This is a genomic window from Aquirufa rosea, assembly GCF_004118285.1.
Lineage (GTDB): Bacteria > Bacteroidota > Bacteroidia > Cytophagales > Spirosomataceae > Aquirufa > Aquirufa rosea.
This window is the reverse complement of the sequence record NZ_SDHY01000005.1, coordinates 115,343-230,685: the sequence shown is the minus strand read 5'-3', so window position 1 is coordinate 230,685 and position 115,343 is coordinate 115,343. Positions and strand designations below refer to the sequence as shown.

The window sequence follows — 115,343 nt, the reverse complement described above, 5'->3', positions numbered from 1 at the left end:
GCGAAAGAGCTATTTTGCCAGGAGACGAAATTATTACAGTCGCTGCAGGATTTCCTACAACTATAAACCCTATGATCCAATTTGGGTGTATACCAGTATTATTGGATATTGATATACCAACTTACAATATCAAGGTAGAAGATATTGAATCTGCCATAACTCCAAAGACTAAGGCAATTATGATTGCTCATACTTTGGGGAATCCTTTTAATTTAGAAGTGGTAATGGGAATCGCTAAAAAACACAAATTGTGGGTTATTGAAGATGATTGTGATTCATTAGGAGCTACTTACAATAATAAGAAAACAGGAACATTTGGTGATTTAGCAACCTTATCATTTTATCCTGCTCATCATATTACAATGGGGGAGGGAGGAGCAGTATTAATTAATAATGCATCATTAAAGAAAATAACTGAAAGTTTTAGAGATTGGGGAAGAGACTGTTGGTGTGCTCCGGGAAAAGATAATACCTGTGGAGAACGATACTGCCAAAAATTAGGCAATTTGCCTGATGGTTATGATCATAAATATACTTATTCTCATATTGGATTTAATCTGAAGGCAACGGATATGCAAGCTTCAATCGGATTAAGCCAATTAAGCAAAGCAGATTCATTTATAGAAACAAGACGTTTAAATCACAAGTTGCTTTATAATAAATTCAAAGATTTAGAAGATTATTTTATACTTCCAGAAGCAACCGAAAATTCAAATCCAAGTTGGTTTGGATTTTTGTTAACTATTAGAGATGGTAAATTGATTGATAGGAATAAATTAGTGGAATATTTAGAAGTTAATAAGATTGGGACAAGATTGCTATTCGGTGGAAATTTAACTAAGCAACCTGCTTATTTAAAAACTAAATACAGAGTTCATAAAGATTTAATTAATACGGATAAAGTAATGAATAATTCATTTTGGTTAGGTGTATGGCCGGGATTGAATGAAGAACATTTCAACTACATATTTGATAAAATTGTTGAATTTATATCTCTAACTAGGGCAAAGTAATTTACAAGAAATTATTTTTTAAATATAACTGTTAATTAAAGTTAACAACATCTATAATTCAGATATTTGTTTTTATAACACCTAATCTAATCAACAATCATTTCATAAAAATTTTGAGTTAATCGTATATCAAGATATACTTAATTTTTTCATTGAATATTTTGTACTATACATTAACAAAACTCTATTGTTTAAGAAATGAATGACAATTGTATATTAACTATCGGAGTCCCAACATACAATCGGGCATTTTATTTAGAGAGTTTTTTCAAATTATTGTTTGATGTCTTGAAATTTACAGTGAAGGTTAAAGTACTAATTTCTGATAATAATTCTCCAGACAATACCGAAGAAATTTGTAAAAAATGGGTTCCAATATTTCAAAATAATAATATTCAAATTGAGTATATTAAAAGAGAAGAACACGTAAGTGGTGTAGAAAATATTTTATCCTTATTTAAAAAAGTCGATACACCATATTTTATGTTTTTGGGGGATGATGATGCTTTAAATAAAGACGGTTTTCTTTCAGTTATAGAGGCATTAGATCATAGCCCAAGTGCAGTAATTCAAAATATTTTTAGTGGAAAAATTATATCAGACAAATTTGGTTTTGTAAATTCGAAAGACTCATTTAAATTGTTTTACGAATATGGTAATGCATTTGTTAGTATTATTGCAACAGATTGTTTATCGGATATCTTTTCAAATAAAACGATGTCAAATGAGCTTTCAAACATGATTTGGCCACAAACAGTAATTGGCTATTTAACTATTTTAGAATTAGAATCAACTAAAAGGCCATATATAATAAACCAAACTATTGGAGATACCTTTGTTGCAGAAGGAACTAAATTAACAAATTCGGAGTATTGGGTAAAATCTTTACAAGACTTACTAGTTGCAGCCTTGTTGATTAAAAAATATTCAAATAAAGACTATGCAATTAAAAATTTCATCTCACTAAAAAACCATGGCTTTATCTCTCACATTAAAGCAATCATAAGTTATTCAATACTTCAAAATATTGAACCGCCTATAACTGCTTTGTTAGAATTGTTAAAAAAGAACTTTGGATTTAGAGGGATTTTATTAAAACTATTTCTTCAAATATTTTTATTTCGAAAAACTACACTTTTTTTTTCTGCTAAAACATTACTGATGATTAAGTTGAGAATGAATTGGAAATCAACAGAGAAATATATCCATAATAAACAAATTGAATATCTAAATAAAATCAATAATGTTAATTATACAAAGTATAGATACCAAAATTGGTTTTAACAATGGTTAAAAATTTCTTTAAAGATTCATTTTATTATACTATACCCTCCTTTTTATCAAAGGGGTTATCAATTTTTTTAATCCCATTATATACTAAAGTACTTAATCCATCTGATTATGGTATTTTAGACATTTTCTTAGCATACCTGGCTTTTATTAATATGACTATTACAGTTGATATAATTTCCGGATTAGCTAGATTTTACATCCAAGAAAAAGATAAAAATATTAAAACAGTATACGCAAGTACATCATTATACTTTACTGCTTTTTGCTATTCAATTTTCATCATTTTAAATTTCATATTCTTTAAAGAAGTTGCCAATTTTGTTATCGGGCCTAAAGTTCAAAGATATTTTTTTGAAATAGGATTAGTATATTTATGGATTAATGGACTTAACTATCTTTATACAAATCAATTGAGATTTGATTCAAGAAGTAAAGATCACGCTAAGGTGAACATATTAAATACCTTAGTAACTGTATTTTCTTCCTTTATACTTATAGTTATTTTTAAATATAAATTACTAGGAATTATTCTTGGGTATTTAATTGGAAGTATTTTCACTTTTGTTTATGTTATTCACTTAAATAAAAATATTTTTAAGTTAGTATTTAGTTTTACTTATCTAAAGCAAATGCTGACCTTTTCTTTCCCCTTACTATTTTCAGGAATATCTGTTTGGATTAATCTATACATTGATAGAATAATGCTTAACCATTTTGTTTCATTAGATCAAGTAGGGATTTTTGGTTTAGGGTCTAGAATTTCTAGTATAGCAGGTATCTTTCTAATAGGTGTACAAGCATCACTTGGCCCAATAATTTACGAAAAATTTGAGGATGATGAAACACCAAAAAAAATAGCACAAATTTTCAGATATTTTATATTTTTATCACTCATCGCCTATTTGATCGTTTGTTTGTTATCTAATGAATTATTAGAATTTTTCACTACCAAGGCATATTTAAATGCTAATACAGTAATTTATTTTCTAATTCCTGCATCAATTTTATCACAATGTTATAGTGTTTTTGCCCCTGGTCCTTGGATTTATAAAAAATCTAAATTTGTGATGTGGACTAATATAATTGGTTCTATTTTCAATATATTAATGAATCTTTTATTGATTCCAAATTTTGGTATTGTCGGTGCTGCCATATCAACATTAACGATTCATTTGTTTATTTTTATTGCAAATTTGATTATAAGTCAGAGGTTATACAAAATTCCTTATCAGTGGAAACAAATAATTTCATCACTAATATTTGCCATTATAGCAATTGTAATAATCAATAATTTAAACTTCATTAAGGAATATAAATTAATCTTCAGTATCTTTTCTATTTTACTTTTCTTTGCTTTTTCGTTATATGTTAATTTGATTAATTATTCAGAATTGAAATTATTAAAACGTTATATCCTTAAAAGAAAGATATAAAATGTTTCTACGAAAGATTTACTTTATGGGATAAATTACAAAAAATTAATACAATTTTTCTATTTAACCTGTTATGATTTTTTATTATAATTAAAATCATAATAAAATTAAACAATGTTAAAAAATAATTTATGTGCGGTATAGTGGGGTTTTACGAAAGGTCTTTTGAAGAAAATTCTTTTGAGAAAATGAATTTAGCTTTAAATAAAATGAGACATCGCGGACCTGATGATAGTGGGATAGAAAAATTTAAAATAGATGATGGAATATTAATGTTAGGTCAAACTCGTTTATCAATAATTGACTTAACATCAGGAGGACATCAGCCCATGAGCAGTATAGATGGTAGATATTCTATTATTTTCAATGGTGAAATTTATAACTATCGTGAGCTTAGAGATGATTTGAAAATTTTAGGTTATGGTTTTAGAACAGATTCAGATACCGAAGTATTATTAATTGCATGGATACACTGGGGAAAAAGCAGTCTTCGCAAACTAATTGGGATGTTCGCATTTTGTATCTTTGATAACTATGATAATACTTTAACTCTTGTTCGCGATGCCTTTGGTATAAAACCTTTCTTTTATAATATTGAAAATGGAAATATACGCTTTGCTTCTGAACTGCCAGCCATATTAGAATTATTTCAAAATAAGCCAAAGATTAATATTCAAAGGTCATTAGATTATTTAATTTATGGGAGTTATGACAATAATATTAATACATTTTATGAGAATATTTTGCATTTGTTGCCAGGACATTTTTTAAAAATAAACTTAGATAATTACGAAAATATAAAACAAGAAAAATGGTGGCAGCCTTCTATTAAAGAAAATTCAGATATTAGTTTTAATGAGGCAGCTTCACAACTTCGCGAATTATTTTTAAAAAATATACAACTTCATTTGCGAAGTGATGTTCCAATTGGAGCAGCCCTTTCAGGAGGATTAGATTCATCTGCAGTAGTTTGTGCCATGCGTTATCTTTATCCTAATATGCCAATCCATACTTTTAGTTATGTTGCCAAAGGGTCAACTGTTGATGAAGAAAAATGGGCTGATATCATAAACAATCACGTTAATGCAATCCCACATAAAATAAATGTTAGCTATGACGAGCTTGTGAAAGATATTGATAAAATGATTAATATTCAAGGTGAACCATTTGGAGGTACTAGTATATATGCGCAATATAGAGTTTATAAAGAAGCTCGAAAGCAAGGTGTAGTTGTAACTTTAGATGGTCAAGGTGCTGATGAATTACTTGCAGGATATAGTGGATATCCAGAAGGATATATATTGAGCTTAAAGGAAAGAGGGCATTATTTGAGAGGGCTTAATTTTTTATATAATTGGGCCAAGTGGCCAGGTCGTCATCTAGGGCATTCTGCAAGAATATTTATAACTGTAATGTTACCAATTTCAGTAAGCAAGTACATTAGAGTACTATTAAATACTAATATTGATAACCCAATCTGGTTAAACAAGCAATATTTATTAAAAAACAAATTAAAGGCTGAACCTTCAATTTTTAACAATTCTTCCGTTGACGGAAGGAAAAGGAGGCTCGTTGAACAATTAAGAAGTGCACTACTTGGATGTGGACTGTCTCAATTGTTACGTCATGGTGATAGAAATTCTATGATGTGGTCGGTAGAAAGTAGAGTGCCATTTCTGACCATAGAAATGGCAGAATTTTTACTGAGTTTGCCTGAGCATTATTTACTGTCTCCGCAAGGTGAAACCAAATATGTTTTTAGAAAGGCGATGAGAGGAATTGTTCCCGACGAAATTTTAGATCGAAAAGATAAAATTGGTTTCCAAACACCAGAAAACGCTTGGCTTAAACAATTAAAAAAAGAAATAAATGAATGGGTTGATATAAATCCTAAAGATGTTCCATTTCTTAATTTAGAAAAAATAATAATTGAACTAAATGAAATAATAGATGGGAAAAAGAAATTTAGTTCTCAAGCTTGGCGCCTAATAAATTATTGCAGGTGGATACAGAATCAATCAAATATTTAAATATAAAAATGAAAATTGTTACAATAGTAGGAGCACGACCTCAATTTGTTAAGGCAGCAGTAGTTTCTAAAGCATTTTCTAAAAATAGAAAAGATATTACTGAGATTATTGTTCATACAGGACAACATTTTGATGCAAATATGAGCAATGTCTTTTTTGATGAATTAGAAATACCCAATCCAAATTATAATTTAAATATATCTAGTGGAACTCATGGCCAAAATACTGGTAGAATGATAGAAGGTATTGAAAAAGTGTTACTTGAAGAAGAACCAAATTGGGTAATTGTTTATGGCGATACTGATTCAACTTTAGCTGGTACAATTGCAGCTGCTAAATTGCATATTCCTGTAGCGCATATTGAGGCAGGACTTAGGTCATTTAATAAATTTATGCCGGAGGAAATCAATCGTGTATTAACTGATCATGCCTCAACAATGCTATTTACACCAACTCAAACTGCTAATCAAAATTTAAACAATGAAGGAATTGGTTCAGATAAAATAAGGCTAGTAGGTGATGTAATGTATGATGCAACTATTTATTATGGTTTAAAAGCAAAGAAAATACCTTACCTAAATATTAGTTCTAATTTTATATTATCAACAATTCATCGTGCTGAAAACACTAATAATCTCGAAAAGCTGAAATCTATTATTCATGCGCTAACACATATTGCTGAAAATTCCTCATCAGTCGTGTTGCCACTTCACCCAAGAACGAAAGCTATTATCAAAAAAGAAAATATCGATATAAGTAAATTAAACGTAATTGATCCAGTTGGTTATTTAGAAATGTTGTGGCTGTTGAAAAATTGCTCAACTGTTATTACTGACAGCGGCGGTTTACAAAAAGAGGCATATTTTTTCCAAAAGCCTTGTTTAACTACTAGGTCTGAAACAGAATGGGTTGAGTTATTAGATGAAGGAGTTAACCATCTAGTGGGTACAGATACAAATGTTATTGTAAACGCTTATAATAACATTACGTTTCCTTCAAATCCAAAGTTATTATATGGTGTTGGAAACGCAGCCGAACAGATTGTAAAATATTTTTAACCGTAACTAATTTTGAAAAAAGCACTTGTCGCCTCTTTACCAGATCCATCGGGTAACCCCAGACCTAATAGAGCGATTAAACTACTTTACAATATGGGTTTTGAAGTACATACTTTATCCCCTAGATTAAAATATAAGATGAAAGAGGTTACTCTAACATTTGAAATTAATCCCTCTGAAATTTCAAATAGTTTTAAAATTTTCAGACGATTATTATTGTTAATTAATAGCCTTGCTGGAATATTTAAATTAGGTATATCATTTTTCCATAAAACATATTCACTTATTTGGAAAATCAAAGATCAAGAAGAAAGACTTAAAAATGAATACTACAATTTAATAATTGTAGAAGATTTAACACTATTGCCTTTTTTCGTAAAAAACTATACAAATAAATCAAAAATTATTTTAGACGCAAGAGAATATTATCCGAAAGAAATGGAAGGCTCGTTTTATTTCAGACATATCGTTGCACCAGAAAAAAGACATCTTTGTAAATTATTATTAAAAAAAATAGATGGATTTTATACAGTTTCAAATGGTTTAGCTGAGTTATTTGAGAGAGAATTTTCAATAAGACCAGAAGTTATAAGAAGTACTCCCTATTACAATAAGGTAAAGTATAAACCAATCAAAGACTTTCCTGTTAAACTAGTTCATCATGGTGTTGCTAACAGAGATAGATTATTAGAAAATATGATTTTTGTACTAGCAGGTTTGGAAGGAAGATATACTTTAGATTTTTATTTGACTGGTGACGAAAATTACATTAGAGAATTAAAAGTGCTTGGACATAAATCCAAAAATGTCAATTTTCATGATCCTGTTCCATTTTCTGAAATAAATGAAATGCTTTGTTCATACGATATTGGATTCTACTTCTTAGTACCAGCAGGATTTAACACCAAATTTAACTTACCGAATAAATTTTTTGAATTTATCCAAGCTGGTTTAGGTGTTGTAATTGGGCCTTCTCCTGAAATGTCTCTCATTGCACAAGAGTTTGGTGTTGGGATAATTTCGGACGATTTTACTGTTCAATCAATGATTAAAACATTGAAATCTAAATCTTTGAAAGATTTAAATTTAATCAAAAATAACTCAATAGAAGTTGCCTTACAGCTTTCATGGGAAACAGAATCAAAAAAATTAGAATCTATAATAAAAAATCTAATGGTTTAATATAAATTTCAAGTTTAAAATTTAAAATATTATCAAAGTTTTAGTTATTGGGCATTCTGATTTTAATAGTACTTATGGCGCTGCAACAAGTATTAGAAATCATTTCATTTCAATGGAAAATGAAAAAGGGATTCAGTTTTTTCATCTCTATCGAAAAGACTTGATTAATTTTTTTAAAAAAGGAGTCAAAAAAAAAATTATTAATGTAAATAAGATAGAGGCCACTTGGTTGCCTATTTCAAATTCTTGTTTTGAGCACATAAGTCCAGGATTCATTAAAAATTTATTTTCTGTATATCTGCCCAATTTATTATTTATTATTTTTAAAAAACCGGTAATCAAAAAAATTGAATCTGCCAAACCAGATATAATTCACTTAAATAGTGTGGTGCTTTTGCCTTTAGTTCAGTATATATTGGAAAGTGAATCACTAAAAACGTGTAAAATAATATTACATGTCAGAGAATTAGTAAATTTGGAAAATATTTTCATTTTCAAATCTAGTTTAAATCATATTTCAAGATTTGTATGTATAGACTATGCAGTAGCGTCAAGAATTATGAATTCTGGCTTAGAAATAGATCAAAATAAATTATTTATTCAACAAAACCCTTTCGAGGCACAAACAAAGTTAAGACCTGATTTAAATAAATATTTTAATTCAGAAAAAATCATATTTTCAATAGCTGGTGTAATTGGTAAAGATAAAGGAGTTGAATTTGTTTGTGAATCTTTTTTTAAATCCAAAATTGAAAATGTTGAACTTTTAATAATTGGAAAGATTAATAATTATGCAACTATAATTCAGGAAAAATATAAAAATAATAATAATATAATATGGACTGATGAAATTGATAGTTTATTTGATAGTGGTGCGTTTTCATATATAAATTGTCTAATTAGAGGTGAAAATCAATTTTGTACTGGAAGAACTGTATATGAATCATTATTTTCAGGAGGGATGGTTTTATTGCCAGGATATGAAAAAGATTTACAAAATGATTATTTCTTAAAAAAATTTTCCAATCAGGTATTTTTTTATAATCCAAGGAATTTTGAGTCGTTTAATTTTGAATTAAAAAAAATAGTTAAATTAATAAAAAAAAATGGAGTATTTAATAAAAGAATTGCAAAATCAAATTATGATGAATACGCTCAGTTCTTCATAAATTTTTATAAAGAACTTCAATTTTTGTAATATTTTTATAGTGTTAAATAAAATGAGTTCATTTATTAATATTACGCCTTTAAAAAAATTAAATACATTTTGTGTTGCTTCCGTAATTTATATAAGTGCATCTCCACTTTTTGAAAACGTAGAGAAGATAATTTTTACTACAATTTTTTTACTACCATTTCTCTTATTTAAAAAAATTAAATTTGCGCAGTTCAATTTTTTAATCTTAATTTTATTTTTATTATTATTATTTTTTTACGGCTTTTTGCTTGATACTATTTATTCCAAAGAAATAGATATAATAAGTTTTGGATTTTTTATTTCAATTTTACTATCTTATTTTTTGTCTTGTTTAGTAACAAAAGAGCATTATTTCTATGCGAATGAAATATTGGTTCACTGGTCACTTATGTTTGGAATACCAATTTTTGTTTTAATAAGTTTTTATCCGGCGATTTTAAATTATGCTCTTACCTATGATTATGGTGGCTATTATCATAAAACATTTATAGTAACAAACATTCACTATACAGAAGACGATCAACTTTCAGAAAGATTTGTTGGTTTTGGTCGTGAACCTGGAATCACTCAACTTTTTTATATTATTGCTTTTTGGTCCAGACTAAGAAGATCTGGTAGAATTACTTTTCCTATAGTTTTGATTTTTGTTGCTATTTTAATTGGTAGGTCAACTGCCGGTTTTTTTATTTTGATAATAGTAATTTTAACAACGATGCCAATTAAAAATAATTTAAAATTTTTGATTTTTATTTCTCCAATATTTCTATATTTTTTGTTCCAACAGTTTAATTATCATCTGGAAAATAAATTAGTTGGTTCGGAAAGTTTTATATATAGATATGAAAGGTATTACAATTTCTTTAGTAATGATATCAAAATAATTTTATTTGGTTTTGGTAATACATATTATAAAAATTATTTGAGTGCTGCTGACTTAGGGGGATGGGATACATTTCTGCAGTTAAGCCAACGTTATGGTATAATTTCTTTTATTTTATTGTCTTATATTTTGTACGTTAACAATAAAAAATACCTAACTGTTTTTTTGATAATTTTTATTACTTTTTTTAGTCAACTTATTTGGTTTTATCCTGCAATTGCATTCTTTTTTTTTCGAGATAATCTAGGGTCTGCTTTAAGAGGCACCCAAGTTAAATTGGCACATGAAAATTTATAATAAAGACTCTATTTTGTATTTAGGATTTGCCTTACCATTGAGTCTACAATTAGAAATTGAAAAATTAGATGAATATCCCCATTTTGCAACAAATAAATTTTCTAATTCAATTATTAAATCTTTAAAGAATTCTTTTAACAATGTAAGTGTTATCTCAACGGCAGAAATTAGAAATTATCCCAGTGTAAAAAAATTATTTTTTAAAAGTAAATCAATTAATGATGTTTATTATAGTGGTCATTTTATCGGGTTTATAAATTTAATTTTATTAAAACACTTAACACGTTTTATTAATTTATTTCCTATTGGAATTAAGGTAATTGATAAGAATAAAATAAATTATATTCTTGTTCATGGTACTCATACACCATTCATGTTATATGCGATTTTATTAAAGCTCATATCAAAAGTTGAAATTTCTTTAATCTTAACTGACCAACATGGTTTAGAAGTATCAAGTGATGGTTTTTTAGGAAAATTTTTTAGAAATATTGATAAATGGTTGATGAAATTTATGATAAATAAATTTGATTCTTATATCTGTTTATCAGAGGCTTTTGTATTGAAATTTAAATTAAAAAACGCTTTAATTTTACCTGGAATTGTAAATAGTGAAATAGGATTTTTTGAAAAATTAATACATAAAAAAGAAAATAATTATTTTAAGATTGTATTTGCTGGAGGCTTAAACAAAAATAATGGGGTTGATATTTTATTGAAAGCAATCTCTGCTATAAATTTAGATAATCTTAGGTTTCATATTTTGGGTAAAGGGGAATTAATAAATGATGTTATTTTGGCTTCCAAAAATGATAATAGAATAATTTATGAAGGCGTAAAACATTCAAATAATTTATTGGAAACTCTTATTTCTTCAGATTTACTTATCAATCCAAGACCAATTAAATTAGATTCTTCTAGGTATTCTTTCCCATCAAAGCTACTCGAATATATGAGCACAGGAGTACCAATACTTACAACCAAATTAGAATCTATACCGCCTTATTTTTACGACTGTCTATATTTTACAAGAGATGATAGCGCTGCAGCACTATCAACGGGAATAATTAACTTTTACAATCTGCCTGAGTATAAGAGAAAAATTATGGGTGAAAATGCCAAAGAAAAAGCAATTAAACATTATGGAGAGGGTGCTGTTGGATCAAAAATACATTCATTACTAACCAGAAAATCAAATGAAGTTTAAAAACGCAAAATTATTAATTACTGGTGGAACAGGTTCATTTGGAAACGCAGTTTTAAACCGTTTCATAAACACTGATTATTTTTCAGAGATAAGAATTTTTAGTAGAGATGAAAAAAAACAAGAGGATTTGCGTAAAAGGGTAAATAATACTAAAGTTAAATTTTATATTGGGGATATTCGAGATAAAGAAAGTCTAGTGCCTGCAATTAAAGACATTGATTATATTTTTCATGCTGCGGCATTAAAGCAAGTTCCTTCTTGTGAATTTTTTCCAATGGAAGCAGTAAAGACCAATATAATTGGAACAGACAATGTTTTAACTGTTGCTCATGATTATGAAGTGAAAAAAGTAGTAGTTTTAAGTACAGATAAAGCTGCTTATCCAATTAATGCGATGGGTATGTCAAAAGCATTAATGGAAAAAGTAATGGTCGCTAAATCAAGAATCTTGGATAGTAAACGGACTATATTTTGTGGGACAAGATATGGCAATGTAATGGCATCTCGTGGTTCGGTGATCCCATTATTTATTGATCAAATTAAGGGTAATAAGGCTTTGACACTGACTGATCCAAACATGACACGTTTTATGATGACATTAGAAGATGCTGTTAATTTGGTACTTTATGCTTTTGAGTTTGCTAATCAGGGGGATTTATTTGTTCAAAAAGCACCATCAGCAACTGTTGGTACTTTGGCTCAAGCTTTAATACAATTATATAAATCATCAAGTGTAATTAAAGTTATCGGCACTAGGCATGGTGAAAAGCTATACGAAACATTAGTAAACAAAGAAGACATGATCAAAGCTGAAGATCTTGGTGAGTATTTTAGAATTCCAGCTGATAACAGAGATTTAAACTATGAGCAATATTTTTCAGAGGGGATGCCTGATATTGCAAATTTTAATGAGTATCACTCTCACAATACAACAATTTTAGATATAGAAGGAATGAAACAGTTGTTATTGAAACTACCAATAATTCGAAAGGATATTTTGGGAGAATTTGATTCAATTAATTATTCGTATTAATTATGATTAAGATTGGCGTAACAGGCTCAAATGGTTTTATTGGATGGCATTTGTGTCGTACCCTAGAATTATATAGTGGCAAATTTGAATTAATTGAATTTAAAAGAGAGTGGTTCAATGAAGATATTAATCTTGATTTGTTTGTATCAAAATGTAATATTATAGTTCATTTGGCAGGAATAAATAGACATTGTGAAGAAAGTGCCATATATGAAACAAATGTGAGTTTGGCCGAAAGATTAGTTAAATCTTTTAAAAGAACAGAGTTCAAGGGGCAAGTTATTTTTTCTTCCTCAAAACAAGAGGAGAGAAGTAATATATTTGGGAATTCCAAAAAAATGGCAAGGGAGTTATTTGCAAATTGGGCTAATTTATCAACTGGTAAATTTCAAGGGTTAATTATCCCAAATGTATTTGGTGCTTTTTGCGTACCATTTTATAATTCAGTCGTATCCACATTTTGTCATCAGTTAATAAATAATGAGGTTCCTAAAATTGAAACGGATGCAACCCTTAATCTTATTTACATAAACGACCTAATTAAAAAAATAATTAACATATTTGACTCAGATACTAATAGTAAAATTACAATTGAACATACTGATACAAAAAAGGTTTCTGAAATTCTAAACACTCTACTTAATTTTAAAACTAAATATTTAGAAAACGGACAAATACCTGATTTGAAAAATCAGTTTGAAATAAATTTATTTAATACTTTTAGATCTTATTTAAATTTGAAAATACAATTCCCCATTAAATATAAAAATAACATTGATGTAAAGGGAAATTTTGTTGAAATTATAAGATTAGAGTCTGGTGGTCAGGTTTCTTTTTCTACTACCTCAAAAGGTATAACAAGAGGGAATCACTTTCATACAAGAAAAATAGAAAGATTTTCTGTTATTAAAGGTAAAGCATTGATCCAATTGAGAAAAATTGGAACTAGCGAGATTTTTGATTATTTTTTATATGGAGAAGAACCTGCCTATGTAGACATTCCGATTTGGTATACGCATAACATTAAAAATATAGGCGAAGAGGAACTATATACAATATTTTGGATAAACGAATTTTATGATTCAAATGATTCAGACACTTTTTTTGAAAATGTGTAAATAAATTCAACAATGAATTACCAATTAAAAGTAATGACCGTAGTAGGTACTCGACCTGAAGTTATACGTTTAGCTAGGGTAATACATGCTTTAGATAGTTCAAACGCAATTGAACATATTATTATACATACTGGTCAAAATTATGATTATGAATTGAATCAAATCTTCTTTGATGACTTGCAAATTCGTAAACCAGATTATTTTTTGAATGCTGCGGGTACAACAGCGACTGAAACAATTGGAAAAATTTTAATCACAATTGACCCTTTATTAGAGGAAGTCAAACCTGATGCATTTTTAGTATTAGGAGATACTAATAGTTGTTTGTGTGCAATACCAGCAAAAAAAAGGCGCATACCTATCTTTCATATGGAAGCTGGAAATAGATGTTTTGATCAACGTGTACCCGAAGAAACAAATCGAAAAATCGTAGATCATATTTCGGATATAAATATGACATATAGCGATATTGCTAGAGAATATCTTTTAAGAGAAGGATTATCAGCAGATAAAATAATCAAGACCGGGTCTCCTATGTTTGAAGTATTGAATCATTATTTGCCTTCTATTAATAATTCAGATGTTTTAACAAGGTTAAAAATACAAAAGTATAAATATTTTGTCGTTTCAGCACATAGAGAAGAAAATATAAATAATGAGTCTAATTTCGAGGGTTTAATAATTAGCTTAAATTTAATTGCAGAAAAATTTAACCATCCAATTATCGTAAGCACGCACCCAAGAACAAGGAATAAAATTAATGAAAAAGGAATAAAATTACATGAGAATATTCAACTTTTAAAGCCATTAGGATTTAATGATTATAACGCCTTACAAATAAATGCAAAGGCAGTTTTATCTGATAGTGGCACTATATCAGAAGAATCGTCAATATTAAATTTCCCAGCATTAAATATTAGACAAGCTCATGAAAGACCTGAGGCGATGGAAGAGGCTTCAGTTATGATGGTAGGTTTAAATCCTGCAAGAATAATACAAGGTTTATTAGCATTAGAATCACAGAAAAGGAATGAAGAAAGAACATTGAGGATAGTTTCAGATTATTCAATGCCTAATGTTTCAGAGAAGGTGGTTAGAATAATAATTAGCTATGTTGATTATATTAAAAGAACGGTTTGGAGTGAAACGTTATTAAACTGATTTTTTTAATTTCAAAATTTGTCATTATTAACACGTAATTATATGTGCGGAATAATTGGAGCTATAGGATTTAGTGACATTTTTAAAAATAATTCTGCTCTTAAACTTATTTCACATCGTGGACCAGATTCTTTTGGAAGCTACTTTCAAAACAATGTATTTTTAGGACACACAAGGTTATCTATTCAGGATTTATCTGAAAATGGTAATCAGCCAATGTATTCTTCAGATGAAAGATATGTAATTATTTTTAATGGGGAAATTTATAACCATCAAGAAATAAGAGCTGAATTTCTTAATGAATTTGAATTTAAATCTTCTGGTGATACTGAAACTGTACTTTATGGTTATATTAAATATGGTGTACATATTCTTAAAAAGTTAAATGGTATTTTTGCATTTGCTATTTTCGATACGGAATTAAATGAAATTATAATAGTTAGAGATCAATTTGGTGTTAAGCCGCTTTACTATTATATAGATAAAGAAGTTTTTTTGTTTGGCTCAGAAATTAAGTCTTTTCTACCATTTAATATAAATAAAGAAATTTCGGCTCAATCACTATTTAATTATTTAACATTTTTATGGTCACCTGGAGAGTCAACTCCTTTTAAAGGTGTTAAGAAATTGTTGCCAGGTACCTATCTTAAGTTCAATATCTCATTATTAATTGATATTAAACCCATTCATTACTTTCAGTTACAGAATGAACCTTTAATAATAAAATCTCATAATGAGGAAGAGTATATAAATAAGTTAGAACAATATTTATTAAATGCAGTTAAACGTCAAATGCTTTCTGATGTACCAATTGGTTTTTTTCTTTCAGGTGGATTAGATTCTAGTTTATTGGTTGCCATGGCACGTAAGCTTAACCCTGACATGGAAATTATATGCTTTACCGTTGATTTAGGACAAAATAGTGGAGAAATAGAGGGGTTCACTGATGACTTATTGTATGCAAAGAAAGTTGCTGATTATCTGAAAGTTGACCTTAAAGTTGTTAAATCAGAAATTGATATAATTAGTATGTTCGATAAGATGATTTGGCATTTAGACGAACCGCAAGCAGATGCAGCACCTTTAAATGTTTTAAAAATTGCAAGTATAGCGAGAGATAAAAATATTAAAGTTTTAATAGGTGGAGCAGCGGGTGACGATCTATTTTCTGGCTACCGAAGACATCAAGCCTTAAATTATGAATTTTTTTTTCAATTAGTACCTAATTTTATTTTTAGAATAATAAAATATTTCGCAAATAAATTACCTTCCAATTTGCCATTATTCAGACGAGTAAAGAAATTGACTTTAAATATTGATTTAACTCCATTACGCAGACAGTTAGGATATTTTGCTTGGTTACCGGAAAATACTGTAACCTCTTTATTTACACAAGAGTGGAAAAAAAAGGTAGAAGGTTATGACCCATTCAATTATTTTTATAGTTTGCAAAAAGATCTATTTTGTGATACTAGTGAGCTTGATCGTATGCTATACTGGGAGTTAAAAACATTTTTAGTTGACCATAATCTAAACTACACCGATAAATTAGGAATGGCCGCAGGAGTAGAAGCTCGTGTACCATATTTAGATCTAGATTTAGTGGCATTTTCAAGAACCTTGCCTACATCATTAAAAATGAAAGGTAAAGAAACAAAGTATATACTTAAAAAGGTAGCTGAACGTTATTTGCCTCGTGATGTTATTTACCGTCCAAAAACTGGATTTGGAGCCCCAGTCAGAAAATGGATTATTAATGATTTGCAAGAAATTATCAATGAAAGATTATCACATGAAAAATTAAGAGAAAGAGGTATTTTCGATGCTGACAAAGTTTGGCAATTAATTCTAGACAATAAAAATGGCAAGATTGATGCTTCTTATTCCATTTGGGCATTACTCGCAATTGAAAGTTGGTTTATCCAGTTCGTTGACGAAAAAAGTTTTGTAAAATAGATTATGAATATTCAAGAATGAAACAAATTATACAGGATCTCAATAATGGTAATACTTATTTAGAAGAAGTCCCTGTGCCTTTTATTCAACCTAATCATATATTAATTCAAACAACTAGAAGTCTTGTATCTTTAGGTACAGAACGTATGCTAGTCGAATTTGGAAAATCGAATTTGTTCCAAAAGGCAATGCAGCAGCCTGATAAAGTAAAAGAAGTTTTGAATAAAGTGAAAAATGAAGGATTAAAACCTACAATAAATGCTGTTTTAAATAAATTGAATGAGCCTTTGCCTTTAGGTTATTGTAACGTAGGCAAGGTGGTCGCAGTTGGTAAAGGAGTAGATGATATCTCTATTGGTGATAGAGTTGCTTCTAATGGTCCTCATGCGGAATTTGTTTGCGTAGCTAAAAATCTTGTAGCTAAAATCCCTGAAAATGTTTCGGATGAAGCTGCAACTTTCACTGTAATTGGGTCAATTGGTTTACAAGGAATAAGATTAGCGAATCCAACATTTGGAGAAACCTTTGTAGTTATTGGATTAGGTTTAATTGGTTTGATGACAGCCCAGCTTTTAAAAGCCAATGGATGTAAAGTTATTGGATTTGATTTTGAACCTACAAAAGTAGAATTAGCTAAACAATTTGGTATAGATGCAGTAAATCCAAGTGATGGTGTGGATCAAGTGGCATATGTAAATAACGCAACAAATAATATTGGTTCAGATGCAGTCATTATTACTGCCTCAAATAAGTCAAATGAAATCATTTCTCAATCTGCAAAAATGTCTCGAAAAAGGGGGCGAATTATTTTAGTTGGAGTTGTAGGACTTGATATTTCGAGAGCTGATTTTTATGAAAAGGAATTGACTTTTCAAGTTTCCTGTTCTTATGGTCCTGGTAGATATGACTATGGCTATGAGCAAAAAGGAATAGACTATCCTTTAGCCTTTGTTCGATGGACTGAGAAGAGAAATTTTGAAACAATATTACATGCAATTTCATCTAATGCTATTTGTGTTGAACCTCTTATTACAGAAAAAGTATTATTGGAAGATTACCAAAAAATATATTCTAAAATGAGGGTTAGTAAATCTATAGCTTCTATTATTGTATATCCATATAACTCAAATACTCCCAGTCATTCAATTCAGATTAATACTAATAAATTTCAAAAAGGGGAAGGGGTTGTAGGAATTATTGGTGCAGGAAATTTTACGTCTGCAATGATTTTACCTTGTTTAAAAAGGAACTCTGCTAAACTTAAATACATTTCAAGTTCGACGGGTTTAAAAGGTACTATTTTAGCAAAAAAATATAATATATCGAATTCCACTACGGAGAATGATAATATTTTTAAAGACAAACAGGTAGATTTGGTTATAATATCTACAAGACATAACACACATGCTGCTCTTACAATTGAGGCACTAAAGAATGGTAAAAATGTATTTATTGAGAAACCGTTGGCATTAAATAAAGAAGAATTAAAACAAGTAATTGAAGTATATAACGCATCTGGTAAAACAATTACTGTAGGTTTTAATAGGAGATTTGCTCCATTAGCTCTTGAAATGAGAAATGCCTTAGGTAAATCAAATACTCCAATGAATATTGTAGCAACAATGAATGCCGGTTTTATTCAATCTAAAGTATGGATTCACGATATGGAAATTGGCGGTGGAAGAATTATAGGAGAAGCTTGTCATTTTATTGATCTTATCACCTATTTATCAGGATCAAAGGTGAAATCAGTTTGTATGAATGCCTTAGGAACTCTGCCCGAAGAAAATACTGATAATGCTAGCATCCTTTTGAAATATGAAAATGGTACAAATGCAGTAATTAATTATTTTGCCAATGGGTCAAAGGCTTATTCTAAAGAAAGGATAGAGGTCTATCATCAAGAACGAACATTGATATTAGATAATTGGCGAAAATTGAAGGGATATGGATTTAATAATTTTAATTTTAAATCTTCAGGTCAAGACAAGGGGCATCAAAATCAATTTAACCTTTTGATTGAATCCGTAAAGAATGGTGGAGATGCCATTATTCCTATGAGTGAATTAGTAAATACAACTTTAGCTAGCTTTGCGGCGGTAGAAAGCCTAAAAACTGGTACTTGGGTAAATCTTTAATTGTATATTTTTATTAAATAAATTGAAAATAGATTTAATTGCGGGGGCTCGCCCAAATTTTATGAAAATTGCACCTCTTATTGATGCAATTAGAAAAGCTCAAAATGAAGGGCAAAATATAAATTTTCGTCTTATTCATACTGGCCAACACTATGATAAAAATATGTCCGATAGTTTCTTTGAGCAATTGCGAATTCCGCAGCCTCATGTAAATCTAGGGGCAGGTGGAGGGACACAGTCAGAGCAAACTGCGACAATTATGATTGGCTATGAAAAGTTGTTACTTGAGAGTAAATCTGATTTATGTCTAGTAGTGGGTGATGTAACCTCAACTATGGCGTGCTCGATTGTCGCTCAAAAACTACATATTCCTGTTGCACACGTAGAGGCTGGAATTAGATCCTATGATTGGACAATGCCAGAAGAAATTAATCGACTGGTTACTGATTCAATAACTAATTATTTTTTCACTACTACACCTGAAGCAAGTGAGAATTTGAGAAAAAGCGGCATACCAGATATTTCAATATACTGGGTAGGGAATACAATGATTGATACACTTTTAATGCATCGTTCTCGATTTCAAAAGCCTAAAATTTGGGACGAATTAAACCTTTCAAAAAAAGGTTACATAGTAATGACTTTACATAGACCAGGGAACGTAGATGAGGAGGAGAAATTAAAGTCATTAATTACAGAAATTATAGAGAATTCCAACAATCTTCCATTAATTTTTCCGGTACACCCAAGGACTGCAAAAATTTTATTTGGTTTGGGAATTCAATATAGACGACTACATACTATAGATCCTTTAGGATATTTAGAATTTAATTATTTAGTTGAAAATTCTTTAGCAGTAATTACTGATTCAGGAGGTATATCGGAAGAGACAACTGTGATGGGAATCCCCTGTATAACTCTTCGTAATAATACAGAAAGGCCAGAAACCGTTGAAATTGGTAGTAATGAATTGATTGGGACTGATCCTAGTGCAATTAAACCAGCAATGGAAAAACTATTTTCTGGTAATTGGAAAAAATGTGGTGTCCCAGAATTATGGGATGGTAAATCAGCTGAGAGAATTGTTGAAATATTAATCAAACTTAATCTTGCTCAATAAATTACTAAGACTGTATAACACAATTAAATTTTTAAAATTTAAGCAAATATATTGGAGAATAGTTTATCTCTTTCCTAGGGCAATTACTCAACAAAAAAAATGTCCTAGTTCACAAATTTGTAAACAAAAAGTTTTCTTTATACCCCGAAATGGTATAACGGTAGATTATCAGTCATTTATTTTTCTCAGCGAATTATATAATTTAGTTGAAATCGGTTGGGATAATCCTAGTATTTCAAAATTATGGAAATACAATTTACATTATTTTGAATATTTACTACAAGATAATTCAGAAGAAAGTCATTTAGTCTTACAATTCAAAATCATTGAAAATTGGATTGCAAGTAATCATTTTGGCATTGGAACTGGTTGGGAACCATACCCAACTTCGATACGAATAATTAATTGGATAAAGTGGCATTGGAAAACAAATTTATTATCTGAATGTGCAAAGATTAGTCTTTGGAATCAAATCATATATCTTGAATCAAGACCTGAATATCATTTACTTGGGAATCATTTATTCATTAACGCCAAAGCTTTATTGTATGCATGTGCTTTTTTTAAATTAGATAATGAAACAAGCATATATAAAACGGCAATTCGTATTATAAATGAACAAATAGATGAACAATTTTTAGAAGATGGGGGGCATTTTGAGTTAAGTCCTATGTACCATTCCTTGGCGATGGAGGACCTATTGGATTTAATAAGTATTTCCGATCTATTACCTTTTAATTTCCCCAAAGAAGTAATTATAGAAAAGTTTGAAAAAGGTATGCGATGGTTACAAACAATGATTTACAATAATGAGGAATTAGCCCATTTCAATGATTGCGCCAATGGAATTGCACCCCAATTCAGTAAGCTAGTTAAATATTCGTTTGATTTGGGAATCTTAATACCAAAACTTGATTTGCCGAAATTCATTTACCATAAATCAAGCGGGTTTGTTGTATATAAGGATAATGATTTTCATTTAATTGCTGATATTGGTAATATTGGGCCAGACTATTTACCTGGTCATGCTCATGCTGATACCTTATCTTTTGAACTTTCAATTAAAGGTCATAGAGTTATCGTAAACTCAGGGACAAGTATTTATGGAACTTCAAAAGAAAGACTTCGTCAACGTGGCACTTCCGCTCATTCAACAGTTCAGATTGATAATCAAGATTCATCAGAGGTTTGGTCAGGTTTTAGGGTAGCAAATAGAGCGACTCCTTTTGATATAAATATTAATTATCCTAAAGATGGTTTAATGAGTTTTAGTGCAAGCCACGATGGATATAAGAGAATATTGGCTTCTCCGATTCATAAAAGGGAATTTAAATATTCGAACAAATTACTTGAAATAAGTGATCACATAAGTGGAATCGGCAATCAAATAGTTTCAAGATTTTTTATTCATCCGGATATTGAAATTTCTAAAATAGAGCAGGGGTTTTTGTTATCTAAAAATGGAGAGATAATTGTTAAATTAAGTTTTGAATCAACTCATGATGCTGTAATTTACAAATCTACCTATCACGATAAGTTTGGATTAAGTATCAAAAATAAATGTATTCAAATACCAGGTAAAAGTCCCCTGATTATTAAAGCTAAATTTCAAATTATTTTATGAAAAGAATTATTTATTTGTCATTTTATTTTAAGCCAGACATATGTGCAGGATCATTCCGCAATTCTACTCTAGTAATTGAATTAGCAAAGCAAACTCTAGATAAAAATATAGTTTTGGATGTCTTTACTACACTACCTAATAGATACAGTACGTTTTATGTAGGAGCACAAGAATATGAGGAAATTGATAATTTAAGGATTCATAGAATTGCTGTCCCATCTCATAGAAGTGGAATGTTAGATCAAGTATTTGCATTTTGGCATTTTTACAATGCTGTTTGGAAATTTAATCAATCAAAGAATGCAGATTTAGTATTTGCTTCATCTAGTCGATTATTTACTGCTTACTTAGGATATAAACTTGCTAAAAAATGTAAAGCGCCATTGTATTTAGACATAAGAGATTTATTTGTGGATACAATAAATGATATTTTTAAATTAAAGTTGGTAAAAATTATAATCATACCAATTTTGAAAATTATAGAAGCCAAAACATTTAATTATGCGAAACATATAAATCTAATTTCTAGTGGATTTAAAGACTATTTTCTTAGTTTTAAATCTCCAAATTATTCATATTTTCCAAATGGAATAGATGAGGAATTTATATCCGGGAATAAGTCAAATCATTCTGATGAAGTTTCAAATTTGCATAAATTAATTGTTTATGCAGGAAATATTGGTGAAGGGCAGGGCTTGCACAGGATAATTCCTCGTGCCGCACAAATACTAGGAAATAGTTTTAAATTTTTGATTATTGGGGACGGTGGAGCGAAAAAACTGCTGGAAGAGGAGATAAAAAATCTTGGTTTAACAAATGTAATATTGAACAATCCAGTAAGTAGGGATGAACTACAGTCTTTTTATCTTAAATCGGATTTTCTTTTTCTTCATTTGAATGATTATCCAGCATTTAGAAAAGTATTGCCTTCAAAGATTTTCGAATTAGCTACATTTAATAAACCAATTATTGCTGGTGTTGCGGGTTTTTCCGCACATTTTATTAAAAACGAAGTATCACATAGCTTTGTTTTTAATCCATGTGATGCAATTCAATTAGTTGAATATTTAAAAAATAGCAAGTCAAATTCAATTATTAATCGTTCAGAATTTGTGGAAAGATTTAGACGAAGTAAAATCAATAATGCAATGGCGGAATCAATACTTTCTTATATATGAGGATTTATTTAACTGGTGCTTCAGGTTTTGTTGGAAAATATATAGTTGAATTTTTCCAAGATAAAAAGACAATTATAATAGCTAAAAGAGAAACTTTAAATAAAATTGAAGGGCAGGTTGTTATTCATCTGGCAGGCAAAGCTCATGATTTAAAAAATGTTTCGTCTCCTGATGAATATTATAAAGTAAATACGGAATTGACAAAAAGGGTATTTGATTCCTTCTTAGTTTCAAAAGCAAGAGTATTCATAACTTTAAGCTCTGTTAAAGCTGTTGCTGATGATGTTTATGGTGAATTGTCTGAAGAAGTTATTCCAAATCCAATTACTCATTATGGAAAGAGTAAATTATTGGCAGAGCAGTACATACTTTCAAATTCAATTCCTCAAGGAAAAAGAGTTTATATATTACGCCCTTGTATGATTCATGGCCCAGGGAATAAAGGGAATCTTAATTTACTCTACGCATTAGTATCTAAAGGCTTACCTTGGCCGTTAGGGTTATTTGAAAACTCTAGATCATACCTATCTATCGAAAATCTTTGTTTTATAATTAAGGAATTAATGGACAGAGAAAATATCCCATCAGGAATCTATAATGTAGCAGATGATGTTCCATTATCTACGAATGATATAATTAAAATTATTGCCGAATCAAATGGAAAGAAAGCAAGAATTCTTAATATAAATAAGAACTTCATAAAGTTGCTTGCATTTGTTGGTAATTTATTAAAATTACCATTAAACTCAGAAAGTTTGCATAAACTTACAAAGAACTATATTGTCAGTAATTCCAAGATCAAATTAGCATTAGCTAAGCAATTGCCAGTTTCTTCTAAAGATGGTTTAATTAAAACTTTTCAATCTTTTTCGAAAAATGCATAATAGCTTATTCTGGCCAATTGTACTTAAAAGTTTTTCACTAATCTATAAATATGTCGATTCGGCTATGGTCAAAGAATACGGGTGTAGGTGTTCCTAATTTACAGATATATTAAAATTTAACATAAAACTTTATTGATTTTAAAATGCATATAAAGAAGATACGATTTATAAAAACACAGATTGTTTCAATTTTGAATCAGCAAGAAAGTAGTAGAACTACTAGAGATTTTCGCTATAAACACTCTATTGAATAAGGTACATTTTATAAGATGTAAGTGGAAAATATTTAAAAACCCATATTTGCAGTTTTGAATGTCGGGGAAAGGGAGCATTTACATACTTGCAATAGGTCACAATTGGGGATTCATTAAAAATATGCCTTATAAATAGTGTGCTACATCAGAATAAAATATATTTAAATCCAACTCCAATTCCTATCGTATTTTTAATACGCTGGCCTTGATCAAAACCAATTTGAATGCCCCCGCTAAATTGTTTAGAAAATTTATTTTGAATAGAAATCAGGCCTGAGAATTGAGAAATGAAGTCAGCATCTAATAATCGTGGAGATAAATGGTTTCTTGGAATTCCATAAAAGGAATTTGATAATTTACATTTCCATTGCAAAGAGTTTGATAATTGCCCTGAGATTCCAAAATAAATTGATTTAACAGCATTCAAAGTATAATTTAATCCCCCACCTTGCTGACTTTCTTTGTCAAGAACTATGATTGGTGTGCCAATCCCCTTTCCCCAATACTGGTAGCTTCCTCGACCCCCATTATTAAAATACGATTCTATTTCTATTTGGTGTGGATCTTTAATTTTAAAAAACTCAGCTATCCCTGAGGTGTAATTCCCTTGATTTGCTGTATAGAGATATTCTAAGGTTATTTTATCAATAAATCCACCCAATTTATTTTTAATGGAAATTCCGGTAAGCCCATCATTAATTTGAGTTAAGGCAAAAATTCTTCCCGTTTCATACATGGATTGACGATATAAAAAGATTTCTGCCCAATTCGGTTGAAACTTAACTGCAACATCTACAGATCCTAAATGGTTTCCAAATTGATATCCAGCGTCATCGTTATTTGCATTGGGATCAATTTTGATGATTTCTCGGTTTTTTAATACCGTGACCACATAAAAATAAGTATTTAAACCACTGGGATAAACGTCATATTCTCCTCCCATTTTTACTTTGGCTTCTCCTCCCCAAAAAACTTGATGATTTAGGCCAGCGAATAAATTTATTAAGCTAGTAGGCTTTCCAATTCGACCATATAGGCTTTTTTGATGCAAAAAAGCATTGATTACAGGGCCTTGATTATCTAACCAGCCATGCGAGAATGTCATGTGAATACCTAACCAGCCCTTGGCAAAGTTGAGGTAATCTCGTGTTCCCAATTGAATCTTAGGAATGGGTACTGCATTGCCTGACCAGGCATAAAAGCCTCCTGTTAACGTGGTATCGCCTAATCCATATACTTCTTTTCTTCTTCCTGCCCAAAGCTCCCATTTCCCTCTTCTACCACTGACATAAGCTTGTGTCAGCCAAAAATCATTTTGCTTGCCAGCCCAAGCGGTTCCTTCTACCTCGTACTTCCAATCATATTTTTTCTTTAATTGGTAATTCTTGCCGTACCAAGCTTTTAAGACACCTCCCGTGTTTTCTACCGGTACTTGTCCATATTGCAAACTTCTCATCCAAAATGGAGTAATACCCGCATCTGAGGTAAGTATTTGTGCTTCCACTCTAGCGTGAGTGGTGGTGTCTTTCATTCCCCATGTGAAATGAAAACTGAAAACCAACATAGCCAGTAATAGGAATTTAGAGTTACTGGGAAGGAAAGGATTTCTAGTTCTGAGCATGATATAATTAGCAATTGACCCTAAAAATAAGGTAATTCCTCCAAATAATACTAGGAACGACAGGGGTATTTATTTAAAGGCTTATGGTCCTATAATGGGCTAATGGTATTATTGTAGCCTGTATTTTAGCCTTACCATCGCTCCCAAACTATTTTTTGTTCGCTCACCATCATCCAAAGCCACTTGGAGTGAGACACCAAGTTTTTGTTGAATTTGTTTTTGAAGCATGATAGAAGCAGACATTTGATGTAAATAGTTGTCTGGACTGCGCGGTGGGATTAAAGGATAATCATACGAAGTGGAGGCAATTCTTGCCATCCATTTGATGGATTGAGGCAAAGTGCCTTTGATACCAAGGTGAATGGATCTAACTGCATTATATGCAAAGGACAAACCTCCGCCTTGTTGGCTTTCCTGATCCATGATGATGATGGGTGTTCCTAATCCCCTTCCCATGTAATTCCAGCCATCTCTACCTCTCACATTAAAGTAATTAACTATGTTAGGGTAATCGGAGTCAGTTTTGTGTAAAATGCCACCTATGAAGGATTGGTAACTGCCCTGGTTTCCCGAATACAGATATTCTATGTTGAAGCCATCTATGATTTTGGCTTCTTTTAATTTAATGGATAATCCTGTTAGGCCATCATTAATGGTGTTCAATGACCAAATACGGTCTGACTCGTAGGGGTTTTGGCGATAGATTAAGAGTTCGAGTGCGTTATTTTGGTATTTAAAACCTAGGTCTAAACTGCCTAAATGGTTAGCATACTTATTGTTTTCATCATCATCTGGCAAAATACCTTCTCCTGTACCCAACAAAACATGGGTAAATGCACCGAAATCAGATGGATAAGCATCATAATACAAGCTACCCTTAGCATCTTTTCTTTTTCCTCCCCACTGGGCTTGATGGTTATATCCTAGGAAAAGATTAAGTTGAGAGCTGGGCTTACCGAATCGGAAATAAAGCGATTTTTGGTGCAAATAGGAATTCTCAAAGGCACCTTGATTGTCAAACCAACCGTGTGCAAATTGGAAGTTTATCCCAAGCCAGTCATTCAATACATTCATGTAATTTCGGGTACCGATGTGTACTTTAGGCATGGGTAAAGCATTGCCAGACCAAATAAAAAAACCGGCTGTCATGGTGGTATCTCCTAATCCCATGACTTCTCTCTTAGCACCTGCCCAAATTTCCCATTTTCCCTTTTTGGCGCCCACATAAGCTTCTGAAAGTAGAAATTTCGATTCTTTACCAAGCCATCCTGTTCCTTCAATATGATAAGTCCAGTCGATATCTTTTTTAGGATTGTACCATTTGCCTGTTCTCAGGCGTATAATACCCGTTGGATTCGCAACGGGTACTGTTCCGTATTGTAAACTTCTGATCCAAAATGGGTTAATGGTGTTGTTAGACCCTACTGCCATAACATCTACGGAAGTATGACTTAAAGTATCCTTACTTTGCTCTGGAGTAGAAAAACCAATAAATGAGCTGATGATTAAACTAAGAAGCATGAATTTAATGTATAATGGGATAGAGGATTCATCTATTCCCTCAATTTACTTATTTGCTCTAAAAATCGAACATTTTATTTTTATAATTTATCTAATGACGCACTTAAGTCTGCCCAAAGGTCGTCCGCATGCTCTAATCCAATAGACAGACGCAATAAATTTCCTGGAGTATTACTTTGTGGCCCCTCAATGGACTTTCTGTGCTCAATTAAGCTTTCAACTCCCCCCAAACTAGTAGCCTGTTGGAATAATTGAAGGCTTGAGGCGAATTTTTGGGTAGCATTTTCAGGGGCTTTTAGTTGTATAGAAATCATGCCACTTTGTCCGTTTGGCATTTGTTTTTTAGCTAATTCAAATTGGGGGTGACTAGGCAACCCCGGATAGTGAACTTTTTCCACTGCAGGATGTTTTTCTAACTTTTCTGCCAAAATGGCGGCATTTTTGCTATGTTGGGCCATTCGAACAGCTAAGGTTTTTAAGCCGCGAGCCAAAAGGTAGCAATCCATCGGATTGGGCGTGGCGCCCATTAAAATCTGCACTCGCAGTATTCTTTTTGCCCAGTCGTTATTTTCCTTAAGGATTAATGCGCCTCCAAGAATGTCAGAATGTCCGCCTATGTACTTGGTGGTAGCGTGCATCACCATATCAGCTCCCAAGGCGATGGGGCTCTGTAAAATAGGGCTAGCCAGGGTATTGTCAACCCCTACTTTGATTCCTTTTTTGCTGGCGATTTGGCAGATAGCTGAAATGTCACTCAAACTCAACATGGGATTGGCTGGAGTTTCCACCCAAATCAGTTGGGTATTTTTTTGAATCGCCTTTTCCACTGCTGGCAGGTCGGTCATATCAACTTGCGATACTTGCAGTCCCCATGATCCGTATATTTCTTCCGCTAATTTATAGCTAGCATAATATCCCACTTGCGGCATTAATACGTGATCACCTGATTGTAAACATTGAAATACGGCATTCACTGCAGCTAAGCCTGAACTAAAAGCAAAGGCTATTTCTCCTCCTTCTAGTTGAGCTAATGCGTTTTCTAAAACCTGCCTGTTCGGGCTGGAATTTCTGGAATACATATGTCCTTTGGGATAGCTTCCATCTTCCGAACGCTCAAAAGTGGTACTTAGAAAAATGGGAGCAGCAATGGAAGCGGCCGTTTCATCAGTCAAGTGGCTACTGTGAATAGCCAGAGTTTCTTTTTTCATAATCAGGCACAATTTGGTTTGGAGATGCGCTTATGATTGGTGGGGTATTGGGCTATAATTTCAAGAAGCATCAGTAAACTTCTCCGGGTTAGTGATTTATTGTTTTTTTCTGAGCTCAAAGTTTTTGCCCAGGTAGAGTCGACGTACTTGTTCGTCGTCAGCTAATTCTTGTGGTGTTCCAGCTTTTAGAATTCGACCTTCAAATAATAAATAGGCACGATCGGTAATGGAAAGCGTCTCATCCACATTATGGTCTGTAATCAAAATACCGATGTTGCGGTATTTTAGTTTTGCGACTATGCTTTGGATTTCTTCTACCGCGATGGGGTCTACTCCTGCAAAGGGCTCATCCAATAATATAAATTTAGGGTCTACCGCTAATGCACGGGCTATTTCCGTACGTCTTCGTTCGCCGCCTGAGAGGACTTGCCCCAGGCTTTTTCTTACATGAGTCAGAGAAAATTCTTCCAATAGCAATTCCGTCTTTTCTTTTTGTTCTCTCTTACTGAGCGAGGTCATTTCCAGCACCGCTAAAATATTTTCTTCCACGCTGAGTGTTCTGAAAACCGAGGCCTCTTGAGCTAAATAGCCAATTCCTAAGCGGGCACGCTTGTACATGGGAAGTGGAGTTACGTCTAAATCATCCAACCAAACTTTTCCTTCATTGGGTTTTACTAGCCCAGTGGCAATGTAAAAGGAAGTTGTTTTTCCAGCACCATTAGGTCCCAGCAGTCCGACAATTTCCCCTTGGGAAACCTGATAGCTAATGTGGTCATTGACCAAACGTTGGCCATATTTTTTTACCAGATTTTCTGTTCTTAGGATCATATTTCAAAAATAGGGAAAAGAGTTGGGGACAGCAAGAAGAATGCCTTTTCCGAGCTTTTTCCATTTTTTTTAAATTCTCAATTGCCATTTTTAAAAAATCTTCCTACTTTTGCAATCCCGAAAGCAATCGGGCAATTGAGGTGGAGTAGCTCAGTTGGTAGAGCATCGGACTGAAAATCCGTGTGTCCCCGGTTCGAGTCCGGGCTCTACCACTTCAATGTAACAATAAACCCTTCATACGTAATGTTTGAAGGGTTTTTTTGTTTTAAAGTATACTTTTCCACTAATTTTTCCACTATTTTTCAGGTATGTTCTAATAGTATAAAACTACTATTTATCGAATTATTTCATGTAATCAGCTGATAATAAGTTAATTAAAAAATATTTTAACTTTTTTCACTTTTTTTTATCGTTTGGGGAAACGACTTGATATTTATATAGGTAAGGAATTCTTCAAACGAGAGGATGTTACTATACTTTCATTCAAAAGATGATTGGTTCAGGTAAATTTCCTATATGAGTAGTCTTTGTAAGTTTCCAAATGATATTCCAATACACCCCATCTACTGTAAAACATATAGGAAATAAAATTAAAATAAACTTACTACGGGGGGTGTGATAGTTAGTTACCGATAAATATATAATTCAATATTTATAACAAAAGAATTAAATAACATTAAAATCTATTACTATGATAACTTTCACAGAACCAATCATTCAGTTAGATGAATTAGAGAAATTGATAGGAGTAAAAAAGTTTACCTTATACAAAAGAATTAGAAAGAACCAGTTTCCTTCAGGTATTAAATACAATGGAAAGAAATGGTTTAGAATATCTGATATTCAAGATTATTATGATGATTTAGGATTAAAAGTAAAAATAGAAATACCTACAATTAATCCACTTTGATATACTCTTTATGATACCTTATTGCAACTAATCATATCAATTCAAATTCTCCATTTCACGTAATCAGAGAAAACTTTTTTCAATTTGTAACCACCATATACACTTTCATTACGAGGTAAAAAAATTACACTTGAAGATGAATTACCACACTAAAGAGAAACCTATGAAACCTAACCAAAAACCTATTAAGACACCCCCAGACCCAAAATCATATGTTCTTCAAAGAAAATTGGATATACTCACCAGAGTATATTGGATGATTACTAATACTCGATGGGGTTTAGAACATTCAGATGTATTGGATAGGTTGCTGGATAAGTTTATTGACTTATCAGATGGATTGGGAGAGAATAAAAGAATAAACTTGAAGGATTTAATCAACAAGGATTTGATACACAAATCAGATGGAAAGAAGATGAAAAAATAGAAATGAGTGTTAAAGTAAAAATACAATCTAATCCATTTATCATTTGGAGTATTAAACCCTTTCAGTAAAACTAATAGGGTTTTCTTAATGTTACTTAAAAAGGGTATTCCCTAAAAAGTGACAATTTTTAGGAGAGATGATACTTCCTTACTTTAACAACTGTGCTGGATGAAACACCTAATCTTGAAGATATATCCCTTACGGATTTACCCTTTTCAATAAGGGATATTATCTTTTGATTAGTTTCCTTTTGAAGGAACTCTTTACGATTCTCCACCGTCCCTACTTTTCTACCTAATTTACCTCCATTAATCACATACATCTTTCTCCCCATCTCAGTTCTTTCCATAATATTCTCTCTTTCCAATTCATATAGAGAACTCATTACAGATGTAATCAGATTCCAAATAGGATTCTTTTGTCCATTTACTCTGGATTGTAAATTACCCATTCCCTTTACTACTACATTAACTCCATTATCATCCAACCATTTCAAAGTGGTTAGAGTATCCACCGTATTTCTACCTAAACGGGAAAGTTCCTCAACAACCAACTCTGTCACCTTTCCCTCAGAAACTAAATCAACCAACACTTTACCTTTCTCTCTCTCCATAAATGGAATCTTACCTGAAACACCTTTATCGAATAAGGTTAAATCATATAACTCTTTATCCAGTTTGAATCTCTCACCATCTTGATTGATTGTTGAAGTTCGATTGTATTTGATTTTCATATCCAAAGTGTTTCGATTTATATTTCAATATAAAAATAACACATTTCGTCTCTTAAGTCAAGTCATTTATTCCTTTTAGTGTTTCTATTTTTATTTTGAATTAAAACAAAACTTTCCCTTTAGATAAATAATAAGAAACCGATTATTTTTTTTATTTAACTTGACTATTAACAAATTGAAAGAAAATGAAAAATCTATTCTCTACATTTCTATTGACACTTATTTCATTTTACACCTTTTCCCAAAATGAAAAGAACTCCGATTTAAAAACAAAAATTGAAAACATACTAAGTTCTAAGGGTGAGGTAATCCATAAAGAATATGAAGACTTTTTTGAAATTAAACCATCAAACATTGAATACATCGAATTTAAAAAACTAAAAGTGACTTCATTAAAATCCAATTTAAAGACATATGGATTATATATTTATGGTATGGAATTTCGAACAAATGGATTATCAAGAGACGGATATACTTTTATAGACCAAAACGAAATTGTTGGTTTGTATGATTTCTTAAACTTTGTTTTGGAAAAAGTAAAAAAAGTAGAAACTAACTATACGGAATATGTATTAAATACAAACGATTTACAGGTATCATTGTTCAATTCAAAAGTTGACCCCAAGAGAACATTTCCCAAAGAAGAACTTTCCTACAACTATTGGATATTAACATTTAATGTTGGAAATATTAATTCATTCCGATTTAAAGTAAAAAACATTAACGATATTATTCCTTTAGTTGAAAAACTAAAAGAACTTAAGTTTGAATAAAACTAAAAAGAGTAATGAATTTTAACAATAATGTAAGTTTGGGGAATGATAGGATATTTAAAAAACATTAAAACATCCAGAATAATATTGAGGTCTTAACAAGTTTTGTTTTAACTAATAATTAATCACTCAAATTCTCGTATCAATCAAATAAGATTAATAAAATAAAAAGTGAAAGAGGTTTTAATTATCGGACTAGTATTATTTTTATTTGTATATGAACGTGGTAAATATATTGTCCTTCTCTATAATTATCTGAAAAAGGTCTTATCAAAATCTTCAAATAGGAGTATTTTGGAAGATAGTGATATAAATAATTTATCACAAAAAGAACTTAATTATCAACATTACCCTAAAAATATCCAAGACAAACTTAATGACAAAGAACTTATATCTAAGTTAATTGATGAGGGGTATAAAACAGAATTTGATTTCATTAATCTTAAAGAGTTACATCAAAAATATTTCAATGAAAATCCGGATTCATTTGAAATGTTTGATAAACTTAAATTAAGAAAAATAAATTATGAGGACTTTGGTGAAAAAGATAAACCAGAGTATTGGTTAATTAAATTTGATGAACTTTTATTCATTTTCAATGGATATAGTATTTATCCAATTATTCAATTTTATTACTCTCAAGAAAATGACATTCGAGGTTTTGATATATTATATGTTCCAAAAGAGGACAAAATAACCTCAAATATAAAATTTATCGATTGTCATTCATCACCAATTTATTTGTCAATCATCAGAAAAATCTCAGACCCAATAGTATTAAAAAATTTAATTGACAGATATTCTTTTTTGTTACAAAGTAACATAAATGTTTATTATTTCATTCTTAAAAGTAGATTAAAATTCAAGGATAAATTATTAACACTTGAAGAAAAAAATGAACTTAATTTTTTTGTATATCTGTATTTAACATACAAGGGAGTATTGTCTCTAAATGTTGAAAAATTACTAGACAAATTATTTAACAGAGAGATTAAAGGATTTCAGGAGATAGTAAAAATCACAAATACATCAGACAAAATATTTTCCCAGACGGATATTTGTAATCTAATCACACAAAAAATTAAAAATATTCAGGATTTAACGGATTTCTTTAAAATTGCAATTTTGGAGGATTTTTTAAATAGTAATAGTCTTTTTGAATCCAGAAGTTTAAAGACAGATATATACAAATTAGACTTAGATTTTTATTATGAGAGTAGTATAAGTTCTTATCAAACTAAATTTAAAGATTACAACTTTGAGAAAAATTATAGAATTAATCTAAAGAAATTTAAAGTAAACTACTTACAAAATTTTCGGGAAAATCTAAGAAATTTTGAAAATCAAATTAGAATTGAAAAAGGGTATAATTTAATTGGGACATTTACCAATGAAACAATTTTATTTCAAAAATTGAAAAACTATTTTTCTGAATATCAAGTAGTTAGTCAAGGTTCTCCAAAATGGTTAGGGTTACAAAAGTTAGATATATACTTTCCTGAATATAATATTGGAATTGAGTATCATGGAGAACAACATTTTATACCAGTTGAATATTTTGGAGGAGAAGAAGGATTAAAAAAGAATATTGAGAGAGATGAAAGAAAATTAAGGTTATGTATTGAAAACGATTGTAAATTATTTGTTGTAGATAAAAATTACAACTTTGAAGATTTGTGTAAAAATATAATTCAAGAGATTAATAATCGAATTTAATTAGTTACAATCCATTCTCCTTCAATATTTCACTAACTCTAATCTCATATATTTTATCAGAAATATCTCCTTTATCCTTAAAATATTTTAGGGTTTTCAACTTGGATTCTACTAATTTGTTATCTAATGGTTTCTGAACTTCAATATCCCTTGGTGTATCCTCATTATTTAAAACCCCTTCCTCTATAAAATCAAACATTGATTTGAGTTTTGAATCATACACTTTAACATAATTTCTAGTCATTTCTAATCCTTGATGACCCATTTGAGAAGATAAACTGAATGGGTCTATTCCTATCATATTTGCAATTGTGGAATAGGTTTTTCTTCCTACGTGAAATGAAATTACAGATGATAGGGGAGGTTTTACCTCTTGGGGGGAATTTCTTCCAATTATTTTTCTAACAACTACAGGTTTTGAAATTTCAAGTATCTTGAATATCTCTTTCAAATGTTTGTTGCATTTTGTGTTGTAATTATCTCTTGATTTTTCATCTGACTTACAATTAAGTGGAAATAGAAATTGTTTACTTGTTCTCCCTTTTGAATACTTTTGGAAAATTGATTTGGAAAGGGGATTTTCTACAATATTTACGGGTTTTTGGGTTTTTTTCTGAATTATTGGGAAAACTTTTTTGTCAAAGTCGAAATTCTCAATTCTCATTCTTACCAAATCACTATAACGCAAACCAGAACTACAAGAGAAAAGAAACATATCTTTTACTACTTCATATGTTGTCCAAAAATTAAATTCACCCTCTAATGGTTGTGTCTCAATTTCAAATTTTTTATTCCTTTTTAATTTTTTATTTTCATCTCTTACTGAAATAATTTTTTGTTCTTTAATCAGGTAATCATTTCCATTCCAATTTTTGAATTTTGAAACGTCTAGTGTTTCACCATAATCAAATCCCTTATACGTGTATAATATTTTTAATTGGTCTAGTGTTAAAGATAAAATCTCCTTATAAGTTGTATTTAGATTATGTTTGTAATTCAAAGTTGGTGGAGAAATATACTTTCTTTTGAATGACCAATTCAGTAATATTTTTAACTGATGATAAACCTTTACACTTGTTGAATTGGATAGTTTTTTATTAAAAAGATATTCAAACATCAATTGACAAAAATCTTCATTTATTTCATGAATAAACAACTCTTCCTTGTAGGTATCATTAATAAAAGACTTTATTAAACCAATTCTATATTTGTTCGATTTGTAATCTGCAATCTGATTACCCAGTTTAATAGATTTCAGATACTCATCCATCAAAAATTGAATCGAATATGAGTTAACAGAATTTTCAATCTGAGTTTTTAAAACAGTTTTACTTTCGAGAATCTTTAAATTCCTTTTAACTAATTGACCAGTTGGTTCCAAGGAATTTGATTTTAGGTTGAAAATAACTTGTTCTACCTTTTGAGTGAATATTCTTAAAATTTCATTTTTCTCTATAAAATTTGGTTCAGATGATTTGATTGGGGAAGACAATTTGTTCTTTGTCCAATTCCTTTTTTCACACTTAATACCAATACTAAAATCTGTTTGTGTTGAATGATAATGGTATCTCAATATTACATATACATCCTTAGTGTCTTTAACTGGTTTACAGATGTAACTTAGTTTCATTTTGTAGTTGAGTTTGAAGGTCAAATGTAGTGACATTTTTCCACTAAATCGTGGAAAAAATCCATGAATTAAAAATATGAAATTGGATTGATTCGATATAACTATTTGATAATCAATGCAATTTTAGTGAAAATGTAGATGAGGTATGGTTCCGGGCTCTACCACTTCAATGATTAGAAAGACCCTGACGAAAGTTGGGGTCTTTTTTTTATGTGGTTGTAAGATAGATTTTGCTTAGATTTGTCAACTTTTCAAAAGTTGACAAATCTACCCGAAAATTGCGAATTTTGACTGCAATGGATAACAAGTAAACTGATTTAAACTAGCTTTTACTATGAAAATGAGTCGAAGGGATTTATTAAAGGCCTCCGGAGCAACTGCTGGAATGGCCCTGGTTCCAGAAATGGCACAAGCCCAAATGAACAAACCATCCAAAAATACTTTCCGATTGAGTTTGAACCTAAGCACCATCATGGGGCAGAATTTGGGTTTTATTAAAGAGTTAGAAGTAGCTTCTCAAGCAGGATTTCGCTCAGTGGAGATTTGGGTTCCCACCCTCGAAAAATATTTAGCTTCTGGGGGAAGTATCCAAGAGGCCAAAAAGAAAATCTCCGATTTGGGGCTTACAATTGAAAATGCTATAGGCTTTGCGCAATGGATCGTAGATGATTCATCTGTTAGAAATAAAGGAATCGAACAGCTTAAAAGAGAAATGGGAATGTTAGCGGAGTTAGGTTGTAAACGTACCGCTGCCCCTCCGATGGGCGCCACAGCCGAGCCAGGTTTAAACCTAAAAGCGGCGGCTGAACGATACAGAACCATATTGGAACTGGGAGATCAAATGGGGGTAATACCTCAGCTAGAGATGTGGGGGCACTCCAAAAATTTACATCGGGTAGCCGATGTACTGTTTGTGGCAGCAGAAAGTGGACATCCTAAAGCCAAACTTTTATTGGATGTTTTTCATATATATAAAGGGGGTTCGAGTCATGAAAGCCTGCATTTAGTAGGGGAAAACTCCATTGAGGTTTTTCATATCAATGACTATGTAACTAGTATTAAACCGGATCAAATCAAAGATGCCGACAGGATTTATGCTGGGGATGGGGAAGCTCCCATTGATAAAATAGTTCATGCCCTAAAACCTAGTGCACAGCCCGTGGTACTTTCATTGGAGTTGTTCAATAAACAACTTTATGCCCAAGATCCGCTGGTAGTAGCCAAGACAGGTTTAGAAAAGATGAAAGCAGTGGTTCAACGAGTAAATGCCCAATATAAAGTATAATCCCATCCATGAAAAAATTTAGTTTAGTTGCCATATTATTCTTAGGCGTACAATTTAATCCAATTGCCTCTGAACCTGCCAAAAAGCCTACGTATGAAAAACTGAAACTTTGGTATAATAAACCAGCTCAATACTTTGAAGAAGCTTTGGTATTAGGAAATGGTCGTGTGGGTGCTACTGTTTATGGGGGAACCGAGACTGACAAAATTCATTTGAATGATATCACACTTTGGTCTGGTGAGCCGATGGATCCATACATGAATCCACAAGCTTACAAACATTTACCAGCTGTTAGAGAAGCGCTAAAAAATGAAAATTATAAATTGGCCGATTCTTTGGTACGTAAACTTCAAGGTAAATTCTCGGAGTCTTATGCTCCACTTGGAGATTTATACATCGATTTCAAGTCGGGACCAGTTAAAAATTATTACCGTGAATTGGATTTAGATAAGGCCATTGCTTCCGTGAAATATGATGCGGGAGACCAAACTATTTCGAGGGAGTATTTTGTTTCCCATCCTGACAAAATCTTGGTGATTCATCTGAAAAGTTCTCAACCCAAAGGATTGAATTTTAATGTACGATTTGGTTCCCAATTGAAGTATAAATCTAAATCCACTATCAATCATTTGCATTTTCAAGGGGTGGCTCCCGTTAGGGCTGAGCCTAATTATGTGCGTAAAAAAGGCAATCCTATCATTTTTAAAGAAAATCAGGGTACCCGCTTTTCCGCTGATGTATTGTTGCAGTCGACAGATGGACAAGTTAGCAGAACAGATAGTACGGTTAGTTTAGCCAATGCTACAGAGGCAACCATTTTGGTTTCTTTGGCCACCAGCTTCAATGGATTTGATAAAAATCCCAATAGTCAAGGTTTAAATGATGATGCCATCGCTCAAGAACAATTACAGTTGGCCAGTCGCCGAACCGTAGTGGAGATGCGCGCTAGACACATTCAAGATTATCAGCAGTTCTTTAAGCGAGTTTCATTACGATTAGGAGGAGAAAGAGCTCCCGAATTGCCTACTGACGATCGATTGAGAAGGTATGCCAAAGGAGAGAAAGACCCTTATTTGGAAACTTTATACTTTCAATTTGGTCGATATTTATTGATTTCTAGTTCACGTACCTTAGGTGTTCCTGCTAATTTGCAAGGTCTTTGGAATCCACACATTCAACCACCTTGGAGTAGTAATTATACCATGAACATTAATGCAGAAGAGAACTATTGGTTGGCAGAAAACACCAATTTATCTGAAATGCATGCTCCGTTTTTGAGCTTTATTGAAAACTTAGAGAAAACGGGGAAGATTACAGCAAAAACATTCTATGATGCCCCAGGATGGACTGTTCATCATAACTCTGATATTTGGGCAATGACCAATCCTGTGGGGGATTTTGGCAATGGTTCTCCTAGTTGGGCCAACTGGTATATGGGTGGCGCCTGGGCTGCTACTCACCTGTGGGAGCATTACAGCTTTACCATGGATGAAAAATTCCTAAAGGAAAAGGCTTATCCTTTGATGAGGGGAGCTGCAGAATTTTGCTTGGCGATGTTGGTGCCAGACTCCAAGGGGAATTTAATTACCTCACCATCTACATCCCCAGAAAATAGGTTTATCACCCCAACGGGATATCATGGAGAGACAGCTTATGGTGGATCAGCAGACTTAGCTATGATTAGGGAGTTGTTTGCCGACTTAATTGAAGCAGATAAAATCTTAAAAAAGGATGCGGCATTCAGCCAGCAATTGCAAGATGCACTGAAGAAATTATATCCTTACCAAGTGGGCAAAAAGGGGAATTTACAAGAATGGTATTTTGATTGGGAAGATGTAGAACCTACTCATAGACATCAGAGCCATTTATTTGGTTTATACCCTGGTACACATTTGACTGTGGAGAATACTCCTAGATTGACTGATGCTGCTAAAAAGACCTTGGAAATAAAGGGAGATGAGACAACCGGTTGGTCTAAGGGTTGGAGAATTAACTTGTGGGCCCGATTAAAAGATGGCAATCATGCCTACAAAATGTACCGTGAATTATTGAAATATGTAGAGCCAGATGGGGTTAAGATTGAATATAGAAGAGGAGGAGGAACCTATCCAAACTTATTTGATGCGCATCCCCCTTTCCAGATTGATGGTAATTTTGGTGGAGCTGCTGCCGTTGCAGAAATGTTGGTTCAGTCCGATATGAATAAAATTTACCTTCTGCCTGCTGTATCAGATGAATGGAAAAAAGAAGGGGAGGTCAAGGGCCTAAAGGCCAGAGGAGGATTTGAAATTGATATGGCTTGGAAAAACGGTCGTGTAGTGAGCCTACAAATCAAAGGAGTGCCAGGAGGTAAGACAACTTTGATTTTTAATGGTAAATCTCAAGAAATAAACATTGCTAAAGGGAAGCAATTGAGAATATTGTAGAAAAAGTGGAATTAAGAATGTAGAATTTTTGCTATTAATTAATCTACATTCTTAATTCTTCCTGCTAAAGATTGATTTGAAATTGCCCCCAAATACTTCTTCCAACACCATTGATTCCCGAGCCGTGCATGCGGTAGTCCACATCTCCCAAGTTTTGAAGTTGTAGACTAATCTGCCAATATTTTCGCGCATAGGTAGTTTGTACGTTAAGCACTCCCCAACCTGCGGTTCCGCTTGGGTTCATTCGATTGTCCGATTTATCACCTGCGCTCAATCGGTCCTGACTTAAGGCAAAAACATGTTCAATTTGAGTAGTAAATCTACCTATTTGGAGAAAGTACTGCACAGACCCGTGTAATGGGGGAATACGGCGCATAGGCTCATTTTGCGTAACATTTTGTCCAAATACATAAGACAGCTGACCTTGCAAGGCACTTCGCGTATTAATGCGGTATAACCCAGACCATTCTCCTCCTGTTAGGTAACTTTCTTCAACATTTCTTTTTTCATACACGGGATATCCTTGAATAATTTCACTGGTTTTTACTCGTGTAATCAAATTGCTTAAGCTAGTTCTAAACAGGCTAATTTGCTCTCTGAATCGTCCATTTTCAAATTTGTAGCCTAGTTCCACATTCAATGAATACTCAGGTTTCAGCTGATATGCGGGTTTTTCATATCGAAAATCTACAATACCTAGGCTTCCCAAATCATCTAAATTAGGCGAGCGAAAGCCAGAGCTACTCGAAATATAAACCGTAGAATTGGAAGAAATAAATCGGCTAATTCCAGCTGTATAAACTAGCGCTTGATTGGAAACAATGCTTAAGCCTAGCGTGGTATCGGGTAAAGTGGCTTTTACTTGATGCCATCTTAATCCAAGTTCTATTTGATAGTTGGGGATTTGAATATGATGCAAGCTAAAAAGGGAGCTCTGCGCATACTTCGATTGGTCTGGGTATAAGCCTCTTAATGCGGTTATTTTTTGAGTATTCTGTTGTATATCAGTTCTCGAGCTGCCTACCCAGTCGTTGTACATTTCAAAACCAGAGGTGGAAGACCAATGTTTAGTCCATTGACTGGATATTTCTACGCTGGCACTTTGTGTATTGACTTGATCGGACTCGATTCGTAAAGTCGAACTACCATTTTTCTGAGCTCTTCTATTTTCCAAGCTGGTTTGGAATGCCCAAGTACCTGTTATTTTTTTTGCCCAAGATTTGTTAGTGCTGGCTATTCCTCTCCAATGTACCCTTTCGTACTGTTGTTTTTCCATCTCATGGATGGCAAAATTCTCCAGTACTATTTTATGATAGACAGGTACATGTTGTTGGTTAATACCTTGATAACCTAATTCCCATTCAAAATTTTGGCCTATTTGATGTCTAAATTTTAATTGAGAAGTGGATTCCTGATAGCCGCTAGGACTTTGTGCACCCAATTGATTTCCGCGAATTAAATCTCCGAATTTTTTAGATGAACCAGCCACCAAAAGTCCCCAATTTTTTTGACTGTATTGAACCTTGCCTTGGTAAGTGTTCTCCATGTCATTGCTCCCCCAGCGCTTTTGTAGGCCTATTTGCCATGTAGGATTCAGGCTAAATTGTGGCTTTTGACTATACAGATGGACTACCCCAGTTAGGGCATCAGATCCGTATTGGACTGCACCCGACCCCATGACGCTTTCCACTTTTTCTAACATGTAAGGGTCTATTGTATTGAGGTATTGATTGGGTCCATATCGGAAGGTAGAATTATTAAATCGAATACCGTCAAGCATGAGCAAGGTCTGGTTCCCTGTGAGTCCTCTTACAAATAATGAGCCTCCACCATGATTCGTTTTTTGGAGGAAAATACCTGGCATGTTCATCATCAATTCAGGAGTACTCCTTGCTTTTTTTTGCTTCAAGGTAGAATCTGTCCAAACTTGAGTGGAATAGGGTACTTTCAATGCTACTTGATTATTTCTGCTTGCACTAACTACAATATTTTGTAAAGTATCACTCAAAGCAAGTTGTGCCTTGAGTGATACCACTGGAAAAATTGAAGTAGTGATTAAAAAGGAGATTATTTTAAATCTCTTAATCTTCATCTTCTTCATTCGTATGTAAAATAGCAGCTCTGTGGGGTGCGGGCATTTCAGAGTTTTCACCTTTGACAGATTTCCAGATAATTTGATTTAAGACCAAATCAGGAATCGCATCCTCTTTGGAGAAATCTAGTTTTTCGCTTAATCGTGAACTTGCATTTTCTACGGTGTTTTTCTCGAAAATATCCACTTGTGGCGGGATATGAGTAAATGGTCTTAGATCCGCTTTGGAGCTAAAACACTTGTACATAGGAGTGGCCGCTGCATCGTATTGGCTCATAGGAGGAATTCCAAGAATTAATTCCATGGTTCTTAACATGGAGGAAGTAGAATAAGGGGTATGGTCTACATAGCCTCTTTTTACAAAACCACCAGCCACATAAGCCGTGGTGCGGTGCGCGTCTACGTGGTCAGATCCATTTTGGGCATCATCTTCTACGATGAAAATGGCAGTTTCTTTCCAGATTTTTGATTTAGAAAGATGTTCCACAAATAAGCCAATGGCATAGTCATTTTCTGCTACAAAAGCAGTAGGAGAATAAGACCCAATCCTTTGGCCCTCTGTGTGGTCATTAGGGAATCTCAAAGAATTAAATTGAGGCACTTGATTTTTAGCTAACAAGGCATCGAAATCTTTTTTCCAACGATTAAAGCGCAAAGTATCCATGATTTTTTGGTCGAAGGAAGGGAAATCAGGACAAAAATGGCCTTCAATGGAAGGAATATTCGGTTTAAAATCATCGGCGAATTCACCATAGGTACGATACGAAACCCCAGCTCTTTTACAATAGTCCCAGATAAATCCGTTTTTAGGATTGGCAATGGCTCTATTTCCTTCACCATCATATTTGCCTCCTCTTCCACCATAACCCGTTGGCCAAGTTTTCTCTAAGTAGTCAGTGGCGTGGGCAGAGGTGGACCAATTGTGTCCATCTGAACTTACTTCTCCATCCACATAAAAATTGTCTAAGAGGACAAAATCCTTCACTAATTTATGTTGGTTTGGAGTTACTTTTTCTCCAAATAAAAGCAAGGATAAATCGCCGTTTCCGCCTTTTACGTCCGCTAAAACCTGATCATAAGTACGATTCTCTTTTAGGATATAAAAGACATATTTGATGGGAGACTTTCCGCCTACCTTAGTAGGTATTGGATTCCCCTTTTCTCCTTTAGCCTCTAGTTCAATTTGCTTGTTATAAGGCGTATTGGTATAGACTGCCTTAGATAAAACGCCTAGTTCTAATGAAGTAGGTTCAGGAAATAAAGAAAGCGTACCTTTCATTAAACCTCCAATGTACTCCACCTTAGCCTTTTTTTCATTGTCAGCTTGTTGGTAGGTAACCTTTTGAATCTTAGCCAGCGGATTAGGGCCTTTGGGGTTGGCAAAAGAAGAAAACCCTTTACCATTGGCCACATACACTGTTTTTCCCACTACTTTGATGGCGGTAGGATACCAGCCCACGGGAACAAATCCCAGAGATTTAGACTTTCCAGGGTTTTCTACTTCAAAAACTGCTAGGCAATTATTGTCGGCATTAGAAATGTATAAACGCTCTTCATCTTCCGAAAGAGCTAGACCATTGGTAGAAGAACCTTCTAGAGCATTGGGAAATAAAGCCGCATTTAGTACTTCAATAACCTTATTCGTTTGAGTATTGATTACCGAAACGGAATTATCGTTGGCATTGGCCACAAATAAGGTTTTGCCGTCTTTAGTTAACAAAAGCTCATTTGGGTGATCTCCTACAGGAATGGCTTGGTCAAAACTCTTTGTAGTACAGTTGAAAGGTAAGATTTTAGCCCCTCCCCATATGGAAATGTATAATTTATCTCTATTGGGTGTTAAAACGCAGGTAAATCCTTCAGCAGGTAAAGCAAAGGAGTCATTGACTTTATTTTGGCGAACATCAACCAAATAGAGTTTATTGTTGTCCTTGGAAACCACATATAAAATCCCCCGCTCATCATCTAAAGCCATTCCAGTCGGAGAAATAATATCCTTGGCTTTATCGGTCAATGAAATAGAGCCTTTGGCAACTAACTGCCTATTGGAAATCTCAAAACGTAGTACTTTGTTATCATTACCTCCTGAAGCATAAACGGTCTTATTATCGGAAGAAATGGCTAGGCCGTACCATGATTTAGCGACCTCTAAGCTATGAACTACTTCGTTTGTTTGAGTATCGATTAATTGTAAACTTTGGACACTTTGGCCATTATTGGTAGCCACCATCCATTGTTTATTGGCCGAAACGGCTAGATTTAAGGGTAAATCACCTAAGGGCAAAGATTTTCCATGAGGAGATAGTTTCCAGCCATTGGGAAGACGGACTCTTTTTTTCTGTAAATCTTGTTGTAATTTAATGGTCCCTTGTGCTATACTTTCCAAGCTAAATACAAAGGAACATACTATGCCGAGGCACAGGCTTTTAGAGAAATGAATTTTCATAGTAGAAGGTTTTGAAAAAACAATTTACGAGCATTTTTAAATAAATTAATCCTGAATCTGTTTTTTAATAATTTAATAAAATGCCCAATTTCTTTAAATTTATTCCTTAGCGCTACAAATATTGATGATATGGTCATTACCCTGAAAGAAAATCCATCGTTGCGAGTTGAGGAATTTATAGAAATTTTAGAAAAATCAACCTTGGGTCAACGAAGACCCTTACACGATGTGGCAGCTATGCAAACCATGCTGGAAAATGCTAATGTTTATGTTGGTGCTTATGAAGGAGAGAAATTAGTGGGCTTAGCCAGAGGCATGACTGATGTCGTCTATACTACTTATTTAGCCGATTTGGCAGTTGATGAGGCCTACCAACATCAGGGAATTGGTAAATTGCTTTTAAAGAAAGTGAAAAACATGTACCCAAGAGCCAAGTTAATACTGCTGGCTGCTCCAGCGGCGATTGAATATTACCCCAAAATAGGAATGCGGCGACATGATTATTGCTTTTTCATCGATGATGAAAATGAAATACAATAAACGACTATTTGACTATTGCTAGACGCTTGGTGATCGACGTGCCATCAAGTCCTGTTGTACTTAAAAAGTAATTAGCAGCAGGCAGTTTGGAGGTATCAATATCCTTGAAAAAGACTGCCAAATAACTATCCTCATATACGACATTTCCTTTCATGTCGTAAATTTTTATGTTACCAGTCGACATGTTTTGCCAGCGAATGGTGATTTTATCCACCGCTGGATTAGGCCCTATACTAAAATCAAAATTTTGATCTAGACGAACAATAGGAATGCTCGAAAAGGCAAAGGCTCTCATCCCAGCTTTGTTTCTAATAAAGGGACCAGGGAATGGGGCCTTATTAAATGCGTAAAATTCACGGAAGTAATCAGGTAAATAGCTGATGATATCGCTAGGATATTCCTGATTCAAATTTAAGATGACCTTATTGCCCTCTACTTCAATATTGTCAATGTATTTAGCGGCACTTACCGCATTGATTCCGTCATAAAAGAAATTGTCTTTCATGATGCGTTTTTGGCTCTTTCCTGTGGGGTCAATAACCGTGGTATCGTTGGGTACAACCATGATTTGTCCAGGTTCAAATTCTAAGTACAATTTGCGAGTTTCATTTTTCGACTTGAAATAGGCCTTGACTATGTTAGGGCTGTAAATTTGCTTGTCCCAGGTACGTTTGTAGATTTCAGAAGAAATGATTCTAAATAACTCGAATCCACTTTGCCTATATCCATCATTTCCATAGTGCAGTCCGTCAAATTGTTTTGTTCCAACCGTGGCAAATGATTTGACGTAAGGGTCATTTGTGTATTGGGCTCTTTGGTTTTCTCTGACTAAGGCTGCTGGAGAATATTGGAATTCATATACATTGTTTTGCGGACAGAAAACATATTTAGCACTCGGGAAGTATTTTTTGTATTTGGTCTTTAATTGATCAAATTTCCACCACCAGTCAAATGGACTTCCTGCTGGTAAAGTGGATTCAGCTTCACCTTGGCGGTAAATAATAGCCTGTACCTTATCGATTACACCCGCTTTCAATGCCTTATAAAGCATGATGTTTCCCCCATATGGGGATTTTAAATCTCCATCTAATATGAGATGGAAGTCTATGGCAGAGCCTCCCGCAGCTGAGTTGATGAAACAAAACGGGATTTTTTCTGACTCAATCAAGTTTTTGGCAATTTCAGAAACCCAAGGCCCCACGCGAGCCTGATTGGAGGCTAATGACCACAAGGTATCCGATAATTTATAAGGACCGTAATTATCTGGAGGTTGAATAGCTCCAAAGGAACGCAGGTATTCCCCTTGATAAACTTTGTCGTCCATAGGTCCAATCCAGGCGTTGGACTGTCCAGTTACCAAGAATACATCTCCTGCCACGATGTTCTTTCTTCGAACTACCAGATTGGAATCTAAACCTATAAACTGATATATTTCAAGATCATATTCTGCTAACTCTGCATTAATGCTGACAGCATTTTTGTAGGGATTTATTCCTGAAAAGGCACTTTTGGCATACTTAAATAAATTCCCATTACGAAATACCTTAACAGAAACAGCGGTTACGGATTTATTGGTGATATCTGCTACGATAGGAACATCTGCCTTGTTTTTATCATCTCTTGGGTAAAAGTGATAGTCTTGGGGTAATTTATTGAATACAAAATCACCAATTTTCTGCGCAAATAACTCTGTTGTAAAGTTTAAACTTAAAAGGCAGCAAAAAACTAATATTCGGTGAATCATGGATTTGTTGTTACTTTTTGTTTCCCTTGGAGTAAATTTTCCACAAAGATATTTAGGAAACCAAGTACAAGATATTAATATTTTTAAATTTATTCATGGCTGTTCTGGGGATAGCCCCAGTTAATTATTTATTGGTGACGCTTTAATTTATGAATTTAAAGATTTGATTCGTAGGCTCATCTGCCTAATTTTACAGGATATACCATTGAAAACACCTTTGTTAATTCCTATTCGCATGAAACAAACTGTCCTTCTTTTCCTGGCATTGGTATTTTGGGGAATGATGGCATATTTGATGGGAACTATGGCGCTCGCCAATGGGCCAAACATCACAGATGATTTTTGTTTTGCCTGGGTAGGAAAGGAATATGGAATCTTGGGCGGGGCCTATCAATATTATATAGGATGGAGCGGCAGATATTTTGGAAACGTCATTCTGCATCTAAATCCCTTAATTTTCAGTCCAGATTTTAGCTATTTTAAATGGGGGACTTGGTTCATTCTCATCTTGGGATTAGCGAATGCACTCTATTTATTTAAAAACCTATTTCAAAAATCCATTTGGCATCCTCAAGTTATTTGGGCTGCGCTCCTATTTCAAGCTATTGGTTGGTATACCATTCCGGGATTCTATGAATGGTATTTTTGGTTTTCAGGGCTGTTCTATCCCTTGTCTTTCCAATTGGTAATCCTCTTTTTTAACTTATACTATTACGCTACTTCTCGATGGGTTAGAACCATCATATTACCCTTGGTTTTGTTTTTTTTAATTGGGAGTAGTGAGGTGACCATGATATTTTTTTCAGCGGTTTTTGGCTGTTTGCAGCTTTACCAGATCATTAAAAACAGAAAGATAGAACCGGAACTTTGGCTACTAGGTACAGTTTGGGTGATAGGTATAGCGATTGTGATTTTAGCACCAGGAAATACGGTCCGGGCCACCAAACATGTAGCTCTTATGGTGGGAATCTGGGATGCGGCGTTGAAGGCTTGTCAGCAGTTTTACTTGTTTTTAAAAGAACCTTTGTTTTGGTTAGCCAATGGATGGATACTCTTATTTGGCACGGGGAATAAACAGCTTAAACCCTATTCATGGAGCATTATTATAGGCATTGCAGGAATCATCGTTCTTGGCTATTACCTAAGTTTTTTACCGATTTCTTTGGCCTTGGATGAAACAGGTATTCCTAAAAGAACCCTAAGTCTATTGTTTATGTACTTGTTTATGGGCACGGGATACCTGAGTTATTTGATTCATCAACAAATCAATGTTTCTATTCCAATCAAAGCTCAATTTCCTGTTCAAATTGCTATAATGCTACTTATTTTGCCCAACATGCATTTTAGTAAAAGCGCCCGTTTAATGGCCGATGAAATTAGTTCGGGTACAGCATTTCAATTCGCCAAAGAGCAAAAAGCTCGATTCTTGCTCTTACAAAAACCTACACCTGAGGGAGTAGAATTACCTGCTATTCTAACCAAATCTGCTTTTTTATTTGGAGAGGAAATTTCCACAGATTCAAGCCATTTATGGTGTAAATGTATAGCCAGGTATTATGACAAAAAATTTATCCGTTTAAAAAACAATTAACTATAAATCAGGTTAAGCCTTCCATATCCTTTATCTAGTTTCGAAATTCATCAATTAACTAATATGAGATCACGAATTACCCTAGTGTGTGCAGTCCTTTTGGGAATTCTTGTTTTTCCAATGCTGGCACAGACCACCTATCCTGTCAATGACGTGGCAGATCCAAGACAAGGCTATTATGCTTTTACGCATGCGACTATTGTCAAGGACGCAAAAACAACTCTGACGGATGCCACATTGATAATCCGTCAAGGGAAAATTGAGCAAATCGGCAACAATTTAGTTATCCCTAAAAACGCCGTAGTGTTGGATTGCAAGGGCAAATACATTTATCCTTCGTTTATTGACCTTTACAGCGATTATGGTTCCGCAACGATATCGACTCCAACTAACTCGTATCGTAGTCCCAGCCAGATGCTTTCCAATACCAAAGGGCCATATTCTTGGAACCAAGCATTGAAATCTGAAGTAGCTCAAGCCAAATTGTTCAATGTAAATGAGGCTAAAGCGAAAGAATTGAGACAGGCGGGTTTTGGTGTTGTACTCACTCACCAAATGGATGGGATCTCAAGAGGAACTGGCGCGCTGGTTTCATTAGCCAGTCAAAAGGAAAATTTAGTTATATTAAAAGAAAGAGCATCAGCTCATTTTTCTTTTAGCAAGGGCTCTTCCACGCAAGATTATCCTAATTCCCTGATGGGTAGTATCGCACTTTTGAGACAAAATTTTTTAGATGCTCAGTGGTATAAAAGCAAACCAAGTAAGGAAGGGGTAAATTTAAGTTTGTCTTCCTTTAATGATAACTTGTCTTTGCCACAAATTTTTGAAGTCAATGATAAATGGTCAGCTTTGAGAGCAGATAAAGTAGGAGATGAATTTGGGGTACAATATATCATCAAAGCGGGAGGAGATGAATATCAAAGAATTGACGAAATTAAGTCCACACAAGCTAGTTTCATTGTTCCTTTGGTTTTCCCACAGGCCATGGATTTAGAGGATCCTACTGACGCCCGTTTTGTGAATTTGGCGGAATTAAAACATTGGGAGTTGGCACCAAGTAATCCAGCGGCATTTGAGAAGGCATCTATCCCATTTGCTTTGAGTGCTTTTGGACTAAAAGATATGAACTCTTTCATGTCTAACCTTAAAAAATCGATTCAGTTGGGTCTTTCTGAGCAAAAAGCCTTGGAGGCCTTGACTAGCAGTCCAGCTCAAATCTTGGGTATTCAAGATCAAGTGGGTTCTTTGGATGCAGGCAAATTGGCTAATTTTTTAATTACTTCAGGGCCAATTTTTCAAGATAAAACACAGATTATAGAGAACTGGGTACAAGGATTGGGATATGGTATTCAGGTGGATGCTTGGTCTAATTTGAGCGGTAAATATGCCTTCCAATTAGGCTCAGAAAAATACACTCTTTTGGTGAAACCAGATATGAAAGCCAGCCTAATAGGAGTAGATACGGTTCAGGTGGACTTGAGCCAAAAAGATCAATTGGTGAATCTGGTGTTTACTAAAAAAGGTGAAGCAGGGAAGCAAATTAGATTGACGGGTACGCAGCAAGGAGATAACTGGATGGGTACAGGCCAGCTGGCTTCAGGGGACTGGGTTCATTGGAAAGCGCAAAGAGAAGGGGCATTGGAGGAGAGTAAATCAGATAAAAAAGAGAGGGCCAAAGAGCCAGAGGTTTTGGGTGATGTAGTTTATCCATTTAATGGATTTGGACAAAAAAGTATACCTAAACAGGAAACTATTCTGATTAAAAATGCGACAGTTTGGACAAATGAAAAATCAGGTGTTTTAAAAGAAACGGATGTTTTAATCAAAAACGGCAAAATCACTGCTGTGGGTAAAAATCTGAAAGATGCTCAAGCAAAAGTCATTGATGGTACTAACAAACATCTAACCGCTGGGATTATCGATGAGCACTCGCATATTGCTGCTACAGGAGGAATCAATGAGTGCTCCCAATCGGTGACAGCGGAGGTTCGAGTAGCAGATATCCTGGATCCAGATGATGTTGATATCTATCGGCAATTAAGTGGTGGGGTAACGAGTAGTCATATCCTTCATGGAAGTTGCAATACCATAGGCGGCCAGACTCAATTAATCAAGTTCCGTTGGGGACAAAATGCGGAACAAATGAAGTTTAAGAATTGGGATCCTTTCATCAAGTTTGCCTTGGGAGAAAATGTAAAAAGATCCTATAATACTAGCAATAATCGATTCCCTGATACCCGAATGGGCGTGGAGCAGGTATTGGTAGATGCCTTTACTCGTGCCAGAGAATATGAAAAATTAGGACCTGGTAAACGCATTGATTTGGAATTGGAAGCCTTGCTTGAAATTTTAAATAAGAAGCGATTCGTGACTTGTCATTCTTACGTTCAAAGTGAGATTAATTCCATCATGAAGGTGGCAGAGAAGTTCAACTTCACGGTAAATACATTTACTCATATATTGGAAGGTTATAAAGTAGCCGATAAAATGAAACAACATGGGGCCAATGCATCTACCTTCAGCGACTGGTGGAACTACAAAATGGAAGTTTTGGATGCCATTCCTCAAAACGCATACTTGATGCAAAAAAACGGAATTAACGTCGCAATCAATTCAGATGATGCAGAGATGGCTCGTCGATTAAATCAAGAAGCGGCCAAGTCTGTTAAATACACAGGCATGAATGAGGAGGATGCTTTAAAAATGGTCACTCTAAATCCAGCCAAAATGTTGCACGTGGCAGATCGAGTAGGAAGTATTAAAGAGGGTAAAGATGCCGATGTAGTACTTTGGTCTGAGCATCCTTTGAGTATATATGCCAAATCGGAGAGGACCATCGTAGATGGAATGGTAGTATTTGACAGAAATTTGGATGCCACCTTACAGGTCAATTTAAAAGCCGAAAAACAACGATTAATTCAAAAGATGGCGAATGCTAAAAAAGGAGGAGCCAGTACACGTCCGGCAGCCCCATCTTTTAGAGAATTGAATAATTGTGAAGAAGATCATCAACATGACAAAACCCTTTGGGAGCGTATTCAAGCCCGTATGGTTTTAACAGAAAACTAATATTATCCAGATGAAAAGAATATTTGTAGCTATACTTAGTTTGATTTCCTTGGGATTATATGCTCAAGAAACCATGCACCCTGCTCCTGCACAAACCAAGAAGATTGTCATTTCAGGAGCAACTATCCATGTAGGAAATGGTCAAGTGATTGAAAAAGGCAATATCATCATTGAAAAAGGGAAGCTGAAGCTTGAAAAAAACCTTCCAGAGCAAGGTGCGGATGTAGATCAAATCGATGGTACGGGAAAACATGTTTATCCGGGAATTATTGCCCCTAATACTAATTTGGGTTTGGTGGAAGTAAGTTCAACGAGGGCTACATTGGATTATGCCGAATTGGGGGATATTCATCCCAACATCCGATCATTGGTGGCTTACAATACCGATAGTAAGGTAATCAATACCTTGCGATCGAATGGAGTATTATTAGCACAGATTGTTCCACAGGGTGGGTTAATTTCGGGTAGTTCGAGTGTAGTACAATTAGATGCCTGGAATTGGGAGGATGCGGCATACTTGGTCGATGAAGGTATTCACATAACCATGCCGGCATTGATTAACCGCCCCAATGGTGTGCGACGAGCTAATTCGGGCAATGCAGATCCTGTGAGAGCAGGATTAGCTAGAATAGAACAAGCCAAAGGCTTTTTTAGAGAGGCAAAAGCTTATTTGAGTGAAAAGACTCACGCGGAAGTTAATTTGAAATTTGAAGCCGTAAAAGGTTTATTTGATCGCAGTCAATCCTTATATATTCATTGCGATTTAGTAAAGGAAATGCTGGCGGCAATAGAGTTGAACAAAGAGTTCAATTTTAAATTGGTCATTGCTGGTGGAGCTGATAGCTGGATGATTGCTGATATTTTAAAGGAACATCATGTGAGTGTAATTTTATCTGAACCTCATAGTTTACCAGCTACAGATGATGATGCAGTTGATCAACCATATAAAACAGGAGCTATTTTATTCAAAGCAGGAGTATTAGTAAGCATCAGTCAAGATTCTGGTGATGGTTATACTCAACAAAGGAATTTACCATTTATGGCTGGAACATTAGCTGCCTATGGATTAACTAAAGAGGAGGCACTGCAGGTAATTACTTTAAATCCAGCTAAAATTTTGGGAATAGAGGCTAGAACGGGTAGCATTGAATCCGGAAAAGATGCCAACATAGTGATTACCACTGGTGATTTATTGGATATGAAATCCAGTGTATTAACTCATGCCTTTATTCAGGGTAGATCCATTGATTTGCAGAACAAGCATACTCAGCTTTTTGAGCGCTATAAATACAAATACCAAATAAAATAGCCAGCTATTTATCTTGGCAGAATTTGACTTCAAAGCCTGAAATTCTCATTTCAGGCTATTTTTTTGCCTATTTTGGAGGGCTAATATCAGAAATTTCATAAAAACAAATTTTTTTTCGAGGCGCATTTGTAATTTATGGATCAATTCGAAACATTTGAATTAATAAATTTCACCTAACCAATTAATAGTATGAAAACCAAACATTTATTCTCTGTTGCTTTGATTAAATCAAGGCAATCCTTGCAACTTACCCAGCAACAAGTAGCTAGTGCCGTAGGAGTTAGCCAAAGTGCTTATAATTATTGGGAGTCTGGTAAACATTATCCCAATGCCACCAAAATTTTTCAGCTGACTAAAGTGCTTAAAATCCCATTAGAGGAAGTGATAGCGAGTTAAGTCCAAGCGATAGCCAAGCATGTATTTCAAATGACAGCTTGGCTATTTCTTATTTAGGTATTATCCGTACCTTTATACCCAAATCAAACAATCACTTTGTTTTGAGAAAGTTTAATTTACCTTTTCGTTTCGTTCTAATATTACTCTGTTTAAGTACTGGATCTTGGTTAATTTCTTGTACTGAATCTGCGAAAACGAGTTCTAAAAATACTTATTTTGCTTGGGCTGATTTACTAAATTCCTACATCAAGACTTTTGAAAAGACCAAGCCTAAAGTGCACAAAACGGTCTTTTTAGATGGCGAGAAAGAAGTAAAAGTGGTTTCTGATGTGGATTGGACCAAAGAGTGGTCTTTATTTTTGGAGGCTGATTTAAATAAACCTGCTTTTGAGAAAAGTTACGATAACCTGTCGGAGCCTAACCTCATCTGGTATTCTTTAAAACTAGGGGAAAACCTTCCAGTGAAAAAGTTTATGGTTTATTTAGATGACTTAAACCGACCTACACGCGTCGAGATTGAGGTATCGCAGAAGAATTTTTTATTTGAAACAAAGAAAAACATGTACATGACCTTCTCAGATGGTCAAGTACAAACCTATTATATAGAAGGAAGCCAGCAATTAAAATGGTCTAAACCGACTCATTATAAATTATTAGGAGTTTTACTCACCAAATAAATTACTGGATAAATATCGGTCTCCACGGTCGCAAATAATGCAAACAATTATCCCTTCCTGAAGTTCTTCTGCCAACCGAATACTTGCCGTGACTGCACCACCGCTACTCATTCCTGCAAATAATCCTTCTACTTTAGCTAATTTTCTAGTCATGCTCACTGCATCCTGCTCAGAAATATCCATAATGCGATCAACACGATTGGGTTGATAAATTTTGGGACGGTAAGCTTCTGGCCAGCGACGAATTCCAGGAATAGACGAGCCTTCAGTGGGCTGACAGCCCACAATTTGAATGTTGGGATTTTGTTCTTTCAAGTACATGGATGTTCCCATGATAGTTCCTGTGGTCCCCATAGAACTTACGAAATGGGTGATTTTCCCTTGGGTGTCCCGAAAAATTTCAGGTCCAGTGGTTTTATAATGTGCCAAATAATTGTCTGGATTCTCAAATTGATTCAATAACACATATTCTCCTGTGGCGGCTTTTTCAATGGCGTAATCTCGCGCCTCTTCAATGCTTTTGGTTAAGGTAACCGTGGCACCAAAGGCCTCCATGGTCAATACCCGCTCTCGAGTAGAATTGGAAGGCATTGCCAATTCAATCTGGATGTTATACAAACGAGCAATCATGGCTAAAGCAATACCCGTATTCCCAGAGGTTGCTTCTATGAGTTTCATGCCAGGCTGAATATCTCCTCTGCTCAATGCCGACTCAATCATGTTTTTTGCTGCCCGATCTTTGACTGATCCACCCGGATTATTCCCCTCCAATTTCCCAAAAATCTGAACATTTTTATTCTGATGTAATTGTTTCAATTCCACCAAAGGGGTATTGCCTACTAAATCTAATAATGAGCTCATGGTTAATCTTTGATGACTTTTGTATTTTCTTGATGGTAAATTTTAGTGTTAGGCTCTACGCTTCTGGTAAGCCAAACATTTCCCCCTATCACCGAATTTTTACCTACGATGGTATCTCCACCTAAAATGGTGGCTCCGGAGTATATCACTACATGATCTTCAATGGTTGGGTGCCTTTTAGTAGAAGCCATGCTTTTATCCACAGATAAGGCTCCTAAGGTTACGCCTTGGTAAATTTTCACGTGTTCCCCTATGATACACGTTTCCCCTATGACTATCCCTGTTCCATGATCCATAAAAAAATATTTTCCGATTTTCGCGCCTGGGTGGATATCTATCCCTGTTTTTGAATGAGCGTATTCAGTTAGAATTCTTGGAATTAATGGAACACCCAAGGAACAAAGCTCATGGGCTAATCGGTAAAAAGCCATGGCATAAAAGCCAGGGTAGGTTCTTATCACTTCAAAGTCAGTGGTGGCTGCAGGGTCGCCATTGACCATCGCCTCCACATCAGTTAATAGTGTTTGATATACATCAGGAATTCTTGCCATATATGCCTGGGTCAGGCTATGGGGATCACCTGTTAATTGGCTTTTCATGGAATGAAGCATGGATTCCAAACCATTTTCGATGCTTTCCCATACCGCTACCAATTCCTCTTTCTGGGAAAAATGCTTACGCGTTTGTTCAGGGAAAAGCGTCAAAATGATTTTGGTAAATAGCTTTTTTATATCTGAAGTAGCAGGGAAGTCACGCGTTTGCTCGTGCTTACTTAAAATTGTATCTAAAAAATCTGATGGTAGCATATTTTTTATTGAAAGATTGGAGTAGATTGGATGTGTTGTACAATAGCCTCAACTTGCTTGGCTGTTTCTAAGGATTGAACTTCTAGTCGATATATATTTTCAGGCTCTCTTTGTGAAAGCCCATGCACATAGGCTTTATCATAATAGTGCAAGGTAATGGCGGCTACCTCTTCAAATTGATCATTGGTCAGGCATTCTATGGCCTTTTGGTAATGTTGTCCTCCAAGTCGTTTTTTAATTTTTTCTAATGCCTCAGCTAGCATTTCCTTGGAGTATTGAGCATATACTTTAACTAAATAAGGCAAACGAAATTGCGCTTCAATATCTAAGAATAGTACAGGAGCATTTCTCAATTGATTGTAAAATTCCAGATTCATAAAAACTTTACCAATATGTCTACTTTCATCCTCTACCCAGATTTTTTTTTGGAAATCTAATTGTCTCAATTCATGAAAAAGCAAATTCTCAAATTGTTCACTACTGGGCTGTGGAGCTAAACCAAGATGCCCGAAAGCAGAGCCTCTATGGTGGGCAAGTCCTTCTAAATCTATGACCTGAAATCCCCTTTTTTTCATTTCAAGTAGAATTTCAGTTTTCCCGCTTCCCGTTTTTCCACCAAGTACACTCAGGGGAATTTCACTCGACAAGCCTTGTAATACCCAGTGACGATATGCTTTATATCCACCTATTAACAGTTTGACTTCTAAACCTGCCGTTTCTAATAACCAGGCCATACTTCCACTCCGCATGCCACCTCTCCAACAATGTACCAACAAGGGCTTACCTTGGGCTATTTTTTTGGCTGATTTTACCCAATGTGCCAGCTTGGGCCCTACGATGCTTAATCCAAGTTCAACTGCCTTATCTTTTCCTTCCTTTTTGTAGTATGTGCCCACGGCAGCCCTTTCCTCATTACTGAACATAGGAAATGAAATGGCTCCAGGAATATGTGCTCTTTCATACTCTCCCGGAGAACGTACATCTAAGATTATCCCTTCAGAAGAAGCAGAAATGAAATCTGAGGGTTTAAGTTTTTCAGGCATGGGTTTATTTAAAGAGCAATCACATAAAGTTCAAAATTCAAAGGATCAAATTTGTTCAGTAGATCATGAATAAAATGGGGCCTTTCGATGTAAAAATCTAAGAGATTATCGTATCTCTCTTGCCAATTTCCATGTGGAAATAAACTTGCTTTTACCTGTTTAATTTGTCGAATGGCTGTTTCATGCTCCCTTTTTTCAGCTTTATATAGTTTATGGGACATTCTATCTAAACCATTAAGCCATCGCTGTTTTTCTGCTAAAATACTTCCCTCCAAGGTAGGATCAATTTGCTTTACTTTTTCTACCATCTGTGCTAAAACGGGATGAATGGCTTCTATTTCTTGTGTAAAATCCAAACTGTATTTGGTATTTTCCAACACATATTTTTGAATCAGATTTTGTTCCGAAAGGAATAAATCTTTCACTTGTAAACCCAATTTATCGATCCTTTTGGCCTCCACCGGAGGTAAGAGTAAGGCAAAATTTCGAGGTAAAATGATAGGGAATGGGACTTGGTGATGGTCAAATACAGCTTTTAATTGTAACCAATACACCACTTCTGCAGGGCCTCCCAAATAAGCTAGATTGGGCAATATACATTCTTGATACAGAGGCCTTAATACTACATTAGGGCTGAATCGCTCTGGATGCTTTTTTAATTCCTGAATTATTTCTTCTGCGCTAAATGTCAGATTTTGGTTTAGAATTTTGTAGGTATTGTCTTGGAGTTCAATTCTTTCTCGACTACCTTCTTGCAAATAAAATAAATTGATTCCTCGGGCATTAATTTGTGGCTTATAGCCTAGTTTTTCTAATTTCTTATTTTGGTTTTCTACCAAAGATTCATGCACTTGACCCGTTAAATCTGCTTCCATTACAGGAAGGAATAGGGACTTTAATCGGGCATCATCTGCGTCCAAACAGACAAGTCCCTCTGCTCCGAATAATTGGTGTATATAAAATCTTACGGCAGCAGCAAGGGTTTTGTTTTGTTGATAAGCCTCTTTAAAAAGCGGGAGATTGAATGGTAAGGAGTTTAAAAATTCATCGATTTGCTCCAAGTTAAATCTGCCAACAGCCCCTTGCTGATTCGTATTCCAAGTAAAGGTCTGCTGTTGAAGGTGAACATGATTGATCTCATCCCAATCGTGGTCTTCACTAGCCATCCAGTAAACAGGAATAAATTGATAATCAGGATATTGGCACTTTAATTTCTTGGCTAGATTGATGGTGGAAACAATCTTGTAAATCACATATAAAGGCCCAGTCATTAAATTGAGTTGGTGCCCAGTGGTCACAGTAAAAGTTCGTTCATCCAATAATCGTTCTATGGATGGAGCATTCTGCAAGTTTTGATATTGATCCTGTAAAACTTCTACCAACACCTTGCGATGATGGGCTGGAAAGACCTTTTTATCTACTAATTGATGTGTAAATCCAGACAGGTTCGGACTATTATGATAAAAGTCTTTTACTTGGGGTTTTTCCTCCAGATAATCTAGAAGTAATGAACTGAAAGCATTAAGATCTGATAACGGATAGTTTTGAATGGACATATAGTTGATTAGAAGGGGTCATTAATTTATAAAAACCCAAGTGTTTGCCAGAAAGTTCGAGCTAAATTAAATATATTTGACAGATTTTTGAGGTTCTACTTATTCAAATGAGATTATTCAGCTTTCTTTTCTTATTTCTAACAGTTCACGTTGGGATAGCCCAGCAGACGCCTCAAGTTACGCAATTCATGATGAATCGTTATCTGTATAATCCTGCCTTTGCTGGATTTGAAGATTATACAGATATTAAAGTAGGTTATAGGCAGCAATGGTTGGGAATTTCTGAGGGCATGCGGACATTTTATGCCACAGCCAATTGGGCAATCGATAAATCAGATAGAACATCTACCGGTCGTACTCCGTACATGTCCAAAACGATCCGAAGATCATTCAATCCTACCCGAAGAAGAAAGAATGATTACCGCTGGGAATTTCATCAAGGATTAGGCCTTCAAATCATGTCTGACCAGTTTGGTCCTATGTCTACCCTCGCACTTGGAGCCTCCTACGCTTACCATGTTTCTTTGGGCGGGGAGAATAAACTAGCCGTGGGTGCCACAGGAGGCTACTATTTTAGGGGGCTAAATATGAATAATTTTGATCCAAAAGATGGTGGAGACCCTTTGATTTTATATCTGGATCCACCTGCAGGGACATCACTTAGCACGGCTCCAAGTCCTTATGGTTCTTTGAAAGCGGGCCAATTGATGGCTAATGTGGGTGCACTTTATTACAATCGAGAGTTTTTTCTTGGAGTTTCTGCCAATCAATTGATTTTTGAAAATTTCACTTACGAACGTTCTGATCCAGCTGCAGTGGATACCTTGAGTAGGAGGTATTATTGGCCTAACGATTCGCCTTTTGATAATGATAAAGTTTTTACCAGAGCTCTTTACTCTGGTTCCATGAAACCCAATATGTTTGCCATGATGGGTTATCATATTCGGACATCCCCACATTTTACGGTATCACCGGCGGCTTTAATTAAATTTTACAAGTCTGGGACCATGTCCATTGAAGGCAATGTCCGAGCAGATTTTAATCACCAGTTTTGGATGGGTTTGGGATATCGTCATAAAGAATCTTATTCTGCCATGTTTGGAGTGCAGCTAAGGCATAATATGCACATGTCTTATTCTTATGATCTCAATGCCAATGGTTTAGCCAATCAATCCATGGGTTCCCATGAATTGGTCATCGGGATAATGTTCAATAATAAGATTGGAGTCCCAACGCCACATTAATTTTTTTGTGTACGATATTTTTCCCTAATCTTGTGATAAGCGTGGTCTGGAATAGGGCTATCATTAGGAATTTCTGGAGGTACGTTTTTTTCCCAATCTACATATCCCTTCACCCAGGCCAGGGCTAGACCTAAGGCAAGAATGCCCACAAATATGAACATTTCGACCAGCGCATAAGTAGACCAGCTAGAACTACTCTTTTCCAAATCAGAATGATGAAATACGCTTGCCCAAGGGAATAGAAATATCAATTCTATTTCAAATAAGACAAACATCAAGGCTATTAGGTAAAACCTAGGATTAAATCGAATGTTGGCATTTCCGACTGGAGCCTCACCGGACTCATAAGTGCTAAGTTTTTCTACATTGGGTCTATTAGGACGAATCCATTTGGCCAAAGTCAAAATTATGGCCAGGAATAATATCCCAGCCAATAAAAAGGCCGCCACATATGCAAAAGCTTCCATCTATTGTCTCATTTTTAAGTAACCTTTAATGACAGTAAAGGTGGTGATTCCAAGGAAAAACAAAATAATGTAATGGACGTAATTGATAATCCAAGGGAAGTGCTGGCCTAAATAATAGCCTGAGGTAACCAAAATTCCCACCCACAAGGCACCACCTACCACGTTGAGAAGTAAATAACTATACCAAGACATCCGACTGATTCCAGCTAAAATGGGGGTAAATGTTCTGACAACGGGTAAAAATCGACTTATTACTAAAGCCATAAAGCCATATTTCTCGAAGAAATCACGGGTGGAATCTAAATGCTTCTTTTTGAAAAATAGGCTATCGGGCCTATCTTCTAAAGATTTCCCAAAAAATCTACCGGATAAATAACCCACGAGAGACCCTATAACGGCCGCTAAGAAAATACTAGCCAATAAAACAGAAAGGGGTTCTTTTAGGACACCCGTCCCCCCGAATACACCAGTAAGGAAAAGAAGGTAATCCCCAGGCAAAAAAAAGGCGAAGAACAATCCGTTCTCAGCAAAAACGATTAATGTAATCACAAGTAAGCCGGATCGAATGATGGTCTCGGAATCAGTTAACTGATGCCACAAAATATTTATTTCATCCATAATGGGAGCTAAACTCGCTGATTAATCCTTGGTTTTTAGGCTTTTGTCTCAAAAATTACTAAATTGAGAATATAAATATCCATTAAAATTTCCATTTTTTCCTACATTTGACTTATGAAAACTTGGCTTGCATCACTTCTCTTCGTCATCATCTTCTCGGGATCTTGGATTCCGAAGGTGGGTATGGAGCAAAGTTTCAAGGCAAGTGAATTGATGAAACATTTTCAAGATCACAAGCGTCAAGCACCAGAAGGATTTAGTTTTTTAGATTTTTTATGGATGCATTATGCTGCTGATTCCAAGCACGCAAAAACAACTAAGCACCCGAGCTTACCTAGTTTTGATTTTAGTGGGGTGAGTGGATATGTCCTTCCTACTGTTTTTGGATTGCTAATTTTACCTTTAGTTTTACTGTTACCTCGTCGCCAAAATATCATTTGGCAAAATCTATACCATTTTTCATTGGCCCGTGTGCTGATCGCGCCACCTCGGTACTAAGGAATATTAATCTGTTTCCTTACGTTAACCTTTACCATTGAAAAATGATCAATTCAATCATATATTTTAGTATACGTAATAAGCTTATTGTAGGTTTATTTGTTTTAGGTCTTGTGGCTTGGGGAGGATATTCTCTCACCCGATTGCCTATTGACGCATTACCTGATATCACTTCCAATCAGGTACAAGTCATCACCCAGTCGCCTGCATTGGCGGCCTCGGAAGTGGAGAAATTTGTTACGTATCCTTTGGAAATTTCTCTTCGAACTATTCCCAATGTGAAAGATATCCGATCCATATCTAGGATGGGACTATCCATCATCACCGTGGTTTTTGAGGATGAAGTGGCCATGGAAGTGGCGCGACAGCAAGTTTCGGAGAAATTGAAAGCGGCGGAACCTTACCTACTGAGAGGCGCAGGTATCCCTGAAATGGCCCCCATTACCACGGGCCTTGGCGAGTTTTACCAGTACACCTTGGATGTGGACCCGGAGTTTAGGGATCAATATTCTTTAGCTGATTTACGCACTTATCAAGATTGGATTGTGAAGCGTCAACTCTTGGGCATCAAAGGAGTGGTAGAAGTAAGTTCATTCGGCGGTTATGTAAAGCAATACGAAGTGGCTGTTAATCCTGAACGAATTCGTGCCATGAATATCAGCATTGATGAGCTCTTTACTGCCTTAGAGAATAATAATTCTAATTCTGGAGGTAGTTATTTGGAAAAAGGTACTGATGCCTATTTCATTCGCTCTGAGGGGATGATACAGTCTTTATCTGACATTGAAAACACGGTGGTCAAGCAGCGTGGTCCTGGAAGTTTGCCTGTTTATGTGAAGGATGTCGCTAAGGTTCAATTTGGGAAGGCAGTCCGTTATGGTGCGATGACTAAAAATGGTAAAGGCGAGGCAGTGGGTGCCGTAATGCTTTTGCTGAAAGGTGCCAATGCCAATACCGTGGTGAAAGATGTGAAGGAACGAATGGATCTTATTCAAAAAACGCTTCCTCAAGGAATTCATATCAATGCCTACTTGGACCGAAGCATTTTGATTGGTAAGGCCATTAATACGGTGGAAAAGAATCTGATTGAGGGGGGGCTAATTGTGGTATTCATCTTAGTACTTCTATTGGGGAATTTAAGGGCAGGCTTAATTGTAGCCTCCATGATTCCACTTTGTTTGCTATTTGCCTTTGCCATGATGAATATTTTTGGGGTTTCTGCCAACTTGATGTCTCTTGGGGCCATAGATTTCGGATTGATAGTTGACGGAGCTGTTATCATTGTAGAATCCATCATTCACCGTTTGCATTCTAGGAGAAAAGGGGAAGTGTTAAGCCAGCACGAGATGGATGAGGAAGTGAATATTTCAGCTCAAGCCATTTTCAAATCAGCAGCATTTGGGGTAATCATCATTCTGATTGTGTATTTACCTATTATGGCATTAGGGGGGATTGAAGGGAAAATGTTTCGACCTATGGCTCAAACGGTTTCCTTCGCCATCTTTGGCGCGCTTTTATTGTCTTTAACCTACGTTCCCATGATGTCTTCCTTATTTTTAAGTAAGAAAGTAAGTCATGAGGTGACATGGGCAGATCGTATTATGAACTTTATGTACGGTAAATACAGTCCTATGGTCAATTGGGCACTGAATAATCGTAAAAAGGTTGTGGCTGCCTCTTTGGTTTTATTGGGAGGAAGTATCGGATTGTTTGGCACCTTGGGAGGGGAGTTTATTCCAGAATTGAATGAAGGTGATTTTGCCGTGGAAACTATTTTGCCTACCAACGCCTCCCTTTCGCAAAGTATAGAAGTAAATAAAAACGCGCAGGCTTTGCTCTTAAAGCAATTTCCCGATGAAATCAAGCAAGTGGTATCCCGAATTGGGGCTTCTGAAATACCCACAGATCCCATGGGAATTAATGCCTGTGATTTGTTGATTATATTGAATGAGCCAGCTGTGTGGAAAAAAGCCAAGACGATGGAAGAGCTAGAAGAAAAGATGGACCGCGCTTTAGATGCATTTCCAGAGGTTAACTTTGAGTTTACGCAACCGATACAGATGCGTTTTAATGAACTTATTGCTGGAGTGAAGTCGGATGTTGCCATTAAAATCTTTGGAGAGGATCTGGGTATTTTATTTGACAAAGCGACAGAAGCTGCAAGATATATTCGTAAAATAGAGGGGGTTGGAGATATCAAAGTTCAGCAAATCGATGGGGTGCCGCAATTGGTCGTGCATTATAATCGACAAAAAATGGCGCAATATGGCTTGCGGATCCAAGATGTAAATCGTCGAGTGAAGATGACCTTTGCGGGGGAAGCGGCGGGTATTGTAATGGAAGGAGAAAAGCGCTATGATTTGGTGGTTCGAATGGACTCTGCTCATCGGGCTGATATACAAAATTTAAAAGAATTATATGTGGACCTTCCTAATGGATCTCAAATACCTTTAGAAGAAGTAGCCACCGTTGATTATCAAAATGCCCCTGTCGAGATTTCTAGAGATAATACGAATCGACGTATAACGATTGGTATAAATGTCAGAAATAGGGATGTCCAAAGTGTGGTAAATGATATTGAAAAGGTCATGAAAAGTAAAATCACCTTACCCTCAGGTTATTATGTGAAGTATGGAGGTACATTCGAAAACCTTCAAGCAGCTAAATCCCGTCTAGCCTTAGTCGTACCATTGGCATTGGCTTTAATATTTGCTCTATTATTTTTCACTTTTAATTCCCTGTTGGAAGCAGCCATCATTTACTTGGCTATTCCGCTCTCTGCCATTGGAGGTATTTGGGCATTATATTTACGAGGCATGCCTTTCTCCGTTTCGGCTGGTATTGGTTTTATTGCCTTGTTTGGAGTGGCAGTTTTGAATGGAATTGTACTGTTATCGTTTTTTAAGCAATTGGCTTCGGAAGGATATTCAGTGGCAGAAAGGCTTAAAAAAGGCTTGGAATTGCGTTTTCGTCCCGTCATAATGACTGCTTCAGTAGCCTCTTTAGGTTTCTTACCTATGGCCTTGAGTCATTCTCCTGGAGCGGAAGTTCAGCGGCCATTAGCCACTGTGGTGATTGGAGGATTAATTACCGCCACTTTCTTAACCCTTGTAGTTATTCCAGTGGTTTATTCTTTGGTGATGTCAAAGAAAGAAAGAAAATTAAATTCCCAGCCCATGGTAATAATGGGAATATTGGTTGGTGTTTTTATGAGTTTTTCCAGTGTAGGTCAGGGGAATAAACCCATTTTAAATTTGTCAAATTGCTTACAAGAGGCCATTCAGCATAATGCTTTATTGAATACAGGGAACCTGGAAATACAAAGTGCCGAGGCTTTAATCAATTCTGGAAAAGAATTACCCAAGGGAAGTATTGATTTGCAATACGGTAAAACACAGACTTATTATAGTACAGATTATACCATCATTGCCTCTCAAAGTATCCCTTGGCCAAGTTTATTGAAGGCACAAGTTAAGGCTTTGACATCACAGAAAATGTTGGCAGAGAAAAGGCAGAGGATTACTCAAAACCTTGTATTGTCCAGTGTCAAATGGTTTTATTATCAATTAATAATTCAGCAAAAGCATCAAGAGTATTTGCAACAGCAAGACAGCATTTACTCCCAAATGCTCAAGGCTGCCACTGTTCGCTTTAAACAAGGCGAGACAAATCGTCTGGAATTAGTAGCTGCGGAGGCACGATTGAGGGAATTTCAGCAAAGGCAATTGTCATTGAATGCAGATATTCAAGCCAATTATCAAAATTTGGCCTATTGGATGAATAGAAAGGAACCATTTGTTATTCAAAGTACTTCAAGCTTAACCATGCAAGCGCCTTTGATACCGACAGATTTGGCAAAAAATCCAACCTTGCAACTCTTGGAAGAACAAGTCCAGCATTCCAAGTGGTTAACTGAGGTGGAAAGAAATAAGCTTAAGCCGGATATTCGTCTTGGGGCTACCTCTCAAAGTATAGAAAATTATGGAGGACAAAATTTTGTTCAGGCGGGTCTAGCTTTACCGATATTTGCCAAAGGTCAAAAGGCCCGAATTGCTGCTGCACAAAAGCAAGAAGAGGTTTTTGTGAGTCAAAAAGATCAAGTATTGAGTCAAATAAATACGGATTTACAAAATGCTCAAGTCTCTTTAGGGAAGTTTAGCAACTCCTTAAAGTATTACCAACAGACTGGACTACCCCAAGCTGAATGGCTCATTCAAACAGCATTGAAAAGTTACCAGCAAGGTGAAATTGAGTACGTAGAAATGCTACAAAATACCCAGCAAGCTTGGCAAATTCGGGAACAATATTTACAGGAAGTTTTGGCATATAATCAAAACATCATTCAAATTGAAACAATTTTAGGAAATGAATAAGCGCATCATATATCAGTGGATCACCCTATTTTTTATTAGTACTTTATGGGCCTGTGGAACGAAGGAAGCAGAAAGCCCAAGTACGGAAACAGTAGTTTCGAAAATTAAATTGACGCCGGAGCAAAAGCAAAATGCGGGCATTGTGCTGGGAGATTTGGAAGAAAGAGAAATGGCATCTGAGGTATCCTGTACGGGATTAGTGGATGTTCCGCCCATCTCTTCTGCTTCAATATCTTTGCCTATTTCAGGTTATGTAAAGACGACCAGCGAATTATTGCCTGGAAAGAAGGTCAGTAAGGGACAAATTTTAGCTACAGTTACCAGCTTGGAGTATATCCAAATGCAACAAGAATATATTCAGGCATTGAGTCAGCAGACCTATTTGACATCTGAGAAATCTCGTCAACAAGTTTTAAATTCCGAAGAAGTAGGTTCCAAGAAAAAACTTCAATTGGCCGAGGCCGATTTATCCACTGTGCAGGCACAAGTGAAGTCATTGGCTTTGAAATTGGAGATTTTAGGTTGTGATTTGGCATCTTTAGCAAAAGGTAATATATCTTCTTTCATTCAGGTAAAAGCTCCTATTGATGGCTTTGTGACGGATGTGTTTTTATCAATTGGCAAATACATTCAGCCTACCGATGAATTGGTCAAACTAGTTGGAATTGCACATAAACATGTGGAATTAAAGGTTTTTGAAAGAGATTTGGCTAATTTAAAATTAGGCCAAAGCATTCAATTTGAAGCTGAAGGAATACAAGGGAAAGGAAAGGTGTTCTTAATTGGAAAACAAGTGGATTTTTCAACCAGAACCACCTCGGTGCATGGACATTTCTTAAATGAGGCAGATGAACTTCGCTTCACTGTAGGGCAATTCATCAATGCTAAGATTTTGGTTGGAAATCAGAAAATGAAAACACTTCCACAGGCGGGCCTAGCCAGAGTGGGTAAAGGTGGTTTCATTTATGTGGAAACGCCACAGGGGGAAATGGAACAAGTACCCGTGAAGATACTTAGCTCCAATGTGGACTTTGTCGGGATTCAAGCAATCAAGCCCATACCTGAAGGTAAAGTAGTCATTAGTGGGGCTTCCGCTTTGGAGGCAATTTTTGCTAAAGATTAAGGAAAAATACCTTGAAAATATTGGAAGTCGGCCCAGTGGTATACTAGGTCGACTTCTTTTTTAAATAGTCCGAAAATGGTTGAACCAGAGCCACTCATGGCGGCATAAACTGCCCCCTTCTGGTATAATTCCTCTTTTATTTCCGCCAGAATCGGGTATTTAGGGAAAAGGCTTTTTTCAAAATCATTGGAGATTAAATCCTTCCATTGTTCAATGGGCTGCAGGATGGACTCTGCTAAATCATGCGGTGCCGGGGCAGGTTTCACTTGCGAATAGGCTTCTTGGGTTGAAATACCAAAATTGGGATAGATCATCACCACTTGATATCCTTTGAGTGAACGCTGAATGGGCGTCAGTTCATCCCCCTTCCCTTGACCCAATTGTGCTTGTTGGAATAGGAAAAAGGCACAATCACTCCCCAATTTTTGTGCATAAGGGACTAATTGCTCATTACTTAGTGGCAATTCATAAAAGTCTCTTAATCCCATTAAAGTAAAGGCAGCATCTGCCGATCCACCCCCTAAACCAGCCCCCATGGGAATAATTTTATGCAAGTGAATATGCACGGGGGCTACATTAAAATCTTGGTTAATAGCCTGAAATGCTTTAAAGCACAAATTATGGTTTATATCTCCAGCTATGGGGAGACCCGATGTTGAAAATTCAAATGTATCACTGGCAGGACTTATTTCAAGTATGTCCGTCCATGGCACATGAAAGAAGCAGGTTGCTAATTCATGAAAACCATCTGGCCTTTTAGCCGTGATGTATAAGCCTATATTAATTTTGGCATTTGGGAAAAGGACCATATTAATCTTCTAAAATATTGTTGACGGAGCTTAGCTTGAGGAATAGACCAACAAAGAACAACATGAAAGCAAAATCAAAGAAAAACTTACTTTGGTCAATGTGTTCTTCCCAACGAATTTCCTTCACTTTAGTAGATTCTTGCTGATTTATTTCTTCAAAAATAGCGCGTAGGCTTTTTTGATCCGTAGCCCGATAAAATCTACCATTACTTTTCTCAGCTATTAACCGTAGGGTGCTTTCATCCACAGGATCTAAAGAAGGTTTTAAGCTACCCACGGCTATGGTGTATACCTTGATGCCAAAGGTTTTAGACAGTTCTGTAGAAGTAAGAGGATCTAGATTACCTGCAGTATTATTGCCATCACTGATCAAAATGCTGATTTTTTTAGGGTTAGGGGAGTCTCTCAATTGATTGATACACATGCCCAAAGCATCTCCAAGAGCTGTTCCTTCTTCTTTTATTAATTTGGAATCCAAGCCTGATAAAGCTTGTTTTAAGTAGCTAGAGTCATTGGTAATCGGACTGGCTAAATAGGGGGCACCTGCGAAGGCAATGAGTGCAATAAAATCATTTCTTCTTTGCTTGATAAAATTTGTGGCAACTTGTTTGGCTACTACTAATCGGGAAGGATTTACATCCCTATTGAGCATAGAAGAGGAGATATCAATGGCTAAGGCCATATCAATACCATCCGGTTGAATTTTTATTTTGGAGTTTATCTTATAAGGCCCAGCTAAGGCTAAAATCAGACTTGTTAGTAGCATCCACTGTACCACATCTGGAACAAAACTTAGAATTCGGGTGATTCTATTTTGTTTTAAGGGCATAGTAAAAGATAAAATGATTTTTGTTTGACTTTTCCTATTGATGAGGTATCTAAACAAAAAAATAACAAAGGGTAGTGGAAGTAAGAATAGAAAAGCTTCTCGTTCCCAATGGTACGAAAAAAGAGAGACAACTTGTTGCCATGAGAGGTATAATTGGTATTTCATGGCTTTTTGTTCTCTTGTGAAATGATTTTTCTTTCACCTTGGTATATGGAATTGGCAATTTCCATAAGCATATTAACAGAGGCATTGGTTTTACTAGAAAAATTACCTCCGTAAATGGCTGAATCCATTTCATGAAGTACTTTGGCCAGTTGTTTGTTTTCCAAGGCGTCCACCATTTCTTTCGTAGTGAAAGTAGTAAATGGCTTGATTGTTAGGCTTTCAAGGTATTTTTTCCAGAGGGAAAATGCTTTCTCCAAATTCTGAAGTCCTATTTGATTATTATCAATATTCCTAGTAAGCCTTTGGAAGCTTCGCTTAAATTCGGCGTTTTTTCGCCAAAGTAAATACAACCTAAACCATTTTTTTAAACTATTCCCCAAAAACCAGTAGATCAGTCCGGTCAGGATAAGAAGAGCTAGTCCCCAAATAACAACATTTTTTAAATCCGTTTTAGGTTGCAAAGGAGCAATAGGCACATGTTGGTAAAGGGAATCCAAATTGATTTTTTCTGGGTGCGGAACCAGTCGCTTGATATAGATATAATCCTTTTTCGGGAAGATTTTTGTACAGTCTGCCTCCTGCATTAAATAAACAGGAATGGCCAAACTATGCTGATTTTCAATTTCAAATAACTGAAAGGTATACACAGCAGAATCTATACTGCCGCTAGCATCTGTTCTGGTAGGGAAATAGGTTCTTTCTACCGCTTGGAAAGCCCCAAAACGTTGGTTGATACCAGGGAAAAATATTTCTTGATTTTTTCCATGACGAACCGAAAGGCTGTAATGAATCTGCTGTCCTATTTTGACAGAATCTTCCAAAAATTGGCCTTTGATTTGTATGGGATATTGCTGCATTATTTTCTTACGGTAAACAATTTCACCAAGGTAGGTACAAAATCCTCCCCTGATCGAATGTTAACATAGTCCGCTTGCCATTGTTTACAAAGCTTTTTGAGCTGATCTGCTTGTTGCGACCCCTGCTCTTTTTGCAGATTTTTAAAAAAATTCGAGCTAGTATTTACCCAGGTTGTCTTTTTCCTTTCTGGGTCATAAATAGGGATTATCCCTAAGGAAGGCAATTTGATTTCTTGTTTATCTAATATTTGAATAACCACTAAGTCATGCATTTGTGACATGGCCCTTAATAGATCATGGTAATTTTCGTCGATGAAATCCGAAAGGACAAATATGAGACTTCTGCGCTTTAAGACTTGAAGGGTAAAGCCTAAAGCCGCTTTTAAGTCGGTACCACTATTTTCTGGTTCTATCTTAAATAATTCGCTGATGACACGGTAGGCGTGCTTTTTACCAAGTGCGGGAGGCATAAACTTTTCATTTTTGTCTGAGAAGCCACAGAAGCCCAAATGGCTAGCTTCTTGCATCGCTGAAAAAGAAAGAACTGCAGCCACCTCCTTCATCGTTTTAAATTTGGAATGGGTATTTCTACCTACCTGTTGGGAGGCACTTAAGTCTAGAAGAAAAAATACCGTTTGTTCCTTTTCCTCTTTGAACAATTTGACGAAAGTACCATGTCCTTTGGCTGTAGTGTTCCAGTCGATGTGCCGCACATCATCTCCATAATGATATTGGCGCAGGTCACTGAATTCCAACCCCGAACCTTTAAAAATGGAGGAAAAATTCCCATGCATTTGGGTATTAATCGCTTTTCTTATGCGAATTTCCAATTGAACGATGTGCGAAAGAAAAGAATGTATGTCCGAATCCATGCAATGAACGAGGGCTTTGATTCTTGCTAAATTACCTATTTTTTGGGCAAGTCGAATGAAAAGCCATAAAAGCTTTCTAAATTAAGGGGAAATTTGAACCATGAGAAATTTATATTTCCTACTTTGCTTGGTTTGCTGGGCATGCGGGGAATCATCAACAAGTCAACCCATTGAGGAGGATAAATTAGCCGAGATTTTGGTTGATATTCATATTGAAGAATCCAAAGTCTCCAACATGCATTTTGGGAGCATTGATTCGTCCATTTTAGTTTACCACCACCAAGAAAAACTGATATTCAAAAAATATGGGGTGGATTCTCTTCAGTTTGCCCAAAATTTTGATCGATATGTGCAAGAGCCGAAGGATTTTTTGCGTCTATATGATAAGGTGAATAAGATCATGGAAAAAAGATTTAAGAAGCCCGAAACATCTCATCGATGAAAATATTGTTGATTAATCTTTTTGGCATCATTAATTTCATGACTATGGCACAAACGCCTTTTATTCAGGGACATCGTGGCTTTAGGGGTTTATACCCAGAAAATACTTTGCTTGCTTTTGAGCAGGCGCTGAAAGCGGGAGTTCAAGTGCTTGAAATGGATGTATGCATTTCTGCAGATGGTCAGGTAGTAGTGTCACATGAGCCCTATATGAATTCCCAGTATTCGACCAAGCCGGATGGTAAGCCAGTGGAAAAATCAGAGGAAAAGAACTTCAATTTATATCAAATGATTTATGCTGAAATAAAGAAGTTTGATACCGGTAAAAGAGGGAATTCCCAATTTCCTGAGCAAATAGCAGCGGAGGCTCACAAGCCTTTGTTATCAGAGGTGTTAGCCCTAGGGGAAGCATATCGAAAGAAATACCTTCGAGATATTTATTATAATATAGAAATCAAATCGGTAGAGGCAGAATATGGCATTTCGCAACCAAAAACAGTGGAAGAATTTTCAGAGAAAGTTTGGAGCATTATCCGGTACTTTGTGAAGCCTTCTTTCTTGATCTTGCAAAGCTTTGATTTCAATGTTCTGAAATATTGGAACAAAGCAATGGTGGAAGGCAGATTCCCTTCAGAAATTCAGCTTTCTGCCTTGGTATCTAGGAAGAGTCCAGAGAATACCATCAAGAATTTAGGTTTTACTCCTGCTATATACAGTCCTAATTATCAGTCGCTCAGTCCAGAATATATAGTCTTTTGTCATAAAAATGGAATGAAAGTGGTACCTTGGACGGTCAATGATGCAGAGTCTATCGAGCGTTTAAAGGAAATAGGCGTGGATGCTGTCATAACTGATTATCCCAATCGAGTTCCTCATTATTTAAACCCAGTAAAAAAGTAATGGCGAACGGTATTTCCTTATTCAATGAAGCCCTATTATGGTTTATGAAACGACGTATGTCGAGGATTGAATCCATTTATACACGTCCTTTGGAGTTGCAAGAGGAATGTTTCAAGGGTTTGGTTTATGCGGGGCGTCAAACAGAATGGGGAAAAAAATATGGATATAGCCAAATTCACCATTACGATACGTTCAAATCACAGGTTCCTATTTCTACTTATGAGGAATTATTCCCTTACATTGATCGAATCATGCAAGGCGAACAACAAGTTCTTTGGAATAGTCCTATCACTTGGTTTTCTAAGTCATCTGGCACTACCAATGCCCGAAGTAAGTTTATCCCTGTTTCTAAAGAGTCTTTAGAAGATTGTCACATGATGGGTGGAAAGGATATGATTACCTTGCTCATCAATAATCGGCCGGATACTCAAATTTTTGAGGGAAAGGGATTATCTATTGGTGGAAGTTTGTCTCCAAGTATTTCCCATCCCAATGTTTTGGTAGGGGATGTTTCTGCTGTAATCATGAAGAATTTGCCTGTATGGGCTCAAATGATTCGTACACCTTCTTTGGAGGTGGCACTGATGGATGATTGGGATCAGAAGATTGAGCGAATGGCTTGGGAAACCTCTAAGGAAAATGTGACAAGTATTCTTGGTGTCCCTACCTGGACCTTGGTCTTGATTGAGAAAATACTTGAAATTACGGGTAAGCAGTCAATATTGGAAGTTTGGGAGAATTTCGAATTCATGATTCATGGTGCCGTGGCTTTTGGTCCTTACCGGGAGGTATTTCAAAAAGATATATTTCGGAATCAGGGGGTAGGCTTTCTAGAAATATACAATGCTTCAGAAGGATTCTTTGGCATTCAAGATGACTTGAGTTTGAAAGATGAGTTATTGCTGATGTTGGACTACGGAATATTTTATGAATTTATTCCAATCAATGAGGAAGGAGAGGAGCAGGATACCATTGTGGATTTGTCACAGGTTGAATTAGGACTCAATTATGCGATGGTCATTTCAACCAATGCTGGACTTTGGCGATACAAAATAGGTGATACGATCAGATTTACTTCTATAGATCCTTATCGAATTAAAATTTCAGGAAGGACCAAGCATTTTATCAATGCCTTTGGGGAAGAGCTTATCATGGAAAATGCAGAAATTGCAATTTCTAAGGCCTGTTTAGAAACCAATTCAATTATAAAAGAATATACGGCGGCGCCTAGTTATATGCAAGGCGGACAAAGGGGAAGTCATGAATGGGTGATAGAATTTTCCAAAGCACCAAAAGAAATGCATACCTTTGTGGAAATATTGGATCGGACCTTAAGGGAGATTAATTCAGATTATGATGCCAAGAGATCCTATGATTTAGTATTAGGACCGCCTTTGATTCACCAAGCTCCGTCAGGTACATTTTATGCTTGGATGCGAGAAAGAGGAAAATTGGGTGGCCAACATAAAGTCCCTCGATTGAGTAACCATCGGGAATTTTTAGAGGGAGTCAAAGCTCATTTCAAAGAATAAAAATATGTCATTAAAAGCAACAATTGAAAACGGCATAAAAGACGCTATGCGTGCGAAAGATGCCGATAGACTACGCGCATTGCGTGCTATCAAATCACTTATCTTATTGGAGGAAACCTCTGGTTCTAACAGTGGGGAATTATCTCCTGATGCTGAAATGAAGATATTGATGAAGGCCGCTAAGCAGCGCAAGGATTCATTGGAGGTTTATGTAACTCAAAATCGCCCAGACTTGGCTGAGAAAGAGCAGGCGGAATTGAGTATTATTGAAGAGTTTTTGCCGAAGCAACTGTCCGAGGCAGAATTAACTGAAAAGGTTCAAGCTATTATTGCCCAGTTAGGAGCAAGTAGTCCATCAGATATGGGAAAAGTGATGGGTGTAGCGAGTAAGCAATTGGCGGGTTTAGCTGATGGGAAAGCGATTTCAGCTAAGGTTGGAGAATTATTAAAGAAATAAAGTGACTACAATAGCCAAGGAAGAGGAATTAAGAGCCATTAGGAAGCTCGGCTTAGAGGAGTTGAAGCAGGTAATGCTTCAGCATGGGGATCCAGCGTTTCGGGCTAAACAAGTACATGAATGGATTTGGAAAAAGTCAGTTCGTAGCTTTGATGAAATGGCTAATATTCCCAAAACTACCCGAGAATGGCTGAATCAGCATTTTTCTCTGCAATGTGTTCAGGTAGATGACATGCAGGTAAGTGCTGATCGTACCATTAAATCCAGTTTTAAATTGCATGATGGTCATTTGGTAGAAGGGGTATTGATTCCTACTCGAGAAAGGATGACGGCATGCGTTTCTTCTCAGGTAGGTTGCTCCTTGACTTGCAGTTTTTGTGCTACGGGTTATATGGATAGGAAGAGAAATTTGGAGTCTTTTGAGATATTTGACCAAGTAGTTTTGATTCGTAATCAGGCGCAGGAAAAATATGGAATTCCCTTAACTAATATTGTTTATATGGGTATGGGGGAGCCCTTATTGAATTATGCCAATGTATTAAAGTCCATTGAGGAAATCACTTCACCTGCTGGTTTAGGCATGTCGCCCAAAAGGATAACTGTTTCTACGGCGGGTATTGCAAAAATGATCAAGAAATTGGGGGATGATCAAGTCAAGTTTAATTTGGCTTTATCATTGCATGCTGCCAATGATGTGAAGAGAAATCAGATTATGCCGATTAATGAATCTAATACCTTGGAGGTATTATCGGAGGCTCTTCGGTATTTTTATGATAAGACGGAGAATGAGATTACGTTGGAGTATATCATGTTCAATAAGTTTAATGATTCGGTTGAGGATGCTAAAGAGTTGTGGGAATTTGCCAAAAAGATTCCTTGTAAGATAAATATCATCGAATATAATCCCATTTCTCAAGCGCAGTTCGTCAATGCGGAGGCAGATGCCTTGGCTAAGTTTACCGCATTTTTAGAGAGCAAAAAGATGATCGTCAATGTTCGTCGCTCTCGTGGAAAGGATATAGACGCCGCATGTGGGCAGTTGGCAGGCAAGAAATCAGCATAATGATTAATAGATGGAGGCGCAAAACAAGCTATTCCCTGTTTTTTTAAAATTAGAGCAGCTCAATGTCTTGATTGTTGGAGGAGGCAATGTGGCCTTGGAAAAGGTGTCAGCCATGTTAAGAAATTCTCCTGAGGCCAAAATTAGTTTAGTCGCTCCTTTTTTTCGAGAGGAGACCTTGACCTATCTAAAGGATTTTCCCAAAGTGGAACTGATCCATCGGGCCTTTGAAGTGGGAGATTTGGAGGGAAGGGATATGGTAGTATGTGCCACGGACCAATATACCTTGCATGAGCGGATTAGTGAATTGGCAAAGCAGAGGCATTTGTTGTGTAATGTTGCGGATACTCCAGCTTTATGTGATTTTTATTTGGGGTCCATTGTTCAGAAAGGAGATTTGAAAATTGCAATTTCTACGAATGGAAAGTCGCCCACCATGGCCAAACGAATTCGAGCCTTTTTGGAGGATGTAATCCCTGATGAGATTCAATTGTCATTAGATAGCTTGGAAAGTATTCGTAAAGAATTGAAGGGGGATTTTGAATCCAAAATTAAGGCCTTGAATGAAATGACTAAGGGATTAATCTTTAAGAAATAGGTTATTGTGGTAGGTAGAGATATAGTTTAAGGAATTAAGGGTAAAGAGGTAAAGGTAAAGATTTGACAACTTTTTAAAAGTTGTCAAATCTAAGTACTCTTAAGACAATCTAGTAGTAGGTATTTCATTTTAAATATAATATCAAAATCAATCAATTTTTTCGTGAGAATTATTTTATCAACTTATTGATAATCTGATAGGTAGTGAGAATTCTGGTGAACTCTATTTCTTAGATTTGGCTTTAAGCTAAGCATATGGCCTATTTAGAACATTATTATACTCAATTTCAACCAGGTGAGTATTATCATATTTACAATCGGGGAGTAGATAAAAAATCGATATTTAAGTCAAGATCAAATTATTCGTTTTTTCTCAGGCAATGGTGTAAATATTTAGAAGGATATTTGGGGGTAATTGCCTACAGTTTAAATGATAACCATTTTCATTTCTTGGTTCAGGTGAATTATTTCAGTGAAAGCGATTTGGAAGGGAAAACTGTTCATCAGTTAGTGGTTAGTAGGCTAAAAAAGTTTTTTCAATCTTATGCGATGGCTTTTAATAAACAGCAAGGGCGTGTGGGAACACTTTTTCAAACTCCATTTAAAAGAGCATTAGTGGAGAAGTTAGAAGATCTTTCTACATTGATAGCCTACATTCATTTGAATCCACAGAAGCATGGTTTAACTTCCAATTTTAGGAATTGGGACTGGAGCTCTTATAAAAAAGTGTTGCAGTTCAAGAAGAGTTTGATTGAAAAAGAGTTTGTTTTAGAATGGTTTGGAGGGAAAAAATAATTTATTGATTTTCATTCAAGAGAATTTAAAGAAACTGATATTTTGCCATTAACGGATGAGTAAATAGGGGTTTTTTACTGAAATTTGATCATTTAATTGTAATAGATTTGACAACTTTTAAAAGTTGTCAAATCTATTACACCAAAATACCAAAACACCAAAACACTCAATTACCTACCCAAATCCCTACCGTCTTTAAAAATCCCATTCCCTTTCCATTAAAATTGCTCAAAAAAATAGGGCCCTATAAAGAGCCCTATTAAAAATTAATAACAGTACTAATTACAAGTACTGATTCACGTTGTTTGCGTTTAAATCCTCAAATGCGGATTTCAGGCGAGCGACAAAAGTTTCTTCACCCTTGCGTAACCATACCCTTGGGTCATAATATTTCTTGTTCGGAGCATCGTCACCAGTCGGATTTCCAATTTGTCCTTGTAAGTAGGCTTCTTTATCCTTGTAGAAATTGAGAATACCTTCCCAGAAAGCCCATTGTAAATCAGTGTCAATATTCATTTTGATGGCTCCATAAGAAATTGCCTCACGAATTTCCTCACGAGAAGAACCAGAACCACCATGGAAAACGAAGTTGATTGGTTTTTCAGCAGTCAGCGCATATTTATTACGGATAAAATCTTGAGAGTTTTTCAAAATGATAGGCTGTAATTTTACATTACCAGGTTTGTATACTCCATGCACATTACCGAAGGCAGCTGCAATAGTGAAACGGTGAGAGATAGCATTCAATACGTCATAAGCATGCGCTACTTCTTCAGGTTGAGTATATAATTTGGAAGAATCTACGTCAGAGTTGTCTACTCCATCCTCTTCTCCACCCGTTACCCCTAATTCAATTTCCAAAGTCATCCCGATTTTGGACATTCGAGTTAAATATTTAGCACAGATTTCTAAGTTTTCCTCTAGCGGCTCTTCAGATAAATCGATCATATGTGAGGAAAACAAGGGCTGTCCTGTTTCAGCATAGAATTTTTCACCCGCATCTAAAAGGCCGTCTAACCAAGGAAGTAATTTTTTGGCACAATGGTCAGTGTGAAGAATTACTTGAACGCCGTAGACTTTGGCTAATTGGTGAACGTGATATGCTCCAGAAATAGCTCCTGCAATAGACGCTTCTTGGTTTCCATTAGGAAGAGATTTTCCAGCGTAAAATTGAGCACCGCCATTCGAGAATTGAATGATAACGGGAGAATTAACCGCTTTAGCAGCCTCTAATACTCCATTGACAGTGTCAGTACCAGTAACATTTACCGCAGGTAATGCAAATTGATGTTTTTTAGCAATTTCAAATAATTCCTGAACGGCATCTCCGTGCAAAACACCTTTTTGGTTGGTTAAACTTGACATAATGATTTTTTTTCTTGGGAAATAAACAAAAACCACCTGATTAACAGGTGAGTAGGCCACAAATTTAGTAAAAATGCACAAATTCTAAGGCTTGCCAGTGAATAATCCACAGAGTTAAGGACCCACCAAAAAAATATTTTTAAAGTACCTATTGGATGTGTTAATATTTTTCCTACCTTTGCACTCCCGTTCGACAGACGCAGTTTTTTATTCAGAAAGAGGTTGGCAGAACTTCTCGAATTTATTTAAAACACCAAAAATGCGCGTCGAAATGGTTTTAAATTGAGGTAAGCTCGATTTTTGTGTTAGAACTGGTATTGATTATTGAATGCTGAATGCCCAGCCCATTAATTGAATATTAAGCTACACAAGGTGTTTTTCGCTGTAATTCACAGCGCCTCCATCTTGTCGCTTTACGCCAATCTGCATTTTATTGTTTTTGATTCTTCTTCATTGCTTCGCAGTGATTTTTGAATAAAAGTCTTACAACAAGCCATAGGTAGCCTTGTAAGCATAATTTTTTAAACAAAATATTATATGTCTGGAATTATTGGTAAAAAAATCGGAATGACCAGCCTATACATGGAAGACGGTAGATCCGTTGCATGTACGCTGATTGAGGCCGGCCCTTGCGTAGTAACGCAAGTAAAAACTGTGGAGAACGAAGGTTACAATGCTGTTCAAATCGGTTTTGGTGAGAAAAAAGAGAAGCATACAACAAAATCTTTGTTGGGTCACTTTAAGAAGGCTAATACTACTCCAAAGAAAAAATTGGTTGAGTTTCGCACGTTCGAGCAGCCTTTGAACTTAGGAGATGTGTTGACAGTAGAAATGTTAGAAGTAGGAACTTTCGTAGATGCGGTAGGTACTTCTAAGGGTAAAGGTTTTCAAGGGGTTGTTAAGCGTCACGGATTTGGTGGTGTGGGTGGTCAAACTCACGGACAGCATAACCGTGGTCGTCACCCAGGTTCTATTGGAGCTTGTTCATTCCCAGCGCGTGTATTCAAAGGCTTACGTATGGCGGGACGCACAGGAGGAAATCGTGTAAAGGTTCAAAACCTAGAAGTGTTAAGAATCTATCCAGAGAAAAATCTTTTGGTAGTATCAGGATCAGTTCCTGGAGCGAAGAACTCATACGTAATTATTGAAAATTAAAACCCATAAAGGTGCGAACCTTTAACAATAGACATTCTGATTATGGAATTAGCAGTATATAACATAGCAGGTAAAGATACCGGAAAGAAAGTAACCCTTTCTGACGAGATCTTTGGCATTGTTCCAAACGAGCATGTGGTTTACTTGGATGTGAAGCAATATTTGGCCAACCAACGTCAAGGAACCCACAAGTCAAAAGAGCGTGCAGAAGTTTCACGTTCTACTCGCAAGCTTAAAAAACAAAAAGGTACAGGTGGAGCTCGTGCAGGTTCTATGAAGTCTCCATTGATGAAAGGTGGTGGACGTATTTTTGGACCACGCCCACGTGATTATCATTTTAAATTGAACAAAAAGGTGAAGTCACTAGCTCGTCAATCGGCGCTAGCGGCAAAGGCTCAGAGCGGAGATATCGCTATTTTGGATACAGTGGCATTTGACACTCCAAAAACTAAAGCGTATTTGGCGATGTTGAAAGCTTTTTCTTTAGACAATACGAAGACATTATTAATTACTCCAGAAGTAGATAAGAATGTGGTATTGTCAGGACGTAATGTTCCGAAGGCAAAAGTTTCAACAGCATCAGATGTGAATACATACGATTTAGTGAATGCATCTAAATTGTTGATCACTGAGGCAGCGATCCAAAAAATAGAATCATCTTTTAGTAAATAATTTTCAGAACAGCGTTCTGTTATAAACGAAATATACCATGGGCATTATTAAACGTCCGGCCTTGACTGAAAAGTCGCAAGCCATGCAAGAAAAAGGCAAGTATGTATTTGTAGTTGAATTAACTGCAAACAAGATCGAGATTGCCAAGGAGGTTAAGAAAATGTACGGAGTAGAGGTATTGGATGTAAAAACCATGCGTCAGATTGGAAAGAAAAAATCCAAGAGCACTCGTACTAAGATTACTTCTGGACGTACTTCTACTACGAAGAAGGCAATCGTTACAGTAGGTAGTGGTGAAGTAATTGACTTCTACCAAGGAATTTAACTAGAATGTATTAAGGGGGTTCATCCCGATAATTTGAACTAAAATAAATGGCAGCTATTAAAAAATTAAAACCAACAACTCCCGGCCAACGTCAGCGCATTGCGCCAACGTTTGAGGAGATTACTACGGACAAGCCGTATAAGCCCCTATTGGAGCCTATTAAGCGTACAGGTGGTAGAAATGCCGATGGTCGTCGTTCGATGCGTTACATCGGAGGGGGTCATAAGCGTCGTTACCGTGTGATTGATTTCACTCGTGCTAAGTTTGATGTTCCTGCTACTGTATTGACAGTAGAATATGATCCAAACCGTACTTCTCGTATTGCATTAGTAGAGTATACAGATGGACAGAAGGCTTATATCTTGGCTCCACAAGGAATTCAAGTAGGTCAAACAGTTATTTCAGGTGAGTCAGTGGCTCCTGAAATTGGAAATACATTGCCTTTGGCAAATATCCCATTAGGTACCTTGGTACACGCTATTGAGTTGCAACCGGGTCGTGGAGCAGAATTAGCTCGTTCGGCTGGTACTTATGCTCAATTGTTAGCTCGTGATGGTAAATATGCAACACTTAAGTTGCCTTCAGGTGAGATGCGTATGGTATTAGCTCGTTGTTTAGCAACAGTTGGTACCGTTTCAAATGCAGATCACATGAACGTAAACTTGGGTAAAGCAGGTCGTCATCGCTGGTTAGGTCGCCGTCCACGTGTTCGTGGTGTGGTGATGAACCCAGTAGATCACCCAATGGGTGGTGGTGAGGGCCGCGCTTCAGGAGGTCACCCACGTTCTCGTACCGGTTTATTGGCTAAGGGTAAGAAAACTCGTAATCCAAAGAAACACACTAATCGTCTTATCATCAGTAGAAGAAAAAAATAGTAGATGGCACGTTCACTAAAAAAAGGTCCTTACATTGATTACCGCCTTGACAACAAGGTACAGGTGATGAACGAATCCGGCAAAAAGTCGGTGATCAAAACATGGTCAAGACGTTCAATGATTTCACCAGATTTCGTAGGTCACACGTTCGCGGTACACAACGGTAATAAGTTTATTCCGGTTTATGTTACAGAAAACATGGTAGGTCACAAATTGGGAGAGTTTTCGCCGACCCGTAACTTCCGTGGTCACATTGCGAAAAAAGACAAGGGTAAAAAGTAAAGATATTGGCCTGCGGGTCTTATAATCAGAAATTGAAAAATGGAAGCTATTGCTAAATTAAAAAATGTTCCTACTTCGCCTCAGAAGATGCGTTTAGTAGCGGATATGGTTCGCGGACAGAAAGTATCTAAGGCTTTAGGTATTTTGAAGTTTGAGCCTAAAGTTGGTGCTAAGGCCATTGAGAAATTGTTGTTATCAGCGGTTTCTAACTGGCAGAACAAGCATGAGGATGCCAAGATTGAAGAAGCGGACTTATACATCAAGACTATCTTCGTAGATGGAGGTTCATCGATCAAGCGTTTACGTCCTGCTCCTCAGGGAAGAGGTCATCGGATTTTGAAAAGATCCAATCACATCACTTTAGTAGTGGCTTCTTCGGCGGCACCTGCTTTAGAGGAAACAAATTCAGCTGAATAATTAACTATTAGATATAACAAGAAATGGGACAAAAAATTAACCCCGTTGGATTAAGATTAGGTATCGTAAGAGGTTGGGATTCTAACTGGTACGGTGGTAAGACTTTCGCCGATAAATTGGTTGAGGATGAGAAGATCAGAAAGTATGTAGCTGCTCGTATTCCAAAGGGATCAATCTCTAAAGTTATTATTGAACGCACACTAAAGCGTATCACATTAACAATTAATACAGCTCGTGCTGGTGTTGTTATTGGTAAGCAAGGTGCCGAGGTAGATAAGGTAAAAGAGGAGTTGAAGAAAATCACTGGGAAAGACGTTCAAATCAATATTTTTGAAATTAAGCGCCCAGAGATTGACGCTAAGTTGATTGGTGAAGCTATTGCTCAACAATTGCAAGCTCGTATCTCGTTCCGTCGTGCGATGAAGCAAGCGATTGCTTCAGCGATGCGTGTAGGAGCTCAGGGTATCAAATTAAAATTATCTGGCCGTTTAGGTGGTGCTGAAATGGCACGTTCTGAGGGTTATAAGGAGGGCCGTATTCCATTGCATACATTGCGTGCTGATGTGGATTATGCTATCTCTGAAGCATTAACTGTTTACGGAAAAATCGGTATCAAAGTATGGGTATTCCGTGGAGAGGTTTTTGGCAAGCGTGATTTATCTCCAAATGCAAACATGGGAATTCAGTCTACTTCGGCAGATTCTCGTGCTGGTGATCGTGGACCACGTGGTCGTGATGATGACCGTCGCGGAGGAGGACGTTCTCGTCGCCCAGAAGGAGCAGATCAAGGGGGTGATCGCAATAAACCTGGAGCTGCGAATCGTGGCCGTGGCGGAAAGCGCTAAGCATCCATAATTATTTTGTATTAGATATTAGACTTATAAGAAGATGTTACAACCAAAAAGAACCAAGTTTCGTAAGCAGCAAAAAGGTCGCGTAAGAGGGGTTGCTACCCGTGGCCACGAAATTGATTTTGGATCATTCGCTATTAAATCTTTGGAGCCAGGTCGCATTACAGCGCGTCAAATTGAAGCTGCTCGTATTTCTGTGACACGTGCCATGAAACGTGAGGGTCAAGTTTGGATTCGTATTTTCCCTGACAAACCTATTACCAAGAAACCTGCAGAGGTTCGTATGGGTAAGGGAAAGGGAGCTCCTGAGTATTGGGTAGCTAATGTTCGTCCAGGTACTATTTTGTTCGAATCAGCCGGTGTTCCTTTGGCTTTAGCGCAAGAGGCTTTGCGTTTAGCCGCACAGAAACTACCGATGCGTACAAAATTTGTGGTACGTAGAGATTATTCAGAATAAAGTTTTAAACCTAGGTTTAAAATTTAAATAGCATCGTTATGAAAAACGCAGAAATAAACAAATTAGGAGTAGACGAATTAACTAAGCAGATCGCTGTAGAGCAGGAGAACTTGTCGCGTTTGAAATTGGCTCATGCCATTTCACCGATTGAAAATCCTATGCGTATTCGTGAAACTCGTAAATTGATTGCCCGTTTAGAGACAGCTCTTTCCGCGCAAGCAAAAGCATAATTAATTATTAATTTTTAATAGACCATTTCGGAATTGCTAATGGTCAATTGTTTAACAAGTCCAACAACCATGGAAGAAAGAAACCTAAGAAAAGTAAGGATTGGGAAGGTGGTTAGTGATAAGATGGATAAGTCAATCACTATCTCAGTAGACCGTAAGGTGAAGCACCCCTTGTACGGAAAGTTCGTACAGAAGACCACTAAATTGATGGCTCATGATGAAAATAATGAGTGTGGCATCGGTGATACAGTGAAAGTGATGGAAACCCGTCCTCTTTCTAAAAATAAGCGTTGGAGATTGGTAGAAGTAATCGCTAAAGCGAAATAATTCTCTCTCTTGTTATTCAAAATTTAAAATTTAAAGATCAAAGATAATGTTACAGCAAGAATCAAGATTGGGTGTAGCGGATAACTCTGGAGCGAAAGAAGTTTTAGTGATTCGCGTTTTGGGAGGTACAGGAAAAAGATATGCTTCTGTAGGCGATAAAATTGTAGTTTCAGTTAAGTCGGCTCTTTCTTCTTCTAACATGAAGAAAGGAACAGTTTCAAGGGCAGTAGTTGTTCGTACAAAGAAGGAAATTCGTCGTAAGGATGGAAGCTATATTCGCTTCGAAGATAATGCGGCGGTTTTATTAAATGCTAACGATGAGCCAAGAGGAACTCGTATTTTCGGACCTGTAGCACGTGAATTGCGTGAGGCTGGTTTTATGAAAATTGTTTCTTTAGCCCCTGAAGTTTTATAAATAGATAGATATATTGGTTATCCAATAGAATAAATCATACCATGAAAAATAATACAAGCAAGCAAACCAAATTGCACGTAAAAAAGGGAGATACTGTAATGGTCATTGCCGGTAATGCCAAGGGTAAAACAGGCGTAATTAAGCAGGTTATCGTAGATAAATCCCGTGCAATTGTTGAAGGAGCTAATTTGCAAACCAAGCATGTGAAGCCTTCAGCCAGCAATCCTCAGGGAGGCATTGAAAAGCGTGAGGGATCCATCCACATCTCTAATTTGATGGTGGTTGAAAATGGTAAGCCTGTACGTACCGGTCGTAAAGTAAATGAAGAAGGTAAATTACAGCGCTACTCAAAAGCAACAGGAAAATTTATTGCATAAATAGAATTTAACGCGTGGGTCGGAAATCCACAAAATAAACAAAAATGGCAGTACCTAGATTAAAAAAACGTTTTGTAGAAGAGGTTGTACCAAGCTTGAAGGAAAAGTTTCAGTACAAGTCTGTGATGCAAGTGCCTAAGATTACTAAAATTGTAATCAATAAAGGTGTAGGAGCCGCAGTAGCGGACAAGAAGTTGGTGGATGTAGCAGTAGAAGAAATCACGCAAATTGCTGGTCAAAAGGCAGTAGCAACTATTTCTAAGAAGGCGATCTCTAACTTTAAACTACGTGAGAATATGCCTATCGGTGTGAAAGTAACTCTTCGTGGAGATCGTATGTATGAGTTTTTAGATCGTTTAACTACGGTTTCTTTGGCTCGTGTGCGTGACTTCAAAGGAATCTCAGAAAAAGGATTTGACGGTCGTGGAAATTATACCTTAGGTGTTAAGGAGCAGATTATTTTCCCTGAAATTTCTATCGATAAAGTAGCTAAGATCTCGGGTATGGATATCACGTTTGTGACGACAGCTCAGACAGATGAAGAAGCTTATGCTTTATTGGCTGCTGTGGGAATGCCTTTTTCCAACATTAAAAAATAATTAGCCTCGGCTATCTAACACATTTAAATTTTTTACATCATGGCTAAAGAGTCAGTAAAAGCTAGAGAAAGAAAACGCGAAGCAACCGTTGCTAAATATGCCGCTAAAAGAGCTGCATTAAAAGCTGCTGGTGATTACCAAGGATTGGATAAGTTGCCTAAAAATGCTTCTCCAGTACGTCTTCACAACCGTTGTAAATTGACTGGTCGTCCACGCGGTTATATGCGTAAATTCGGTATTAGCCGTGTAACTTTCCGCGAAATGGCATCCAATGGTTTGATACCAGGAGTGACCAAATCAAGCTGGTAAGATAAAATTTGATTAATTAAATTCATTTTTGTAATTTTGCAGGCCATTTTAATGACTTGCGGCAAATTTAAAAACAATGACAGATCCTATAGCAGACTATTTAACCCGATTGAGAAATGCCTTGAAGGCACGTCATAGGGTAGTTGAAATTCCTGCTTCCAACATTAAAAAGGAAATCACGAAGGTTCTTTTTGACAAAGGTTATATCGCAAATTATAAGTTTGATGATAGTACGGTTCAAGGAACAATTAAGATTGCTTTGAAATACAATGCGGTTACAAAGCAACCTGCCATCATTAATTTGACTCGTATTTCTAAGCCAGGTTTACGTAAATATAATGGTGCTGAAGAGCTTCCACGAGTATTGAACGGTTTAGGTATCGCGATATTGTCTACTTCTAAGGGAGTGATTACTGACAAAGAAGCGCGTAGCTTGCACGTAGGTGGTGAAGTACTTTGCTACGTATATTAATATATTGTTTAACGCTGAAAGGAGCATTGCTCGGAATCTAAGCCAAATTTACATTTATGTCTAGAATAGGAAATAAAATTATCAATCTACCAGCTGGAGTTTCAGTAGAAGTGAGTGTAGGTAATTTGGTAACAGTTAAGGGTCCTAAAGGAACTTTATCACAACAAGTGGATCAGGATATCATTATTGAAATTGCTGACAATGTGTTGACAGTGAAACGTCCTACAGAGCAGAAGCGCCATAAAGCCATGCACGGTTTATATCGTTCATTGATTAACAACATGGTGGTGGGTGTGAGTGAAGGATTTGTTAAAAATTTAGAAATCATCGGTGTGGGTTACAAAGCCGCCAACCAAGGTAATATCTTGGAATTGAGCTTAGGTTATTCTCACGCTATTTTTATGGCTATTCCTTCTGAAATCAAGGTGACAACTGCGATGGAAAAAGGTAAAAACCCAATGGTTAATTTAGAAGGTATCGATAAGCAATTGATCGGTCAAGTAGCAGCTAAAATCAAATCACTTCGTCCAGTGGAGCCTTACAAAGGTAAAGGTGTTCGTTTTGTGGGTGAGCAGGTTCGTCGCAAGGCTGGTAAAGCAGGTGGTAAGAAATAAATAATCGCGTGGGCCGGAAATCCACACAAACAAGTTAAAAAACATGGCAACAACAAAAGATTTACGTAGACTTCGCATTAAGCGTGCGATACGTGCGAAAATAAAGGGAACAGCTGAACGTCCGCGTTTAACTGTATTCCGTTCCAACACTGCAGTGTATGCACAGTTGGTGGATGATTTGAGTGGTAAGACGTTGATGTCTGCTACCTCATACAAAAAAGGAAAAGTGAATAACAATATTGAGGCGGCGAAATTAGTAGGTACTGCAATTGCAGACAAAGCTAAGGCTGCAGGAATCACTAAAGTGGTTTTTGATCGTAACGGTTATTTATATCACGGAAGAATTAAATCATTAGCTGAAGGCGCTCGCGAGGGTGGCTTACAATTTTAATAAGAGATATGTCGCATTTACAAGCAAAACCAATTAAGGTTAATGAGGGTGAGTTGAAGGAGAAAGTAGTAGCCATCAACCGTGTTGCCAAAGTGGTAAAAGGAGGTCGTCGTTTTAGTTTTTCTGCCATCGTTGTAGTAGGTGATGGTCACGGAATCGTAGGTTTCGGATTAGGAAAAGCGAACGAGGTGACTGACGCTATCACTAAAGGTATTGAAGACGCCAAGAAAAATTTATTCCAAATTCCTTTGTTGAAGAACACGGTTCCTCACGAGCAATTAGGTAAGTTCTCAGGCGGTTTCGTTTTAGTTAAGCCTGCTGCCCCAGGTACTGGGTTGATCGCAGGTGGTGCTATGCGTGCTGTGTTAGAATCAGCCGGTGTGCACGACGTATTAGCGAAATCTAAGGGTTCATCTAATCCTCACAACGTGGTAAAGGCCACCATCGATGCTCTAGTTAGGATGAGGGCTCCACATTCCGTTGCTTTCCAAAGAGGAATTTCAGTAGCTAAAGTATTTAATGGATAATCGAGTGCCTTGTGCCTCTAAAATAGAACATAACATGTCTAAAGTTAAAATTACCCAAGTGAAAAGTGCTATCAAGCGTCCTGAAGTTCAGAAGCGTACGATTCAAGCACTAGGATTAGGTAAGATCCGCAAAAGTGTTGAAGTAGAATTGAATCCAGCTATCGCTGGAATGATTCGTGCAGTCAATCACTTAGTTGTAGTTGAAAATATTTAATTAAAATGCGAGTTACCCTTATGGGGTAGCGTTAAGCCCAATACATATGAAATTATCTACATTAAAGCCGGCAGAAGGTTCGGTAAAAACTAGAAAAAGAGTAGGTCGCGGTCAAGGTTCAGGTCTTGGTGGAACTTCCGCTCGTGGTCACAAGGGAGCTCAGTCTCGTTCAGGTTATTCACGTAAGCGTGGATTTGAAGGTGGACAAATGCCTATTCAGCGTCGTGTACCTAAATTCGGTTTCAAAAACATCAATCGTGTAGAATATAAAGCTATCAATTTAGATACCCTACAGGCATTAGCTGATGCTACAGGCTTGAAGCAAATCAATTTTGATACACTTTACAGCCATGGATTAGTATCTAAGTCTGACTTAGTGAAGATCTTAAGCCGTGGAAGTGTAACCTCAGCTTTAGAAGTTACTGTTAAAGGTTTCTCTAGCGCTGCCAAAGCGGCGATCGAAGCTGCTGGCGGTCAAGCAATTGTTGGTTAATCCTCTATTCTAAACGAATGAACAAGCTAATAACAACGTTTAAGCACATCTTCGCGATTGAGGAACTAAGAGGCCGTATATTTAATACACTACTTTTTATCGCCTTTTTCCGTTTAGGTTCATATGTTGTTCTACCCGGTGTAGATGCAACCAAATTGAGCCAAGCAGGAGAGGGTGGCCTCTTTGGTTTGTTGAATATGTTCTCGGGTGGTGCATTGAGCAATGCTTCGGTTTTTGCTTTGGGTATCATGCCTTACATTTCAGCTTCTATCGCGATTCAGTTGTTGACCATCGCCCTTCCTTATTTTCAAAAAATGCAAAAGGATGGCGAATCTGGTCGTAAAAAATTAAATCAAATCACGCGTATTTTAACGATTTTTGTTACTGCTGCGCAAGGATTTACCTATTTACAAGTAACTATTCCTGCTGAGGCAATCATGGTGGATCCATGGTTTTTCCGTCTTTATGGGGTGGCTATATTAATTGGTGGTACCATGCTATGTATGTGGTTGGGAGAGAAAATTACGGACAAGGGTATCGGTAATGGTATTTCTATGTTGATCATGATAGGTATCGTATCTCGTTTTCCTGCATCTTTATTACAAGAGGCTGGATCAAGAGGTATGGCTGGAGCCCTATTATTCATTCTAGAGGTTATTGCGCTTTTCTTTGTAGTGATGGGCGCTGTGATGGTTACACAGGCGGTTCGTCGTATACCAGTGCAATACGCCAAGCAAGTGGTTGGAAGTAAGATGTCAGTAGGTGGTGAGCGTCAATATATTCCTTTGAAGTTGAACGCATCAGGGGTAATGCCGATCATTTTTGCTCAGGCTTTGATGTTTATTCCTGGTTTAGTTGCTCAATCGTTTGCTGAGAAAAGTGAATTTGCCCAGTCGGTGGCTCAAGCCTTTGGTGATTTCACTACTTGGCAGTATAATGCTTTGTTTGCCTTTTTGATCGTTGTGTTTACATTTTTCTATACAGCGATTTCTATTAATCCTACACAAATTTCGGATGATATGAAACGTGGAGGAGGTTTTGTTCCTGGTATTAAGCCTGGTGAAGAAACTTCTAATTATATCGCTAGCATTTTAGACCGTATCACTTTGCCAGGAGCTTTGATGTTATCCATCATCGCAATTTTACCTGCAATTGCCAACTTATTTGGTGTGACAAGAGGATTTGCTTCCTTCTTTGGGGGAACATCTCTTTTGATTTTAGTAGGTGTAGTTTTAGATACTTTGCAACAAATAGAAAGTTATTTGTTGATGCGTAAATATGAAGGACTGATGCAATCAGGACGTGTGAAAGGACGTTCGGAAATGATTAGCAGATAAGATGATTTATCTAAAGACACCTCAAGAGTTGGCCATCATTCAAGCGAATGGGGAGATTTTAGGGAAGTGTCATGCGGAAGTTGCCAAGGCCATTAAACCAGGAGTAACAACTTTAGCTTTAGATAAAATAGCTTATGAGTTTATCAAGGATCATGAGGCTCATCCATCCTTTTTAAATTATAATGTAGGTGACAAGAAGTATGCTTATTCTCTCTGCATTTCTGTAAATGACGTAGTGGTTCACGGATTGCCAGGAAGTTTGGAGCTGAAAGAGGGTGATATCATTTCCATTGATGGTGGAGTCTATAAGCATGGTTTTCATGCAGACAGTGCCTACACTTATGCCATCGGAGGGGTCAGTGAAGAGGTTACTAAATTATTAGTAAGGACAAAAGAGTCCTTGTATCTCGGAATTAAACAAGCAGTAGCTGGAAAAAGAATCGGTGATATTGGATCGGCCGTGCAAGTTTATAGCGAGAGTTTTGGGTACGGAGTGGTTCGTGAATTGGTAGGACATGGTGTAGGTAAAAACTTACATGAAAGTCCTGAGGTTCCGAATTATGGTAGAAGAGGCGATGGACCAAAGTTGAAGGAGGGTATGGTGATAGCCATTGAACCCATGGTAAACTTAGGGAAACGTCAAATCACAGTGGATAAAGATGGCTGGACCATCCGGACAGCGGATAAAAAAGCCTCAGCTCATTTTGAGCATACGGTTGCTATTGGGAAGAACGAGGCTATGCCACTTACTACCTTTAGTTACATTGAAGAAGTATTAAAAACGTCAACAGTATTGTTGAATATTTAACATAAAATTATGGCCAAACAATCCTCGATCGAAGTAGACGGCATCATATTAGAAGCTCTTTCGAACGCGATGTTTCGGGTGGAATTAGAAAATACGCATCAGGTAATTGCGCATATCTCTGGAAAAATGCGTATGAATTACATTAAGATTTTACCTGGTGACAAAGTGAAGTTAGAAATGTCGCCTTATGATTTAAGTAAGGCAAGAATAGTTTATCGTTATAAATAGTAAGGTTTGACCCATAAATTAAACAAATATGAAAGTTAAAGCATCAATCAAAAAGCGTAGTGCAGAATGCAAAGTCATTCGTCGTCACGGAAAGCTTTATGTCATTAACAAGAAGAATCCTAAGTTTAAGCAACGTCAAGGATAATTTGAAAGTATTAAATGATTAATAACAACAATTAATTACCATATGGCTCGTATTGCAGGGGTTGATATTCCCGACAAAAAAAGAGGAGAAATTGCCTTGACTTATATCTTCGGAATTGGTCGTAGCACTGCTCAAAAGATTTTGACGAAAGCAGAAATTTCGTTTGACAAAAAGGCTGGTGAGTGGAATGATACGGAGGCGAGTGCTATCCGTGCCATTATCGCTGCCGAATTCAAAACGGAAGGTCAGCTTAAGTCTGAGGTTCAATTAAACATCAAGCGTTTGATGGATATTGGATGTTACCGTGGTTTGCGTCATCGTAAAGGTTTACCTGTACGTGGTCAAAGAACTAAGAACAATTCTCGTACGAGAAAAGGTCGTAGAAAGACAGTTGCTAATAAGAAGAAAGTAACTAAATAATCATAGGGGATAATAACCCGACACAATTTTTATTGATTTTATCCAATGGCACAAGCAAAAAGAAAAGATAAAGCGAAGAAAAGAGTGGTGGTAGTTGAGCAAGCAGGCCAAGTACACATCAAAGCTTCCTTTAACAACATTATTATTTCAATTACTAATTCAGCAGGTCAGGTGATTTCTTGGGCATCTGCAGGAAAGATGGGTTTCCGTGGATCTAAGAAAAATACTCCTTACGCAGCACAAATGGCCGCATCTAATTGCGCCGCTGTAGCTGTTGAAGCAGGAATGAAAAAAGCAGAGGTTTTTGTAAAAGGACCGGGTGCAGGACGTGAGTCTGCTATCCGTACTATCCAAAACTCAGGTATTGAAGTTTCCTTGATTAAGGATATTACCCCAATGCCTCACAATGGATGTCGTCCTCCAAAACGTCGTCGCGTTTAATTTTATTTATGTTGGGTAATTAGTAATTATTTTCTCCAACATCATTTATTCACTTAATTAATTACTTCATTGCCCATAAGTGGGGCATTGACTTTTAAAAAAAATGGCAAGATACACTGGTCCAAAATCCAAAATTGCACGTCGTTTCGGCGAGGCGATCTTAGGTCCGAGCAAAGCATTAGCTCGTAAAAATTATGCTCCTGGTATGCATGGCAAAGGTAAACGTTCAAAAGTTTCTGAATACGCCATCCAATTGAAGGAAAAACAAAAGGTAAAATATACCTATGGTATTTTAGAACGTCAGTTCGAAAATTTGTTTCACAAAGCCGCTGTTAAAGAAGGTATCACAGGTGAGAACTTGTTGAAATTGTGTGAAGCAAGATTGGACAACACAGTTTATCGTTTAGGTATTGCTCCTACTCGTCGTGCTGCACGTCAATTGGTTATCCACAAACATATCATTGTGGATGGTGATGTAGTAAATGTGCCCTCTTACTCATTGCGTCCTGGCCAATTGGTAGGTGTACGTGAAAAATCTAAATCATTAGAAGTCGTTTCTGATTCTTTAGCGAGCAGATCTCCGAAACGTTTCAATTGGTTAGAATGGGATGGAGTAGAACTAGTAGGTAAATTCTCAGCCTATCCAGAGAGAGATCAAATCCCTGAAAACTTTAACGAGCAGGCTATTGTCGAATTATATTCGAAGTAATAATCTGGTTAATTATACAATATTAAAGAGTATCAATAACGTTTTTTCAAGATCATTTTAAGCTACGAAATATGTCAATATTAGCATTCCAAATGCCCGAGAAAGTTGTGATGGAGAAAGCCGATGACTTCCACGGGACATTTGAGTTCAAGCCACTCGAAAAAGGCTACGGTGTTACCATTGGTAACGCACTTCGTAGAATTTTACTTTCCTCTTTGGAAGGTTATGCGATTACAAGCGTTAAGATTTCTGGTGTTTTACACGAGTTTTCAGCAATTGAGGGTGTTCATGAAGATGTTTCTGAAATCATCCTAAACTTGAAGAAAATCCGTCTTAAAAAGGCGCAAGAGATTTTGGAAAATAAAGTAAGTATCAAAGTAAAAGGTCAAACGGCCTTCACTGCTGGTGATATTGCTAAATTTACGCCTTATTTCACTGTATTAAATCCTGATTTAGTGATCTGTAACTTAGATTCTTCCAAAGAATTAGAAGTTGAATTGATCATTGAAAAAGGTCGTGGTTATGTTCCGGCTGATGAGCCTCGTGCGAATGAATTAGCCTTTGGTCACATCGCTATCGATGCCATTTATACGCCTATCAAAAATGTAAAGTTTAGCATTGAGAATACGCGTGTTGAGCAAAAGACAGACTACGAGAAATTAGTGTTAGATATCGAGACAGATGGTTCTATCCATCCAGAAGATGCATTGAAAGGTGCTGCTTATATCTTAATTCAACACTTCATGTTATTCTCAGATCAAACGATGACTTTCGAAACGCCTAAGGCTGAGGAAGACAACGTAGTGGATGAGGAAATGCTACACATGCGCAAATTATTGAAGACTTCTTTGGCTGATCTAGATTTGTCTGTACGTGCTTACAACTGTTTGAAATCAGCAGATGTTCGTACTTTAGGTGAATTGGTGAAGTTAGAAATTTCTGATATGATGAAGTTCCGCAACTTTGGTAAGAAGTCATTAACTGAGCTAGAGCAACTAGTAGAAGAGAAAGGCTTAACCTTCGGAATGGATGTAGCGAAATATCGTTTAGACGAAGATTAATTTATCAATTTTTAAATAAGTAATAGGTGGTGGTTATGTAAAACCCACTAACCGCAGTCCGAAAGGACTTTTAACTTACGAATTAACACAATGAGACACGGAAAAAAGAACAATCACCTTGGAAGAACTTCTTCCCACAGAGCAGCCCTATTATCTAATATGGCATCCTCTTTAATTTTACACAAGCGTATTGAAACGACTGTTGCGAAAGCAAAAGAGTTACGTAAATACGTAGAGCCTTTAATTACTAAGTCAAAGACTGACAACACTAACAACCGTCGTGTCGTTTTTTCTTACCTTCAAAATAAGGACTCTGTAAAAGAATTATTTGGAATAGTATCTGAGAAAGTAGCTAATCGCCCAGGTGGTTATACTCGTATCATCAAATTAGGCAATCGTCTTGGTGATAATGCAGAAGTTTGCTTCATCGAGTTGGTAGATTTCAATGAGACTATGTTAGCGGCATCTGCAGAGAAAGCTGGCAAGACTCGTAGAAGCCGTCGCTCTGGAGCTAAGAAGGAAGGCGCTGAGGCCGCAGCCCCAGTTGCTGAAGCTCCATCTGCTGAGGTAGTAGAGGAAGTAGCTGCAGCTGAGGAAGTTGTTGAAACTCCAAGTGCCGAAGTAGTGGAAGAAGTAGCTGCTGCTGAGGAGCCAGCTGCTGAAGAAGCATCAGAAGAGCCTAAAGAAGAAAAAGGAGAAGATGCTTAATCATTTTCTTTTATAATATAAAAGGCTTTAACTTTCATTAGTTGAAGCCTTTTTTTTAGACAAAAAATTATTCAAACGTAAAAAACATTATGAAAATCACGGAATCGACACCAGCGGTTTTATTGTTGCAGGATGGAACACTCTTTCATGGGAAAGCATTAGGCAAAATTGGGACTCAAGGTGGTGAGATTTGCTTTAATACGGGAATGACCGGATATCAAGAGATTTATACAGATCCTTCTTATGCAGGTCAAGTAATTATTAATACGACTGCCCATATTGGAAATTATGGCGTGATGGATGTTCAGGAGGCGGAGTCCAATAAAGTACAAATTGCCGGTATGGTTTGTAATGAGTTTTCAAGTGTTAGTTCTCGTTTTACCGCTACGGGCTCTTTGCAGGATTATTTGGAACAAGCAGGAATTGTAGGTATTTCTGGCATTGATACGCGTGCTTTAGTTCGTCATATTCGTACAAAAGGTGTGATGAACTGCTTAATTTCTTCGGAAATCTTTGACATCGATTCCTTAAAGCAAGAGTTGGCCAAAGTTCCAGATATGGAAGGTTTAGAGCTTTCTTCGCAAGTATGTACCCAAGAAACCTATTTTTTAGGCGATCCAGAGGCAGAGTTTAAAGTGGCTGTGCTTGATTTGGGGGTGAAGAAAAGCATTTTAAGTAATTTGACAGATCGTGGATGCTATTTAAAAGTATTCCCTGCTAAAACAAGTTTTGATGAAATCTCCGCTTGGCAACCTGACGGTTACTTTGTGTCCAATGGACCTGGAGACCCAGCCGTAATGCCCTATGCTGTTCAAACGGTAAGTCAGTTCTTAGCAAGTGATAAACCAGTATTTGGGATATGTCTAGGACATCAAATTCTGGCTCAAGTATGTGGCTTATCTACCTATAAAATGCACAATGGACACCGCGGATTAAATCATCCAGTGAAAAATTTAGAAACAGGTTTGTCAGAAATTACTTCTCAAAACCACGGTTTTGCAGTTCGAATGGAAGAATTAAGTGCTAGCTCAAAGGCTACGCTCACTCACATTAATTTGAATGATCAAACAGTTGAAGGACTACGTGTCAATGGCAAGAAAGCATTTTCAGTTCAGCACCACCCTGAGGCAAGTCCTGGGCCACATGATTCACGCTACCTTTTTGACCAGTTTATTGGTTTAATGAAATAACAATAAAAAAGGCAACGATTATCGTTGCCTTTTTTATGTAATTTTTATATTCCGATTAAACCATTGTTTTTTCCACAAAGCCAAAGAGCGCTTTCTCTTTGATTAATTTAACAACAGAGCTAGGAACTAAATTCTCCCATTCAATAGAGCCTTGTTGAATTAAATCCAACACCCGGTCTGTTCGGATTTTCATTAAATTTTCATCGTATGAGTGTATGTCAGCTAGCTTCTCATTGTCCAACAAATATTGGTACAATCCCCTTAAATGAGTTTCTGGTTGAAAGGCCTTCAAATTGATTAATTGCCCATTTTCATCTAATGTTGGATATAAATAAAGCTTGATTTTCAATCCAAAAAGACTAGCAAAAGCCGTCAATATACCACCAGGATATTGAGTATAATGTTTTTCTTCGAAAATGTATTCTAAATTGGGCATACCCATGATCAAAGCCATTTTTAAGCGACTGAATTTGCTTAAGTAGGCCACTAATTTAAAGTACTCATGGAAATTAGAAATAAGTACAGTTTGGCCCAATGAGCATAAAATGTCTACACGATCCAAAAAGTCTTTTTCATCAATATGATTCCCTTCATTTTCTAAATTCCGAAGGGTTAATTCGGAAACTACACAAATTTTATCATCATCAATATCCGCTTCATTTTCAAACTGTTTTATACCCTTTTTCACCATATCAGAGAAGATATTGGTTACAGGTCTGAAACGTCCACGAATAGCCACAATGTGCTTTTTGGATAGGGCGTCATAAGGTTGCATCACCTTGCCATCTGGACCAAATAGGGCGGCTTGAGTAAAGCCGTGTTTCACCAAATACAAAGACATCAATCGATTGTCAACATCCTTAAAATCTTCCCCTTCAAAGCGAATCATATCAATTTCTATACGATCTGGAGAGAGGTCATCTAATAGGGATACGAGTATTTTTTCTGGGTCAGCATGATAATGGTAACAACCATAAATTAAGTTGACACCTATAATACCTAAAGCTTGTTGCTGTAAGATATTATCATTATCCAGCATATTAATATGGATAACCACATCATTGACCGGACCATTGGGTGTAAGTTGGAATCGTAATCCCACCCAACCATGCGCATCATTATCTTTTTGATAGTTTAAGGCAGAAACGGTATCTGCAAAGGAGAAAAAACGTTTTTCGTCCGCCGAATCAGTTAAACGGACCTTGAGTAATTTGAACTCTCGGTTCAGCATTTTCATCAAGCGAGGTTCGCATACATATTTCCCAGATTCTTCCTCTCCATAGATAGCATCCGAAAAAGCCATATCGTATGCAGAAATGGTTTTAGCGATAGTACCCGAAGCTCCTCCTGCTTTGAAAAAGTTCGCTGCGACGTCCTGTCCAGCACCTATTTCTGCAAATGAACCATATATACTACGATCTAGATTGATCTGAAGGGCCTTTTGTTTCGTCCCAATGGATTTTAATTTAGCAGTCATAGACGATTGAGTTTATTTATTACGAAGGCAATTACTTAGCAAAGTTATATAATATTCACTCTATTTGCATGAATTTCTTGAAAACATCCAACCTATTTTGGCCATCTCATCGACTTGTGGTACAAGGTTAAACCTGCCATGGGGGCCTCGCTGATGTTTCCTATGTGATAACGATTTTTTTTCAAGACTTGTTTCAATACATCCGAATAATAAAATGCAACTGATCCAGTGAAATGAATTTTTTGGGTATTTACCTGAGCATATTTACTGAGGTATAAACGAATGAATTCTTGAAATGATTGTTCAATTAAATGATAGCAGTAGGGATGTTTTCGATGGTCAAATAAGAATTTAGAAAAACTAGCAAACCATCTGTTGGGATATTCGCCGCGATAGGCTTTGTCCAAAATATCCAGTCTATTTAATTCTCCATAACGTTTAATAAAAAATTCGCGTAAATCTGGAGGTAACTCTCGATGTAAATAGGCTAAAACCAATAGTTTACCCAGATGGCCACCACTACCTTCGTCGCCAAGCCAAAAACCCAAGGGCGGGATTTGTTCTACGATTTGCTTTCCAGAGAAAAAACCTGAATTAGATCCTGTTCCTAATATACAGACTATCCCAGGTTCATTACCACATAGAGACCTAGCCGCAGCGATTAAATCATTTTCTATTTGAATGATTGCGGCTTTTGGAAATACGGAATGTAAAAGATTTCGAATTATATCCCTTTTGGAATCATCAGTGATTCCTGTACCGTAGTAATAAATTTCTTCTACGGGAAGATGCTCTATTTTAGACAGGATTTGCTGTTGCGATCCCCTTATTTCCTCCAAGCTTTGGTAATAAGGATTTATACCTGTAGAATAAAAAGCCTGATATGCCTCATGGGCAGAAGCGATATATCTCCATTCAGTTTTACTGGAACCACTTTCGATGAGTAGAATCATGGAATTACTTTAAAATGCCAATGGCTTGAAATTTTTCGAAAACTTGTGCAGTGTGGGGAGCATCTTTTAACTCTTCACTTAGATCTTGGCCCGCCCAATGTTCATAGTGTTTGCCATTTTTCCACAATCGAGAAGAGCTAACATCGTAAATTTTCCCTTGAAATGCGACCCAAATCTCCGGACGATCTTGGCCATTTCTCAGTGCTAACTGCGCTTGGGTATATGAAGGTAGTGTTGAGTCCAAGTTGTTAAAATTGATACGAAACTAAATAAAAAGCTTGAAAAGCCGTTTTGTAAACAAAGATTTTTAATTTTACTAGATATTTAATTCGGGGATTTATGAAATATACATTTCGTTTGTTTATAACTGTTTTATGTTTTGGCTTCATAGCTGCATGTAGTAAAAATGACCCTGTTAATCCTACTCCCCCCACTCCCGTAACGCCCACAGTTTCTGAATTAATTAAGAAGGTGTGGTCAGCTTCCAATGTTCAATGGGATGGTAATGTGCAGTTTGATAAAACAGCCAGCTCCAATTTGGTGGCAGGATATGCTCAATTTAAACTGGATTTGTCAAATACGTCTGCTGCTTCCTTGACAGAATATGACGGGAATAAATTTACTGGAACATACAGTTTGTCATCTGATAATAAAACTCTGACCCTCTCAGGTTTAAAAACCAGCGATGGGACTGAGCCTACCGGAACAGGGGGGACCTTGGCTTTTTCTATTTCTGGGGTACCCACGGCCAGTACCTTGGTTATTGAATCTACCACCGCTTATGTAAAGGCCAGTAATAAAAAAATTCGATTGAGTTTAGTCAATCCTTAGGTAAGAATTAATCATGGGGCCGCCGCAATGGGCGGCTTTTCTAGTTTATGGAGAAAAGAACAGAAATAGGGTCTATTGGAGAGTTTGGTCTCATTAATCGTTTGGCTAAAGGCTTCACTGCTCATCAGCCATGGACATCCATTGGGATTGGAGATGATGCAGCCATTTTAGATGCCAATGGATTTCAAGTGGTTTCAAGTACTGAATTGCTCATAGAAGGTATTCATTTTGACCTTTCTTATACTCCTTTGAAACATTTAGGTTTTAAAGTGGTAAGTATTGCTTTGTCGGATATTGCTGCCATGAATGCTATCCCAGCTCAACTAAGTGTGGGAATAGGTTTAAGTAATAGATTTTCTGTAGAAGCAGTGGAGGAACTTTATGAGGGAATTAAGCTTGCTTGTGTGGAATATAAAATTGATTTGGTGGGGGGAGATACTACCTCATCACCACAAGGTTTAATTATATCAGTGAATGCCTTAGGGCTAGTAGCTCAGGACCAAATCGTGAAGCGTGGTGGAGCTAATCCCAATGACATCATTTGTGTTTCTGGCGATTTGGGTGCTGCCTTGATGGGGTTGCAATCATTAGAAAGAGAAAAGCAAGTGTATTTGGCCAATCCCGAAATGCAGCCTGAACTGAATGAGAAAAACTATGTGGTCATGAGGCAACTAAAGCCTATGGCTCGATTTGATATGATCCATGAGTTAAAAGAATTAGGAATAGTCCCTACTTCCATGATTGATTGCTCAGATGGTTTAGCATCAGAAATTTTGCATTTATGTCAAGCTTCAGGAACCGGTGCCAGGATTTTTGAAAAAAATATCCCAATTGATGACGAGACATATCTAGTGGCTACGGAATTTAGCCTGAGTCCATTGACTGCCGCATTAAATGGAGGGGAGGACTACGAGCTAGTATTTACTGTTTCTCAAGCAGATTTTGATAAAGTAAATAAGATTGCTGATGTAACTGCGATTGGATATATGACAGATATTCCTAATGAATGTGTACTTGTCATGAAATCTGAACAAGTCGTTAATTTGACAGCCCCTGGATTTGGCCCTCAATAATATGTCAGTAGCCATCATGCAACCCTATTTTTTTCCTTATTTGGGCTATTTTCAATTAGTCCAAGCGGTAGATGACTTCGTCTTTTATGATGATGTGATGTTTATCAAAAAGGGTTGGATAAACCGTAACCAAATATTATTACAGAATAAAAGCTTTTTGTTTACGATTCCATTAGAAAAACAAAGTCAAAACAAGAGCATTCGAGAATCCAACATTGCCTGGGGGTCGGAATTTCCAAATAAATGGTTACAACAACTACAATCAGCCTATAAAAAGGCCCCTCAGTATGTCCCGGTTATGGAATTGATTGAGTCAATATTGCAAAAAAAAACTGAAACTATTGCGGATTTAGCGGCAGATAGTGTCATGGCAACTTGGCAGTATTTAAACCTCGAAAAAAGATTTCATTTTAGTTCTCAAATGAATGTATCCAGAGAACTGGAAAGGGCAGAGCGACTGATATCCATCACAGAGTCTTTAGGAAGTAAGCATTACATCAATGCCAAAAATGGGCAAGAGCTATATCAAAAAGAGTATTTTGCCCAACATGGTGTTCAGCTTAATTTTTTAAATCAATCATTGCCGTCCTACTCACAAGGTAATTTATCCAATTTTCTGCCAGGTTTATCCATGATCGATGTCTTAATGTGGAATTCTAATGAGGACATCAAGTCTATGTTGGCAGCTTTTACTTTGATTTAGTTAGCTCTCCGTTAGATAAATTTACTAATAAATTGAACTTATAATTGTTAACTTTGTGAGTATCTCTAAACCTGAGAGATTTGAATAGGGGTTATATGGCACAATCTATATTCTTAAGTAAATATTCCAATACTTTCCTTTCTAGGTGGTTGGTTTTTGCATTTGATTTAGGAATTGTTGCATTTTCTTTTTCAGTAGCGACACTTCTTCGCATGAATTTTCGGTTTACAGACATCGATTTTCATGTATTTAAATACCACTTTTTATTCCTCATTACCTTTAGGGCATTATCCTTCATTTATTTCCAATCCTACACGGGTATCATTCGACATACTAGTATAGAGGATGCCGTTATTATCTTAAAAGCTGTATTTACAGGTACATTTTTGGCCACCATGTTATCCTTGGTCGTTCGGTATTATTATAATCTGGATACGCTGTTGTATGTACCTCTATCTATATTACTCATTGATTTTTTCATCTGTCTTTTCTTAATGGTTTCCCTACGATTCTGGGTAAAATCATTTTATGAGTCCTTTATGAGACAGTTTAAGCCATCCGTTGGTATTTTGATTTATGGTGCGGGCTATACGGGGATGCTTACCAAAAATGTCATCCAAAATGACCGAAGCATCAATTATACCATTTTAGGATTTATTGATGATAATGAGTCCAAAATAGGTAAGACCATTGAGGGAATTCGGGTTTATAGCTTATCTGAAGCTCTTGAGAAGCTTGTGGATAAAACGGATGGTTTGGAGGTCATTATGGCCATCAATAACATATCCTTGAAGGTGAAGAAAAGAATCAGTGACGTTTTTTTGGATCGGGGGGTAATTGTAAAAATTCTTCCTCCTGTTGATAAATGGGTAGGAGGAGAATTTGCTGTCAACCAAATTCACAATGTGAAAATTGAGGATTTATTGGGTAGGGATGTCATCCAAATGAACAATAAACAAGTTGGCGAGCAATTATTCAGTAAGACTATTTTAGTAACTGGGGCAGCAGGCTCTATTGGTAGTGAAATTGTTCGCCAGTTGGTGTCTTATTTGCCCGCCTCCATTATTTTGATTGACCAAGCTGAATCGGGTTTGTTTGATTTGGAATTTGAATTGTCTTCAACCATTCCTGCCAATACCAAAATGTCTGTCTATGTGGCAGATATTACCGACCAGAAACGCATGAAGCGCATAATTTCTGCGCATAAGCCTAATTTCATATTCCATGCGGCAGCTTATAAGCATGTTCCTTTGATGGAAAGTAATCCCTATGAGGCAGTTAGAATCAACGTATTGGGGACTAAGGTTTTAGCTGAATTGGCGGCCGAGTTTAATGTAGATCGCTTTGTCATGGTATCTACAGATAAAGCGGTTAACCCAACCAACGTGATGGGGGCCACCAAGCGATTGGCCGAAATGTATACTCAATCCATGAATGATTTGGAAGGGGTTTCGACCAAGTTTATTGCTACTCGTTTTGGAAACGTATTGGGCTCCAGTGGTTCGGTGATTCCTTTGTTCAGAAAACAAATTGAACGTGGAGGACCCGTTACCGTCACCCATCCAGATATTACGCGTTACTTTATGACCATACCTGAGGCTTGTGAACTCGTTTTGGAGGCGGCTACCATGGGAAATGGAGGCGAGGTATTTGTTTTTGATATGGGTGATTCAGTTAAAATCATCGATTTAGCCAGAAAGATGATTACCTTGAGCGGCCTGCGGGTAGATCGAGATATTGAGATTAAGTTTACTGGTCTACGTCCAGGAGAGAAGCTTTATGAGGAGCTTTTAAATAATAATGAGAATACCTTACCTACTCACCATCCTAAGATTTTAATAGCCAAGGTGAATACCCCAAGTTATTCCTATATGGATATTCAATGCCAAGATTTAGAACAAATTTTGGAATTTGGAACCACCACCGAGTTGGTCACAAAAATAAAGGACATCATTCCAGAGTACAAATCTAACAATTCCGTTTTTGAACAATTAGACAAGTCCTCTATTCGCTCTAAAGGTTAATACCCATCCATTTTTTTATCAAATAAATAGAGCCTATCGTAAAGAAAGGAGCTGCCAAGACATCCATGGTGTAATGCACATGTTGTATTAGAAGTAAGGCCATAAGAAGTATAGTAAGAACAATAGCCCATTTTTTCTCAGTAGAATTCGTCAAAAAGAAACAAACAAAAATCATGGTTGCAGTGTGACCAGAGAAAAACAAATCTTTTGTAATGGCTAAATTTTCTCCATAAATGAAAATTTCTGCTAAAGGATCATGTAAATCTACCAACCCGACGGGAGGATTTAAAGGAATGAAGAAAATACAGGTTAATCGTATAAAAGTTTCCAAATTAAAGGCCCAAGCAAACCAAAGGAATAGTAGAGGAGAAGGTAAAAGCCGAAAGAGGAGAAAAATAACACTTAAATAAATGATCCCAAAAATGGGAATAGACACATTGAGGGCGGGAATATTCGCTAGCACAATATCCTGTATTAACATGCCCTCTCTCAGCTGGATCCATTGGAAGTAATCATCCGCTTTCCATGGGAAAATCATGAATATGATAAGGGCTCCTAAGAATTTCCAGCGAAAAGATGTATCGAGCCAAGCATTTGACCAATTTACTTGAACAGATTTTATATAACTTTTCATGCTTATCTTTGGTTCTATCTATCAATAAAGTCCGCAAAACTACGTTAAAAATTAAAATAATGGAGAAATTGATGAAAAATGCATGGATAATTCTTGGAATAGTAATAAGCTTTTCTCATTTTTCATGTGGAAACGCAACAAAAGATAAATTAAATACAAAAATGATGAATTCGGAGTCTGCAAATGCCCAACTTGAGACAATAACCTTTGGGGCAGGATGTTTTTGGTGTGTGGAAGCAGTTTTTCAACGCGTCAAAGGAGTGCAGAAAGTGGTATCTGGCTATATGGGTGGTAAAATGAAAAACCCAAGTTATCGAGATGTTTGTACAGGATTAACAGGTCATGCAGAGGTTTGTCAATTGAGCTATGACCCTAAAGTCGTGTCTTTTGAGACTTTATTAGAAATATTTTGGCAAACACATGATCCAACTACGTTAAATCGTCAAGGGGCGGATGTCGGAACTCAATACCGTTCTGCTATTTTTTACCATTCTGCTGAGCAAAAAAGGATGGCAGAAGAATGGAAACAAAACTTAAATGCTAAAAAGGTTTTTCCAAATCCCATTGTAACGGAGATTGTTCAAGAAAGTACATTTTATCCAGCTGAGGATTATCACCAAGATTATTACAATCAAAATGGCGAAGAGCCTTATTGTAAAATTGTAATCAAGCCTAAAATGGATAAGTTTTTAAAGGCCTTTAAGGATAAATTGAATTAAAATCCGCCTTTATCGTAAAAACTTCTTCTTCTTGAAATTTTTAATTCTTGAAGTAAGCTAGATTTAACGCGCAAATCGAAGGAGTAGTTACTTGCTCTACCGAAGAATGGACTGGCTATCGGTGTCCAGTTAAAGTTAAGTTCCCAACAATGCAAGTCTCGATGTACCGAGACATTGGTATAGGTTAGCCCATTGTATTTGAAATCATAACCAGAGCTAAATGAAAACTTCCATTTCTCACTTAAGCTTAGGTCACCCTGGAAAGTCATACCACTGATATTTTGGGCGGGAGCTAAACCTGCCCTACTCATACTAAATTGGTATGAGAAAGAAAATGACCAGGGTATATTCCAATCCACATAATCATCTCTGTTGCGATTTATTTGCTTTAACTGCGCCTCGGAGGCGTTTTTGCTGAATTTATCTCCTTTTCCCTTGGCCGGCGCAAATCTTTTTCCAATGGATAAATTGAAAGATTGTAATCGTGCTAAACCTTCTCCTTTGCCAATCATTAAATCCGGAGTTCTTCTTCCTACCACCGCAAAAGATTGGTCGGGCACATATAAATATGGATCTAAATTACCGCCGATATTAATGTCAAATTGTTTAACTCGGGAGTTGGCATTGAAGGTAAGATTTGACAAATTAAATTCCTTGGCTAGCAGGTTATAACTACCATTGATACCAAAATTGTCGAGAATATTAATTTTTTCAGATTCCTTAGTGGCAGTATCAGATTTGGTTTTCAATTTAGCCTCCAAAGTATTTTGAATCCCAAAGCTGATACTTCCTGATGCACCTCCATAGCTTAGCGTTCGTGGGTCAAAAGTGCTGATTCTACGAATGTCTCCAACTTGTTCTACCCCTTGGTTATTAATAAATTTCCTGTTGTTAATGCGTACATCTTGAAAATAACCATAGGTTGGATCAGAATAATCTGGGGTGTAACTAAGACTTATGCTAGGAGCCATGATATGACGAATCGCCTGTAAGCGACCTTTGCTGAAACGCATAGTACCATAAAGTCGCGTATTCATGCTAGCAGAAAAGGATATTTGTGAGCTGAACTTCGGTAAGCCTCCAACTGTGTCTATTCGGACGGTGGAGTCGCTAGGCATGTAGGTATATTTATAGGAGCGGGTATACATATTGCCAGACCAAGAAATACCAGGCGTCAGGTTAATGTATGGATTGATTTTTATATTAGGTAAAGACAAAGGAATGCTGTAATTGAATTTTGTCTGCGCCTTCTCCAATAACATAGGTAAAGTACTTCCATTCAAAGGAATTACCCCTGGAGGTAAATCATCTGCATTTTTGGGAATAAAAGGTTTTTGAATAATACCACGCTGGCTATTGGATTCTCGAGGATACACATCAAATTCGTAGCGAGTATAAAGGTCAGAAACTTGGTTGGTTAGACTCACCGTTCCTGAGAAATCCATACCTATTCTAAATTGATCTATGAATCGATCGGCGATAGCATTTCTTCTTTTAAAAGGTTGAATCTGGTTTAAACCTACATTAAAGTCTGTTCCTGCATCAAAGATGCGAGTAGTAGTATTTTGATTAATACGTAAACTGATACCGCTTCGGAAACTTTGTCCAATGGATTTGGTGTATTGTACTGAAGACCCAATGGTATTAGAAAGGTATTGTTGGGTATTGAAAGTATTGAATTGATTGTAGGAATTTGATGCAATATTCACGGAGGCAGAAAAACTGGAATTTCCTAAGCTACGGGGACTGTGAGACCATTGCAAGGCAAAGTCTGTACGGGTGCTTGGATTGAATTCCGACCCAGAGTTATTCCTATTTAAAGCTAAATTGAAGGATCCACTGTATCGATATCGCTTATTATACTGAGAATTTGCCCCTAATCCCCAGCCTCCTTTTGAGTAAATTTGACCCGTAAATCGGATGCCAATATTTTCGCTGGCGGCCCAATAATATCCTCCATCGCGAAGGTAAAATCCCCTTCCAGAAGGTTCTTCTCCATAGGTTGGAATGAGGATTCCAGATTTACCCGCTTCCTTGGGTTGAGAATAGGGGAAAAAGCCAAAGGGTAAACCTATAGGTAAGGGAATGTCATTCAATTCAAAGTGGAAAGGGCCTGAAATGATTTCTTTTTTACCGACTACTTTAATCTTACTTGCTCGAATATTAAAATGGGGATGACTTAAATTACATGTTGTGTAAATGGCATTTCTAATGTAGAGATTTTCCTCCTCGTCCTTCTTTACATTTTTCCCTTGAACGAAACCTTCGCCTTGTTGGGTGACAATTCCCTTAATGATGGCTCTTTTTGATTTAAAATTATAGCGAATTTCGTCTGAGTCGTATTTATCACTGCCTTGGGTAAATACGGGTAATCCAATAATCTTTTTGGTCGTAGTGTCCAAGGTTCCTTTGGCATACACTTCATTTTTTGCCCAGTCGAGGCGAATATAATCTGCCTCTAAACTGATGTTGCCATACTTCACTTTCGCTCCTCCATACAAATTGACTATTTGGGCATCAGCATCCAAAACTGTTGAGTCGACGGCCGAGTAAAATACGGTGGTTTGTAAATCTTGACTCTTGGTTGCAGTATCTTTGGGTATGCTCTTTTGCAAAGTGTCTGCGCGGACAATTCTTTGGGCATGGACATTAGGTATGACCAGGCACATGAGAATCAAAACTACAGAAAAAAAATAGCTGAATTTCTTTATCAAATCTGCGCAAGTTCATCGTTCAAATAAGGATTATCAACAGTGGATTGCTGATAAATTCGCATGTTAATGAACGAAGGATGAAATTTAAAAATTATATTTGTCTTTGTATAAGCATACAAAATTACATCTTTGCGCCTTACCATACGTCTAATTCATTAAAATAATGTTTACAGTTCTTAGAGCTTTTGTTGGTTTTGCCTTAACATGTTTGTTAATCGCAGCCATACCAAGTTTCCCTGAACCTACCCGTTCCGCTAAGCGTAACTTGGTTAAAACGATTTGTCTTGATGCTGGCCATGGGGGTAAAGACCCAGGTTGTTTAGGGCCTAAAGGTGCCCAAGAGGGCAAGGTAACCTTAAAAATCATTTTGGAAGTAGGTAAACGACTAAAAAATGAGTTTCCGGATTTGAAAGTCGTTTATACTCGTGATACCGATGATTTTGTTGAATTGAATGAGCGGGCTAATATCGCGAATCGCAATCGCTCGGATTTGTTTATTTCGGTTCATTGTAATGCCGCACCCAATAAATCAGCCTATGGTACAGAAACTTATACCATGGGTTTACATAAAACGGATGGCAATTTAAATGTAGCCAAAAGAGAGAACTCCGTAATTTTACAAGAGAAGGATTACCAAACGACCTACAATGGTTTTGATCCTAATTCTCCCTTAGCGCATATTATGATGGCTAATTACCAAAGTGCATTCATGGCTAGTTCTGTGAAATTTGCATCTAAAGTAGAGGAGCAATTTTCCAAAGTATATAATAGGAAAAGCTATGGAGTAAAACAGGCAGGTTTTTTAGTTATTTGGCGTACGGCCATGCCAAGTGTGCTAATAGAAACTGGCTTTTTGACAAATCCGGAGGAGGAAGGGTATTTAAATTCAGAAAAAGGTCAATCAGAAGTAGCGGATGCCATTGTTGGGGCATTTAAGAAGTACAAGGAAGAAATAGAAAAATAGCGATAGGCATGTTTCAAAGTAATGAATTAAAAGTAGGATTTTTGGCCTTAATTGCCTTCCTAATCCTTTATTTTGGCTTTAACTTTCTGAAGGGGAATGATGTGTTTTCTTCGTCTAGAATTTACTATGTGGAATACGATAATGTCGATGGCTTATTAGTTTCTAATCAAGTAATGGTTAATGGTATTGAGGTGGGGAAAGTGAAAGCCGTTACTTTACAAGCCGAAAAGGGGAATAAAATATTAGTTACTTTACGCTTATCCAAAGATTTAGTAGTACCTGATAAGACACAAGCCATCTTAATGGATGGAGCTCTTTTAGGGGGAAAGATTATCCGATTGGAGTTGGCAGGAAAGGGTGCCTTGCCTGAGGAATCATTTATTCCTGGTTCCTTGGAAGTGGGTGTTACTTCATTGCTCAAGGAAAGAGCTATCCCAGTTATTTCTAATGCTGATTCCCTTTTGATTTCTTTCCGACAAATCAGTAAGAAATTTGAACATACGGGAAGCTATTTGAATGAATTAATAAAGAATTCCAATACGACGGTAACGGGGCTCAATAGTTCTGTCAATGGGGTGGTGGAAGATAATCGAAATAATATTGCGCAGATTTCTGCCAACCTGAAAACCTTGTCTCAGAGTTTAGTGGAGACTGAGAAGCAGTTTAAGCCTATCCTTGTCAAATTCAACACGGTGGCAGATTCTTTGCAAGCATTACAGCTGGGAAGAACCATTCATGAAGCTAATTTGGCTTTGGAGTCTATTCAAAAGATTGTGGCAGGACTGGAAAAAGGTCAAGGCTCTGCAGGTAAAATTCTTAAAAATGATAGCTTGTATGTTAGCCTAAATAAAACCTTATTGGATTTAGATAAATTGTTGATCGACTTTCGTTTGAAGCCGAAGCGGTATGTGAATATTTCTGTTTTTGGCAAAAAAGATACTCCTCCCAGTAATTAATAAATAGTTTATGGCGACCATTCAGGCTCGTATTTCAGCTTCCGCTGAATTGTTGGATATTTTATTGGCCGAATTAGGCGAGATAGGCTTTGACATTTTTGAAGATACGGAGGAAGGATTTTTCGCCTATTGTCCTGAAGCACTTTTCCATTCAGATGACTTTCAAGAAGTGATTGATCGCTACCAGGCTATTGGTAAGATTGAAGTTGAAATGAACCGAATTGAAAAGCAAAACTGGAATCATGTCTGGGAAAGCAATTACGATCCTATTCGAATTTCTAACTTACTCTTTATTCGGGCAAGTTTTCATGACTCTGAGCCAGGCTATCAAATGGAATTGGTGATTAATCCCAAAATGTCATTTGGAACCGGACATCATGAAACTACTAGTTTAATGGTAGAAACCTTATTTACTTTGGATGTGGTAGGTAAATCTGTATTGGATGCTGGTACAGGCACCGGTATTTTGGCTTTCGTGGCTAAGAAATTGGGAGCAGAGACCGTGAAGGGATTTGATGTGGATGAATGGTCTGTAGAAAATTCCATCGAAAATGGCGCATTAAATGATTTATCTTCTATACAATTTGATTTGGGAACCGTCAGGGATCAAGCTCTAGTGGAATATGATGTATTGTTGGCGAATATTAACCGCAATATCCTCTTAGATGAAATGGCAGAATATGCAAAGCGGATTAAGCCTTGCGGACATTTGTTATTAAGCGGATTTTACCAAGAAGATGTGCCCCTGTTATTGCAAGAGGCATCCGATGCAGGGCTATCTTTTATCGCCGAGAAGGAAAAAAATCGCTGGACCTGCCTGCACCTGAGAAAACTTTAATTTTGTAGTTTTCTAATATTGCCCTATATTTTTTCGGTATTTCGTTTAAAAACCTTACTTTTGAAGGTTTTACTCTAAGAACTCGTGCATTCGAGTACTTTTTCGGTACATGAAGATTTCACCCAATAAACCTTTTCAGGTAATGTATTCCTTGTTGTCACACGAGTGCCTCGGCTATTTGTTTGAGGTCTTTGTGGTACAATTAAATGAAAAATTGCAATTAACGTGGGAATATCAGACCTTGACTTCTCGTAATTTTCATGAGTTTGCGCATGGATTAGATGAGCGAGATGAACAAGCAGTCAAACTGATTGAAGGAATGAAGCCTGCGGCTATTTTTGAAAAATTTAATACCTCCAAACGCAAAACAATGGAGGAGTTTTATTTGAAAACATTTGACGCAGAAAAGGGAGAGAAAGATATTCAGGAGGCGGTTTTAAGTGTAGTGGAAAAAAAGCGAGGGCAAATATTTGAGTTGATTTCCCCAGACAAAACCTTGTTTATCATGGGGAATGACGGGAATCCGATGCGTCAGCAAGTACAGATTCAGGCTGAGCCTGTGGAGGTTTTGTTTCATTTTATGAGAAACGAGGAGAATACCCACTATTTCCCTACCCTAAAATACTTAGGTAATAAATTGGAGTTTCAGTACAAAGATGCCATGGTTCTATGCGATGAGCCTGCATGGATGTTATTGAACCAAAAATTATATCATTTTAAGCCCGCGCTCGAAGGTAAAAAATTACGTCCTTTCTTAAACAAGAAGTTTGTGGTTATACCCAAAAGTATGGAGGAGGATTATTTCCGCAAATTTGTGAAAGCGATGGTGGCCAGATATCCTGTGCATGCTAAGGGATTTGATATATTTAATACGGAGAAAAACTGCCAATATTTGCTTTCTTATGGCCCTATTGTAGTAAAAACAGAGGAAAGTGAGAAACCAACTAGTAAAAAAACCGCGGCTTTAGAGGCAGCTGATCGCTGGAATTTTGTGTTGTCATTTCAATACGGCAACAATCGTTTCCCTTGGGATGGTTTGAGCTCAGAGGCGAATGTCCTGTTTGAGAAGAAAGGTGATAATTATGCATTTCAAAAAATTATGCGCTCCCTGTCTAAGGAGAAAAGAGCATATCAACAATTAAAATCATTGGGTTTACAGATTGAGCTGGATGGAAAAGCGGTGATGTCCAGAAGCGATGCTGTTCAATGGTTGACTTTAAATAAGGCCGCCTTAGATCAAGCGGGTTTTAGTGTTCAGTTTAAAGGTGATGGACAGGCTCCGCGTTATTTCCTTGGAAAACCAGAAATTAAAATTAGGATTGGGGAGAAGCTCGACTGGTTTGATATTCAAGCTATTATTTCGTTTGGAGAGTTTCAGATTCCTTTTTTAAAGATTAGACAATTAATTCTTCAAAAGAAAAAGGAGTTTCATCTACCCGATGGTTCCATTGCTATCATTCCAGATAACTGGTTCCATGATTACCAAGATCTATTTTATTTTTCAGAGACACGCCCAGGAGAAGATGGGGTATATTTGAAGAGGCAGCATTTCCAATTAGTGCAAGAGTGGGAAAATCAAGATTTGGTTAAAACAGCTTTGCGAGCCAAAACCCTGAATGATTTGGCATTGGAGGTGAAAGAATACCCTGTTCCTAAAAACTTTAAAGGGACGCTTCGGCCATACCAGATGGAAGGTTACCGCTGGTTACGAACACGGCAATCTGCTGGTTTAGGTGCTTGCCTGGCGGATGATATGGGATTAGGTAAGACGGTTCAAACACTATGTCTACTTCAGAGCTTGAAGGAGCAAGGCGAAACACTACCAAGTTTACTGGTTATGCCCACTTCTCTTTTATACAATTGGGAAATGGAGGCCAAGAAGTTTACCCCATATTTACGTGTTTTGGTGTATAGTGGCCCTCAACGGGAGAAATTACAAGCCCAATTGGGCAAAGTGGATTTAATCCTCTGCTCCTTTGGTATGGTTCGGTCGGATATAGATTGGTTTGAAAAGCAATCTTTCAGTTATGTTATCTTGGATGAATCCCAAGCCATTAAAAACCCTTTAGCCAATATTACTAAGGCCGTCCAAAAGCTTTCTGCTAAATATCGGCTAGTTATGACCGGAACTCCATTAGAAAACTCTACCATGGATTTATGGTCACAAATGAATTTTGTCAATCCTGGGCTTTTAGGTTCTCAACGTTATTTCAAAGATTTATTCCAGGTACCCATTGAGAAAAAAGCAGATGCGGAAAAGAAAAAGAGGCTATATTTTTTAATTAAACCTTACTTGTTGAGACGTGAAAAACGGCAAGTGGCAGCGGATTTACCAGCTAAAATGGAATCTGTAACCTATTGCGTGATGACAGAAGAACAAGAGCGGTTGTACGATAAAACTAAGTCATTTTACAGGGATGTCTTGTTGAAGCAAATCAAGGATGAGGGTTTACAAAAATCCAGATTTTCTGTTTTACAAGGTCTTACGAAATTGCGTCAATTGGCCAATCATCCTTCTCTTTGTGAGGAAGGTTACGAGGGAGAATCTGGAAAAATGGAAGCGGTTTTAGAAAAGCTGGAAACTGTCTTGGAGCAGCATCATAAGGTGTTGATTTTTAGTCAGTTCGTCCAGCATTTGGCATTGATTAAAAAGGCCTTGGATGAAAGAAACATTGCCTATGCGTATTTAGACGGTAGTACTTCTGATCGAAAAGGGCAGGTAGAGAGTTTCCAAAAGGCTGATGGACAATCCGTATTCTTGATTTCATTGAAAGCAGGAGGGGTAGGATTGAATTTGACGGCAGCGGATTATGTATTTTTATTGGATCCCTGGTGGAATCCTGCTGCAGAGGCGCAGGCCATAGACCGAGCACACCGAATAGGTCAGGTAAAGACGGTATTTACCTATAAGTTTATTTCGAAACAGACTGTCGAGGAAAAGATATTAGCCCTTCAGCAAAGGAAATTGGATTTGGCTAATGAACTAGTGACTTCCGATGAGAGTATACTGAAGAACTTGAGTGAGGAAGAGGTGCTTGATCTTTTGAGTTAGTTTATCCTTCATCCATTAATCTTTTGTTAATTTAACCAAGATGTTTTTGGCCACTTCATGGCTAATGAAAACGGGGGCATTTTCATTGATAGACAAGGAAATGGACCTATCAAATGGATTTATTTCTTTCACTGAAAGCTTGGCTCCCAAACTTAAATTTAGTCGGGTAAGCAACTGCAAAAAAACCGCTGAATCTTTCGCAACCCCCATCAAAATGCAAGCTTTATTTTCTTTTAATTCAGATAAATGCAGGTAACCTAATTCAGGTAATATGCCCTCTTTATTTGGAATCGGGTCTCCGTGCGGATCGGTTTTGGGGAAGTCTAAAAACTCGTCTAATTTGTTGATCAAAGCCTCAGATTCGATATGTTCTAATTGCTCTGCAATATCATGAACCTCGTCCCAGTTGAATCCCATTTTATCCACTAAGAAAACTTCCCATAAACGGTGTTTTCTGACAATGGATAAGGCGATTTTTTCCCCTTCATTGGTTAACCTTACACCTTGGTACTTCTGATAATTCACCCAACCTTTTTCCGCTAACTTTCTGAGCATATCGGTCACCGAGGCGGCTTTTGTTTGAGTTAACTCCGCTACGGCATTGGTAGATATATCTTCTAGGGTCGACTCAGATAGTCGATAGATTATCTTTAAATAATTTTCCTCAGCGAAAGATGTAGCCATTGGGGTAGAATTAAGGGTATATAAAAGTAATCAAAATGCCTAAGAAAATAAATTTTTAGCCTAGGCTAAAAAATATTTTTGCTTAATCACAAAATTTCATATCTTTGTTTTGAATAAAACCAAATTACCATGTCAAACGCTTGGCGATCAGAAGGTAAGACTCGTTCTTTAAGTGAGGTATACGGAAGTATACCTATTTATTCTGGCCCTGGATTTTGGAAAAACTTACGTGCTTTTATTGGGCCGGGCTTTATGGTGGCGGTCGGTTATATGGATCCTGGCAATTGGGCCACTGACCTTGCTGGGGGATCTCAGTTTGGTTATACCCTTTTATCCGTCATTTTCATTTCTAGTTTGTTTGCCATTGTACTACAACATTTGGCATTGAAACTGGGGGTTTCCACTGGCAGAGATTTGGCTCAAGCCTGTGGAGAGGCTTTCTCTAAGCCAATAGCTATATTTCTCTGGATACTTTGTGAATTAGCCATTGTTGCTTGTGATTTAGCTGAAGTTATTGGTTCAGCTCTTGCATTGAATTTACTGTTTGGCATTCCAATTCTTTATGGTATACTAATTACTATATTGGATGTGTTCTTAATTCTATACTTCCAGCACCGTGGCTTCAGGGTGCTGGAATCTATTGTCATGTCTTTATTGGCTGTAATCACCTTGTGTTTTGCTTATGAATTACTGTTGTCGCAGCCAGAAATTTCAAGTGTGATGAAGGGACTTATTCCACAGGCTTCTATTTTTCAAGATTCTAGTCAATTGTATGTGGCCATAGGTATTTTGGGGGCAACTGTCATGCCGCATAACTTGTATTTACATTCGAGTATTGTGCAGACCAGGGCCTTTGCTAAAACTGAATCAGATAAGGCCAAGGCCATAAAATTTGCAACTATCGATTCTACCTTATCCTTAGGTTTAGCCTTTTTTATCAACGCTGGTATATTAATCTTAGCGGCTTCTGCATTTCATATCAATAATATGCCACATGTGGCAGACATCAAGGATGCTTACCAATTATTGGATCCTGTTTTAGGAAGTCAGTGGGCCTCTGCCTTATTTGCCATAGCCTTATTAGCTTCTGGTCAAAATGCGACACTTACGGGTACACTAGCGGGTCAAATTGTGATGGAGGGCTTTATTGACTTGAAATTGGCACCATGGCTGCGACGTTTAATTACGCGTATGCTGGCCATATTACCCGCCTTTTTTATTACTTGGATTTGGGGCGACAGCAAGGTGGGAGAACTCTTGGTATTTTCGCAAGTGGTGCTTTCTATGCAATTGAGCTTTGCAGTTATACCTTTGGTTTGGTTTACGAGTGATCAAGCCAAAATGGGTAAATTCGTGAACCCTACTTGGTTAACTGCATTGTCTTGGACAATTAGTGCGGTAATATTAGGCTTAAATGCTTATTTATTGTTGCAAATATTTGGTCTAGCCTAAATCTGCTTGGTACCAAATAATATCTTTTCCCACCTGTTTGAATTTTTTCCAAGTAAGTTCATACTTTGGCTCAGCTATGCCATTTCCCAACAATATGGAACTTTCCTGTTTCCACACCTCATCTACCCATGTGCTATGAAGAAAAGTGTCTAAGGTCTTGGCGCCTCCTTCTACTAGGACAGAAATAATTCCTTTTTGGAAGAGAAGTTCTACTATTTTTTCAAGGCTAAAGTCTTCCCCCAAGGCGAAATACTGGCAAGCACCCTCAAGCTTTTCCACCTGCTTGGTTAGTATCCATGTGATAAGTCCATCTTGTAGTACTTGACTTTTCTGAGGGATTCGGTGATGTGGGTCAAGCACAATTCTGATGGGATTATTTCCTTTCCAATATCGGCTAGTTAATTGGGGGTCATCTTGAATGATCGTATTTACACCAACCAGAATCGCTTGATGCTGTGTACGCATTTGGTGAACTAAAGTCTTACTTGGTTGATTGGAAAATGGATAGGGCTTTCCATCTTCTTGGGCGATAAATGCATCTTGGGAGGCGGCCCATTTCAAGGTGAAGTAGGGTCGTTTTTTTTGGTGAAAAGTGAAGAAATGTCGGTTAATTTCCTCGCCCTTCTCAGCTAAAATTCCTGTAAAAACCCGAATGCCTGCCGCTTCTAATTTTTTAATGCCATTTCCAGCTACTAGAGGATTAGGGTCAATATTACAGATATAAACTTCCTTAACTTGTGATTTGATAAGTAAATCAGCACAGGGAGGGGTTTTGCCTGTATGGCTACAGGGCTCCAAACTCACAAACACGCTTGCGCCAATACTATCTGAAAGATTTAGGAGAGAATGAATGGCCATGACCTCGGCGTGGGCTTTGCCATATTGCTGGTGCCAGCCTTCTCCAATGATTCGGTTATTTTTTACAATGACACAACCTACCAAGGGATTAGGGGCAACATACCCTGAACCTAACAGCGCTAAGTCCAGGGCACGTTGCATCCAAATCTCTTCTTTATTCATGGCCTACCAAAGAAGGGCTTTCTTCTTTTTCTCCTTGATGTTTTAAGTTGCTGGACATGTAACTATAAATCGCTGGAATGATGTACAATGTCAATGTCGTAGAGAATAACATACCCCCTACTACGGCAATACCCATGGAAACCCGGCTTTGTGAACCAGATCCTAATGCCAAGGCGATTGGTAAAATACCTAATATGGTACAAAGCGATGTCATCAAAATCGGTCGGAAACGAGCCACCGCGGCCTCTTGTACCGCCAGCATTTTATTGGACCCAGCTTCTTTTCGTTGGTTGGCAAACTCCACAATCAGGATACCATTTTTCGTTACCAAACCTATAAGTACAATGATACCAATTTGAGAGAAAATATTCAGCGTTTGACTGAAATCCCACAAGGTTAACAGAGCGCCTGCTACTGCCAATGGAACGGTGAAAAGGATAATCAAAGGGTCCACAAAGCTTTCAAATTGGGCCGACAGGATTAAGTAAATTAATAAAATGGCAAGAGCGAAAGCAAATAATAAGGATGAACTAGATTCCTTAAATTCCTTACTTTGTCCATCGTAGGCAGTTGAGAAAGACACATCCAATGTTTCTTTGGCAATTTTATCCATTTCATTTAAGGCCTCTCCTAAGGTAACGCCTTTCGCCATCTGTGCCTGCACGGTAGCAGCTACATAACGGTTATAACGGTATAATTGCGGAGGGGTACTTTGCTCTGTTATTTTCACCAAGTTATCCAATTGGATTAAATCTCCTCGGTTGTTTTTAACGTACAAGGATTTCAAATCGCTTACATCATTTCTCATTGGGCGGTCAATTTGGCCAATCACTTGGTATTGTTTTCCATCCATAATGAAATAGCCAAATCGTCTACCTGAAAGACCTAATTGTAAAGTTTGTGCAATATCCTGAATTGCGATTCCCAAATTCTGAGCCTTAGCCCGATCGATTTCAATACGTAATTCGGGCTTGGTGAATTTCAAATTGACGTCAGAAGCCTCAAATTTCGGATTGTCACGCACCTTGGCTAAGAATTGTGGCATCACTTTTTTCAAGCTTTCAAAGTTGGGAGCTTGAACCACAAAGGCTATTGGCATACCACCACCTCCACGCTGGCCCGTGGATAATGTAGGCTCTTGAATTAAATTGGACCGTGCTCCTGTAAATTTCTTGATTTTAGGCGAAAGCTCGTCGGCAATTTCCTGCTGACTTCTTCTTTTTTCAGGATCTCCTAAAAGAATACGGAAACTACCCGTATTGGCAGCGCCATTTCCAAAAGGGGGGGAAGTGATGGCATAAATGGCATAGCGCTCTTTGGCTGGAATGGTTTCCATCAAGAATTTCGCCATTTTATCGGTATAGTTCAACATGTAATCAAAGGTTGCACCTTCCGGAGCGGTAGAACTGATACGCAATGCACCACGATCTTCTAGTGGAGCTAATTCCGATGGAATGGCCTCATATTTGAATAGAGCGTATATAATTCCAATTAATGAAAACATGATTACCCATGCCATCCAACGAATTTTAAGGAAAGTTTCCAAGGAACCTTGGTAGGCATCGGTAAGCCAAACAAAGAATGGTTCAGTAATACGGTAGAACCAAGGTTTGTTATGACCTCCTTTTAGCAATTTAGAGCTTAACATAGGTGTTAAGGTCAAAGAAACGAATGCCGAAATGATCACAGAACCAGCTACTACTATACCAAATTCACGGAAAAGTCGGCCTGTAATACCTTGTAAGAATATTACGGGCAAGAATACCGCAGCCAAGGTGATGGTAGTTGAGATTACAGCAAAGTAAATCTCTTTAGAACCCTCTAATGCGGCTTTCCATGGTGTCATGCCATTTTCGATTTTGGAATAGATATTTTCCAATACCACAATAGCATCATCCACTACGAGACCAATGGATAAAACGATACCCAAGAG

109 protein-coding genes and 1 tRNA gene (2 of these 110 running past the window's edge) are annotated in these 115,343 nt (G+C 36.6%); 82 read left to right on the top strand and 28 right to left on the bottom strand.

The window, feature by feature from the left end:
* From rfbH to ESB04_RS09475, 18 genes are all read left to right on the top strand, one after another.
* Nucleotides 1-1,013: the 3' portion of a lipopolysaccharide biosynthesis protein RfbH gene (gene rfbH / locus ESB04_RS09560; RefSeq protein WP_129027509.1), read on the top strand. Its footprint begins 304 nt before the window's first position; 1,013 of the gene's 1,317 nt are visible here — the last part of the coding sequence; the start codon falls outside the window, past its left edge; the stop codon is at nt 1,011-1,013.
* Between the two features lie 198 nt (nt 1,014-1,211).
* Nucleotides 1,212-2,297, top strand: a complete 1,086-nt coding sequence (locus ESB04_RS09555) for a glycosyltransferase (protein ID WP_129027508.1) — start codon at nt 1,212-1,214, stop codon at nt 2,295-2,297.
* A 2-nt stretch (nt 2,298-2,299) separates the two neighbouring features.
* Nucleotides 2,300-3,739, top strand: coding sequence for an oligosaccharide flippase family protein (locus tag ESB04_RS09550; protein ID WP_129027507.1), 1,440 nt, complete (start codon nt 2,300-2,302; stop codon nt 3,737-3,739).
* A 131-nt stretch (nt 3,740-3,870) separates the two neighbouring features.
* A complete protein-coding gene (gene asnB / locus ESB04_RS09545) occupies nt 3,871-5,769 on the top strand; it encodes an asparagine synthase (glutamine-hydrolyzing) (RefSeq protein WP_129027506.1) in 1,899 nt (632 codons plus the stop codon).
* Entirely contained in the window at nt 5,742-6,827 is a 1,086-nt protein-coding gene (gene wecB, locus ESB04_RS09540) for a non-hydrolyzing UDP-N-acetylglucosamine 2-epimerase (RefSeq protein WP_235832216.1), read from the top strand. Before asnB (ESB04_RS09545) ends, wecB (ESB04_RS09540) begins: the two co-directional genes overlap by 28 nt.
* 12 nt (nt 6,828-6,839) lie before the next feature.
* Nucleotides 6,840-8,009 carry a glycosyltransferase family protein gene (locus tag ESB04_RS09535; RefSeq protein ID WP_129027504.1) on the top strand — a complete coding sequence of 390 codons (1,170 nt, stop codon included), beginning with the start codon at nt 6,840-6,842 and terminating at the stop codon, nt 8,007-8,009.
* A gap of 112 nt (nt 8,010-8,121) precedes the next feature.
* Nucleotides 8,122-9,207: a glycosyltransferase family protein gene (locus tag ESB04_RS09530; RefSeq protein WP_129027503.1), complete on the top strand. Its 1,086-nt coding sequence runs from the start codon at nt 8,122-8,124 to the stop codon at nt 9,205-9,207.
* Nucleotides 9,208-9,229: 22 nt separating this feature from the next.
* Entirely contained in the window at nt 9,230-10,384 is a 1,155-nt protein-coding gene (locus ESB04_RS09525) for a hypothetical protein (RefSeq protein WP_129027502.1), read from the top strand.
* Complete coding sequence (locus ESB04_RS09520) at nt 10,371-11,591, top strand: glycosyltransferase family 4 protein (RefSeq protein WP_129027501.1); 1,221 nt, start codon at nt 10,371-10,373, stop codon at nt 11,589-11,591. The genes ESB04_RS09525 and ESB04_RS09520 overlap by 14 nt, the downstream gene beginning before the upstream one ends.
* A complete protein-coding gene (locus tag ESB04_RS09515) occupies nt 11,581-12,624 on the top strand; it encodes a polysaccharide biosynthesis protein (RefSeq protein WP_129027500.1) in 1,044 nt (347 codons plus the stop codon). The genes ESB04_RS09520 and ESB04_RS09515 overlap by 11 nt, the downstream gene beginning before the upstream one ends.
* Before the next feature lie 2 nt (nt 12,625-12,626).
* Nucleotides 12,627-13,742, top strand: coding sequence for a polysaccharide biosynthesis C-terminal domain-containing protein (locus ESB04_RS09510; protein WP_129027499.1), 1,116 nt, complete (start codon nt 12,627-12,629; stop codon nt 13,740-13,742).
* A 12-nt stretch (nt 13,743-13,754) separates the two neighbouring features.
* A complete protein-coding gene (gene wecB / locus ESB04_RS09505) occupies nt 13,755-14,903 on the top strand; it encodes a non-hydrolyzing UDP-N-acetylglucosamine 2-epimerase (protein WP_129027498.1) in 1,149 nt (382 codons plus the stop codon).
* A gap of 42 nt (nt 14,904-14,945) precedes the next feature.
* Nucleotides 14,946-16,859 (top strand): asparagine synthase (glutamine-hydrolyzing), encoded by a 1,914-nt coding sequence (asnB, locus tag ESB04_RS09500; RefSeq protein ID WP_129027497.1) that lies wholly within the window; start codon nt 14,946-14,948, stop codon nt 16,857-16,859.
* A 17-nt stretch (nt 16,860-16,876) separates the two neighbouring features.
* On the top strand, nt 16,877-18,997 hold the full coding sequence (locus ESB04_RS09495; RefSeq protein WP_129027496.1) for a bi-domain-containing oxidoreductase: 2,121 nt from the start codon (nt 16,877-16,879) through the stop codon (nt 18,995-18,997).
* Nucleotides 18,998-19,019: 22 nt separating this feature from the next.
* Nucleotides 19,020-20,117 (top strand): non-hydrolyzing UDP-N-acetylglucosamine 2-epimerase, encoded by a 1,098-nt coding sequence (gene wecB, locus ESB04_RS09490; protein ID WP_129027495.1) that lies wholly within the window; start codon nt 19,020-19,022, stop codon nt 20,115-20,117.
* The gene (locus ESB04_RS09485) at nt 20,107-21,741 is read left to right on the top strand and encodes a heparinase II/III family protein (protein ID WP_129027494.1); all 1,635 of its coding nucleotides are present in this window, start codon (nt 20,107-20,109) and stop codon (nt 21,739-21,741) included. The genes wecB (ESB04_RS09490) and ESB04_RS09485 overlap by 11 nt, the downstream gene beginning before the upstream one ends.
* On the top strand, nt 21,738-22,919 hold the full coding sequence (locus ESB04_RS09480) for a glycosyltransferase family 4 protein (protein ID WP_129027493.1): 1,182 nt from the start codon (nt 21,738-21,740) through the stop codon (nt 22,917-22,919). Before ESB04_RS09485 ends, ESB04_RS09480 begins: the two co-directional genes overlap by 4 nt.
* Nucleotides 22,916-23,803 (top strand): NAD-dependent epimerase/dehydratase family protein, encoded by an 888-nt coding sequence (locus ESB04_RS09475; RefSeq protein ID WP_129027492.1) that lies wholly within the window; start codon nt 22,916-22,918, stop codon nt 23,801-23,803. The genes ESB04_RS09480 and ESB04_RS09475 overlap by 4 nt, the downstream gene beginning before the upstream one ends.
* Nucleotides 23,804-24,202: 399 nt before the next feature.
* Here ESB04_RS09475 and ESB04_RS09470 read toward each other — a convergent pair whose 3' ends face one another.
* The 4 genes from ESB04_RS09470 to lptB all read right to left on the bottom strand — a co-directional run bounded on the left by ESB04_RS09470 (nt 24,203) and on the right by lptB (nt 29,235).
* Nucleotides 24,203-25,678, bottom strand: coding sequence for a capsule assembly Wzi family protein (locus tag ESB04_RS09470; RefSeq protein WP_129027491.1), 1,476 nt, complete (start codon nt 25,676-25,678; stop codon nt 24,203-24,205).
* A gap of 108 nt (nt 25,679-25,786) precedes the next feature.
* Nucleotides 25,787-27,199, bottom strand: coding sequence for a capsule assembly Wzi family protein (locus tag ESB04_RS09465; RefSeq protein ID WP_129027490.1), 1,413 nt, complete (start codon nt 27,197-27,199; stop codon nt 25,787-25,789).
* An 80-nt stretch (nt 27,200-27,279) separates the two neighbouring features.
* On the bottom strand, nt 27,280-28,407 hold the full coding sequence (locus ESB04_RS09460; protein WP_129027489.1) for a trans-sulfuration enzyme family protein: 1,128 nt from the start codon (nt 28,405-28,407) through the stop codon (nt 27,280-27,282).
* Between the two features lie 96 nt (nt 28,408-28,503).
* A complete protein-coding gene (gene lptB / locus ESB04_RS09455) occupies nt 28,504-29,235 on the bottom strand; it encodes an LPS export ABC transporter ATP-binding protein (protein WP_129027488.1) in 732 nt (243 codons plus the stop codon).
* A 139-nt stretch (nt 29,236-29,374) separates the two neighbouring features.
* Between lptB and ESB04_RS09450 the strand changes: the two genes are divergently transcribed.
* The 3 genes from ESB04_RS09450 to ESB04_RS09440 all read left to right on the top strand — a co-directional run bounded on the left by ESB04_RS09450 (nt 29,375) and on the right by ESB04_RS09440 (nt 30,572).
* Nucleotides 29,375-29,447: transfer RNA gene (locus ESB04_RS09450), tRNA-Phe, on the top strand.
* A gap of 479 nt (nt 29,448-29,926) precedes the next feature.
* The gene (locus ESB04_RS09445) at nt 29,927-30,145 is read left to right on the top strand and encodes a helix-turn-helix transcriptional regulator (RefSeq protein ID WP_129027487.1); all 219 of its coding nucleotides are present in this window, start codon (nt 29,927-29,929) and stop codon (nt 30,143-30,145) included.
* 163 nt (nt 30,146-30,308) lie between these two features.
* Nucleotides 30,309-30,572 (top strand): hypothetical protein, encoded by a 264-nt coding sequence (locus ESB04_RS09440; protein ID WP_164969632.1) that lies wholly within the window; start codon nt 30,309-30,311, stop codon nt 30,570-30,572.
* 127 nt (nt 30,573-30,699) lie between these two features.
* Here the strand turns inward: ESB04_RS09440 and ESB04_RS09435 are convergent, their stop codons facing one another.
* The gene (locus ESB04_RS09435) at nt 30,700-31,305 is read right to left on the bottom strand and encodes a recombinase family protein (protein ID WP_129027485.1); all 606 of its coding nucleotides are present in this window, start codon (nt 31,303-31,305) and stop codon (nt 30,700-30,702) included.
* Nucleotides 31,306-31,490: 185 nt separating this feature from the next.
* On the opposite strand from ESB04_RS09435, the gene ESB04_RS09430 reads away from it, so the two are divergent.
* Together ESB04_RS09430 and ESB04_RS09425 are read left to right on the top strand one after the other, a co-directional pair.
* On the top strand, nt 31,491-32,078 hold the full coding sequence (locus ESB04_RS09430) for a hypothetical protein (protein ID WP_129027484.1): 588 nt from the start codon (nt 31,491-31,493) through the stop codon (nt 32,076-32,078).
* A gap of 171 nt (nt 32,079-32,249) precedes the next feature.
* Nucleotides 32,250-33,794 carry a hypothetical protein gene (locus ESB04_RS09425; RefSeq protein ID WP_129027483.1) on the top strand — a complete coding sequence of 515 codons (1,545 nt, stop codon included), beginning with the start codon at nt 32,250-32,252 and terminating at the stop codon, nt 33,792-33,794.
* A gap of 4 nt (nt 33,795-33,798) precedes the next feature.
* Here the strand turns inward: ESB04_RS09425 and ESB04_RS09420 are convergent, their stop codons facing one another.
* Nucleotides 33,799-35,424 (bottom strand): tyrosine-type recombinase/integrase, encoded by a 1,626-nt coding sequence (locus tag ESB04_RS09420; protein WP_164969631.1) that lies wholly within the window; start codon nt 35,422-35,424, stop codon nt 33,799-33,801.
* A 334-nt stretch (nt 35,425-35,758) separates the two neighbouring features.
* Here ESB04_RS09420 and ESB04_RS09415 point away from each other — a divergent pair, with 334 nt between their 5' ends.
* Together ESB04_RS09415 and ESB04_RS09410 are read left to right on the top strand one after the other, a co-directional pair.
* Complete coding sequence (locus ESB04_RS09415) at nt 35,759-36,709, top strand: TIM barrel protein (RefSeq protein ID WP_317127034.1); 951 nt, start codon at nt 35,759-35,761, stop codon at nt 36,707-36,709.
* 8 nt (nt 36,710-36,717) lie between these two features.
* On the top strand, nt 36,718-39,135 hold the full coding sequence (locus ESB04_RS09410) for a glycoside hydrolase family 95 protein (protein WP_129027481.1): 2,418 nt from the start codon (nt 36,718-36,720) through the stop codon (nt 39,133-39,135).
* Nucleotides 39,136-39,199: 64 nt separating this feature from the next.
* On the opposite strand, the gene ESB04_RS09405 is transcribed toward ESB04_RS09410, so the two are convergent.
* On the bottom strand, nt 39,200-41,236 hold the full coding sequence (locus ESB04_RS09405) for a TonB-dependent receptor plug domain-containing protein (protein WP_129027480.1): 2,037 nt from the start codon (nt 41,234-41,236) through the stop codon (nt 39,200-39,202).
* The gene (locus tag ESB04_RS09400) at nt 41,217-43,673 is read right to left on the bottom strand and encodes a bifunctional YncE family protein/alkaline phosphatase family protein (RefSeq protein ID WP_129027479.1); all 2,457 of its coding nucleotides are present in this window, start codon (nt 43,671-43,673) and stop codon (nt 41,217-41,219) included. The genes ESB04_RS09405 and ESB04_RS09400 overlap by 20 nt, the downstream gene beginning before the upstream one ends.
* 129 nt (nt 43,674-43,802) lie before the next feature.
* Here ESB04_RS09400 and ESB04_RS09395 point away from each other — a divergent pair, with 129 nt between their 5' ends.
* Nucleotides 43,803-44,213: a GNAT family N-acetyltransferase gene (locus ESB04_RS09395; RefSeq protein ID WP_129027478.1), complete on the top strand. Its 411-nt coding sequence runs from the start codon at nt 43,803-43,805 to the stop codon at nt 44,211-44,213.
* A 4-nt stretch (nt 44,214-44,217) separates the two neighbouring features.
* Here the strand turns inward: ESB04_RS09395 and ESB04_RS09390 are convergent, their stop codons facing one another.
* Complete coding sequence (locus tag ESB04_RS09390; protein ID WP_129027477.1) at nt 44,218-45,957, bottom strand: T9SS type A sorting domain-containing protein; 1,740 nt, start codon at nt 45,955-45,957, stop codon at nt 44,218-44,220.
* Nucleotides 45,958-46,192: 235 nt separating this feature from the next.
* Between ESB04_RS09390 and ESB04_RS09385 the strand changes: the two genes are divergently transcribed.
* The 5 genes from ESB04_RS09385 (at nt 46,193) to ESB04_RS09365 (ending at nt 52,999) form a co-directional block, all read left to right on the top strand.
* Nucleotides 46,193-47,548: a DUF6056 family protein gene (locus tag ESB04_RS09385; RefSeq protein WP_129027476.1), complete on the top strand. Its 1,356-nt coding sequence runs from the start codon at nt 46,193-46,195 to the stop codon at nt 47,546-47,548.
* Nucleotides 47,549-47,611: 63 nt separating this feature from the next.
* Entirely contained in the window at nt 47,612-50,617 is a 3,006-nt protein-coding gene (locus ESB04_RS09380) for an amidohydrolase family protein (protein ID WP_129027475.1), read from the top strand.
* A gap of 10 nt (nt 50,618-50,627) precedes the next feature.
* Entirely contained in the window at nt 50,628-51,926 is a 1,299-nt protein-coding gene (locus tag ESB04_RS09375) for an amidohydrolase family protein (protein WP_129027474.1), read from the top strand.
* A gap of 189 nt (nt 51,927-52,115) precedes the next feature.
* Nucleotides 52,116-52,322, top strand: coding sequence for a helix-turn-helix transcriptional regulator (locus ESB04_RS09370; RefSeq protein WP_129027473.1), 207 nt, complete (start codon nt 52,116-52,118; stop codon nt 52,320-52,322).
* A gap of 101 nt (nt 52,323-52,423) precedes the next feature.
* On the top strand, nt 52,424-52,999 hold the full coding sequence (locus ESB04_RS09365) for a hypothetical protein (protein WP_164969630.1): 576 nt from the start codon (nt 52,424-52,426) through the stop codon (nt 52,997-52,999).
* On the opposite strand, the gene cysM is transcribed toward ESB04_RS09365, so the two are convergent.
* The 4 genes from cysM to bshC are packed head-to-tail and all read right to left on the bottom strand — an operon-like array spanning nt 52,985 to nt 57,265.
* Nucleotides 52,985-53,860, bottom strand: a complete 876-nt coding sequence (gene cysM / locus ESB04_RS09360) for a cysteine synthase CysM (RefSeq protein WP_129027471.1) — start codon at nt 53,858-53,860, stop codon at nt 52,985-52,987. The genes ESB04_RS09365 and cysM overlap by 15 nt on opposite strands.
* 2 nt (nt 53,861-53,862) lie before the next feature.
* Nucleotides 53,863-54,666, bottom strand: coding sequence for a serine O-acetyltransferase (locus ESB04_RS09355; protein ID WP_129027470.1), 804 nt, complete (start codon nt 54,664-54,666; stop codon nt 53,863-53,865).
* 5 nt (nt 54,667-54,671) lie between these two features.
* The gene (gene mnmH / locus ESB04_RS09350) at nt 54,672-55,709 is read right to left on the bottom strand and encodes a tRNA 2-selenouridine(34) synthase MnmH (protein ID WP_129027469.1); all 1,038 of its coding nucleotides are present in this window, start codon (nt 55,707-55,709) and stop codon (nt 54,672-54,674) included.
* Nucleotides 55,710-55,717: 8 nt separating this feature from the next.
* Complete coding sequence (gene bshC, locus ESB04_RS09345) at nt 55,718-57,265, bottom strand: bacillithiol biosynthesis cysteine-adding enzyme BshC (RefSeq protein ID WP_129027468.1); 1,548 nt, start codon at nt 57,263-57,265, stop codon at nt 55,718-55,720.
* Between the two features lie 107 nt (nt 57,266-57,372).
* On the opposite strand from bshC, the gene ESB04_RS09340 reads away from it, so the two are divergent.
* Nucleotides 57,373-58,509, top strand: a complete 1,137-nt coding sequence (locus tag ESB04_RS09340) for a PorP/SprF family type IX secretion system membrane protein (protein WP_129027467.1) — start codon at nt 57,373-57,375, stop codon at nt 58,507-58,509.
* Here the strand turns inward: ESB04_RS09340 and ESB04_RS09335 are convergent.
* Together ESB04_RS09335 and ESB04_RS09330 are read right to left on the bottom strand one after the other, a co-directional pair.
* On the bottom strand, nt 58,506-58,976 hold the full coding sequence (locus ESB04_RS09335) for an NADH-quinone oxidoreductase subunit A (RefSeq protein WP_129027466.1): 471 nt from the start codon (nt 58,974-58,976) through the stop codon (nt 58,506-58,508). The two genes, ESB04_RS09340 and ESB04_RS09335, sit on opposite strands and share 4 nt — an antisense overlap.
* On the bottom strand, nt 58,977-59,594 hold the full coding sequence (locus tag ESB04_RS09330) for a DedA family protein (protein WP_129027465.1): 618 nt from the start codon (nt 59,592-59,594) through the stop codon (nt 58,977-58,979).
* 114 nt (nt 59,595-59,708) lie between these two features.
* Between ESB04_RS09330 and ESB04_RS09325 the strand changes: the two genes are divergently transcribed.
* From ESB04_RS09325 to ESB04_RS09315, 3 genes are read left to right on the top strand one after another with little or no spacing between them, the layout of a single operon-like run.
* Nucleotides 59,709-60,092, top strand: a complete 384-nt coding sequence (locus tag ESB04_RS09325; RefSeq protein ID WP_129027464.1) for a hypothetical protein — start codon at nt 59,709-59,711, stop codon at nt 60,090-60,092.
* 44 nt (nt 60,093-60,136) lie between these two features.
* The gene (locus tag ESB04_RS09320) at nt 60,137-64,465 is read left to right on the top strand and encodes a CusA/CzcA family heavy metal efflux RND transporter (protein ID WP_129027463.1); all 4,329 of its coding nucleotides are present in this window, start codon (nt 60,137-60,139) and stop codon (nt 64,463-64,465) included.
* Entirely contained in the window at nt 64,458-65,588 is a 1,131-nt protein-coding gene (locus ESB04_RS09315; RefSeq protein ID WP_129027462.1) for an efflux RND transporter periplasmic adaptor subunit, read from the top strand. The genes ESB04_RS09320 and ESB04_RS09315 overlap by 8 nt, the downstream gene beginning before the upstream one ends.
* Here ESB04_RS09315 and ispE read toward each other — a convergent pair.
* The 4 genes from ispE to ESB04_RS09295 form a co-directional block, all read right to left on the bottom strand.
* The gene (gene ispE, locus ESB04_RS09310; RefSeq protein WP_129027461.1) at nt 65,585-66,397 is read right to left on the bottom strand and encodes a 4-(cytidine 5'-diphospho)-2-C-methyl-D-erythritol kinase; all 813 of its coding nucleotides are present in this window, start codon (nt 66,395-66,397) and stop codon (nt 65,585-65,587) included. The genes ESB04_RS09315 and ispE overlap by 4 nt on opposite strands.
* A 1-nt stretch (nt 66,398) precedes the next feature.
* Entirely contained in the window at nt 66,399-67,226 is an 828-nt protein-coding gene (locus tag ESB04_RS09305) for a VWA domain-containing protein (RefSeq protein ID WP_164969628.1), read from the bottom strand.
* 161 nt (nt 67,227-67,387) lie between these two features.
* Nucleotides 67,388-68,248: a hypothetical protein gene (locus ESB04_RS09300; protein WP_129027459.1), complete on the bottom strand. Its 861-nt coding sequence runs from the start codon at nt 68,246-68,248 to the stop codon at nt 67,388-67,390.
* The gene (locus tag ESB04_RS09295) at nt 68,248-69,120 is read right to left on the bottom strand and encodes a DUF58 domain-containing protein (RefSeq protein WP_205749499.1); all 873 of its coding nucleotides are present in this window, start codon (nt 69,118-69,120) and stop codon (nt 68,248-68,250) included. Before ESB04_RS09295 ends, ESB04_RS09300 begins: the two co-directional genes overlap by 1 nt.
* Before the next feature lie 100 nt (nt 69,121-69,220).
* On the opposite strand from ESB04_RS09295, the gene ESB04_RS09290 reads away from it, so the two are divergent.
* The 7 genes from ESB04_RS09290 to ESB04_RS09260 all read left to right on the top strand — a co-directional run bounded on the left by ESB04_RS09290 (nt 69,221) and on the right by ESB04_RS09260 (nt 74,902).
* Complete coding sequence (locus ESB04_RS09290) at nt 69,221-69,562, top strand: DUF4296 domain-containing protein (protein WP_129027458.1); 342 nt, start codon at nt 69,221-69,223, stop codon at nt 69,560-69,562.
* 44 nt (nt 69,563-69,606) lie between these two features.
* Nucleotides 69,607-70,461: a glycerophosphodiester phosphodiesterase family protein gene (locus tag ESB04_RS09285; protein ID WP_235832215.1), complete on the top strand. Its 855-nt coding sequence runs from the start codon at nt 69,607-69,609 to the stop codon at nt 70,459-70,461.
* Entirely contained in the window at nt 70,461-71,993 is a 1,533-nt protein-coding gene (locus ESB04_RS09280; protein WP_235832214.1) for a GH3 auxin-responsive promoter family protein, read from the top strand. The genes ESB04_RS09285 and ESB04_RS09280 overlap by 1 nt, the downstream gene beginning before the upstream one ends.
* 4 nt (nt 71,994-71,997) lie before the next feature.
* Nucleotides 71,998-72,450 (top strand): GatB/YqeY domain-containing protein, encoded by a 453-nt coding sequence (locus ESB04_RS09275; RefSeq protein ID WP_129027457.1) that lies wholly within the window; start codon nt 71,998-72,000, stop codon nt 72,448-72,450.
* Between the two features lies 1 nt (nt 72,451).
* Nucleotides 72,452-73,513 (top strand): 23S rRNA (adenine(2503)-C(2))-methyltransferase RlmN, encoded by a 1,062-nt coding sequence (gene rlmN / locus ESB04_RS09270; protein ID WP_129027456.1) that lies wholly within the window; start codon nt 72,452-72,454, stop codon nt 73,511-73,513.
* 10 nt (nt 73,514-73,523) lie between these two features.
* Complete coding sequence (locus ESB04_RS09265; RefSeq protein WP_129027455.1) at nt 73,524-74,108, top strand: precorrin-2 dehydrogenase/sirohydrochlorin ferrochelatase family protein; 585 nt, start codon at nt 73,524-73,526, stop codon at nt 74,106-74,108.
* A gap of 254 nt (nt 74,109-74,362) precedes the next feature.
* Nucleotides 74,363-74,902, top strand: a complete 540-nt coding sequence (locus tag ESB04_RS09260; protein ID WP_129027454.1) for a hypothetical protein — start codon at nt 74,363-74,365, stop codon at nt 74,900-74,902.
* Nucleotides 74,903-75,184: 282 nt separating this feature from the next.
* Here ESB04_RS09260 and fbaA read toward each other — a convergent pair whose 3' ends face one another.
* Nucleotides 75,185-76,267, bottom strand: a complete 1,083-nt coding sequence (fbaA, locus tag ESB04_RS09255) for a class II fructose-bisphosphate aldolase (protein WP_129027453.1) — start codon at nt 76,265-76,267, stop codon at nt 75,185-75,187.
* Nucleotides 76,268-76,804: 537 nt separating this feature from the next.
* On the opposite strand from fbaA, the gene rplC reads away from it, so the two are divergent.
* The 30 genes from rplC (at nt 76,805) to carA (ending at nt 93,316) form a co-directional block, all read left to right on the top strand.
* Nucleotides 76,805-77,422, top strand: a complete 618-nt coding sequence (rplC, locus tag ESB04_RS09250) for a 50S ribosomal protein L3 (protein ID WP_129027452.1) — start codon at nt 76,805-76,807, stop codon at nt 77,420-77,422.
* A gap of 42 nt (nt 77,423-77,464) precedes the next feature.
* The gene (gene rplD / locus ESB04_RS09245) at nt 77,465-78,094 is read left to right on the top strand and encodes a 50S ribosomal protein L4 (protein ID WP_129027451.1); all 630 of its coding nucleotides are present in this window, start codon (nt 77,465-77,467) and stop codon (nt 78,092-78,094) included.
* Between the two features lie 37 nt (nt 78,095-78,131).
* Entirely contained in the window at nt 78,132-78,419 is a 288-nt protein-coding gene (gene rplW / locus ESB04_RS09240) for a 50S ribosomal protein L23 (protein WP_129027450.1), read from the top strand.
* A gap of 47 nt (nt 78,420-78,466) precedes the next feature.
* Nucleotides 78,467-79,294, top strand: coding sequence for a 50S ribosomal protein L2 (rplB, locus tag ESB04_RS09235; RefSeq protein WP_129027449.1), 828 nt, complete (start codon nt 78,467-78,469; stop codon nt 79,292-79,294).
* A 3-nt stretch (nt 79,295-79,297) separates the two neighbouring features.
* Nucleotides 79,298-79,576 carry a 30S ribosomal protein S19 gene (gene rpsS, locus ESB04_RS09230; RefSeq protein WP_109324428.1) on the top strand — a complete coding sequence of 93 codons (279 nt, stop codon included), beginning with the start codon at nt 79,298-79,300 and terminating at the stop codon, nt 79,574-79,576.
* Between the two features lie 39 nt (nt 79,577-79,615).
* Nucleotides 79,616-79,993 (top strand): 50S ribosomal protein L22, encoded by a 378-nt coding sequence (gene rplV, locus ESB04_RS09225; protein WP_129027448.1) that lies wholly within the window; start codon nt 79,616-79,618, stop codon nt 79,991-79,993.
* Nucleotides 79,994-80,016: 23 nt separating this feature from the next.
* A complete protein-coding gene (gene rpsC / locus ESB04_RS09220) occupies nt 80,017-80,838 on the top strand; it encodes a 30S ribosomal protein S3 (RefSeq protein WP_129027447.1) in 822 nt (273 codons plus the stop codon).
* Between the two features lie 43 nt (nt 80,839-80,881).
* Nucleotides 80,882-81,301, top strand: a complete 420-nt coding sequence (rplP, locus tag ESB04_RS09215) for a 50S ribosomal protein L16 (protein ID WP_109324413.1) — start codon at nt 80,882-80,884, stop codon at nt 81,299-81,301.
* 38 nt (nt 81,302-81,339) lie between these two features.
* Nucleotides 81,340-81,531: a 50S ribosomal protein L29 gene (rpmC, locus tag ESB04_RS09210; RefSeq protein ID WP_129027446.1), complete on the top strand. Its 192-nt coding sequence runs from the start codon at nt 81,340-81,342 to the stop codon at nt 81,529-81,531.
* A 69-nt stretch (nt 81,532-81,600) separates the two neighbouring features.
* Nucleotides 81,601-81,858 carry a 30S ribosomal protein S17 gene (gene rpsQ, locus ESB04_RS09205; RefSeq protein ID WP_129027445.1) on the top strand — a complete coding sequence of 86 codons (258 nt, stop codon included), beginning with the start codon at nt 81,601-81,603 and terminating at the stop codon, nt 81,856-81,858.
* 46 nt (nt 81,859-81,904) lie between these two features.
* On the top strand, nt 81,905-82,273 hold the full coding sequence (gene rplN / locus ESB04_RS09200; protein WP_129027444.1) for a 50S ribosomal protein L14: 369 nt from the start codon (nt 81,905-81,907) through the stop codon (nt 82,271-82,273).
* A 41-nt stretch (nt 82,274-82,314) separates the two neighbouring features.
* A complete protein-coding gene (gene rplX, locus ESB04_RS09195; RefSeq protein ID WP_129027443.1) occupies nt 82,315-82,650 on the top strand; it encodes a 50S ribosomal protein L24 in 336 nt (111 codons plus the stop codon).
* 44 nt (nt 82,651-82,694) lie between these two features.
* Nucleotides 82,695-83,249 carry a 50S ribosomal protein L5 gene (rplE, locus tag ESB04_RS09190; protein ID WP_129027442.1) on the top strand — a complete coding sequence of 185 codons (555 nt, stop codon included), beginning with the start codon at nt 82,695-82,697 and terminating at the stop codon, nt 83,247-83,249.
* Nucleotides 83,250-83,288: 39 nt separating this feature from the next.
* Entirely contained in the window at nt 83,289-83,558 is a 270-nt protein-coding gene (gene rpsN / locus ESB04_RS09185; protein WP_129027441.1) for a 30S ribosomal protein S14, read from the top strand.
* A gap of 76 nt (nt 83,559-83,634) precedes the next feature.
* Nucleotides 83,635-84,030: a 30S ribosomal protein S8 gene (gene rpsH, locus ESB04_RS09180; protein ID WP_129027440.1), complete on the top strand. Its 396-nt coding sequence runs from the start codon at nt 83,635-83,637 to the stop codon at nt 84,028-84,030.
* A gap of 56 nt (nt 84,031-84,086) precedes the next feature.
* Complete coding sequence (rplF, locus tag ESB04_RS09175; protein ID WP_129027439.1) at nt 84,087-84,644, top strand: 50S ribosomal protein L6; 558 nt, start codon at nt 84,087-84,089, stop codon at nt 84,642-84,644.
* Between the two features lie 43 nt (nt 84,645-84,687).
* On the top strand, nt 84,688-85,035 hold the full coding sequence (rplR, locus tag ESB04_RS09170) for a 50S ribosomal protein L18 (protein ID WP_129027438.1): 348 nt from the start codon (nt 84,688-84,690) through the stop codon (nt 85,033-85,035).
* An 8-nt stretch (nt 85,036-85,043) separates the two neighbouring features.
* Nucleotides 85,044-85,562 carry a 30S ribosomal protein S5 gene (gene rpsE / locus ESB04_RS09165; protein ID WP_129027437.1) on the top strand — a complete coding sequence of 173 codons (519 nt, stop codon included), beginning with the start codon at nt 85,044-85,046 and terminating at the stop codon, nt 85,560-85,562.
* A gap of 34 nt (nt 85,563-85,596) precedes the next feature.
* Entirely contained in the window at nt 85,597-85,776 is a 180-nt protein-coding gene (rpmD, locus tag ESB04_RS09160) for a 50S ribosomal protein L30 (protein WP_205749500.1), read from the top strand.
* A gap of 46 nt (nt 85,777-85,822) precedes the next feature.
* Nucleotides 85,823-86,269 carry a 50S ribosomal protein L15 gene (gene rplO, locus ESB04_RS09155; RefSeq protein ID WP_129027435.1) on the top strand — a complete coding sequence of 149 codons (447 nt, stop codon included), beginning with the start codon at nt 85,823-85,825 and terminating at the stop codon, nt 86,267-86,269.
* Nucleotides 86,270-86,286: 17 nt separating this feature from the next.
* Nucleotides 86,287-87,606, top strand: a complete 1,320-nt coding sequence (secY, locus tag ESB04_RS09150; RefSeq protein WP_129027434.1) for a preprotein translocase subunit SecY — start codon at nt 86,287-86,289, stop codon at nt 87,604-87,606.
* 1 nt (nt 87,607) lies between these two features.
* Nucleotides 87,608-88,414 (top strand): type I methionyl aminopeptidase, encoded by an 807-nt coding sequence (map, locus tag ESB04_RS09145; protein ID WP_129027433.1) that lies wholly within the window; start codon nt 87,608-87,610, stop codon nt 88,412-88,414.
* 9 nt (nt 88,415-88,423) lie between these two features.
* Nucleotides 88,424-88,642, top strand: coding sequence for a translation initiation factor IF-1 (gene infA, locus ESB04_RS09140; protein ID WP_092013982.1), 219 nt, complete (start codon nt 88,424-88,426; stop codon nt 88,640-88,642).
* A 28-nt stretch (nt 88,643-88,670) separates the two neighbouring features.
* Nucleotides 88,671-88,787 (top strand): 50S ribosomal protein L36, encoded by a 117-nt coding sequence (gene rpmJ / locus ESB04_RS09135; protein WP_109324399.1) that lies wholly within the window; start codon nt 88,671-88,673, stop codon nt 88,785-88,787.
* Between the two features lie 42 nt (nt 88,788-88,829).
* Complete coding sequence (gene rpsM, locus ESB04_RS09130; RefSeq protein ID WP_109324398.1) at nt 88,830-89,207, top strand: 30S ribosomal protein S13; 378 nt, start codon at nt 88,830-88,832, stop codon at nt 89,205-89,207.
* Nucleotides 89,208-89,252: 45 nt separating this feature from the next.
* Nucleotides 89,253-89,648 carry a 30S ribosomal protein S11 gene (rpsK, locus tag ESB04_RS09125; RefSeq protein ID WP_129027432.1) on the top strand — a complete coding sequence of 132 codons (396 nt, stop codon included), beginning with the start codon at nt 89,253-89,255 and terminating at the stop codon, nt 89,646-89,648.
* A gap of 103 nt (nt 89,649-89,751) precedes the next feature.
* Nucleotides 89,752-90,357: a 30S ribosomal protein S4 gene (gene rpsD / locus ESB04_RS09120; protein ID WP_129027431.1), complete on the top strand. Its 606-nt coding sequence runs from the start codon at nt 89,752-89,754 to the stop codon at nt 90,355-90,357.
* Nucleotides 90,358-90,428: 71 nt separating this feature from the next.
* Nucleotides 90,429-91,418, top strand: coding sequence for a DNA-directed RNA polymerase subunit alpha (locus ESB04_RS09115; protein ID WP_129027430.1), 990 nt, complete (start codon nt 90,429-90,431; stop codon nt 91,416-91,418).
* 90 nt (nt 91,419-91,508) lie between these two features.
* Nucleotides 91,509-92,126, top strand: a complete 618-nt coding sequence (gene rplQ / locus ESB04_RS09110) for a 50S ribosomal protein L17 (protein WP_129027429.1) — start codon at nt 91,509-91,511, stop codon at nt 92,124-92,126.
* Nucleotides 92,127-92,215: 89 nt separating this feature from the next.
* On the top strand, nt 92,216-93,316 hold the full coding sequence (carA, locus tag ESB04_RS09105) for a glutamine-hydrolyzing carbamoyl-phosphate synthase small subunit (protein ID WP_129027428.1): 1,101 nt from the start codon (nt 92,216-92,218) through the stop codon (nt 93,314-93,316).
* A 55-nt stretch (nt 93,317-93,371) separates the two neighbouring features.
* Here carA and ESB04_RS09100 read toward each other — a convergent pair whose 3' ends face one another.
* The 3 genes from ESB04_RS09100 to ESB04_RS09090 form a co-directional block, all read right to left on the bottom strand.
* Nucleotides 93,372-94,793: a TonB-dependent receptor gene (locus ESB04_RS09100; protein ID WP_129027427.1), complete on the bottom strand. Its 1,422-nt coding sequence runs from the start codon at nt 94,791-94,793 to the stop codon at nt 93,372-93,374.
* A 92-nt stretch (nt 94,794-94,885) separates the two neighbouring features.
* Nucleotides 94,886-95,746, bottom strand: a complete 861-nt coding sequence (locus ESB04_RS09095; RefSeq protein WP_129027426.1) for an N-acetylglucosamine kinase — start codon at nt 95,744-95,746, stop codon at nt 94,886-94,888.
* 4 nt (nt 95,747-95,750) lie between these two features.
* Nucleotides 95,751-95,990 carry a cytochrome b5 domain-containing protein gene (locus tag ESB04_RS09090; protein WP_129027425.1) on the bottom strand — a complete coding sequence of 80 codons (240 nt, stop codon included), beginning with the start codon at nt 95,988-95,990 and terminating at the stop codon, nt 95,751-95,753.
* A gap of 95 nt (nt 95,991-96,085) precedes the next feature.
* Between ESB04_RS09090 and ESB04_RS09085 the strand changes: the two genes are divergently transcribed.
* The 4 genes from ESB04_RS09085 to ESB04_RS09070 all read left to right on the top strand — a co-directional run bounded on the left by ESB04_RS09085 (nt 96,086) and on the right by ESB04_RS09070 (nt 100,377).
* Nucleotides 96,086-96,577 (top strand): hypothetical protein, encoded by a 492-nt coding sequence (locus ESB04_RS09085; RefSeq protein ID WP_129027424.1) that lies wholly within the window; start codon nt 96,086-96,088, stop codon nt 96,575-96,577.
* A 47-nt stretch (nt 96,578-96,624) separates the two neighbouring features.
* A complete protein-coding gene (thiL, locus tag ESB04_RS09080) occupies nt 96,625-97,650 on the top strand; it encodes a thiamine-phosphate kinase (protein WP_129027423.1) in 1,026 nt (341 codons plus the stop codon).
* 1 nt (nt 97,651) lies between these two features.
* A complete protein-coding gene (locus ESB04_RS09075) occupies nt 97,652-98,353 on the top strand; it encodes a WbqC family protein (protein ID WP_129027422.1) in 702 nt (233 codons plus the stop codon).
* A gap of 95 nt (nt 98,354-98,448) precedes the next feature.
* Complete coding sequence (locus ESB04_RS09070) at nt 98,449-100,377, top strand: polysaccharide biosynthesis protein (RefSeq protein WP_129027421.1); 1,929 nt, start codon at nt 98,449-98,451, stop codon at nt 100,375-100,377.
* On the opposite strand, the gene ESB04_RS09065 is transcribed toward ESB04_RS09070, so the two are convergent.
* Nucleotides 100,367-101,011, bottom strand: a complete 645-nt coding sequence (locus ESB04_RS09065; RefSeq protein ID WP_129027420.1) for a phosphatase PAP2-related protein — start codon at nt 101,009-101,011, stop codon at nt 100,367-100,369. The genes ESB04_RS09070 and ESB04_RS09065 overlap by 11 nt on opposite strands.
* Nucleotides 101,012-101,175: 164 nt before the next feature.
* On the opposite strand from ESB04_RS09065, the gene msrA reads away from it, so the two are divergent.
* Nucleotides 101,176-101,730, top strand: coding sequence for a peptide-methionine (S)-S-oxide reductase MsrA (gene msrA, locus ESB04_RS09060; protein ID WP_394343741.1), 555 nt, complete (start codon nt 101,176-101,178; stop codon nt 101,728-101,730).
* Here the strand turns inward: msrA and ESB04_RS09055 are convergent.
* Nucleotides 101,727-104,399 carry a putative LPS assembly protein LptD gene (locus ESB04_RS09055; protein WP_129027419.1) on the bottom strand — a complete coding sequence of 891 codons (2,673 nt, stop codon included), beginning with the start codon at nt 104,397-104,399 and terminating at the stop codon, nt 101,727-101,729. The genes msrA and ESB04_RS09055 overlap by 4 nt on opposite strands.
* A gap of 208 nt (nt 104,400-104,607) precedes the next feature.
* Between ESB04_RS09055 and ESB04_RS09050 the strand changes: the two genes are divergently transcribed.
* The 4 genes from ESB04_RS09050 to ESB04_RS09035 all read left to right on the top strand — a co-directional run bounded on the left by ESB04_RS09050 (nt 104,608) and on the right by ESB04_RS09035 (nt 110,254).
* On the top strand, nt 104,608-105,408 hold the full coding sequence (locus tag ESB04_RS09050; protein ID WP_129027418.1) for an N-acetylmuramoyl-L-alanine amidase family protein: 801 nt from the start codon (nt 104,608-104,610) through the stop codon (nt 105,406-105,408).
* An 8-nt stretch (nt 105,409-105,416) separates the two neighbouring features.
* On the top strand, nt 105,417-106,364 hold the full coding sequence (locus tag ESB04_RS09045; protein WP_129027417.1) for an MlaD family protein: 948 nt from the start codon (nt 105,417-105,419) through the stop codon (nt 106,362-106,364).
* 10 nt (nt 106,365-106,374) lie between these two features.
* On the top strand, nt 106,375-107,202 hold the full coding sequence (prmA, locus tag ESB04_RS09040; RefSeq protein ID WP_129027416.1) for a 50S ribosomal protein L11 methyltransferase: 828 nt from the start codon (nt 106,375-106,377) through the stop codon (nt 107,200-107,202).
* Nucleotides 107,203-107,311: 109 nt separating this feature from the next.
* Nucleotides 107,312-110,254, top strand: a complete 2,943-nt coding sequence (locus tag ESB04_RS09035) for a DEAD/DEAH box helicase (protein WP_129027415.1) — start codon at nt 107,312-107,314, stop codon at nt 110,252-110,254.
* Between the two features lie 15 nt (nt 110,255-110,269).
* On the opposite strand, the gene ESB04_RS09030 is transcribed toward ESB04_RS09035, so the two are convergent.
* Nucleotides 110,270-110,938: a metal-dependent transcriptional regulator gene (locus ESB04_RS09030; RefSeq protein WP_129027414.1), complete on the bottom strand. Its 669-nt coding sequence runs from the start codon at nt 110,936-110,938 to the stop codon at nt 110,270-110,272.
* Between the two features lie 129 nt (nt 110,939-111,067).
* Between ESB04_RS09030 and ESB04_RS09025 the strand changes: the two genes are divergently transcribed.
* Nucleotides 111,068-112,390 carry an Nramp family divalent metal transporter gene (locus ESB04_RS09025; RefSeq protein ID WP_129027413.1) on the top strand — a complete coding sequence of 441 codons (1,323 nt, stop codon included), beginning with the start codon at nt 111,068-111,070 and terminating at the stop codon, nt 112,388-112,390.
* Here ESB04_RS09025 and ribD read toward each other — a convergent pair.
* Nucleotides 112,382-113,410 carry a bifunctional diaminohydroxyphosphoribosylaminopyrimidine deaminase/5-amino-6-(5-phosphoribosylamino)uracil reductase RibD gene (gene ribD / locus ESB04_RS09020; protein WP_129027412.1) on the bottom strand — a complete coding sequence of 343 codons (1,029 nt, stop codon included), beginning with the start codon at nt 113,408-113,410 and terminating at the stop codon, nt 112,382-112,384. The genes ESB04_RS09025 and ribD overlap by 9 nt on opposite strands.
* Nucleotides 113,403-115,343: the 3' portion of an efflux RND transporter permease subunit gene (locus tag ESB04_RS09015; RefSeq protein WP_129027411.1), read on the bottom strand. The gene runs 1,164 nt beyond the window's last position; the window shows 1,941 of its 3,105 coding nt (coding positions 1,165-3,105); the start codon falls outside the window, past its right edge; it ends in the stop codon at nt 113,403-113,405. Before ESB04_RS09015 ends, ribD begins: the two co-directional genes overlap by 8 nt.

Excerpts from the sequence above, each read along its gene's own strand:
- ESB04_RS09555 (WP_129027508.1), top strand. The coding sequence starts at position 1,212 with ATGAATGACAATTGTATATTAACTATCGGAGTCCCAACATACAATCGG.
- ESB04_RS09550 (WP_129027507.1), top strand. The coding sequence starts at position 2,300 with ATGGTTAAAAATTTCTTTAAAGATTCATTTTATTATACTATACCCTCC.
- asnB (WP_129027506.1), top strand. The coding sequence starts at position 3,871 with ATGTGCGGTATAGTGGGGTTTTACGAAAGGTCTTTTGAAGAAAATTCT.
- ESB04_RS09530 (WP_129027503.1), top strand. The coding sequence starts at position 8,122 with ATGGAAAATGAAAAAGGGATTCAGTTTTTTCATCTCTATCGAAAAGAC.
- ESB04_RS09525 (WP_129027502.1), top strand. The coding sequence starts at position 9,230 with ATGAGTTCATTTATTAATATTACGCCTTTAAAAAAATTAAATACATTT.
- ESB04_RS09520 (WP_129027501.1), top strand. The coding sequence starts at position 10,371 with ATGAAAATTTATAATAAAGACTCTATTTTGTATTTAGGATTTGCCTTA.
- ESB04_RS09515 (WP_129027500.1), top strand. The coding sequence starts at position 11,581 with ATGAAGTTTAAAAACGCAAAATTATTAATTACTGGTGGAACAGGTTCA.
- ESB04_RS09510 (WP_129027499.1), top strand. The coding sequence starts at position 12,627 with ATGATTAAGATTGGCGTAACAGGCTCAAATGGTTTTATTGGATGGCAT.
- wecB (WP_129027498.1), top strand. The coding sequence starts at position 13,755 with ATGAATTACCAATTAAAAGTAATGACCGTAGTAGGTACTCGACCTGAA.
- asnB (WP_129027497.1), top strand. The coding sequence starts at position 14,946 with ATGTGCGGAATAATTGGAGCTATAGGATTTAGTGACATTTTTAAAAAT.
- ESB04_RS09495 (WP_129027496.1), top strand. The coding sequence starts at position 16,877 with ATGAAACAAATTATACAGGATCTCAATAATGGTAATACTTATTTAGAA.
- ESB04_RS09480 (WP_129027493.1), top strand. The coding sequence starts at position 21,738 with ATGAAAAGAATTATTTATTTGTCATTTTATTTTAAGCCAGACATATGT.
- ESB04_RS09475 (WP_129027492.1), top strand. The coding sequence starts at position 22,916 with ATGAGGATTTATTTAACTGGTGCTTCAGGTTTTGTTGGAAAATATATA.
- ESB04_RS09470 (WP_129027491.1), bottom strand. The coding sequence starts at position 25,678 with ATGCTCAGAACTAGAAATCCTTTCCTTCCCAGTAACTCTAAATTCCTA.
- ESB04_RS09465 (WP_129027490.1), bottom strand. The coding sequence starts at position 27,199 with ATGCTTCTTAGTTTAATCATCAGCTCATTTATTGGTTTTTCTACTCCA.
- ESB04_RS09460 (WP_129027489.1), bottom strand. The coding sequence starts at position 28,407 with ATGAAAAAAGAAACTCTGGCTATTCACAGTAGCCACTTGACTGATGAA.
- lptB (WP_129027488.1), bottom strand. The coding sequence starts at position 29,235 with ATGATCCTAAGAACAGAAAATCTGGTAAAAAAATATGGCCAACGTTTG.
- ESB04_RS09445 (WP_129027487.1), top strand. The coding sequence starts at position 29,927 with ATGATAACTTTCACAGAACCAATCATTCAGTTAGATGAATTAGAGAAA.
- ESB04_RS09440 (WP_164969632.1), top strand. The coding sequence starts at position 30,309 with ATGAAACCTAACCAAAAACCTATTAAGACACCCCCAGACCCAAAATCA.
- ESB04_RS09435 (WP_129027485.1), bottom strand. The coding sequence starts at position 31,305 with ATGAAAATCAAATACAATCGAACTTCAACAATCAATCAAGATGGTGAG.
- ESB04_RS09430 (WP_129027484.1), top strand. The coding sequence starts at position 31,491 with ATGAAAAATCTATTCTCTACATTTCTATTGACACTTATTTCATTTTAC.
- ESB04_RS09420 (WP_164969631.1), bottom strand. The coding sequence starts at position 35,424 with ATGAAACTAAGTTACATCTGTAAACCAGTTAAAGACACTAAGGATGTA.
- ESB04_RS09415 (WP_317127034.1), top strand. The coding sequence starts at position 35,759 with ATGAAAATGAGTCGAAGGGATTTATTAAAGGCCTCCGGAGCAACTGCT.
- ESB04_RS09410 (WP_129027481.1), top strand. The coding sequence starts at position 36,718 with ATGAAAAAATTTAGTTTAGTTGCCATATTATTCTTAGGCGTACAATTT.
- ESB04_RS09405 (WP_129027480.1), bottom strand. The coding sequence starts at position 41,236 with ATGAAGAAGATGAAGATTAAGAGATTTAAAATAATCTCCTTTTTAATC.
- ESB04_RS09400 (WP_129027479.1), bottom strand. The coding sequence starts at position 43,673 with ATGAAAATTCATTTCTCTAAAAGCCTGTGCCTCGGCATAGTATGTTCC.
- ESB04_RS09395 (WP_129027478.1), top strand. The coding sequence starts at position 43,803 with ATGGTCATTACCCTGAAAGAAAATCCATCGTTGCGAGTTGAGGAATTT.
- ESB04_RS09390 (WP_129027477.1), bottom strand. The coding sequence starts at position 45,957 with ATGATTCACCGAATATTAGTTTTTTGCTGCCTTTTAAGTTTAAACTTT.
- ESB04_RS09385 (WP_129027476.1), top strand. The coding sequence starts at position 46,193 with ATGAAACAAACTGTCCTTCTTTTCCTGGCATTGGTATTTTGGGGAATG.
- ESB04_RS09380 (WP_129027475.1), top strand. The coding sequence starts at position 47,612 with ATGAGATCACGAATTACCCTAGTGTGTGCAGTCCTTTTGGGAATTCTT.
- ESB04_RS09375 (WP_129027474.1), top strand. The coding sequence starts at position 50,628 with ATGAAAAGAATATTTGTAGCTATACTTAGTTTGATTTCCTTGGGATTA.
- ESB04_RS09370 (WP_129027473.1), top strand. The coding sequence starts at position 52,116 with ATGAAAACCAAACATTTATTCTCTGTTGCTTTGATTAAATCAAGGCAA.
- cysM (WP_129027471.1), bottom strand. The coding sequence starts at position 53,860 with ATGAGCTCATTATTAGATTTAGTAGGCAATACCCCTTTGGTGGAATTG.
- ESB04_RS09355 (WP_129027470.1), bottom strand. The coding sequence starts at position 54,666 with ATGCTACCATCAGATTTTTTAGATACAATTTTAAGTAAGCACGAGCAA.
- mnmH (WP_129027469.1), bottom strand. The coding sequence starts at position 55,709 with ATGCCTGAAAAACTTAAACCCTCAGATTTCATTTCTGCTTCTTCTGAA.
- bshC (WP_129027468.1), bottom strand. The coding sequence starts at position 57,265 with ATGTCCATTCAAAACTATCCGTTATCAGATCTTAATGCTTTCAGTTCA.
- ESB04_RS09340 (WP_129027467.1), top strand. The coding sequence starts at position 57,373 with ATGAGATTATTCAGCTTTCTTTTCTTATTTCTAACAGTTCACGTTGGG.
- ESB04_RS09335 (WP_129027466.1), bottom strand. The coding sequence starts at position 58,976 with ATGGAAGCTTTTGCATATGTGGCGGCCTTTTTATTGGCTGGGATATTA.
- ESB04_RS09330 (WP_129027465.1), bottom strand. The coding sequence starts at position 59,594 with ATGGATGAAATAAATATTTTGTGGCATCAGTTAACTGATTCCGAGACC.
- ESB04_RS09325 (WP_129027464.1), top strand. The coding sequence starts at position 59,709 with ATGAAAACTTGGCTTGCATCACTTCTCTTCGTCATCATCTTCTCGGGA.
- ESB04_RS09320 (WP_129027463.1), top strand. The coding sequence starts at position 60,137 with ATGATCAATTCAATCATATATTTTAGTATACGTAATAAGCTTATTGTA.
- ESB04_RS09315 (WP_129027462.1), top strand. The coding sequence starts at position 64,458 with ATGAATAAGCGCATCATATATCAGTGGATCACCCTATTTTTTATTAGT.
- ispE (WP_129027461.1), bottom strand. The coding sequence starts at position 66,397 with ATGGTCCTTTTCCCAAATGCCAAAATTAATATAGGCTTATACATCACG.
- ESB04_RS09305 (WP_164969628.1), bottom strand. The coding sequence starts at position 67,226 with ATGCCCTTAAAACAAAATAGAATCACCCGAATTCTAAGTTTTGTTCCA.
- ESB04_RS09300 (WP_129027459.1), bottom strand. The coding sequence starts at position 68,248 with ATGCAGCAATATCCCATACAAATCAAAGGCCAATTTTTGGAAGATTCT.
- ESB04_RS09295 (WP_205749499.1), bottom strand. The coding sequence starts at position 69,120 with ATGGATTCGGACATACATTCTTTTCTTTCGCACATCGTTCAATTGGAA.
- ESB04_RS09290 (WP_129027458.1), top strand. The coding sequence starts at position 69,221 with ATGAGAAATTTATATTTCCTACTTTGCTTGGTTTGCTGGGCATGCGGG.
- ESB04_RS09285 (WP_235832215.1), top strand. The coding sequence starts at position 69,607 with ATGGCACAAACGCCTTTTATTCAGGGACATCGTGGCTTTAGGGGTTTA.
- ESB04_RS09280 (WP_235832214.1), top strand. The coding sequence starts at position 70,461 with ATGGCGAACGGTATTTCCTTATTCAATGAAGCCCTATTATGGTTTATG.
- ESB04_RS09275 (WP_129027457.1), top strand. The coding sequence starts at position 71,998 with ATGTCATTAAAAGCAACAATTGAAAACGGCATAAAAGACGCTATGCGT.
- ESB04_RS09265 (WP_129027455.1), top strand. The coding sequence starts at position 73,524 with ATGGAGGCGCAAAACAAGCTATTCCCTGTTTTTTTAAAATTAGAGCAG.
- ESB04_RS09260 (WP_129027454.1), top strand. The coding sequence starts at position 74,363 with ATGGCCTATTTAGAACATTATTATACTCAATTTCAACCAGGTGAGTAT.
- fbaA (WP_129027453.1), bottom strand. The coding sequence starts at position 76,267 with ATGTCAAGTTTAACCAACCAAAAAGGTGTTTTGCACGGAGATGCCGTT.
- rplC (WP_129027452.1), top strand. The coding sequence starts at position 76,805 with ATGTCTGGAATTATTGGTAAAAAAATCGGAATGACCAGCCTATACATG.
- rplD (WP_129027451.1), top strand. The coding sequence starts at position 77,465 with ATGGAATTAGCAGTATATAACATAGCAGGTAAAGATACCGGAAAGAAA.
- rplW (WP_129027450.1), top strand. The coding sequence starts at position 78,132 with ATGGGCATTATTAAACGTCCGGCCTTGACTGAAAAGTCGCAAGCCATG.
- rplB (WP_129027449.1), top strand. The coding sequence starts at position 78,467 with ATGGCAGCTATTAAAAAATTAAAACCAACAACTCCCGGCCAACGTCAG.
- rpsS (WP_109324428.1), top strand. The coding sequence starts at position 79,298 with ATGGCACGTTCACTAAAAAAAGGTCCTTACATTGATTACCGCCTTGAC.
- rplV (WP_129027448.1), top strand. The coding sequence starts at position 79,616 with ATGGAAGCTATTGCTAAATTAAAAAATGTTCCTACTTCGCCTCAGAAG.
- rpsC (WP_129027447.1), top strand. The coding sequence starts at position 80,017 with ATGGGACAAAAAATTAACCCCGTTGGATTAAGATTAGGTATCGTAAGA.
- rplP (WP_109324413.1), top strand. The coding sequence starts at position 80,882 with ATGTTACAACCAAAAAGAACCAAGTTTCGTAAGCAGCAAAAAGGTCGC.
- rpmC (WP_129027446.1), top strand. The coding sequence starts at position 81,340 with ATGAAAAACGCAGAAATAAACAAATTAGGAGTAGACGAATTAACTAAG.
- rpsQ (WP_129027445.1), top strand. The coding sequence starts at position 81,601 with ATGGAAGAAAGAAACCTAAGAAAAGTAAGGATTGGGAAGGTGGTTAGT.
- rplN (WP_129027444.1), top strand. The coding sequence starts at position 81,905 with ATGTTACAGCAAGAATCAAGATTGGGTGTAGCGGATAACTCTGGAGCG.
- rplX (WP_129027443.1), top strand. The coding sequence starts at position 82,315 with ATGAAAAATAATACAAGCAAGCAAACCAAATTGCACGTAAAAAAGGGA.
- rplE (WP_129027442.1), top strand. The coding sequence starts at position 82,695 with ATGGCAGTACCTAGATTAAAAAAACGTTTTGTAGAAGAGGTTGTACCA.
- rpsN (WP_129027441.1), top strand. The coding sequence starts at position 83,289 with ATGGCTAAAGAGTCAGTAAAAGCTAGAGAAAGAAAACGCGAAGCAACC.
- rpsH (WP_129027440.1), top strand. The coding sequence starts at position 83,635 with ATGACAGATCCTATAGCAGACTATTTAACCCGATTGAGAAATGCCTTG.
- rplF (WP_129027439.1), top strand. The coding sequence starts at position 84,087 with ATGTCTAGAATAGGAAATAAAATTATCAATCTACCAGCTGGAGTTTCA.
- rplR (WP_129027438.1), top strand. The coding sequence starts at position 84,688 with ATGGCAACAACAAAAGATTTACGTAGACTTCGCATTAAGCGTGCGATA.
- rpsE (WP_129027437.1), top strand. The coding sequence starts at position 85,044 with ATGTCGCATTTACAAGCAAAACCAATTAAGGTTAATGAGGGTGAGTTG.
- rpmD (WP_205749500.1), top strand. The coding sequence starts at position 85,597 with ATGTCTAAAGTTAAAATTACCCAAGTGAAAAGTGCTATCAAGCGTCCT.
- rplO (WP_129027435.1), top strand. The coding sequence starts at position 85,823 with ATGAAATTATCTACATTAAAGCCGGCAGAAGGTTCGGTAAAAACTAGA.
- secY (WP_129027434.1), top strand. The coding sequence starts at position 86,287 with ATGAACAAGCTAATAACAACGTTTAAGCACATCTTCGCGATTGAGGAA.
- map (WP_129027433.1), top strand. The coding sequence starts at position 87,608 with ATGATTTATCTAAAGACACCTCAAGAGTTGGCCATCATTCAAGCGAAT.
- infA (WP_092013982.1), top strand. The coding sequence starts at position 88,424 with ATGGCCAAACAATCCTCGATCGAAGTAGACGGCATCATATTAGAAGCT.
- rpmJ (WP_109324399.1), top strand. The coding sequence starts at position 88,671 with ATGAAAGTTAAAGCATCAATCAAAAAGCGTAGTGCAGAATGCAAAGTC.
- rpsM (WP_109324398.1), top strand. The coding sequence starts at position 88,830 with ATGGCTCGTATTGCAGGGGTTGATATTCCCGACAAAAAAAGAGGAGAA.
- rpsK (WP_129027432.1), top strand. The coding sequence starts at position 89,253 with ATGGCACAAGCAAAAAGAAAAGATAAAGCGAAGAAAAGAGTGGTGGTA.
- rpsD (WP_129027431.1), top strand. The coding sequence starts at position 89,752 with ATGGCAAGATACACTGGTCCAAAATCCAAAATTGCACGTCGTTTCGGC.
- ESB04_RS09115 (WP_129027430.1), top strand. The coding sequence starts at position 90,429 with ATGTCAATATTAGCATTCCAAATGCCCGAGAAAGTTGTGATGGAGAAA.
- rplQ (WP_129027429.1), top strand. The coding sequence starts at position 91,509 with ATGAGACACGGAAAAAAGAACAATCACCTTGGAAGAACTTCTTCCCAC.
- carA (WP_129027428.1), top strand. The coding sequence starts at position 92,216 with ATGAAAATCACGGAATCGACACCAGCGGTTTTATTGTTGCAGGATGGA.
- ESB04_RS09100 (WP_129027427.1), bottom strand. The coding sequence starts at position 94,793 with ATGACTGCTAAATTAAAATCCATTGGGACGAAACAAAAGGCCCTTCAG.
- ESB04_RS09095 (WP_129027426.1), bottom strand. The coding sequence starts at position 95,746 with ATGATTCTACTCATCGAAAGTGGTTCCAGTAAAACTGAATGGAGATAT.
- ESB04_RS09085 (WP_129027424.1), top strand. The coding sequence starts at position 96,086 with ATGAAATATACATTTCGTTTGTTTATAACTGTTTTATGTTTTGGCTTC.
- thiL (WP_129027423.1), top strand. The coding sequence starts at position 96,625 with ATGGAGAAAAGAACAGAAATAGGGTCTATTGGAGAGTTTGGTCTCATT.
- ESB04_RS09075 (WP_129027422.1), top strand. The coding sequence starts at position 97,652 with ATGTCAGTAGCCATCATGCAACCCTATTTTTTTCCTTATTTGGGCTAT.
- ESB04_RS09070 (WP_129027421.1), top strand. The coding sequence starts at position 98,449 with ATGGCACAATCTATATTCTTAAGTAAATATTCCAATACTTTCCTTTCT.
- ESB04_RS09065 (WP_129027420.1), bottom strand. The coding sequence starts at position 101,011 with ATGAAAAGTTATATAAAATCTGTTCAAGTAAATTGGTCAAATGCTTGG.
- msrA (WP_394343741.1), top strand. The coding sequence starts at position 101,176 with ATGAATTCGGAGTCTGCAAATGCCCAACTTGAGACAATAACCTTTGGG.
- ESB04_RS09055 (WP_129027419.1), bottom strand. The coding sequence starts at position 104,399 with ATGTGCCTGGTCATACCTAATGTCCATGCCCAAAGAATTGTCCGCGCA.
- ESB04_RS09050 (WP_129027418.1), top strand. The coding sequence starts at position 104,608 with ATGTTTACAGTTCTTAGAGCTTTTGTTGGTTTTGCCTTAACATGTTTG.
- ESB04_RS09045 (WP_129027417.1), top strand. The coding sequence starts at position 105,417 with ATGTTTCAAAGTAATGAATTAAAAGTAGGATTTTTGGCCTTAATTGCC.
- prmA (WP_129027416.1), top strand. The coding sequence starts at position 106,375 with ATGGCGACCATTCAGGCTCGTATTTCAGCTTCCGCTGAATTGTTGGAT.
- ESB04_RS09035 (WP_129027415.1), top strand. The coding sequence starts at position 107,312 with ATGAAGATTTCACCCAATAAACCTTTTCAGGTAATGTATTCCTTGTTG.
- ESB04_RS09030 (WP_129027414.1), bottom strand. The coding sequence starts at position 110,938 with ATGGCTACATCTTTCGCTGAGGAAAATTATTTAAAGATAATCTATCGA.
- ESB04_RS09025 (WP_129027413.1), top strand. The coding sequence starts at position 111,068 with ATGTCAAACGCTTGGCGATCAGAAGGTAAGACTCGTTCTTTAAGTGAG.
- ribD (WP_129027412.1), bottom strand. The coding sequence starts at position 113,410 with ATGAATAAAGAAGAGATTTGGATGCAACGTGCCCTGGACTTAGCGCTG.